The sequence below is a fragment of the Ferrimicrobium sp. genome (assembly GCF_027319265.1).
Taxonomy (GTDB): domain Bacteria; phylum Actinomycetota; class Acidimicrobiia; order Acidimicrobiales; family Acidimicrobiaceae; genus Ferrimicrobium.
On record NZ_DAHVNP010000028.1, the window covers coordinates 57,672 to 150,541 of the forward strand.

At 58.1% G+C, this 92,870-nt stretch carries 78 protein-coding genes, 1 tRNA gene and 1 other RNA gene (1 of these 80 only partly in view); 40 read left to right on the forward strand and 40 right to left on the reverse strand.

All coding sequences use genetic code 11. The features are described from left to right. Positions 1-622: the 5' portion of an EAL domain-containing protein gene (locus tag M7439_RS03230; protein ID WP_298346801.1), read on the reverse strand. It extends 518 nt beyond the left edge of the window; 622 of the gene's 1,140 nt are visible here — the first part of the coding sequence; its start codon is at positions 620-622; its stop codon lies off the left edge, out of view. 186 nt (positions 623-808) lie between these two features. Here M7439_RS03230 and M7439_RS03235 point away from each other — a divergent pair. Further along, positions 809-885, forward strand: a tRNA-Val gene (locus M7439_RS03235). Between the two features lie 514 nt (positions 886-1,399). Here M7439_RS03235 and M7439_RS03240 read toward each other — a convergent pair. Then, positions 1,400-2,971 (reverse strand): MFS transporter, encoded by a 1,572-nt coding sequence (locus M7439_RS03240; protein ID WP_298346803.1) that lies wholly within the window; start codon positions 2,969-2,971, stop codon positions 1,400-1,402. Between the two features lie 336 nt (positions 2,972-3,307). On the opposite strand from M7439_RS03240, the gene M7439_RS03245 reads away from it, so the two are divergent. Together M7439_RS03245 and M7439_RS03250 are read left to right on the forward strand one after the other, a co-directional pair. Next, entirely contained in the window at positions 3,308-4,447 is a 1,140-nt protein-coding gene (locus tag M7439_RS03245) for a MalY/PatB family protein (protein ID WP_298346804.1), read from the forward strand. Further along, positions 4,428-4,820 (forward strand): helix-turn-helix transcriptional regulator, encoded by a 393-nt coding sequence (locus M7439_RS03250; RefSeq protein ID WP_298346806.1) that lies wholly within the window; start codon positions 4,428-4,430, stop codon positions 4,818-4,820. The genes M7439_RS03245 and M7439_RS03250 overlap by 20 nt, the downstream gene beginning before the upstream one ends. 536 nt (positions 4,821-5,356) lie before the next feature. Here M7439_RS03250 and M7439_RS03255 read toward each other — a convergent pair. Next, positions 5,357-5,944, reverse strand: a complete 588-nt coding sequence (locus M7439_RS03255) for a TetR family transcriptional regulator (RefSeq protein WP_298346807.1) — start codon at positions 5,942-5,944, stop codon at positions 5,357-5,359. Positions 5,945-6,133: 189 nt separating this feature from the next. Here M7439_RS03255 and M7439_RS03260 point away from each other — a divergent pair, with 189 nt between their 5' ends. Genes M7439_RS03260 through M7439_RS03280 form a run of 5 tightly spaced genes read left to right on the forward strand, consistent with a single transcriptional unit; the run spans position 6,134 to position 12,720 of the window. Beyond that, complete coding sequence (locus M7439_RS03260; protein WP_298346809.1) at positions 6,134-6,649, forward strand: hypothetical protein; 516 nt, start codon at positions 6,134-6,136, stop codon at positions 6,647-6,649. Between the two features lie 40 nt (positions 6,650-6,689). Continuing rightward, positions 6,690-9,014, forward strand: coding sequence for an HAD-IB family phosphatase (locus M7439_RS03265; RefSeq protein ID WP_298346811.1), 2,325 nt, complete (start codon positions 6,690-6,692; stop codon positions 9,012-9,014). After that, entirely contained in the window at positions 9,011-10,234 is a 1,224-nt protein-coding gene (locus M7439_RS03270; RefSeq protein ID WP_298346813.1) for a zinc-binding dehydrogenase, read from the forward strand. The genes M7439_RS03265 and M7439_RS03270 overlap by 4 nt, the downstream gene beginning before the upstream one ends. Next, positions 10,227-11,813 (forward strand): lactate racemase domain-containing protein, encoded by a 1,587-nt coding sequence (locus tag M7439_RS03275; protein WP_298346815.1) that lies wholly within the window; start codon positions 10,227-10,229, stop codon positions 11,811-11,813. Before M7439_RS03270 ends, M7439_RS03275 begins: the two co-directional genes overlap by 8 nt. Continuing rightward, a complete protein-coding gene (locus M7439_RS03280; protein ID WP_298346817.1) occupies positions 11,803-12,720 on the forward strand; it encodes a 1-acyl-sn-glycerol-3-phosphate acyltransferase in 918 nt (305 codons plus the stop codon). The genes M7439_RS03275 and M7439_RS03280 overlap by 11 nt, the downstream gene beginning before the upstream one ends. Positions 12,721-12,812: 92 nt before the next feature. Here M7439_RS03280 and M7439_RS03285 read toward each other — a convergent pair whose 3' ends face one another. The 6 genes from M7439_RS03285 to M7439_RS03310 all read right to left on the reverse strand — a co-directional run bounded on the left by M7439_RS03285 (position 12,813) and on the right by M7439_RS03310 (position 18,837). Beyond that, a complete protein-coding gene (locus M7439_RS03285) occupies positions 12,813-13,508 on the reverse strand; it encodes an ABC transporter ATP-binding protein (protein WP_298346819.1) in 696 nt (231 codons plus the stop codon). Continuing rightward, positions 13,495-14,232: an ABC transporter ATP-binding protein gene (locus M7439_RS03290; protein ID WP_298346821.1), complete on the reverse strand. Its 738-nt coding sequence runs from the start codon at positions 14,230-14,232 to the stop codon at positions 13,495-13,497. Before M7439_RS03290 ends, M7439_RS03285 begins: the two co-directional genes overlap by 14 nt. Next, positions 14,232-15,224, reverse strand: a complete 993-nt coding sequence (locus M7439_RS03295) for a branched-chain amino acid ABC transporter permease (protein WP_298346824.1) — start codon at positions 15,222-15,224, stop codon at positions 14,232-14,234. The genes M7439_RS03290 and M7439_RS03295 overlap by 1 nt, the downstream gene beginning before the upstream one ends. Next, positions 15,214-16,092, reverse strand: coding sequence for a branched-chain amino acid ABC transporter permease (locus tag M7439_RS03300; protein WP_298346827.1), 879 nt, complete (start codon positions 16,090-16,092; stop codon positions 15,214-15,216). The genes M7439_RS03295 and M7439_RS03300 overlap by 11 nt, the downstream gene beginning before the upstream one ends. Before the next feature lie 72 nt (positions 16,093-16,164). Next, positions 16,165-17,415 carry an ABC transporter substrate-binding protein gene (locus tag M7439_RS03305; RefSeq protein WP_298346828.1) on the reverse strand — a complete coding sequence of 417 codons (1,251 nt, stop codon included), beginning with the start codon at positions 17,413-17,415 and terminating at the stop codon, positions 16,165-16,167. Between the two features lie 657 nt (positions 17,416-18,072). Further along, the gene (locus tag M7439_RS03310) at positions 18,073-18,837 is read right to left on the reverse strand and encodes a GntR family transcriptional regulator (protein ID WP_298335870.1); all 765 of its coding nucleotides are present in this window, start codon (positions 18,835-18,837) and stop codon (positions 18,073-18,075) included. A gap of 451 nt (positions 18,838-19,288) precedes the next feature. On the opposite strand from M7439_RS03310, the gene M7439_RS03315 reads away from it, so the two are divergent. Then, positions 19,289-21,550, forward strand: coding sequence for an aconitate hydratase (locus M7439_RS03315; RefSeq protein WP_298346831.1), 2,262 nt, complete (start codon positions 19,289-19,291; stop codon positions 21,548-21,550). 113 nt (positions 21,551-21,663) lie between these two features. Here the strand turns inward: M7439_RS03315 and M7439_RS03320 are convergent, their stop codons facing one another. Then, positions 21,664-22,386 (reverse strand): type 1 glutamine amidotransferase, encoded by a 723-nt coding sequence (locus M7439_RS03320; protein ID WP_298346834.1) that lies wholly within the window; start codon positions 22,384-22,386, stop codon positions 21,664-21,666. Continuing rightward, entirely contained in the window at positions 22,383-23,687 is a 1,305-nt protein-coding gene (locus tag M7439_RS03325) for a Mur ligase family protein (protein ID WP_298346837.1), read from the reverse strand. Before M7439_RS03325 ends, M7439_RS03320 begins: the two co-directional genes overlap by 4 nt. 220 nt (positions 23,688-23,907) lie before the next feature. Between M7439_RS03325 and M7439_RS03330 the strand changes: the two genes are divergently transcribed. The 3 genes from M7439_RS03330 (at position 23,908) to M7439_RS03340 (ending at position 26,795) form a co-directional block, all read left to right on the forward strand. Beyond that, positions 23,908-24,849, forward strand: coding sequence for a LysR family transcriptional regulator (locus tag M7439_RS03330; protein ID WP_298346840.1), 942 nt, complete (start codon positions 23,908-23,910; stop codon positions 24,847-24,849). Positions 24,850-24,939: 90 nt separating this feature from the next. After that, positions 24,940-25,854, forward strand: coding sequence for an SDR family oxidoreductase (locus M7439_RS03335; protein WP_298346843.1), 915 nt, complete (start codon positions 24,940-24,942; stop codon positions 25,852-25,854). 284 nt (positions 25,855-26,138) lie between these two features. Continuing rightward, complete coding sequence (locus M7439_RS03340; protein WP_298346845.1) at positions 26,139-26,795, forward strand: phosphate uptake regulator PhoU; 657 nt, start codon at positions 26,139-26,141, stop codon at positions 26,793-26,795. On the opposite strand, the gene M7439_RS03345 is transcribed toward M7439_RS03340, so the two are convergent. From M7439_RS03345 to M7439_RS03365, 5 genes are all read right to left on the reverse strand, one after another. After that, positions 26,792-27,448, reverse strand: a complete 657-nt coding sequence (locus M7439_RS03345) for an ABC transporter ATP-binding protein (protein ID WP_298346848.1) — start codon at positions 27,446-27,448, stop codon at positions 26,792-26,794. The two genes, M7439_RS03340 and M7439_RS03345, sit on opposite strands and share 4 nt — an antisense overlap. Beyond that, the gene (locus M7439_RS03350; RefSeq protein ID WP_298346850.1) at positions 27,441-28,280 is read right to left on the reverse strand and encodes an ABC transporter ATP-binding protein; all 840 of its coding nucleotides are present in this window, start codon (positions 28,278-28,280) and stop codon (positions 27,441-27,443) included. Before M7439_RS03350 ends, M7439_RS03345 begins: the two co-directional genes overlap by 8 nt. Beyond that, entirely contained in the window at positions 28,277-31,408 is a 3,132-nt protein-coding gene (locus M7439_RS03355; protein ID WP_298346853.1) for an FtsX-like permease family protein, read from the reverse strand. Before M7439_RS03355 ends, M7439_RS03350 begins: the two co-directional genes overlap by 4 nt. A 99-nt stretch (positions 31,409-31,507) precedes the next feature. Further along, positions 31,508-32,158 (reverse strand): response regulator transcription factor, encoded by a 651-nt coding sequence (locus M7439_RS03360; protein ID WP_308464381.1) that lies wholly within the window; start codon positions 32,156-32,158, stop codon positions 31,508-31,510. Positions 32,159-32,206: 48 nt separating this feature from the next. After that, positions 32,207-32,635, reverse strand: coding sequence for a universal stress protein (locus M7439_RS03365; RefSeq protein ID WP_298346858.1), 429 nt, complete (start codon positions 32,633-32,635; stop codon positions 32,207-32,209). A 602-nt stretch (positions 32,636-33,237) separates the two neighbouring features. Here M7439_RS03365 and M7439_RS03370 point away from each other — a divergent pair. Together M7439_RS03370 and M7439_RS03375 are read left to right on the forward strand one after the other, a co-directional pair. After that, positions 33,238-34,536 (forward strand): MFS transporter, encoded by a 1,299-nt coding sequence (locus M7439_RS03370; RefSeq protein ID WP_298346861.1) that lies wholly within the window; start codon positions 33,238-33,240, stop codon positions 34,534-34,536. A 29-nt stretch (positions 34,537-34,565) separates the two neighbouring features. Beyond that, positions 34,566-35,294 (forward strand): hypothetical protein, encoded by a 729-nt coding sequence (locus M7439_RS03375; RefSeq protein WP_298346863.1) that lies wholly within the window; start codon positions 34,566-34,568, stop codon positions 35,292-35,294. A gap of 51 nt (positions 35,295-35,345) precedes the next feature. On the opposite strand, the gene M7439_RS03380 is transcribed toward M7439_RS03375, so the two are convergent. Continuing rightward, entirely contained in the window at positions 35,346-42,731 is a 7,386-nt protein-coding gene (locus M7439_RS03380) for an S-layer family protein (protein WP_298346866.1), read from the reverse strand. Between the two features lie 445 nt (positions 42,732-43,176). Here M7439_RS03380 and M7439_RS03385 point away from each other — a divergent pair, with 445 nt between their 5' ends. Further along, complete coding sequence (locus tag M7439_RS03385; protein WP_298346870.1) at positions 43,177-43,851, forward strand: molybdopterin-dependent oxidoreductase; 675 nt, start codon at positions 43,177-43,179, stop codon at positions 43,849-43,851. Continuing rightward, the gene (locus tag M7439_RS03390) at positions 43,835-44,452 is read left to right on the forward strand and encodes a cytochrome b/b6 domain-containing protein (RefSeq protein WP_298346872.1); all 618 of its coding nucleotides are present in this window, start codon (positions 43,835-43,837) and stop codon (positions 44,450-44,452) included. The genes M7439_RS03385 and M7439_RS03390 overlap by 17 nt, the downstream gene beginning before the upstream one ends. Before the next feature lie 598 nt (positions 44,453-45,050). On the opposite strand, the gene M7439_RS03395 is transcribed toward M7439_RS03390, so the two are convergent. Then, positions 45,051-46,175 carry a L,D-transpeptidase family protein gene (locus M7439_RS03395; RefSeq protein ID WP_298346875.1) on the reverse strand — a complete coding sequence of 375 codons (1,125 nt, stop codon included), beginning with the start codon at positions 46,173-46,175 and terminating at the stop codon, positions 45,051-45,053. A gap of 132 nt (positions 46,176-46,307) precedes the next feature. On the opposite strand from M7439_RS03395, the gene M7439_RS03400 reads away from it, so the two are divergent. Continuing rightward, complete coding sequence (locus M7439_RS03400) at positions 46,308-47,465, forward strand: hypothetical protein (RefSeq protein ID WP_298346876.1); 1,158 nt, start codon at positions 46,308-46,310, stop codon at positions 47,463-47,465. Positions 47,466-47,566: 101 nt separating this feature from the next. On the opposite strand, the gene M7439_RS03405 is transcribed toward M7439_RS03400, so the two are convergent. Beyond that, positions 47,567-49,330 carry a thiamine pyrophosphate-binding protein gene (locus tag M7439_RS03405; RefSeq protein ID WP_298346879.1) on the reverse strand — a complete coding sequence of 588 codons (1,764 nt, stop codon included), beginning with the start codon at positions 49,328-49,330 and terminating at the stop codon, positions 47,567-47,569. Between the two features lie 99 nt (positions 49,331-49,429). After that, the gene (locus M7439_RS03410; protein WP_298335654.1) at positions 49,430-49,909 is read right to left on the reverse strand and encodes a Fur family transcriptional regulator; all 480 of its coding nucleotides are present in this window, start codon (positions 49,907-49,909) and stop codon (positions 49,430-49,432) included. 786 nt (positions 49,910-50,695) lie between these two features. On the opposite strand from M7439_RS03410, the gene M7439_RS03415 reads away from it, so the two are divergent. The 3 genes from M7439_RS03415 (at position 50,696) to M7439_RS03425 (ending at position 52,882) form a co-directional block, all read left to right on the forward strand. Next, entirely contained in the window at positions 50,696-51,661 is a 966-nt protein-coding gene (locus M7439_RS03415) for an aldo/keto reductase (RefSeq protein WP_298346884.1), read from the forward strand. Between the two features lie 497 nt (positions 51,662-52,158). Next, positions 52,159-52,551: a DUF302 domain-containing protein gene (locus tag M7439_RS03420; protein ID WP_298346886.1), complete on the forward strand. Its 393-nt coding sequence runs from the start codon at positions 52,159-52,161 to the stop codon at positions 52,549-52,551. 85 nt (positions 52,552-52,636) lie between these two features. Next, positions 52,637-52,882: a hypothetical protein gene (locus M7439_RS03425; protein ID WP_298346888.1), complete on the forward strand. Its 246-nt coding sequence runs from the start codon at positions 52,637-52,639 to the stop codon at positions 52,880-52,882. Here M7439_RS03425 and M7439_RS03430 read toward each other — a convergent pair. Further along, on the reverse strand, positions 52,861-53,619 hold the full coding sequence (locus tag M7439_RS03430; protein WP_298346891.1) for a bifunctional 2-polyprenyl-6-hydroxyphenol methylase/3-demethylubiquinol 3-O-methyltransferase UbiG: 759 nt from the start codon (positions 53,617-53,619) through the stop codon (positions 52,861-52,863). The genes M7439_RS03425 and M7439_RS03430 overlap by 22 nt on opposite strands. Positions 53,620-53,660: 41 nt before the next feature. Between M7439_RS03430 and M7439_RS03435 the strand changes: the two genes are divergently transcribed. The 3 genes from M7439_RS03435 (at position 53,661) to M7439_RS03445 (ending at position 58,022) form a co-directional block, all read left to right on the forward strand. Next, a complete protein-coding gene (locus M7439_RS03435) occupies positions 53,661-55,037 on the forward strand; it encodes an amidase family protein (protein ID WP_298346894.1) in 1,377 nt (458 codons plus the stop codon). A 135-nt stretch (positions 55,038-55,172) separates the two neighbouring features. Continuing rightward, positions 55,173-55,667: an SRPBCC family protein gene (locus tag M7439_RS03440; RefSeq protein WP_298346895.1), complete on the forward strand. Its 495-nt coding sequence runs from the start codon at positions 55,173-55,175 to the stop codon at positions 55,665-55,667. A gap of 27 nt (positions 55,668-55,694) precedes the next feature. Next, positions 55,695-58,022 (forward strand): DEAD/DEAH box helicase, encoded by a 2,328-nt coding sequence (locus M7439_RS03445; protein WP_298346899.1) that lies wholly within the window; start codon positions 55,695-55,697, stop codon positions 58,020-58,022. An 82-nt stretch (positions 58,023-58,104) separates the two neighbouring features. Here M7439_RS03445 and nth read toward each other — a convergent pair whose 3' ends face one another. Further along, a complete protein-coding gene (nth, locus tag M7439_RS03450) occupies positions 58,105-58,758 on the reverse strand; it encodes an endonuclease III (RefSeq protein ID WP_298346903.1) in 654 nt (217 codons plus the stop codon). A gap of 43 nt (positions 58,759-58,801) precedes the next feature. Here nth and mshD point away from each other — a divergent pair, with 43 nt between their 5' ends. Beyond that, positions 58,802-59,734 carry a mycothiol synthase gene (mshD, locus tag M7439_RS03455; RefSeq protein WP_298346905.1) on the forward strand — a complete coding sequence of 311 codons (933 nt, stop codon included), beginning with the start codon at positions 58,802-58,804 and terminating at the stop codon, positions 59,732-59,734. Positions 59,735-60,089: 355 nt separating this feature from the next. Continuing rightward, positions 60,090-61,166 (forward strand): aminotransferase class V-fold PLP-dependent enzyme, encoded by a 1,077-nt coding sequence (locus M7439_RS03460; protein ID WP_298346906.1) that lies wholly within the window; start codon positions 60,090-60,092, stop codon positions 61,164-61,166. Positions 61,167-61,399: 233 nt separating this feature from the next. Here M7439_RS03460 and M7439_RS03465 read toward each other — a convergent pair whose 3' ends face one another. The 3 genes from M7439_RS03465 to M7439_RS03475 are packed head-to-tail and all read right to left on the reverse strand — an operon-like array spanning position 61,400 to position 62,576. Beyond that, positions 61,400-61,585, reverse strand: a complete 186-nt coding sequence (locus M7439_RS03465; RefSeq protein WP_298346908.1) for a DUF6186 family protein — start codon at positions 61,583-61,585, stop codon at positions 61,400-61,402. After that, the gene (locus tag M7439_RS03470) at positions 61,573-62,049 is read right to left on the reverse strand and encodes a hypothetical protein (protein ID WP_298346911.1); all 477 of its coding nucleotides are present in this window, start codon (positions 62,047-62,049) and stop codon (positions 61,573-61,575) included. The genes M7439_RS03465 and M7439_RS03470 overlap by 13 nt, the downstream gene beginning before the upstream one ends. Then, entirely contained in the window at positions 62,046-62,576 is a 531-nt protein-coding gene (locus M7439_RS03475) for a hypothetical protein (RefSeq protein ID WP_298346913.1), read from the reverse strand. Before M7439_RS03475 ends, M7439_RS03470 begins: the two co-directional genes overlap by 4 nt. A 58-nt stretch (positions 62,577-62,634) precedes the next feature. On the opposite strand from M7439_RS03475, the gene M7439_RS03480 reads away from it, so the two are divergent. The 3 genes from M7439_RS03480 (at position 62,635) to M7439_RS03485 (ending at position 63,954) form a co-directional block, all read left to right on the forward strand. Continuing rightward, positions 62,635-63,273, forward strand: a complete 639-nt coding sequence (locus tag M7439_RS03480; RefSeq protein WP_298346916.1) for an exonuclease domain-containing protein — start codon at positions 62,635-62,637, stop codon at positions 63,271-63,273. Between the two features lie 122 nt (positions 63,274-63,395). Beyond that, the gene (locus tag M7439_RS13000) at positions 63,396-63,611 is read left to right on the forward strand and encodes an amidase family protein (protein ID WP_366525234.1); all 216 of its coding nucleotides are present in this window, start codon (positions 63,396-63,398) and stop codon (positions 63,609-63,611) included. After that, positions 63,544-63,954, forward strand: a complete 411-nt coding sequence (locus M7439_RS03485) for an amidase family protein (protein ID WP_298349440.1) — start codon at positions 63,544-63,546, stop codon at positions 63,952-63,954. Before M7439_RS13000 ends, M7439_RS03485 begins: the two co-directional genes overlap by 68 nt. 548 nt (positions 63,955-64,502) lie before the next feature. Here M7439_RS03485 and M7439_RS03490 read toward each other — a convergent pair. From M7439_RS03490 to M7439_RS03500, 5 genes are all read right to left on the reverse strand, one after another. After that, positions 64,503-66,140, reverse strand: coding sequence for an APC family permease (locus tag M7439_RS03490; protein ID WP_298346920.1), 1,638 nt, complete (start codon positions 66,138-66,140; stop codon positions 64,503-64,505). Between the two features lie 60 nt (positions 66,141-66,200). Continuing rightward, positions 66,201-66,476 (reverse strand): transposase, encoded by a 276-nt coding sequence (locus M7439_RS13005; RefSeq protein ID WP_366525236.1) that lies wholly within the window; start codon positions 66,474-66,476, stop codon positions 66,201-66,203. After that, the gene (locus M7439_RS13010) at positions 66,442-67,014 is read right to left on the reverse strand and encodes a transposase (protein ID WP_366525235.1); all 573 of its coding nucleotides are present in this window, start codon (positions 67,012-67,014) and stop codon (positions 66,442-66,444) included. The genes M7439_RS13005 and M7439_RS13010 overlap by 35 nt, the downstream gene beginning before the upstream one ends. Before the next feature lie 107 nt (positions 67,015-67,121). Further along, the gene (trpD, locus tag M7439_RS03495) at positions 67,122-68,243 is read right to left on the reverse strand and encodes an anthranilate phosphoribosyltransferase (protein ID WP_298346922.1); all 1,122 of its coding nucleotides are present in this window, start codon (positions 68,241-68,243) and stop codon (positions 67,122-67,124) included. Between the two features lie 9 nt (positions 68,244-68,252). Then, positions 68,253-70,922, reverse strand: a complete 2,670-nt coding sequence (locus tag M7439_RS03500; protein WP_298346924.1) for a bifunctional diguanylate cyclase/phosphodiesterase — start codon at positions 70,920-70,922, stop codon at positions 68,253-68,255. Between the two features lie 478 nt (positions 70,923-71,400). Here M7439_RS03500 and M7439_RS03505 point away from each other — a divergent pair, with 478 nt between their 5' ends. Next, the gene (locus M7439_RS03505; RefSeq protein WP_298346926.1) at positions 71,401-73,740 is read left to right on the forward strand and encodes a diguanylate cyclase domain-containing protein; all 2,340 of its coding nucleotides are present in this window, start codon (positions 71,401-71,403) and stop codon (positions 73,738-73,740) included. A 147-nt stretch (positions 73,741-73,887) separates the two neighbouring features. On the opposite strand, the gene M7439_RS03510 is transcribed toward M7439_RS03505, so the two are convergent. From M7439_RS03510 to M7439_RS03525, 4 genes are all read right to left on the reverse strand, one after another. Next, complete coding sequence (locus M7439_RS03510) at positions 73,888-75,063, reverse strand: acyl-CoA dehydrogenase family protein (RefSeq protein WP_298346927.1); 1,176 nt, start codon at positions 75,061-75,063, stop codon at positions 73,888-73,890. Positions 75,064-75,135: 72 nt separating this feature from the next. Continuing rightward, on the reverse strand, positions 75,136-75,726 hold the full coding sequence (locus tag M7439_RS03515; RefSeq protein ID WP_298346929.1) for a DUF3501 family protein: 591 nt from the start codon (positions 75,724-75,726) through the stop codon (positions 75,136-75,138). Further along, a complete protein-coding gene (locus M7439_RS03520) occupies positions 75,723-77,033 on the reverse strand; it encodes a heterodisulfide reductase-related iron-sulfur binding cluster (RefSeq protein WP_298346931.1) in 1,311 nt (436 codons plus the stop codon). The genes M7439_RS03515 and M7439_RS03520 overlap by 4 nt, the downstream gene beginning before the upstream one ends. A 744-nt stretch (positions 77,034-77,777) precedes the next feature. Next, positions 77,778-78,197, reverse strand: a complete 420-nt coding sequence (locus tag M7439_RS03525; RefSeq protein WP_298335605.1) for a rubrerythrin family protein — start codon at positions 78,195-78,197, stop codon at positions 77,778-77,780. Between the two features lie 320 nt (positions 78,198-78,517). On the opposite strand from M7439_RS03525, the gene M7439_RS03530 reads away from it, so the two are divergent. Further along, a complete protein-coding gene (locus M7439_RS03530) occupies positions 78,518-78,859 on the forward strand; it encodes a hypothetical protein (protein WP_298346932.1) in 342 nt (113 codons plus the stop codon). After that, complete coding sequence (locus M7439_RS03535; protein ID WP_298346934.1) at positions 78,856-80,265, forward strand: FGGY family carbohydrate kinase; 1,410 nt, start codon at positions 78,856-78,858, stop codon at positions 80,263-80,265. Before M7439_RS03530 ends, M7439_RS03535 begins: the two co-directional genes overlap by 4 nt. Before the next feature lie 129 nt (positions 80,266-80,394). On the opposite strand, the gene M7439_RS03540 is transcribed toward M7439_RS03535, so the two are convergent. Further along, positions 80,395-81,375, reverse strand: coding sequence for a cytochrome c oxidase assembly protein (locus tag M7439_RS03540; RefSeq protein ID WP_298346936.1), 981 nt, complete (start codon positions 81,373-81,375; stop codon positions 80,395-80,397). Between the two features lie 165 nt (positions 81,376-81,540). Here M7439_RS03540 and M7439_RS03545 point away from each other — a divergent pair, with 165 nt between their 5' ends. Then, positions 81,541-82,620, forward strand: coding sequence for a 5-(carboxyamino)imidazole ribonucleotide synthase (locus M7439_RS03545; RefSeq protein WP_298346937.1), 1,080 nt, complete (start codon positions 81,541-81,543; stop codon positions 82,618-82,620). Then, positions 82,613-83,101, forward strand: a complete 489-nt coding sequence (gene purE, locus M7439_RS03550; protein WP_298346939.1) for a 5-(carboxyamino)imidazole ribonucleotide mutase — start codon at positions 82,613-82,615, stop codon at positions 83,099-83,101. Before M7439_RS03545 ends, purE begins: the two co-directional genes overlap by 8 nt. Before the next feature lie 292 nt (positions 83,102-83,393). Here purE and M7439_RS03555 read toward each other — a convergent pair whose 3' ends face one another. Both M7439_RS03555 and M7439_RS03560 read right to left on the reverse strand, forming a co-directional pair. Then, the gene (locus M7439_RS03555) at positions 83,394-84,026 is read right to left on the reverse strand and encodes a GNAT family N-acetyltransferase (RefSeq protein ID WP_298346941.1); all 633 of its coding nucleotides are present in this window, start codon (positions 84,024-84,026) and stop codon (positions 83,394-83,396) included. A gap of 620 nt (positions 84,027-84,646) precedes the next feature. Beyond that, positions 84,647-84,853, reverse strand: coding sequence for a hypothetical protein (locus M7439_RS03560; RefSeq protein ID WP_298346942.1), 207 nt, complete (start codon positions 84,851-84,853; stop codon positions 84,647-84,649). An 88-nt stretch (positions 84,854-84,941) separates the two neighbouring features. Between M7439_RS03560 and rnpB the strand changes: the two genes are divergently transcribed. Both rnpB and M7439_RS03570 read left to right on the forward strand, forming a co-directional pair. Continuing rightward, an RNA gene (gene rnpB, locus M7439_RS03565) (RNase P RNA component class A) lies at positions 84,942-85,287 on the forward strand. A 92-nt stretch (positions 85,288-85,379) separates the two neighbouring features. Continuing rightward, on the forward strand, positions 85,380-85,766 hold the full coding sequence (locus M7439_RS03570; RefSeq protein WP_298346945.1) for a hypothetical protein: 387 nt from the start codon (positions 85,380-85,382) through the stop codon (positions 85,764-85,766). A gap of 847 nt (positions 85,767-86,613) precedes the next feature. On the opposite strand, the gene M7439_RS03575 is transcribed toward M7439_RS03570, so the two are convergent. From M7439_RS03575 to M7439_RS03585, 3 genes are all read right to left on the reverse strand, one after another. Beyond that, complete coding sequence (locus M7439_RS03575) at positions 86,614-87,666, reverse strand: hypothetical protein (protein WP_298346948.1); 1,053 nt, start codon at positions 87,664-87,666, stop codon at positions 86,614-86,616. A 720-nt stretch (positions 87,667-88,386) separates the two neighbouring features. Next, entirely contained in the window at positions 88,387-88,851 is a 465-nt protein-coding gene (locus M7439_RS03580) for an RDD family protein (protein WP_298346951.1), read from the reverse strand. After that, positions 88,844-90,064: an MFS transporter gene (locus tag M7439_RS03585; protein WP_298346954.1), complete on the reverse strand. Its 1,221-nt coding sequence runs from the start codon at positions 90,062-90,064 to the stop codon at positions 88,844-88,846. The genes M7439_RS03580 and M7439_RS03585 overlap by 8 nt, the downstream gene beginning before the upstream one ends. A 71-nt stretch (positions 90,065-90,135) precedes the next feature. On the opposite strand from M7439_RS03585, the gene M7439_RS03590 reads away from it, so the two are divergent. From M7439_RS03590 to M7439_RS03610, 5 genes are all read left to right on the forward strand, one after another. Continuing rightward, a complete protein-coding gene (locus tag M7439_RS03590) occupies positions 90,136-90,618 on the forward strand; it encodes an inorganic diphosphatase (RefSeq protein WP_298346957.1) in 483 nt (160 codons plus the stop codon). Then, entirely contained in the window at positions 90,618-90,941 is a 324-nt protein-coding gene (locus M7439_RS03595; protein ID WP_298346959.1) for a NifU family protein, read from the forward strand. Before M7439_RS03590 ends, M7439_RS03595 begins: the two co-directional genes overlap by 1 nt. 3 nt (positions 90,942-90,944) lie before the next feature. Further along, a complete protein-coding gene (locus M7439_RS03600; RefSeq protein ID WP_298346962.1) occupies positions 90,945-91,679 on the forward strand; it encodes an enoyl-CoA hydratase/isomerase family protein in 735 nt (244 codons plus the stop codon). Positions 91,680-91,694: 15 nt separating this feature from the next. Then, positions 91,695-91,913: a hypothetical protein gene (locus tag M7439_RS03605; protein WP_298346965.1), complete on the forward strand. Its 219-nt coding sequence runs from the start codon at positions 91,695-91,697 to the stop codon at positions 91,911-91,913. A gap of 717 nt (positions 91,914-92,630) precedes the next feature. After that, a partial coding sequence (locus M7439_RS03610) for a helix-turn-helix domain-containing protein (RefSeq protein ID WP_298346968.1) occupies positions 92,631-92,870 on the forward strand: 240 nt, incomplete at its 3' end.

Here is a 92,870-nt window from a genome sequence, read left to right on the forward strand (position 1 = left end):
GTGCCGCAGCGACAAGAGTCGAGACGACGGCGGCCTTGGTTTCGGAGTGGTCGATATCCTCAATCAAGAATCGATCGATTTTGATCATGTCGGGCTCAAGCTCATACATCAGCTCAAGACCTCCATACCCCGCACCCGCATCGTCAAGAGCGATGCGAGCTCCGAGCGAACGATAGATCGCCAATTGTCGGCGGAGTTGCTTGGTCTCTGAGACTGGAACATGTTCGGTAAGTTCGATAACGACTCGATGCAACGGGGCGCTGATGAGCGTGCGATGAATCTCCTGCATACCTAGATAGATGGGCGAGACATTGACGTGGAGCACAAATCCACGGGGCAAGAAACGCAATACCGCTAGCCCACGCTCGAGCGCAATGGCCTCTAATTCAGCGCCAAGGCCAAGCTCTGACGCCTCAATGAATAACCGTTCGGTAGAGATCTCTCCAGCAAAACGGGCAAGCGCCTCATAGCCAACGACACCACCATCGTCGAGAGAGACGATCGGTTGGGTGACAATCGCTAGCGTTGTCGGATCAGCAAGCGTTGACGTAATCACCTGGGCGGAGGGTATTTCAGCGAGATCGCTGACATCGTTGCCTTGCCCCTCTAGCTCCTTCTCCATAACCCACACCTCATCCCATCCGTCATGCTGACCGCTTTTAGCCATTTCGGCAGAAAACACAGGGCCTTTAACAATCGACAAGGCCGCCCAATGGTGCTGCGGACCAACTCCCACGCCGGGCTACCTAGAAACGGGAGACCCCACGGGCCGTATCGACCATTGCGGTCACTAGGATCTAGCTATCGCGGGCGCTTAGCTCAGTTGGTTAGAGCGCAGCCTTCACACGGCTGAGGTCGGAGGTTCGAGTCCTCTAGCGCCCACCAAAATTCCCTTACGGCGACGAATAACTGGTCCTCGTCTGCCAATCCCTACCGACACCAAAGCAGATAGGCATGTTCGGAGACCTCTAGCGCCATGACAGTGGGCCTCAAGGCCGTGACTGTGCGACCGAAACCGTTATAGAGGTAGCGAGCCATCATCGCACGATCCCGAACAGGACAAAGGGGCGATCCAACACTCCTCGCGTCTGTCGCCAGACGTCTCGGCACCTGGCGGCGTTCGGCGGTGGCCCTAGCCATCAGAGCCCTCGAAGGGAGATCCACTGCCATGGAACTACTGGTGCACATCCGTCTGGCCATGGATACTTGATAACGACAAACTCTGGCCAGGCCACAGAACTGTAACCTCGCCTGGACAACAATCGTATCGGCTCACATGGTGCGTCAGGTCACTCGATCCAACACTCCAGCGACGTTCTGGACAGAGATGCCGATGCCGCCAGCGATAGTGGATACCAGGTCCATGACACTGACGGCAGACGGCAAAACCGTTGGTCTCTCAGTCGCTGATCATCTCAGACTCTTGATCCTCAGATGGACGCTTGTTACCGATCGCAAACCCCGTCGCTGCCCCAAGAAGACTGACGGCGATGGCTACCACCATGGCGACATGAAGCCCCGACAGAAACGCAGCGTGTGATCCGTTGGTAATCGCCAGTTGCAAGCTAGACGGAATGTGGGCGATACGAGGCACCGCACCTTCGGCGACGAGCGGCTTGGCAGCCAGCAACTTCGGCGCCAGCGCACCCGGGACACCTGCGTGGGTCAACTTTCCAACCAGTGTCGAGCCAACCCGATCAAGCAGGACCGAACCAAGGACGGAGGTCCCAATCACCCCACCAATCTGGAGCGCCGTTGACTGGACCCCACCGGCGACACCTGCATCCTGCGATGGGGCGTTGCCAACGATCGCGTCAGAGGTCGCCGTCAATACAAACCCGACACCGAGACCGAGGATAACGAACGGGATCGCCAACAGAAGATAGCTCGACGAGACCTCAAGACTCGTTAACACCCAGAGCCCACCTGCCGACAGCAACATGCCAATCGTGACCGGGAATCTTGGACCAAAATGATGGTTAAGCACCGCCCCAAGAGGCGCTGAGATAACGAACATCGCGGTAAGCGGTAGCAACCGTACTCCTGCCTCGATTGGCGTGTAGCCATGAACCTCTTGCAGATACAACGAGACGAAGAAGATGACACCATAAAAGGCGAAGAAGTTCAAGATGACGCTGATGGTCGACATCGAGAGCGCACGGCTCGCAAAGATCCGAAGTGGAACCAATGGGTTGGTAACTTTACCCTCCGCGAAGGTAAAGAGCCCGGCGGCGACGATGGCCCCGCCAAAGCAGGCAAGCGTCTTTGGATCAGCCCATCCCCAAGTCTGGGTCTTGATGAGCCCAAAAACCAGCAGGAACAACGAGGCGGCCAAGGTGACGATGCCCGGATAGTCCGGGGACTCGACGTCGGTCTCTCTGCTTTCATGCAGTACGAGGACGCTAATAATGATGCCAATGATCGCGACCGGGACATTCAAATAGAAGACAGATTGCCACGAGACATCCTGCACGAGCAGGCCACCGACGATTGGACCTCCTGCAATGGCGATAGCCGAGGTGGCACCCCACACCCCAATCGCTGTATTCAACTTCTCCAGTGGAAAAGTCTTGCGCAGGATTGCCAAGGTATTTGGCATGATCAACGCACCGAAGGCACCCTGGAAGGCGCGGAACGTAATCACCAGACCGATCGAACCCGAAAGGCCAACACCGGCGCTGGCGAAAGCAAACCCCGCCATGCCGATCAGATAAATTCTCCGACGACCGAGGCGGTCGCCGAGCTTCCCAGCAGGAATAAGCAAGACAGCGGTGACGAGTAGGTAACCATTGGTCACCCACTGCAGATCCGCTAAGTTCGCGTGCAGACCACGCGCGATGAATGGGTTTGCGATCGAGACGACCGTGGCATCGAGACCGACCATGATAACGCCAAAGGCGACCGCCACCAACGAAAACCACGGATTACCTCGCAGTCGCCGCTTCTCAGGACCCTTTTGTACTGCTTCCATTACAACTCTTCTTTCCTACTCACTGTTCGCACGTATGGAACATCGTTTTGCTAACACTGCCACCGCGGAAGTACGCCAACCATCCTTGACTAGATCCGCACTTTTGTCAGTCACTGCCATTTCTAACCACTACCCTACCCGATTTGTTCCCAAAGGTCGCCCTGTTTCAGTCCTACTGACGAGATACGGGCAGCACGATGCTGAATAACCGTCGCAAGCTGGCCAAACGCTGTCATCCATTCGGTTGACAGACTCGCTACCAGGCAAACAATCAAGGCAATACACTGACGTATCATGTCACGCAACCCAAAGCAATCACCGCTCCAACCTGAGAGTATGGCTGCGGTTCGAGCCCGTCGAGTCCATTCAGTGAAGTGGCAGCGCTATCCCCTCGACGTTGTGCCAGCCTGGGTCGCCGACATGGACTTTCCACCACCAGCACAAGCCCTTGAATCGGGTATCGAACTGCTCCGCAACGGCGATACCGGCTACCCATCTTCAGATCTCGGTTCCAGCTATGAAGCGGCATATCAGATGTGGTGCAAGGAGAGCTTTGGGACACAACCGCACCCACTGAGGACCGTCGCCGATGTCGTCGCCGCCCTACGCATCGTGGTGATGGCTGTGACCGATCCAGGGGCGGGAGTCATCGTTTTGACGCCGAGCTACCCACCCTTCTTCAGTGTGGTCAAGGATGCACAACGGGAACTCATGGAGGTCCCAATGTCCAAGGTTGACCAACAGTATCGCATCGACCTCGAACGACTCTCCACGACTGCCGCTGACCCACGGGCACAGGCGATGATTTTGTGCAACCCACAGAATCCGACTGGACGCATCTTTACAAGATCTGAGCTTGCTGCCATCGCTACTATCGCCGACCGAGAGCACCTCACCGTCATCGCCGATGAGATCCACCAGGATCTCCTGAGTCACGGTAGCACCCACATCCCCTTTGCATCACTCGAGAATGAGAGCGCCTCCCGCGCGATCGTGCTCTCATCGCCGTCCAAATCCTTCAACATCGCCGGGCTGAAGGTTGCACACATCGAGCTACCAAGTGACCGAGCACAAAGGGCCCGACTCAAAGCGAGTCCCCTCCTCGCACTCTCTCAGGCGACTCCTATCGGCCTCGCCGTTGGAGCCGAGGCATACGAGACCCAGCGCAGCTGGTTAGATGAGGTCCGCCACGTCATCGATGACAACTTTACCGTGATGGAAAAGAGCTACGCCAACCATGAACTTGTATCCTTCACCCATCGCGAGGGTACTTATCTGCTCTGGGGAGAACTCCATCGATTACCAGAGAACCAATCGGCCTACGAGTTCCTCCTTGATCGTGGGCGACTTGGAGTCGGCGCAGGAGAGGACTACTTGCCAGGCGCCCCTCAGTTCTTCCGCCTCAACCTCGCCGCCTGGCCATCAACTATCACCGCCATCATCGAAAGGATCAACGATGCGCTCGGTACCCTCTAGATCGTCAAAGTCCACACTCGTCCAGGCACAGAGGACACTCGTCCATGCCGAAGATATCCCCCATCTTGCCCGTTTCTTCTCCGCGCTCGCCGATCCGACGCGACTCAAGCTCCTCGTTGCCATCTATTCAGCTGGTCGCCTCGGAGCGACAGAGTGTGTGAAGGCATCGGGGCTCTCGCAGGGACGGACATCGGTGCACTTGAGCTGCCTCACCGCTTGTGGGTTGATAGCTCAAGAACGCGTCGGGCGTCGCAAGTACTACCGAATTGCGAATCCAACCGTCCCGGAGATCCTCCAGCTGTCGAATGCCGTAGTCGATGACAATATCACGGCCATCCAAGGATGCCGAGCCGCTCAACCAACCGCCTCCTGACACCGTGTCGTTGTGGGGCGCATTGACGGTTTCTCCACGATCGTCCCTGCATCGCGTAGCAGTCTCCTCGATCACCCTTGGACAGCGCTTTGCCTAGAGGGACCGACGGCAGTTGTTCTTTGATGACCCTCTCGCCACCACAACGTCAAGATGCAAGGGGATCCGCACGGATCTCGGCACAGGGTTTTGTGGCTAGAAATCCTCACAACAAGCTGATCCGGTCCTTGGTTCAGGGGCACAGAACAGTCTCCCAACGCTGGGTTGGTCGTCTGCATCCTGAGTGCCACCACCCAACGTCCCCACGCCCCGGGGGCCCACTTGGGTAGCAAGCAACAAAGGCTCATCTCAGACGTACCGTGGACTCTGGCCAATGCATTCTAGCCCAAGGGTACCACTCCGGATACCTCACCATCGACCGCCAGAGATCGGGTCGTGAACCACTGAATCCCCAATCCGATCACGGCTTCTGGCTCTCCCAACCCCTGCTATCAGTCGGGATTCAGCACCGCTTTCCCTGGACCGGCACGACGCACTGCCTACGCAGGAGCATCCCCACGCGAGAACAGACCTCCCCGGTTGATGAGTACGAGGGATGTAACCAACTCATCGACAAAGTCACCGCCTTCGACTGACCACCGATCAAGCACCGTCTCCGCCACCATGAAGAGGGTGTTCGCGATGAGCGCTACCCGCGGATTCGTCGCCTCTGTCCCAAGCCGTTCAGCGATGATCGGGCGCAGTCGAACCGCCGACTCCCATCCATCGATCAGCCAACGAGCGCGTAATGAGGGCGTGGTAGCGAGCAAGCGTAGTAATTGCCGGTCACGCTCGACGTTACCATCGGCCTCGGATGAACGAAAGACCACCTGCACCGACTCAAGGAGCTCTTCCTCCTTTGGCCGGACCGCAAGCGAACCCAACAATTTATCCACCTTCAACCAAAGAAAACTCATCACCACCTCATCCTTGGTGGCAAAGTAACGAAAGAAGGTCCGCGGTGAGATTCCGGCAGCTTGGGCGATCTCCTCCACCGTGGTCTGGTCGAAACCTTTCAGAACAAAGAGTTCGGCCGCCGCCTCCGTCAACATCATGCGCGTGCGTTCCTTGCGCTCCTCAATCGTCATAGGGGAACTCTATTCCTACCTACCGCACAGGCAGGCCATTGGCGAATCCTCCCCCACCACGGCAGGTCGCTCAACCCCGATCAACCGGTACTGGTGACCCTACCAGCTCCGCTGTCGCCCGCACCATAGAGGGACTGAGGCCCAAGACCGGGAGGCACCAAGATCCCATCCCGCTAGGCTGGCCAGGGTATGGCCGCTCCACTCTCTAAACGCGAACGCCAGATAGGTTTTGGCATCGTAGCACTCACTGCGATCGCTTACATCGCCATCTGGACTCCTGTGATCATCGGCAAAGTGAAGCCAGCCAAGAACCCATCCTTTCTCGACAACCCAGCCGTTGCCATTACGGAAGGGCTTGCACTCATGGCCATTACCGCCTTCATGATCTACCGAAATCAACGCCGGTTCGCCGGGGTAGGGGCCATCATTGTTGCGTTAGGAGCTGGCTGGGGTAGCCTCGTCCTCCTCGCTTTCCCACTCATGGCTTGGGGAGTCTTTGCTGGCTTTAAAGTCGACCGAGCCCAGGTGGAACTGCGGCGCCAAGCGCGCCAGGCAAAAAAAGCAGGGCTAGCACCCCCCAATGCCGCTGGCTCAAAAACAACCACCATGGCACCAAGACCGCGACCAAGCGCCTCGAAGCGCTACACCCCACCAAAGCCGCCCTCCAAGCGTGAGGCAAGGCGTAGGCGTAACAGCCGCCCGTAAGGCAACGTAAACTGGCAACTCACATGATGGGGATACAACGGTGCTCGAATCTGCGCTAAACGACAAGACGATCTTTCTGACCGGTTCAACCGGCTTTTTGGGGACGGCGCTCGTTGAGACCGTACTGCGGGCACTACCATCGACCAAGCTCGTGCTCCTCATACGGCCGGGGAGAAGTATCACCGCTCAGGCTCGCGCAGAGAAGGACCTGTTCCGCAACAACTGTTTCGATCGTCTACGTCAAGAGTGGGGCGCTGAGCGTTTCGATGAGGAGGTTCACCGCCGCGTCCAGATCGCCGCGGGTGACGTCGGTAGAGACGGGCTCGGCCTCGACGAAGATGACCAACAACTCCTCGCCGGTAGCGACATCGTCGTCCACTCGGCGGCGACGGTCAGCTTCGATGCAATGTTCGACCAAGCGGTGGAGATCAACCTGCTCGGCCCCACGCGAGTCATGCATGCCTATCAAGCAGCGCGAGCAGACCTCTCCGACCCAGGACACTTCGTCTCCGTCTCTACCGCCTACGTGGCAGGCTCACGCAAGGGAGACGCACCGGAACTTTCTCTGCGGGAACAACCACATTATCCTGAGATCCCATGGCGCCTCGAGGTCGATGCAGCCCGTGCACAACGGACCGCCACTGAGGCCTCAAGTCGTGAGCCAGATACCCTTGCTTCGCTACGAACGATCGCTATGGCCGAACTCGGATCGGCAGGGGTCGCTCTGCTATCAGAAAAAATCGAACGTCTCCGCGCCGACTGGGTCAAGGACGAGATGGTTGCCAAGGGCCGAGCACGAGCGCAGAGTCTCGGCTGGCCCGATGCGTACGCGATGACCAAGGCACTCGGGGAACGACTGCTGGAATCGGAGCGCGGCAACGTCCCGCTCTCCATCGTGCGACCCTCCATCATCGAGTCTGCACTCCGTGACCCCTATCCGGGTTGGATTCGCGGCTTTCGCATGGCTGAGCCGATCATCATCTCCTTTGCCCGAGGACTCCTGAAGGACTTTCCGGGTGTCCCCGAGGGGGTCGTCGATGTGATACCAGTGGACCTCGTCGTAGGAGCCATCCTTGCCGCTGCGGCAACCCCTCCTCAATCCACCAAGTACTACCATGCCGCTTCAGGATCGCTCAATCCTCTCAAATATCGCCAGCTTGTTGCGTTGATTCGACGTTACTTCAGTGACCATCCTCTCTATGATGAGATCGGTCAGGCGATCGCGGTTCCGGAATGGACCTATCCTGCCCGCGGTCAAGTGGAATCAACGTTAAGACGTTCACAGCGCATCGTCGACACCTCGACAAAAATCATCGCCAAGCTCCCGCTCCGTTCCAACTTTGTCGACTACCAAGATCAACTCGCGGAGACCCAGCAAGGCCTAGAGCGCGCTGGCTCCTACGTGGAACTCTATGGTGCCTACGCCGAATGCGAGGCCATCTATCTCGCCGATAACCTGATGGAACTCGCGACGCGCATCGGCGATGACGAACATGACAAGATCGCACTCGATCCTCATCTGATCAACTGGGAATCCTTCGTGCTCGGAACTCACCTTCCTTCGGTAGTCGAACACGCCCGGGCACGTACTCGACCCAAGAGTAGCGCCCCCAAACGCACCTCCAGAGAGGATCGACTCCGTGCATCCTTGCTCACTGGCCACCGCTTGGCAGCCTTCGACCTTGAGAACACGATTCTGGCCGCCAACGTCGTCGACTCCTTCTCCTGGTTGGCAACGGCAAGTGTCGATGGTGGTCACAAGCTCGCCATCGCGGCGAGTCTGTTAGCTGAGGCTCCCCAACTCCTCAAGCTCGATAATCACGATCGATCCGACTTCCTCCGCTACTTCTATCGCCGCTATCGCGGTGCCGAACTCGAAGAGCTCGAGCGCAGAGCACCGGAGTTCCTTACCGGTTATCTACTGCGCAAGTCCTTCCCACTCGGGCTCGCCCGTGTGCGTGCCCACCGGCGAGCGGGCCACTTCACCCTCTGTATTACCGGCGCACTCTCCTTTGCGGTCGCTCCGATGGCACCGCTCTTTGACCAGATGCTCTCACTAGAGATGACCACCGATGCGGATGGACGCCTCACGGGCGAGGTTCCAGGTGCTCTTCCCATTGGAGAGGCAAGAGGTGACGTACTCAGAAAGGTCGCCAAGGCAAACGGTTATGCCATTGAGGAGACCGTCGCCTACGCCGACTCGACCAGCGATCTTCCCATGCTCGAAGCGGCAGGTGCCGCGGTGGCGGTCAACCCCGACACCAAACTACGCCAACTCGCACGACGCCGTGGTTGGTTGATCGAGGAGTGGTCACGCTCCAAAGGATATGGCAACCTCTTTTTGCCGATCGGACGAACGTTATGAAAGCCTTAGTGATCAACCGTTCGCCAGCAAGATTCCTGACTGCACGTATTCTCAAAGATCGATTAACCGACAAGGCCATCGAATCTGGTCCCCTGAGCCTGAAAGACATCGACCCCCCGAAGGCCCCGACCAACGAATGGGTTCGGGTCCGACCACTGTTGTCGGGTATCTGTGGATCCGACATCGCCACCGTCTTCTTCCAGTCATCGCGCTACTTTGAGGCGTTGACGTCGTTACCCTTCACGCCAGGTCATGAGATCGTTGGCGAACGGCTCGATCGCCCCGACGAGCGTGTCGTCGTAGAGCCGGCCCTCACCTGTGCCATCAGGGGACTCGCTCCGTGCCGGTTCTGTGCCATCGGACAGACCCAACTCTGTGAATCTACAACGATTGGCGATCTCAAAGAGGGGATACAACTCGGCTACTGCGCATCAACCGGAGGAGGGTGGTCCAACGAATTCATCGCCCACGAGCGCGCGCTCCACACCATACCCGAGGACCTCTCCCTCGAGGATGCCGTCATGGTCGAGCCCCTCGCCTGTGCCATCCACGTCAGCCTCCGGCCGACCCATCGCCAGGGTCACCTCGCGATCATCGGGGCGGGCACGGTAGGACTGTCCACATTGGCCGCTTCGACCACGCTCGGTGACTACGACTCCATCACGGTTGTCGCGAAGCATCCTCTTCAGCGAGAACTCGCCAAGCGACTAGGGGCGACCTCGGTGCTCTATCCAGAAGAGCTCCTTGGTGCGGCTCGTCGACTGCACGCCAGTCAGCGAGTCAGTCACTACGTCAGCAACGGTTTCGACACCATCATCGACGCCGTTGGATCCAGCTCGAGCATCGAGTCCGCAATCGCAGCGGTTCGCCCAGGTGGCGAAGTGATCGTCGCCGGCATGCCTCCACGTCAATCGCTAGATCTTGCCCCACTCTGGCATCGCGAAGTCCAGCTCAAGGGAGCCTACGCCTATGGCGAAGAGGATCTTGACGCTGCCGTCGCCCAACGCATCGGCCTCACCATTCCAGCTGGCCAGCGACCCCGCACCTTCGCGATCGCTCTCCATCTTGCTGGCCACCTCCAACTCGGCCGGCTGGTAACCCACCGCTATCGCCTCGGCGAATACGTTCCCGCACTACGCAAGGCCTATCATGGCGGCCGCGAGGATGCGATTAAAGTTGTCTTCGATCTCACGAAAAGAAAGTCGGTACACGATGGCTAGACCTGGATTTGTTCTCGAGGTTGACCGCGCGACCCCTCCCACGCTCTTCTGGCACGGAGAATCCTTCCGGCTTGAACGCCTCCCACGGGGTTCACGCATTCTCTACCCTCCAGAGCCGCTGAGCGCTATTGGAGATGTGCGTTCGGCCATCGAGGAGGCGCTCGAACACCCCGTGGGTGACGCACAGCCCCTCTCGAGTCTTCTCAATCCAAATATGAGCCTGACGATCGCCTTCGATGATGTATCGTTGCCGTTGCCGCAGATGACGGCGCCAGATATTCGTTCTCTCGTCATCGAGGCGGTGCTCGAACGCGCTGCTGCAGCGGGTGTCACCGATGTGGTGCTCATCGCTGCCCTCGCACTCCATCGACGTATGACCGAGAGTGAGCTGCGCCATGCGCTGGGTAATCGCGTCTACAACGCACTTGCGCCTCGCGGACAACTCACCCAACACGATGCCGAGGACAAGGCAAACATGACGGTTGTCGGTGAGACCGACCGTGGTGAACTTGTCGAACTCAACCGCCGCGCGGTGGAGAGCGACCTCCTGGTCTATGTCAACATCAACCTCGTCTCCATGGACGGTGGCCACAAATCCGTAGCGACCGGGCTGGCAAGCTACGACTCCATCAAGTTTCATCACAACGTCAACACAATGGTGCACTCCCGATCCTTCATGGACCGTCACAACTCAGAGCTGCACTCCTCAAACTGGCGTATGGGTCACGTCATTAAAGACGCAGGAGTGAAGATCTTTCAGATCGAGACCACCCTCAATACCGCGACATTCCCCGAGAGTTTTCGCTTCCTCTCCAAACGAGAGTGGGAATGGAACCTTCGCGACCGGGCCAGTTTTATCGCCGCCAGCGAGGCGCTCAAGAAGACTCCACCCCACCTAGCGCGCCAGATCTTTCAGTCCGTACGCTCTCCCTACGGGGTAACCGGCATCACCGCCGGCGAGGTAGAGGCGGTCCATGAGCGTACGCTTGAACGTGTCTACCAGCAACAGCTGGTACGCGTTGATGGTCAATCCGACATCCTCACCCTCGGCCTCCCCTTCATCGGCCCCTACAACGTGAATTCCATCATGAATCCGATCCTGGTCTACTGCCTTGGCCTCGGGTACTTCTTCAATATGTACCGCAACAAGCCGTTGGTGCGCAAGGGCGGTGTCGTGATCCTCTCACACCCCAACCGCCCAGAGTTCGATCCGGCGTTCCATCCAAGCTACGTCGACTTCTTCGACCAAGTCCTCACAGAGACGACGGACCCGCTCGTGATCGAATCGAAGTACGAGGAGTCTTTTGCTCGCGATCCGTGGTACATCCACCTCTACCGAACCGGCAACGCCTACCATGGCGTCCACCCCTTCTACATGTGGTATTGGGGAGCCCATGCCCTCGACCACCTCGGTGGTGTCATCATCCTCGGTGGCGATCCAAAGACAACACGTCGGTTAGGCTTTCAGTCTGCCTCCACGATGGCTGATGCGTTGGAGATGGCCCGTTCGATCGTTGGGCCAGACCCCAGCATCATGCACCTGCATTCCCCACCGTTGGTGATGGCTGATGTCTACTAAACAACCCTCCCCTCACTCACCTGCTCGATTCGTACTGCGCCGTCCGACGCCACCGGGATCGATGATCCCACCGCGAACCCATGCCACCGGTACCAACTACGACACAAGCTTCTCCCGCAAAGAATCCGTGCGGCGGGTACGTGCATTCCTCCTCGATTCGGCTATCGCACCACTCACCCGTCGAGTTACTCGACCCACCGTCATCAACACCTCTGTCCTCGACACACTCGAGCGGCCGATCATCTTCGTCGCAAATCACCAGAGTCATCTCGACACTCCATTGATTCTCGCCGTTCTGCCGCCAAAGCTTCGGCATCATACGGTCGTTGGAGCAGGAGCCGACTTCTTCTTCGACCGAAGGACCAAAGGCTTCTTCTCCTCAACATTGCTCGGGGCGATCCCAATCGATCGCGTACGCCCTTCACGTGCCTCGGCAGAGTTAGCGACCCAGCTACTAGAGGAGGAATGGAATCTCGTACTCTTTCCAGAAGGTGGTAGAACCCCTGATGGCCTCGCCCAAGAGCTCAAGTCCGGTGCCGCCCAGATGGCGATCAAAACCGGCCGGCCGGTCGTGCCAATCTTCATCGATGGCACGTATGAGATCTACGGGAAAGCCTCTGATCGCATTCACCCTGGCTCAACGACCGTCATCATCGGCGAACCCCTCGTTCCACGTGAGGGAGAACGCGTCTCCGCTCTCAATGATCGCATCACCCAGGCCCTCGGCGTACTGGGCCGCGAAGCAGCAACGGATTTCTTCACCGCGCGCCAACCCGGCCGAGCACTCTCCTTCCCCGCCCCCTCGCGGAGCTGGGTGGAGGCCTGGGAAACGAGCGAGCACCGCCACCAGCATGAGGAACCGCGCAAGTGGCCAAAGATGTTTGGTTCGCGACACTCAAGCAAATAGCCACTCATCGAACAGTTCAGGGTTCCGGCCTCTCGATCTCGAGTATCGTACCGCCCCATCGCCAAACCCTACGACGTTACGATCGTCACCCCTTATTCGAGACCAAAGAATGCATCCCTTAGGGCCGCATCATCGGAGAAGGAGTCTTTGGTACCCGAGAAGCGAATCCTTCCTCCCTCAAGGACGGAGACTGCATCAGCGATCTCCAAGAATGAGACATTTTGCTCTGCTACTAAGAGGGTGGTGCTCCCACGCAACTCTGCTAGTCGGTCCACGACCTCTGACACATAACGCGGAGAGAGACCGGCGGAGGGCTCATCCAGCAAGAGCACCTTTGGCTGGGAGACGAGCGCTCTGGCAATGGCGACGAGTTTACGCTGACCACCTGAGAGCCCACCGGCAAGTGCGCGCCGACGTCCCCGTAACTCGGCAAACCTACTGTAGGCGAATTCGATGGCCTCTTTTCTCTTGCTGGGAGGAACCACCAATGCGCTCAATCGTAGGTTGTCCTCCACGGTGAGGTCTGGAAAGATGCCAACCTCGCTGGTGAAACCAAGGCCAATCTTCGTGCGTTGGGGTGCAGACAATCTTGTGATATCGTTACCATCGACATGGACACTGCCCGCCCAACAGGGTAACAGACCAACGAGAACCTTGAGAAGCGTTGACTTACCCGCCCCGTTCGCACCAAGGAGAACGTGCACCTCGTTCTCTTGAACGCTGAGATCGAGACCCCACAAAATCTGCACGCTTCCGTAGCCCGACTCGACACCTTCAGCTCGTAGCACTGTCGTTCCTTCCAAGGAAGACCTCTTGAACTCGATTATCTGCGAGTGCATCGCGCAGCGAACCCTGAAAGATCACTTGACCTGCCGTAAGCACATAGACGCCATCAACCACCTGTTCAAGAAAGCCCATCAGATGTTCAACCACCACCAACGAGATGCCTTCGTCGACGAGGTTCCTGAGCATCGCAGCCACATCCTGAAGTTCGTTGGGGGTCAAACCAGCGGCGAGTTCATCGATAAACAAGAGACGCGGCGACATCACCAGCGCTCGTGCCAAGTCCAGACGTTTCTGTTGTGCCGCCGTTAGGTCGCTCGCTGAGGCTCGTGACTCGCGCAGTAAATTCGTCGTCTCGAGTACTTCATCGACACCTCTCGGGTGATGGGCGTGATGCGCAGCCACCTCCACATTCTCGCGCACCGTCAAACTGGCGAATGGCTTCGAGATCTGAAAGGTACGGTTGATGCCCGCGCGAGCGATGACATCAGCCCGTTTTCCTGTAAGGTTCGCACCTGCGAAGTGTATCGACCCTGCCGCTGGTGGGTACAGTCCGCAGACGGTATTGACCAATGTCGTCTTGCCAGAGCCATTCGGTCCAACCAGTCCGATCGCCTGCGAAGCTCCCACCTCGATCGAGACGCCGTCGAGCGCGCGAAACTTTCCAAACCGAGTCACGAGGTCCGCAACCTGGAGCAAGGGGGAGCTCGGCGTCACCGTATCGACCATCAGCGGGAACTCCTCATAAACGGTCGGTGTTCGTGTAAGTATCGCGCGATGCCGGCGAGACCCCGTGGAGCAAACAACACCAAGAGCACGATCACGAGACCATAGATCAATTGGAAGTACTGCGGGTTGGAGACACCCACCACGTTATACACCGCATACAGCACCGCCGCACCCAGCGTCGGTCCCCAAATCGTACCGATGCCCCCGAACAACGCGAAGACGATGGCAAAAACCGATACCGTCACATCAAAGACGTCCTGCGGGTAAAACACACTGATGGCCCAACCGTAGATCGCGCCTCCGATCCCAGCGATCGCGGCAGCGATCAGCCACGCGTAGAACCGATCGCGTGCGACATTGATACCCGCCATTGAGGCCGAGTAAGGATCGTCGCGTATCGCCTTGAGGGTCATCCCATACCGCGAGTTTTTGATCAACACCACTGCGAGGATCGAGACTGCCGCGAGACCAACAGCCATACCAAATGACCATCCAGAGGAGTAGACCGCTGCTAAATTCAATCCGTACGGTCCATTGGTTATTTTCGTAAGCGATGGATTGGCGACGATTGCATAGAGCGCCTCCCCCACGGCGAGTGTCGTCAAGGCAAAATAGGCACCTTTGAGCCGGAACAGGGGCAACATCACTGCCCCGACGACAACCCCACCAACACCGCCAAAGAGGGCCGCCACCGGCCCAGAGAGACCAAGGTGCACGATCCCATAACCGGCAACATAGGCCCCTATCCCAAAGAACCCGAAGTATCCAAAGGGAAGATAGCCGGTAAAGCCATAGATGATGTTGATCCCTTGAGCCAGAGCGATGTAGATCGCCATATCGACCAAGAGTAACTCATTGGAGTAGACGTGGACCGCGACGAGAAAGGCCAGCACCGGGATCGCGACTGCCATGCCAGGCGAAAGAAACCGGCGCCACCTTGGCCCCTGCTTCCCTTCTCCCACCATCGGCACCTGGCGTGCGCTAAGCGACACGTTGCCTCCTTCCAAGTAGACCCTGTGGCCGAAGGAGCATGGTAAGGATAACTAATGCATACGGCACCAAGTTCGACCAACTCGGCGCATAAACCTGTGCTAATTGGGTCACGACACCAAAGATCAGTGCCGCGATCACCGTACCAACCGGGTTACCCAGCGAACCAAAGACGATAATCGCAAAGGCCGTGATCGTCAAGGCCACCCCATCCGTGGGGGCGATACCTCCAAAGATGAATATTCCCATCGTTCCGGCGGCGGCAGCCAGACCAAAGCCGACACCAAAGAACAGACCTGACACCAGCCTCGACTCGATCCCCGCCGTCGCCGCCTCGCTCGTAGACGACATCACTGCACGCACCCGCAGGCCAAAAGGGGTACGGTAAAGGAGCCAAAGAAACACTGCGAGAATCGGAATGCTCACGAGCGCGGCAACCCACCATATCCCAGGATACGACTCGCCAAGCAGATGCAGCGATGAGACTGGAAGGGCGCTCGTAGGCAGCGAGTGTTCATTTGGACCGAAGATGAGCGATGCAGCTGCCTCAATAACCTGGGACAACCCGAAGAAGAGAATAAGGGAGAGGGTTTCGGGATCAGAGGACTTCGTCAATCGCGGCGTCAGATACCGATGGACTAAAAACCCTAGCGCGATCGCGAACGGCAGTACGACCACCGCCGCGACGATCGGGGACAGGTGGGCGGTCTCGTAGAGCTCCCAAGCCGCATAACCACCGAGTACCACGATATCGCCATGAGCGAGGTTGATAATGCGCTGTGCTCCAAAGACGACATTAAGGCCCATCGCAAACAGCGCGTAATAGATACCAAGGAGAATACCCCCGACAACAGCGAACTCAAAAAGCACGTCTGCTCCCGGAAGGCACCCCAAGGACTTGTAGACCCACCCAAGCGGGTGGGTCTAGAGACTCCGTTTCGATCATGGAGCAGGATAAACAGCGGTGGCTGTTGCCTGCGATGCCGGATAGACCGCGTGGAGGGTGACTCCTGCACTCGAGGGGAAAAGTTGGGCCAGCGGAAGCAGCTCACCGACCTGGGCACCCTCAGAATCGAGTACGAACTTGCCATCGACCGTGGTCATATTGCCAGAGAGTGCCTGAGCACCTGCTCGGATAGCAGACTGACTCAACGACTTCGCATTCCTCAATGCACCCTCTACCACCAAGCCAGTGTTATAGCCAAGTAGGGAGAGCGTGTTGAGCTGTCCTGGATAGGCCGCCGAAAACTGGGTCTTAAAGGCAGCGGAGTTCAACCCCTCTGTGACATTGGGGTAGTTGACGTAGAGATTGGTGCCGTAAGTGTAAGTGTACTTCAGGCCAGCCGTACCGACCTCACTCTTGAAGAGACTGAGGAGCTGACCCGGAAAAACCGTGAAGGTCATCTTGGGATGCAAGCCCGCTGACTCAACATTTTGCAAGAATGCGGTATCGTTGGGCTGGTAGCCCAACTCAAGGATCGCATCTGGATGTTTTGCCTCAACAGACTGGAGAATCGTGGTATAACTCGTGGTACTGGTAGGGACCCCCTCGTAGACCACTGGCGTGATACCCGCAGCCGTTAACTTGCTTTTGAGAGTGATCGCCTGCGATTGATCAAAGTCATTCGTCGCATACACAATGGCGACCTTCTTGATCTTCTTGGCGATAAGGAACTGTGCCAACGGATCTGGCCAGATATCAGACTCAGGCAGGTCGCAGAGGACAATGTACTTATTCGAAGGGCTGAAGAAGGGGATCCCCGTCCCTGACTGGTCAAACAAAACCACCTTGTGCGCCTCAGCGAGCGAGACAGCAGGTGCGGTGAGGACGGACCCAAAATCCGCTACCAAGATATTCACCTTGTCCTGGGTAATTAACTGATTGTAGAGGGTAGCCGCCGTCGAAGCCGAACTCAGATCATTGTAGGCCACCAGCTTGACAGGGATACGCTTCTTATAGGCACCGACATAGACCCCGCCCTTCTTATTCTCATGAGTGATCCAGAACTTGAGGCCATCGAGCTCAGGAAGCGACGAGGTCGCAAAGGATCCAGAGCCGGAATAGGCGGTGCCGATGGTGATATCAGCTGGTGCCTTCGACGTCGATGACGCAGTAGACGATGACGAAGAGCCACAAGCGGCTAAAACCATGCTCGCGGCAGCCGCTAACCCAACAAAAGAACGAATTTTCACAACTTCCCCCAAACCGTACTATGCACGAAATGTGCCGAACGCCACAATAGTAACGGGATTACGACAGGATCACCCCTGATTACCATTCATTTGCCCGGCTTCTCAGCTAAATCTCAGGATACAACCCTTCGACCTCCTTCAGCTCCATGGCGGACGTGGAATCAGACGGCGACTGAGCGCCGGTCATAGGCACATGTTGGCGTGGCTCAACGGTCATGACGCAGTCACCTGGACCCACGCACAGAAGCATCCTCGATCGGGCGAGACTCCTCGATTCCCAACAGCATATCGAACGTTGCCAGTGGCGGATCGCAACACGATCGACCTTGCCTTCAATGCTGTAGATATTGGGGTCATCCCCAGCACCGACGCTATGAGTGGCCGATAACGATCATGCTTCAATGCTAGGTGGGAGTTTCACCCCAAGAGATGGCAGATCGGTCATGGCAAGGATGTCTCAAGGTGGCTGTCAAGGGATCAACGGTGCGCACAGTTTGCTTGCGCGTAATCGCTCAATAACAATAAGATTGAGCAACTCTGCTCATCATTCGCACCGCTTCCGTGTTCCCGCAACCCTCTCGCGCCATCCACAACGGGCATGTAAGCCGGCTCGACACCGTCATCGCCACCTCACCGACGACGTAACAGTGGCCAGAGTCAACTCGACTCCATCAGACGCAACCCAGTTGGTGTCACGGAGTCCAGCGCAGGGGTGAGTTCAATCTCGAAGACCGCCATCGAGGCCGGAAACAACGAGCGAGAGAAGAGGACAGGATGATCGCCTTCGTCGAAGGTGATCCGTTCACATAAAAGGCCTGGCACCCCAGAGGCAACACCCAACAGATCGGCATCCGCATCGGCGATCGTGACGCCGGCAATCGTTTGAACGGCCCGCTTGAGTGGGCGCTTGAGAAGATGGGATGCACTCAACAACTCGTAGAAGGAGCGATGTTCAAGATCGGCGATAGAAAGTCCCTTACCAAGAAAGGACGGTACCCACACCGTTACCTTTGCAAAAGGTGAACCATCAGCAAGGTTGACCCTCGTCACCTCCAGCAGTTCACCACCACCAAGCACCTCCTCGAGGCGTCCGGTAGCGGTGATCACGCGAGACGCGACGATACGACGTCGAGGCACAACCCCAATCTCTTCGAGCTGATGCTCAATCGTTGCAAACTCTCCGAGGACCTGCCGAAGGGGTGCGCGGGTCACCACCCATCCCCTCCCCTGTTGGGACTCCACCAGCCCCTCTCCACGAAGGATCTCTAGCGCCTTACGCACCGTGATACGTGAAACGCCGAACCGAGAGCCGAGATCGGCTTCGGAGGGTAGGAGATCACCGGTGCGAAAATCGGCGGAGGAGATCTCCGCTCGAATCGCCTCGGCGACACTCGAATAACGGGGTACACGAACATGTCTTATACTTGTATCCTACTACGCCAATCCGCCTCACACCAAACCGTCCTCTCGGATCGATGTCGGTAGTGACTCAGAGGTCCTCACTGGGCCCCAGGCAATGCGCGCTCCGTAGCGCCTCTCCCGCTGGTGCGTCCCCTTCGACGTCCGCAGTGCAAGGGAAAGCGCCGACTTCAACACTCCGACATAGCATCACTTGGCGTCCGGATGAAGTGTTCAACGGGCAGTGCCAAAACGCCTGCGTGGTAGATCATGGTCGTCAATGCATCGTTGGCACTACATGGTTGACCCGCGTCAATAGCGACACCATCGCCATCCTGGAAGACTCCAATTACCCGATGCTTCTCAGTGTCGCGACGACCCGCGTTCCCCCACACCAGCGCGGGTATCGATGTATCGGATGTTGCACCTGTCTTAAACTTGTATTATACTTATGGCTACCGACGAAAGGACGACCATGACCACTGTAGATGCATCGACACCGGCTGCTAGTGTCACCAAACTCTATGACCGACTCGCTGAGACCACTCCTATCGGACGTCAACGCCTCGGCCGACCACTCACCTACGCCGAGAAGGTGCTGTTTGCGCACTTCCTCCATCCGGAGACCACTGACCTTCAACGGGGGGTCAGCTATGTCGAGCTCATGCCTGATCGCGTCGCCATGCAAGATGCCACTGCCCAGATGGCCTTACTCCAGTTCATGACCGCCGGTTTGCCCCAGGTTGCGGTACCTTCGACCGTCCATTGTGACCATCTCATCCAGGCCCAGTTCGGGGCCACAGCTGATCTTGAAACCGCTGAAGTGACCAATAAGGAGGTCTACGATTTTCTGCGTTCAGTCTCAGCCAAATACGGTCTCGGGTTCTGGGAACCAGGCTCAGGCATCATCCATCAGGTTGTGCTCGAACAGTACGCCTTCCCTGGTGCCATGATGATCGGAACCGATTCACACACTCCAAACGCCGGGGGACTCAGCATGGTCGCGATCGGTGTCGGCGGAGCCGACGCGGTCGATGTCATGGTCGGCATGCCCTTCAATGTCCGTCTGCCAAAGCTCATCGGTGTCCACCTGACCGGCAAACCCTCCGGCTGGACCTCTGCCAAGGACGTCATCCTCCGGGTCGCTGAGATCCTCACCGTCAAGGGCGGCACCGGTGCCATCTTGGAGTACTTTGGCGAGGGAGCCAGAGCGCTCTCCACGACCGGCAAAGCCACCATCTGTAACATGGGTGCGGAGATTGGAGCGACATGCTCGCTCTTCCCTGCCGATGACAACTCTGTCGCCTATCTTCGATCCACGGGACGAGAAGCCATTGCTGATCTGGTCGCCGCTCACTTGGGCGAACTCACTGACGACCCCGAGGTCGAACAGGATCCTCGTCCCTACTTCGATCAGTTGATCGAGATCGATCTCAATAGCCTCGAGCCCCAAATCGTTGGCCCCGGCACACCTGATCTCGGGCGAGCCGTGAGTGCCATCGGTGACGAGGCGCGGGAGAAGGGATGGCCAGAGCAGCTCTCCTATACCTTGGTTGGCTCCTGCACCAACTCCTCCTATGAGGACATCGCTCGGGCTGCGTCGATCGCTCGCTGGGCGAACGCGCGTGGCCTCACCGTCAAGAGCCCCCTCCTCGTAACCCCTGGTTCTGAGCGCGTACGTGCCACCGTAGAGCGTGACGGCCTTCTCGATGACCTACGCGCCATCGGAGCCACTGAATTGGCGAACGCGTGTGGTCCCTGCATCGGCCAGTGGAAACGTACAGATGCGGCCGCCGAGGGAGTCAACTCGATTCTTACCTCCTACAACCGCAACTTCCCCAAGCGTAACGACGGTAGCGCCAACACCCTGGCCTTCATCGCGTCGCCAGAGATCGTCGTGGCCTATGCACTCGTGGGGCACTTGGACTTCAACCCATTGACGGACCCGATCGAGGGTGAACTGATCCCACAACCAAGCGGCGAGATGCTCCCCTCACTTGGCTTTGCAAAGGAGCAGTCAGGTTTCCAAGCACCTCCGGTCGACACCAGCGACATCGTGGTCAAAGTCGACCCCTCCTCCGAACGTCTCCAACTCCTCACCCCCTTTGCCCCTTGGGATGGACACGACTTCCTGGCGATGCCTGTGCTCATGAAGGCCGTCGGCAAGTGCACCACTGACCATATCTCCGCAGCTGGACCTTGGCTTCGCTATCGAGGACACCTCGACAACATCTCCAACAACCTCTTCCTCGGCGTCAACAATGCCTTTGGTTCACAGGCAGGAAAGGGCTGGTGCAGCATTCATCATGCCGAGGAGTCGCTCCCAGAGATTGCGCGCCACTACAAGGCGGCAGGGATCGGCTGGGTGGCCATCGGCGACGAGAACTATGGTGAGGGTTCATCACGCGAACACGCCGCGATGGAGCCCCGTTTCCTTGGCGCAAAAGCCATCATCGCGCGATCGTTCGCTCGCATCGCTGAGACGAATCTCAAAAAACAGGGGTTACTCCCGCTCGTCTTCGCTGATAGCGGCACCTACGACCTCATCGAGAGGGATGACACGATTGACATCCTCGACCTTGCGTCCCTCGCCCCGAATCGTCCTGTTGAGGGGCGAATCCATCACGCCAACGGCGAAACGACTGACTTTACGATGACCCATACCCTCTCTCCAACCCACATCGAATGGTTCCGAGCAGGGAGCGCCCTCAATATCATTCGCGATCGGGCCCGCTAAGGGCATCAACAAAGCGCCCACTACGACCCCATGGCCACTCGGACGTGGGGTCGTCGCTCTCGTTTGATCAACAGGTGCGCTCAGATCAGCAAATCGGCACGTCTGCGAGAAGCTTACGCCCCGTGCTGACGGCTCCACAGCGCACCTTCGCTGGCATGGACTCGCTCCTCGTGCAGTGCCCAATGGTGATGCGAGAGTTCGTGGGCCTCTACTCCAATCCGCGCGAGCAGCCACTGTGCGAGCCCTGGGTTGCGGGCAAGGATTGGACCATGCAGGTAACTCCCAATGATGGACCCATGGACGATACCGTCATAGCCATCACCACCGTTGCCCACCCCTCGATAGACCCTACCTAGGGGCTGAGCATCACTATCGAGGATCGTTTGGCCACCATGATTCTCAAACCCGGTCATCAATGACTGGCCGATCGGCACAAAGGGAGTGAGGAGCACTTCACCAACCATACGTGCTGATCCTCGAACGCTCTCGACCGGCAAGAGACCAAGACCTGGCAGAGTCGTTCCCTCTGCCACAAAACTGCGGCCGAGCAACTGGTAACCAGCACAGATCGCCAGGATCGGACGATCGCGTTCGACAACTCGGTGTAACGGTGACCCTTCAGCGAGACGCCGTGCAGCGAGTGCCTGCGGGCCGTCCTCGCCACCGCCTAACAAGTAGAGGTCACCGTCGGCGGGAACGGGATCATTGATGCCAACCGCGATCAGTTCATAGCTCCTGCCAGCGAGGTGAAGAAGATGCGCAAGAATCCGGGCATTGCCGTGATCACCATAGGTGCCGAGTACATCCGGAAACAGCGAGACAATCTTCAGCGTCATGATGCAGCCTCGCCGGTCAACGCAACAACGGCCCCGAGCTCTGTCCTAGAGGCGATGAGCGACTGAAAAGCGGTGTAGTTCCCTAGGTAGACGATGCGTGAATGGCCATTGATGGCAGCTCGTTGGGCGGCCAAACGAATGGCTAGTGTCTGTGCTGGTTCAACTGTTACCACCTCAAATCCAGCCACCTCGAGGCGCAGAGCCAGATCAGTCGCGCGTTCACCCGTCACGATGACCGGGGTTCGCACGAGCCGCTCGAATTCTACGTCGAAGATCCATGAGGTGTCACGTCCATCAGCGATTCGCGCATTTAGTCCTAGCACGAGCTCACTCGCCTCAGTGTCGATCATCGACAAATTCGCATGCCATCCTGCAGGATTTTTGGCGAGATAGGTCACCAACGCTGGCGTACCCTCGCAACCCGTCAGCCACCACGTGGCAAAGCGCCCCTCAACCCCCGAAGAGCGTTGAAGCCGAGCGGCCACCATCTCTACAGGCTCGTGCTGAACCAGAGCCACCCCAACACAAGCCATGAGCGCGTTGAGGAGGTTAAAATTTCCCGGCAGACCCGGGTGGATGTGTCCAAGAACGACTCCATCATGCCAGAGCCGACCCGCCTCATCGACCTCATAGGCCGCCACCGGCTCCGAGAGCCCGCAGGAGGCACAACTCCACGTCTCGGCGTGGACAAGCTCGCCGGTGCACCTCGGACAAGCCTGCGCATCACCCTGCCACTCGACCGGTCCCCGCACCCACACACACTCGCGAAACTGCGTCGCGTTGGCGACGATCAGCGGATCAGAGGCGTTAGCGACCAACGTAGCCACCGAGGAGGACGCCTCCCCGACACGGGTTGCCAAGCGCCGCACCTCCAGGCTACGATCGAGCTGGTCCCGGGACATATTTAACCACACCAGCACCGAGGGCTGAAGGCTATCCGCCACAGAAGGCACGTACGCCTCATCCACCTCGAAGACCGCATACGCGGCCGCTCTAGGACGTTGTGCCAACACACTAGCGATACCCCATGGGAGGTTGGAGCCACGATTCGAGACGACCGCCGGTCCGAGCAGCGACCGTGCAAAGGCGGTGGTGGTGGTCTTCCCGTTCGTGCCCGTCACCAGTATGGTTCGCGCCTGACTCAGGCTCATCTCTCGGGCGTGGTTGAGGAAATCGGGATCGACCCGAAGAGCGATGCGCCCTGGCAACGTCTCTCCCCGAAAACGAGGTACGACCTTGAGGCCACGAGCGACCAGCCGTGCCGTCTGCCTCGCCAGTCGGGAGCGAAGGGGGAGGTCCATGAGCCAGTATCCTAACCGAAGACGATCCCTACGGGGTCTGTTGCTTACCTGTACCGAAAAAGTGAAAGGAGCCGACAGGGGGGTGTCGGCTCCTTTATAGGAGCAACGGGTTTGGGGGGGGAACCATTTCCGTTGCTGTATTACATACTACTCATCACTACCCCCAAGACCAAAGCTTTTTTATGATAGCTCATATCACTTTTCACGATAGGCTGGCCGCATGGAGCTCCGCCAACTACGTTCGCTGCTCGCGGTCGAAGAGGCTGGGAGCTTTTCCGCTGCCGCCGAGGCGCTCGACACCGTTCAATCCAACATCTCCGGGCACATCTCTCGCCTCGAGCGCGAGCTCAACACACTCCTGATCGATCGACGGACGGGTACGCTCACCGAGGAGGGGGAGATTGTAGCCCGCCGATCACGAAGGTTGCTCGAGGAACTCGAAGAGATCTACACCGACTTAGACGGGCTCAAGGCCGACATCACCGGTCGCGTGCGTCTTGGCATCATCGCAACGACGGCAGGCTGGTTGTTGCCACTCCTCCTTGATCGACTCAGGGCCACCCATCCCCGGCTTGAGATCGAGATCGCTGAAGGAACCGCAGCCTCCCTCCAGCGACGACTCCACTCAGGCAACATCGATCTCGCTCTCCTGACCACACCGCTCACCATCGATGGTCTCACCTTTGAATCACTCTTCACTGAGACCTATGTGCTCGTCGTAGGCGATGATCACCCGCTCGCCACCCGAAGCTCGATCTCGCTGTACGAAGCGGTACAGTATCCACTGATTGTCCCCCCGAACCACGTCGCCTTTCGCGAGGAACTTGAGGCGATGGCCGCTACCCGCGGCCTCACCCTCCATCACACCGCCGAGATCGATGGTCTACATGTCGTCGCCATGCTCGCCCTCGCGGGATATGGCTCGGCCATCCTGCCCTCGAGTGCGATCCTTCACCTCACACAGGTAGTACCACGCGTTGCCATCCCGATCTCTGATCTCAACCCACGCCGCGTTGGCGTTGGTCGCTACCGCAATCGCATCCAATCGGCTGCCTCAAAGGCGGTGGTAGAGGCGCTCCTCCTCGTCCTTCGCGGGCCCGCTACGATCCTACCTGATGGCATCACCGCCGCTATAAGAAATCCCGATCGTACCCACGTCTGATATAAGTAGATCGAACGAGAAATCGAGTCGGCTGCCTTTTATTGTGCCCGCTTCGGTCGTAGAATGGAACAAGAACGACGAGGAGGAAAGATGGCAAAGTTTTGCGACCAACGAGTGGTAATCGTCACAGGAGCGGGGCGAGGCATCGGACGGGCACACGCTCTTCTTTTTGCTCAGCACGGGGCGAAAGTCATCGTCAATGACCTCGGTGCGGAGGTGGATGGCTCTGGCTCTAGCACCGGCCCTGCCGGCGAAGTCGTCGACACCATCCGAGCTGCCGGCGGGGAAGCCGTCGCCAACGGAGATGATGTGGCTTCATGGGAGGGTGCACAGCGGATCATCAACACGGCCATCGACACCTACGGGGCGCTTGATGTGGTAGTCAACAACGCTGGGATTCTCCGTGATCGGATGATCGTCAACATGACCGAGGACGAGTGGGACCTCGTCGTCGGTGTTCACCTCAAGGGTACCTTCAATATGGTCCACTGGGCGGCGAGCTACTGGCGCGAACTCTCCAAGGCGGGTACGCCACGCGATGCACGCATCATCAACACGACCTCCGCCTCAGGGATCTATGGAAATGTCGGTCAGGCCAACTATGGTGCAGCAAAAGCTGGCATCGCCTCGCTGACCAACATCGCCGCGATGGAGCTTGGCCGTTACGGTGTGACCGTCAACGCCGTAGCACCGGTCGCCCTGACGCGTATGACCGAAAATCTTGGCATCGTCGCTGACGACGACATCAAAGCCAAGGAGCAGCTCGCCCCGGAGAACATCTCACCGCTCGTGGTGTGGCTTGGTTCTGAACGCTCACAACCAATCACCGGTCGGGTCTTCGACGTCGCAGGCAATCATGTCGATGTCGCCGAAGGATGGCATGCCGGACCAGGCGTTGATGCCCAAGGGGTTCGCTTCACCGTCGAGGAACTCGATCCGCTAATGATCGACCTCGTCGCGAAGGCACGCAAGAACGCGGATATGTCCGGCCACGAACCGGCCTGATCTGCCTGACGCCTGTCCCACCAGCACCCATGCGCAGGTAGGTGGGTGGGCTGTGTGGGAATAGTTAGGCAGGTACAGCTAGGCGGTGGGTACAGCTGTGTGAACTAGGCGACCACAACTACTGAAAGCACAGGCATCCAGGCCGAGCCAGGTAGCCGCTGGGTGCATTGGCTAGGCCTAAGCAAAAACGAACCAACCGAGGAGGTCGATCTGACTCGTGGCATGAGGACGGATCGCCGCAACAAGGAGACCGCTCTTCGAGCGGCCTCTAGACTAGGTCTACCATGACTATCGCGCACCACTATCGTAATACATCGATAGATCAGCGTGTCCTCGAGCTCTTTGCCCTCGTTGGCGATAGCTTTGTCGGCGCGAAGGAGGCACTGCTCCACAGTGACACCTCCATCACCACCCGGCTGGTCGATCGGGAACGTCGAATCGACGAGCTTTACAGCACCCTCCAAGGTGAGGTGAGCCAGCGCCTCATGGATGACGATCACCATCCAGGCGAGCTACACTACCTCGTTGGCATCGTACGCATTATCCCCGAACTCGAGCGCAGTGGTGATCTCGCAGAGCACATCGCTCGTAAGGCATCCCTCGACCTCACCCGAGATCTCCGACCTCGTTGTCGCGGGATCATGGAACAGATGGCTGAACTCGGTGCCTCCATGTGGACGCAGGCATCATTAGCCTTCGACGTTCAGGATCCAACCGTAGCCACCCATCTCGACCAGCTCGACGAGAACCTTGACGACCTCCATGTCTCCTTCATGACCGAGGTGGCTTCCTCCACTCCCCCGATCGCCATCGCGATGGAGCTCGCTCTCGTCGGGCGCTTTCTCGAACGTTTTGGAGATCATGCAGTCAATCTCGCACGGACTACCGCCAGCCTCATCACCCAGGTCGACCCCTACCCGAAGGCCAGTTCAGAGGACTAACGAGCGGCCTCAACACCGACGAGTTCACCGTCAGCAAGGCTCAAGCTTGTCGTCGCATACTCGGTAATCGTCTGGTCATGAGCAGCCACCAGCACGAGGTTGCCGGCCTTGGCATGACCTAGCAGGAGCTCCATCACCCGTTCCCGGTTGCCGGCATCAAGCTCAGAGGTGGGTTCGTCGGCGACTAAGATCCGGGGACCGACCGCCAGCGCCCGCGCTACCGCCACTCGCTGTTGCTGTCCGCCTGACAACTCGCGCACCAACCGGTTGGCAAGTCCATCGAGTCCAACCACCTCGAGGAACTCCTCTACTGGGCGCAGATCCCCTCCGCCTCTCCAAAGCTTTCGCCCCAGTTCAACGTTCTCTGCGACCGTCAACGCTGCCACCAGGCCAAATGCCTGCGGCACCAGTGCGCTGTCATGGAGATCGGCCTCCCGATGGTGTTGATCGGATTCGATCAGTTTCACATGCCCTTCATCAGGTCGCACCAACCCACAGATGGTGTGCAGCAGAGTCGTCTTGCCTGATCCCGACGGCCCGATCAACGCCACCAGCTCGCCAACGACGAGATCGAGCTTGCGAATCGCAAGGATCTGCGTCGCACCCCGCCGCACCACCAGATCCCTGATCTCGACCCCTGTGACCTCACGCACGAGCATCCTCCTCGACCAGTACCAACTCCAGCCCTCCCTCGATCTGATTGACCTTGACGAGCGAGTCCGGAGGTAAGACGTGTCGGAGGTGCGGGGGTAGTTGGAGCGTGCCGTCCTGACCAACCACCGCGAACTCCTCGCCAAAGCGGCCCTCGGCGCCCACCCTGCCATCGCGAATGGTGATGGTACGTGGCATGGCCTGGGCGATATGGGGATCGTGGGTGACGATCACCACCGTCGTGTGGTACTCGGCATTGATGCGCATAAGTAGATCAACCACCAGATCACGGCTCGCATGATCGAGCTGACTCGTCGGCTCATCGACCAACAACACACTTGGGTCGTGGACCATACCGACCGCCAAGGCACACATCTGTTGCTGACCGCCCGACAACGAACGCACCACACGCTGGGCCATCGGAGCGAGGCCCAGCGTCACCAAGAGCTCCTCTGCTCTTAGGCGAGACTCCTTCGTGTCTGCCGCAAAAACAAGATTTTCCCGAACGGTGCCGTAGCCAAGCAGATTGTTGGCCGCACCCTGGAGCACCAACGAGACCTCTCGTCCACGCAGACGAGCGAGCTCACGAGCTCGGTATTGACTGATATCCTTGTCTCCCAGGAAGATACGACCGGCGGATGGGTTGAAGAGGCCTGCGATGAGCCGAAGTAGCGTCGACTTCCCCATCCCAGAGGGACCGAGCAGCGCGACGACCTCGCCAGGAGCGATCTCGAGATCGACCCCCCGGAGGGCGACGACATCACCCTCTGGGATCGGGTAGAGATGGACGAGCCCCATCACCCTGATGCCCAACTGTTGTGCCGTTTTGGTCATCGATCACCTGCCCGTAGTTCATCAAAACTCGCCCGTCCCACGACCCGTGTAGCCGCAAGGGCACCGACGGCAAGGGCAACAATCACCACCACTGCTATCACCAAAATCTCACTTACTATGGGCAATGCGTAGCCAAAGTGCAGATGGTCGAGACCCGAATCGATCTCAGGGAGCACCGGCAAGGCCAAACGGGCCCCAAGTACTCCCGCCACCACTCCGGCAATAGCCGCCGAGATCACCAAGATCACCGCCTCGAGGATGTAGGCAACGATCAGACGAGGTCGACTCAGTCCTAGGACTCGCATCGCAGCAAACTCCGGGATCCTCCCACGCCCCTCGACTAAGAGTTCAAAGGCCAAACCCAACAACACCACAACGATACCAGCGGCAGCGGCGATCGGGAACAGTCGCTCCGCCAGCCCGAGTGGCTGGTTGGCGTAGCTCGCAGCGAGGGCCTTGGCAGAGGTGACACTCTCGACCACCACCCCCTCGCGTTGAAGGCGCTGGAGAACGCTACTCGGTGCCCCCTTGGCCAGCCACACCTCGTTGCTCGCCAAGGAGGCCGACTCCTGCACGAGCTGCGCCTGGGTAAGGTCGACGATACTCGCATCGCCGCCCACCGAGGGCAGGGATGCCAAAGTGAGAAAGGGACGGACATTGATCTGATTGCCATCGAGACCGTTGATCACACCAGTACCCACCGCGGAGACCACATTGGCCGATAGCGTGGATCGGACGCTTTGGCTCACGATCGCTGGCAGGTAGATCGGGTAACTACGAGGCACGATGGCGATCGTGGATCCACCTGAGGCTGGGTAGGCGGTAAAGGCGAGCTGACCGGGTGAGGAGTTCACCCTCGTCGACACGCCAGTCGCCCCTCTCCATGGCCCACGGAGGGCTCCAGCAACGCCACCAACTCCCGGCGAGACACCACCAAGCTCGGAGATCGCGATCGTGAAGTGTGCACCTGGAGCAACATATCCGCCATTGGTGATCACCGAGTAACCAATGCCGGAGAAGAGGCATCCGTCTCGGGCACAGCCAGTAGGGATATGCGTGGTCTGATTCGTTGCGGTCAACGGTACGTAGATGCTATCAGGGACATCCTGGGCCTCGTCGATCAGGGTGACCTCGAGGTCGACCTGGGCGCCAGTCGGCACCGATCCCTCAATACGGGCACGAATGGTGAGGGTATTAGCGGTGACGTGATAGGCCTTGGCCGCAAAGGGTCGCAGTTCAGTGGCGATCTTGGCGACTGGTCCCGTACCGACCGCCGTTGGCCAGCTGGCAACCCGCCCAAAGCGGCTCGCCTGCACCGCCAACGTGGTGCCACTCGGCGCTCGATAGAGCTGCGCCGCCATGGCCGCATCACCGGTCGGGTCGGCGCGATCAACAGCGGCAACGAGCCCCAGATGCTTGGGCAACGCGACGGTGAGAACCTTGCCGGCTCCCACCTCGTAATTGGCGACCTCATTGCGATGACGTGCGATCACCGACTGCGCCCCAAAGCCAAAGACTACCAGAGCGAGCGCAATACCAAAGGGGATAATCTGGCGTAGCATGCCTGAACGAGCCCGAAGCTGTCGGACGCTCAGATACCAAGCGATATGCCGCCCGCCGCGTGTGAGGCGACGAGCAAGACGGAGTGCCAACGACGTGAGCGCAATGACCACAATGGCGATGCCAGCCCCCAGAAACGCGGGTGCCGCACCTGCGAGAGGATCCACGCTATTGCCGTTCGTCGGCGCGATCACCAACTGTGCCGTCAACACACCCGCTACCACAACGATCAACACATCGACCAGCGCACGGAAACGCCCTCGGTTGCGTAGCGCCGAACGGCTCGCCTCAAGGACCCCTCGGCGTAGCGCTGTCGCTGCCGCGACGACGGTGACGACCAACGCGGCAACGACCACCGCAAGACCCGCGACATAGGTCGACCCCAAGATATAGAGCTGGGTGCCGGCAGCAAAGTAGGCATGACCAGCGATCATCACCGTCACATAAGCCCCAAGAAACCCGAGCGGACTCGCGATCACCAACACCACCAATGGCTCGCCGATAGCGCGCAGAACGATGCTTCGCGAACGCACCCCACGGAGCTGGGCGAGCCGAAACTCCCCCATTCTCGACTGCACCATTCGCCAAATCAAGGTGCCAAAGACGATCAGTCCCAACAGAACCAGCTCCAAGATAACGACGGTCACCAGTGTCGTCATCGAATTCTGCGAGGCGATAATCGAACCAATGACACCAAAAAGGCCAGAGCTCGCACTCGCATCATCGCGGGTGGCCACCCGCTCCGCGTAGCGGCTGACCACTGCACCAGTGCGGCGATAGTTACGGATGTTCACTACTGCGGGGTTGAGTGGCATCTGGAGTAAACGATCCACTCCCAGGTAGGAGTTGAAGTTGCTCGAGCGAACGACGCCGAACTGCGCTGCGCCGCCAAAGAAGCCCGGAGCGACAATCAGTGGATCTAGGTTCACCGTCGAACCTGAACCTGAGCCGAAGGCGAAGTAATTATCACCCCACCAGTAGTTGGTGCTGGTATCGGGAATCGCGTACGTCCCAACGACCAGATAGCGCTCGCTCGTTCCCGCTCCGGGCACACCCGCCGGGATCAGCCCGGCCGCGACCTTCACCGTCGATCCTACCTTGACGCCGAGATATTGAGCAGAGCGCGCGCTGAGGAGAAGTTGATGATCGTTGAGGGGACAGTGTCCGCTATCGAGCTGAAGGTGCGCACAGAGCGCGGTGCGCTCAAAGAAGCTCGATACGATCGAGGCACCCCGGAGCCGTGGTCCTGGGGTGATAGCGGCCGGCACCAATGCACTGAGCAGTGGATGAGAAAACAGTGGGCGCCCATCGAGCCGTGGCGCCTGGGTGATGGCCGTCATGAGTTTTGCGCGATCCAAGGCGCCAGTGGAGGTGACCTGCAGGCCGGTTTTGGAGACGGGGGCGGTTCGCAAGCCACCGATCAGCACCGAGTTCTGTGCCGAGCCAAGGTAGATCGGCCCAATGGTCGCCCCAAGGATTGCCACCACCGCCGCGACCAGTAGGAAGACAAGGGCCCCTAAGCGGAAACGAATTCCCCGAACAAACAGTCCAAATCTAGTCCAACCCATCGACTAACGAAGGATCCATCGCTCAAAGGCACACGCTGACATTCATAAGAGCCTAGCCGGGTAGCGAGACCATGTCAAGAAGAGAAAGAAACTTGATACCTACAATTGCTCATGATCGAATCGCTTGCGCTCTGCGAGGCGTGCACCAAGGGCCGCGGCCTCACTGCGATGACGAACACCAAGCTTCGCGAGAAGGTTGGAGACGTAGTTCTTCACCGTCTTTTCGGCGAGATAGACCTCAGCCGCAATCTCGCGATTCGTCTTGCCCTCGACGATGAGATCAAAGATCTTGCGCTCCTGCTCCGTCAGGCTCGCCAGGGGATCATCAGTACCCTCGCGCAGGCGTTCGAGCAACTTGGTGGTCAACCCTGGATCGATGAGACTCTCTCCAGCTGCAATCCTCTTGATGGAGTTTACGAGTTCATCAACCTTGATCTTCTTCAGGAGATAACCGGACGCTCCCGCCATGATCGCGGAAAAGAGCGCCTCGTCATCGGAGAATGAGGTCAACATCACGCACCGGAGCTCTGGAGCCATCGATCGAAGGTCGCGACAGAGGCTGATACCGTCGCCATCACCGAGCCTGACATCTAAGAGTGCCACGTCAGCCTCGACGAGCCCAAAGCGCTCCAGTGCTTCCTTGACCCCCCCGGCCTCTCCGACCACCTCGATCTCTGGATCATTGGAGAGAAGGGCTACGATGCCACGCCGTACCACTTCGTGATCTTCAACGATGAAGAGTCGTATCATCGTCATACCCTATCCGCCATTTCGCGACCTGGCATCTCCGCGCATCGTCTAGCTACGAACGATCACAACAGGTACCGGACAGTGATGGACCAGTTGATCACTGACACTGCCGAGCATCAGGGCCTGGAAACCACCATGCCCACGGGCACCCACAACCACCAGATCCGCCTTCTCGGCATGCTCGATAATCCGAGAAGCGGCGTTGCCGCTCTCCAGGGCGGTCGTTACCTTCACCCCGGAATGCGTCTTGGCGGCAACCTCAGCCGCCTCAGCCAAGAGCGCGTTACCTGTCGCCTCAAATTCACCGATGACCGACTCTGAGAGCCCAAAACCGTAGTCTGGCTCAGTCCACGCATAGACGATCACCAGCTCAGCCCCACGCAGCTCTGCTTCGGCGAGGGCAAACTCCAATGCCGGCTTCGCCATGGTAGAACCATCATAACCCAATACCACCCGATCATAACCCTTGCCAGACATCTCTCTCCTTCACGTCCAAACGACCATGCCACGCACTCACCCACCGCTCAACCTGTCGGCAACGGCGATCCGTGTGCGAACAACCACTAGCACCAATACTAAGCGACACTCTAGTAACGAAGAACATCCTGCTCCTAGAGTCATAGGTCACTGATTCCTCTGACAATACTCCTTAACTTCTGACTATTTTCGACCGAGAGTGGAGAAAGGCTCACCAACGAATCAGCGTGGAATCGAGGTGAGCCGAACTCCTACTCCACCCCACGACCCAGATGGCGCCCACCACACGCCATCTGGGTCTCGCAATTCAAGCAAATCACTACCCTCCTCGTTCTCCAGTAGCCCACCTACGTGGGAGTCCTCACACAACTGCACCAGCACGCGACGTATCCCCCGCCTTCGCCCCATACCCTCGGCGCCATCCTTACAGGACAATCGCTCCTAGCTCGCAAATTACCTATCCCCGCTATCCATGAGTTCGCCCACTCGAACTCTCACGCACTAGCTGGCAATCCTAGGTCCCAAACCAGGTAATCTGGGGCGTTCCTACAACGCGTCGCGCAGTCGATCATTATCCCACCATGCTCGCTAGCATGGTGGGGGTGCAGCCACACTCCCACCGACGAGTCACCGAACGGTCGAAGGTCTGGCTCGCAAACTACTTCGACGCCAGCTCCCCGCTTGGCATACTCCGTCGTATCCATGCACTCTCGATTTCATCGGATACTCTCATGACCGTCGCCCTCGCGGGTTCGCTCTTCTTCTCGATCTCACCTGATGAAGCGCGCTCAAAGGTAACCCTCTACCTCCTCTTCACGATGGCGCCGTTTGCGGTGTTAGCACCGTTAATCTCTCCTCTCATCGACCGTGGTCCAAGAGTCCGGCGCATCGTCGTCATCGTCTCGGGTATCGTCCGCTTCGTCGGCGTCTTTCTCATGATCTTCGAGCTACGATCGCTACTCCTCTTTCCGCTCGCACTCATGAATCTGGTCGCCTCGAAGGCCTACCTTGTCTCAAAGTCATCGCTGATCCCAGAGCTCCTCGACTCTGATTCGCGATCCCAGCTCGGGAGTCTGGTCAAGACCAACGCCAATATCACCCTATTAGCAGCCATCGCTGGCGCCATCGCCGGTGTGGTCGGTGCGGGAATCTTAAAGACCCCCTTTCTCGGGGCCCACTACGACCTCATTGTCGAGCTCATTCCCCTCAGCCTGTTCATCTATGAATCTCGTGCACTGATCAAACACTTACCGGTTCGCACACCAGACCAACCGCGAAACAAGACGACCAAGAAACGTCGACCCAGCGGGCCCGCCTATGCTCAGACGCTGACGCTTTCACTCCTTATGAGCGTGCTACGCGGACAGGTAGGCTTCTTCGTCTTTCTCTTGGCCTTCGCGTTGAAAGGGGCGCACAGCCCAACCTGGCTCTACGGAGCTGCCTTAGCCGCGAGCGCACTCGGTTCGGCCCTCGCGACCCAGTTGACACCCCTTGTTCGACGCAAACTCGGTGAGACCACCATCGTGATACTGGGAACCATCGCCATTGTGGCCGTTGCCTTTGTCGCGGCAACCCTCCACATCGGTATCGCAGGAGCGATTCTGATCGCTTTTGTCCTCGGTGTCGCCGCAGGCGGCGCAAAGATCGCCTTCGACGCCAGCGTCCAGACCTCCATGGCCAAACACGAATATGGGAGGCTCTTTGCTCGCTACGAGTCCTACTTTCAACTCTCTTGGGTCCTCGGCGCCTTCGTTGCCACCCTAGCAAATCTCACCCTCGGCGACGGAGAGGCCTTCCTCGGCGCAACGGCGATATTAGCTCTCGCCTCCTATATCATCGCAATCTCCGCACTTCGGCACTCCGGAGAGGAGCCAAGTGCCGAGGACCCCGAGTGGCAATGATCAACGGTTTTGCGAGCTAACCCGCCCCGGTGAACTACTCGCCCATGGATGCACAAGCTCCACCCACCGATCGCCACTCGACGCTAGCAACCACCATCGACGAGCTCGACCAGCACGCACGTCTCCATCATGAAAACACCGCCCCGGCACGTGAGAAGCGACAAGCTGCCGGTGCACTCCGCGCTCAGTGCACCTTGGCCGAGGTCAAATGGTTGGTAGCTCATCCAAGCCCGAATGCACGAGAGCTCGCCGCACAACTCGCTCCCGAGCTGGCAGTATCACATCGCCCGGTGGTCATGGAATTACTGTGCCGGCTCGCCGATGATAGCAACTGGGAGGTCAGGGAGTGGGCGGCTGAAGGCATCGCCACTGCGCTCGACGGTTTGGTCGCGGCGACCCGTAGAGCTGAACTCGCCAAACTCCTCGGTGACACCAACCCCTGCCTCCTCCGCGCTGGTATTGTTGCAAGTGGTTACCTCGCCGCGCGACTCACCTGCGAAGAGGCTCGAACTCTTCTCACGCTGCTCTTCGATCACGATCGTGAACGTGATCCCTACGTTCGCAAAAACCTCTTTCCCTTCGCCATTGGCTCCTACTTTGTGCCCGTTCACCCAGAGTGCGTAATCGCGACCGTCAAAGAGCGCCTTCCAACGGCCGATCCAAACCAGACCGCCTCCTGGCGGCTCATTCTCAAAGCAAAGGCAGCTCAATCGTTACCAGAGCTTCGAGTGCTCCTTGATAACGCAGAACACCATTAAGGGGAAGAACCGAAGCTCTTCCCCTTAATGCCTGTACTAGGAGTTCGTACCTTACGACGGGAAGACGAATCCGGTCACCATTGGCTTAGCAAGCTTGAGGCTCGCATCTGAACCCTCATAGGGGGCCGAACCAAAGTTGAAGACTCCACCGTCGGCGGCGAAGAGGTAATACCCCTGTTTGCCATTCACCGTTGGCCCAAAGGCACCACCGATGATCGGGGCGTTCAGCGGGTGATCTCCCGTCAGACCAGTAATGCCGTAGGTGTAGGTGCTTCCCTGGAACTGAGCCGAGCCAAGATTGAAGACTCCGCCGTCAGCGGCAATGAGTAGGTAACCCGTTCCCTCTGGATCAACCGCAATACCAACGATTGGCGCATTGAGTGGACGAGAACCAGTCAAGCCGGTAAGCCCCAACGAGTACGTGGTGCCATAGAGACCAGCTGACCCGAAGTTGAAGACTCCGCCGTCAGCGGCCACCAGGTACAGCCCGTTGCCATTAGGCAGAGCCGCAATGCCAACGATTGGCGCATTGAGCGGACGAGAACCACTCAGGCCCGTGATGCCGTACTTCGAGACTCCGACGTAGTTGGCCGCGTTACCAAAGGCATAGATGTTGCCCGAATTTGTCGCAACCCAATAGCCACCACCATCTGGGGTCGAGGCCATGCCAATGACCTTGCCCGAGAGATTGGTGACGTTCCCGAAGGAGTGCGCCGAACCAAAGTCATACACCGTGCCATTGGACGTCACCATCCAGTACCCATTCGTACCTGCCGGCGCTCCACCAACAACTGCGCCCGTAGCGATGTTCTCCCCTGGGAGAGAGTTGTCATACGGTGCCCCATGGTTGAAATACCCACCGTCAGCCGCGATCATCGCATACGGGACCGAGTCTACGACCGACGATGAGGTCGAAGGGGTGACCGACAACGACGAGGTCGACGGCTCCACTACCGTGACGGTGCGGGTGATCGTGGTCACCCCACCAGGACTGGTGCTCGGTGGAACCACTGCTGGCGCCGTCGGAGTCGCACTCACCGTCGGATAGGCACTCGCCACCGTCCCTGAGAGAGCTCGTACCTCGAACGAGTACTCAGTACCATTCGTTAGACCCGTCACGTCGGTCACAATCGGGTTTGTTCCGGTCTCCGTCGAGGGGACCTGGATCCAACCGCTGTCAAAGCCAACGTTTGTCGGACCATACCGGTACTCATAGCCGGTGATCGCGCTCGACGAATTCCCTTCAGTCGCCTGAGGAATCGAGAGGGAGACCGAGGCGTCCCCTGCCGTCGGAGTAACCACGAGATTCGTCACCTTCGGTGCCGCTGACTCTGGGATGACCGAGAGGGTGGTCGTTGGACCATTGCCGATCACATTGGTAGCGTAAATGCTCACCGTGTAGTCAGTCCCGTTGGTCAAACTACTCCGACTCAAGCTCGTCGATGTAGTCGTGCCACTATCGACGACACCCGCACTTGTTGAAACGGTGTAGCTATAACCGGTAATCGAAGTACCTCCACCAGCGGGTGCCGACCACTTCATGGAAAAGCCGTCACTCCCCGTCGTCAGCGAAGTTACCGTCACCATGCCAGGCAAACCATAGGGGGTCGCTTCTGCGTGCGGTGGACTACCTTCGACGAGTTTTCCGCCAGGACCAGTGTTACCCACAAAGCCGGCATAGGCCGTGACTGTGAACTTATATCGATCCCCATTGGTCAGGCCTGTCACCGGAACCGTGTACATTTGGCCCGTAGGAATCGTTGTCGGCGGCACCACCATGGTCTGGATCGCTCCCCCACTCGTATAATAGGTGATCACATACTGCGGGTTGTACTCACTCGGTAGCGCGGTGAATCCTACATTGACGGTTCCGCTACGTACTGGTGTGGCACTCACAACCGTGGTCGGGGCGGTACTCGGGAACGGCGTATATGGAGTGAGACTCGTTCCGGTGGTGGCGACATCCGTTGCCTGGCCAGCCTGGCCTATCTCACCATTCTGGTTGGCAAACGCCACCCACACCTGGTACGACTCGCCGTTGGTGAGCCCACCCAAGGTGTAGCTCCAGACCCCTTGTGACACGGTGGGATGCGCCACGTTCACCACATGAACGATCCCATCGGATCCCTCATAGTAGATCACAAGGCTCGTTGGCGTGGCGCCATTGTCAGTCACCGGAGCGTTGACATGCAGCGAGATCTCATGGCTTCCTGGCGTAGCATTGATCGCGCTGGGAGCCCCAAGACGGCCCACGACCGCAATAGAGTCCGTTTGAGAGCTCACCGAGTCATTGGCACCCGTATTCGCCGAGACATTCGCAGCAACGGTTGTCCCATCGGGAATACCTGCAAAGGTATGGGAGTAGATCTCACCGTTGAGACCCTGGAGCACCGCAGATATCGGAACGGTAACGGTCGCGATCGGACTCGGTGAGCTCCCTTGAATCCCGTTCAAGGAGTACAACGTGATGGTGTACGAGCTCACCTCAGCACTCCCAATCGAGACTGGGGCAGTAAAGTTCACAGTCACGTCATGAGTCGTCGCCGGAGAGGTCATCGATGGATACGTCGAACCTATTTGCGTGTTCGGCCCTACTTCGGCGATACTTGGCATCACCGGGCCAGAGGACACAAACTCGGTCACCTCGTTCGGAGTTCCTTGGGCCTCGCCGTTCATGGCAAAGACCTCGACGGTGTACTCCTGGCCAGCCGTGGCCGCGAAGGCGTACGCGTTGGCATCATTGGTCGAGACAGGAGCTGCCCCATCGACGCTCACTCGGTAGTCAGTAGCTCCAGAGACGCGGTTCCAGGTAACAAGGACCTGGCCACCCGAGACAAGTGCCTTCAATCCAGTGACGGCGTCAGGAGCAACGACTGGGGTTGTCGCCGTATCAGCACCCAGCGTGGCGGCGTGGGACCAGAAGTCATTGCCTGTCGTCGCGCTAACGACCTGAGCACGTACCGAGACCGTATAGGGGTCACCATCGGTAAGACCGCTGACCTGATAGCTATCGGTTGAGACGTCAAAGGTCTGGGAACCCTTGGTCACGGTGTTTGTCAGGGTCACCTGATAGGCCGGAGGGCTACCAAGGGAGTTCCCCCCGAGTTCACTGCTCGTGGGCGCGTCCCACGACAGCGAGAGACCATTGGTGATGGGGGTCGAGGCCAGATTGAGGGGACCCGAGACCGTTCCAGCTGCCGGAGTGGCGCCGATGCTAGAGGGGTTCGACGCAAAGCCGTTCCCGTTGAGCGCCACCACGTAGAAGGTATAGGCGGTACCAGGAGTAAGACTCTGGATGGTGTCGGTCAGGTCGCTAGTGGTGGTGGAACCAACCTTGGCGCCACCTGCGTACCAAGTAACCTGATAGCTCGTGACCGCACCGGAGGCAGTCTGGCTCGCGGAACTCGGTGCCTCCCAGCCCAGGCTTACAGCCGAAGGACCGATATCGGTCAACGCAAGGTTCCTCACCGGATTCGGAGCCCCGTAGGCGACAAAGGGAGCGGCAAAGGTCGTACCTGACGCACCGGAAGAGGCCACTGGCGTGATCTCAACGAAGAGCGTCTGGCCCTCATAGCTTTGGGGAATCGAGAGATTTGCACTATAGGTGCTACCTGACTCGCCCGCCTGCTCTGAGCCTACAACCAAATTGCCAAAGGCGTCCGAGACGGCGACCTGGTACTGTGTTGATCCAGGACCGGTGAAGCTCACCTTGATGCTGCCAGGTGCATTATTGGTCACCGATGCATTGCTCACCTCCGTTGAGTACGGAGTCGCTCCAGCGGGTGAGGTACCTGGCATGCCAGCCACACCTGTACCACCAACTCCAGAGTAGGGAACCACCGTGGCACTGTAGATATCCGCTGGATTAAGATCGGTCAGGGTGTCGGTATAGGTGGTCACCCCATCGGCGGTGGTTGACGCAACGGCGCTTGCCGCGACCGTCGTAGATCGAGCCGCATACGAGCCTGCGGTGAGGTTGATCACAAAGCTCTTGGGCATTGCATACCCATCACCGGCTTGCACCTGCCAGCTGATGTTAAGAGCGCCGGTCTCAGAGTCAGTGGCCTGCAGGTTCACATTCTCGACGGGAGACGTCGCTAAGTTCTGTGCCTCAGCCTCATTCCCCGAGTAGACCGTCGGCCCATAGATCACCGGGCCATTGGCACCCTCCAAGAGGGTCGTAACACCAATCGAATAGGTATCCGCCTCGTTCAGGTCAGTGAAGACAGTACTCGTGGTCGTGACCGTTACCGGAGCACCGACTGCAACGTTGGCTGTGGTGCCGTCCTTGTACAGCTGGACCTGATACCCCGTTACGCTCAAGCCATTCGTTGACCCTGCGGTAGGGGGTTCCCAGCTCGCGCTCATCGACGGCATAGAACTTGTCGACCCAGGGGCGAGCACGATATTCGAGACACCGGCACTCATGCCCTGGTTCATAGTCAGGTTTCCCGCCAAGGTGGCACTGGCACCTAGTGCATCATTGGTGGGGCCATTGACATAGACAGGCATCACCGTAATGCCGTAGGTATAACCAGCGATCAACCCGTCAACAAGCACCGAGCAATTACCCTGCGTGCAGTCGAAGGCGGCGACGTTCGAGGAGGCTCCGGTGGTTCCAGAGGCCGGGAAGTACGCGGTAGCTGCGGGAACACCGTTGGTGCCGGTGGCCACCACGTCATAGCCCTTGATATTCCATCCAGGTGAGGTGGAGCCTGTCGGTGCAACGAAGCTGAGGCTCGCCATCGTTGGACTACCGTTTTGATCATTCACAACAGTCGCCGCGATGTTGCTCACACCAGGCAGCTCAAGCGCGGAGTCGGTCACCGTACCCGGCATAGGGGATGAACTCGCACTGCCAACGGCGCTCCCATCCAACGAGTAGTTCGCGATTACAGTGACGTTGAGGTTCTGGCCCACCCCAAAGAGTAGCGAGCTGCTGGAACTCTGCAACGTCTCGCTAAACGTGCTCGTCGAGTTCGCAAAGGGTCCATAGGTGTAGCTCTTTCCGGTCGCCTGGTTCGATACCTTGATCGAGTAGGTAGCGCTGAGACCCGATGGGTTAGTAGCCTGGGGCGTCTGGCCAGCAACAGTGAGCTCGAGTGCGCCACCCGTGCTTGAGAAGCCCAACGAGCTGATCGAGGGTTGTGGCAACGCCGCATAGGTCGTGGCAAGACCGGGCAGCGTCGCCGATCCAACGAAGGTGCCAGAGGTGGCCCCATAAAGTGGGTATCGCGCGAGGACGATGACTCCATACTCGGTGCCCGGCACCAAGCCAGTCAGCGTCGTGGAGGTAACCGCACTGTGGGTCGCTGGTGCGATCCCAACGACGGTCTTGAGGCTGCTCAGCAGCATCACTGGATTCGTCGCGGTGGACTCAAGCGCGTTCAGCGGAGCATAGAGCAGCGTATAGGAGCTCGGAGCGATCGAACCGGTGCCATCCGAGAGCGGAATCGACGGCGAAGCATCCCAGCTGACGTTTAAGGCAGGAGAGCCGTTTGCGTACTCCGTCTTCATACTCGGTGCGGTGAGCGATAGGAGTGACTGGGTAGGCATATACAGTGAGTCACTCGCCGATGCGCCAACGGTCGTTTGGCTCGCCTCAGCGGTGTCGGTATAATTGGCATAGACGAGGGCTTCGTAGGTGGTGGCACTTGCGAAACCACTCGTGATGCCTGCTGGAATAGCGAGGTTGTAAGCCGTCGAGGTACCGGAGGCACCGACACTGTTATCGACCCAGTAGACGTTGGCGTTGTTGGTGGGGTCGACGATCTCTACCGTGAAGCCATTCAACGCATAGCCTGAGGGAACATCCTTAGTCGTTGGGCCAGTCCAGCTCACGGTCCCACCGAGATCCTGAGACATCGCAAAGACGACATTTTGTGGCCCAGGGAGCTGGGCTTGATTGGTGATCATGATCGTCGAGGGGTTGGAGTTCGAGATACCAACCTCACTCGAGCCGTTGTAGAAGGTGGCCTCGACGGTTGCGGTGACGGTGTCACCGACGACCATGGGGAACTCATTGGAACTCACGGAAAAGTCAAGACTCTGGCCCCAGCCGAGGGTCGTAGGAGTCTGGTAGACACTGTAAGTTCTCGAACCATCGGTGAGCACGATCTGGTACTGGGCCTTGATTCCAGCAGCTCCCTGGGTCGGTGCGGCTGGGGTGTTGAAGGACCCACTCACCTGCAACGTAGAGGCACCGGTCTCGGCCGAGGTGAGACTCGTCAGGGTCGGAGCACCCAGAGAGCTATTCGCGAGGAACGTGCCGGTCTGTGGAGCGCCCGTGAAGGTGCCATTGCCGTTCGACCAGATGACAGAGACCGAGTAGTTGTAGGTAAGCCCCTGGGTCACGTCAAAGACAGCGCTCTGGGTCTTAGCGGAACTGTTGTAGCCTACCGTCTGGGTCGTTGGCGTACCGGCGGTAGAGGCATAGGTTACCTGGTAACCCTTGGGCGTATAGGGCTCGTTATCGACAGTCGTTGCCGCCACGCTATCCCAACTGATCGTCTCCTGCGGGTTCGCAAAAGTGCTCTGATCGGCATAGGAGGGAGTGGCCGTCATGCCCTGAACCTGGGGCAGCTGGGGAGTAAGATCCTTGACTGACGGTACGGTCGACGCATAGGTCGTGGTCAATGGGACTGGGGCCGCGGTGAGGTCCGCTGTCAAGCTGTAGTCAGCGGTCACCAGATAGCTGTACTCATGCCCAGGGGTAAGGCCTGAGAAGTTGGTCGAATAGCTGCCTGTACTGTTAGGCGACACCGTCTTTGGTCCACCAACAACAGCACCACTTTTGTTAAGCACCGTCACTGTGAAACCGTCGAGCTTCGCACCCACATTTGAATCGACATAGCCGCTCTCCGGCCCTGAGAACGCGACGGCCACATTAGCGAGCTGATCGGTGGCGTTGAGCGAGTACTGAGGGGCAACGGGAACCGATGGGTAATCGGTGGGGGAAAAAGCGCTGGTCGTGACCGCTACGAGGCTGCTAGCGCTGTTGAGCCTCCACACCGAGTTACCAAGATCGGTAGCCACGGTGTCTCCATTCACATTTGTTGGATACTGGATGAAATCAACGGCGGCTCCAGGTGCGAGGGGGCTAGGTAGGGTTGCCAGCAAGCTGTCGGGATTAGGGGGAGTAGCCTGTGTCGGGTACAGGTCTACGAAATAGGGATTTCCCCTCGGTGGGAAGATTTGAAGCGCATAACCTCCCACACCATTCGGAGGCGGGGTTAGGGCACCGTTGGCCGTGACGGTGATCGTGTACGACGCTGGGGTGGCGGCGTAGAACATCTTGGTGATTGCCGTAGCAGAGTTCGAAGTCGGTTGTGCGAATGCAGGTGCGGCACCGATTGCAATGACTCCAACGGTGGTCAGTCCTAAAGCCGCTCCTACGCGAAGTGCGGCCGATCCATGGTGCTTGAGTGAACGCTTCATCTGTTGTCATCCTTTCGACACGAGCTGGTCTCCCAGCTACTGCTTTTGGTCCTCTGGACCGATTTTGATAAGAAACCAAACTTTTCCTAAAGTTCCGAGCGGCTCGTGTCGATATCTATTTTGTTGGAAGAATATCGTTTTAGCCGTGTGGACACTTTTACTACAGGGTCTATTTGTGGTGTCCCCTGAAATCCCTCCCTGATACTACTTGCCTGACCGACCTTGAGCATCCGCTATCTTACTACCCCACTGAGGGTGTTGCGTCAGTTTTGCGATCTTTTTCTCAAGTTTGGCGCTTTTAGTGCCGATAACAGCCACAAACCTGCATATCCACCACATTTTGACGTCCGGACCGGCACTTCACCACGCTCCCGAGTCCACCAACCATGCAATCCGCTGAGAACGATTTTTACGCGTTACCCACAACATCTGGCAGGATAGTCCCATGGCATCACCACCACCTCGAAATGCCGGGACTCAACATACCGGGAGACGCGTCGGGCGTCGGGTCTTTCTCTCCGTACTCGGTGCCGGTGTCGTCACTACGCTCTTTGGCCACGATATCGCCCAAACCATCAGCGGTCTCGCCAACTCCGGTGGATTTAGCCTCGGCGGTTTCGAGATCTATACCGTGACCGGTTCGATCCCAGATATCAAACCAGCCACCTATCGTCTCCGAATCGATGGCCATATCGAACATCCCCTGGAGCTAACCTATGAAGACCTACGATCGATGGTCCATCACGAGGTCACCTTCACCTTTACCTGTGTCACTGGATGGACCGTGCCAAATACCCACTGGCGAGGGGTACGGCTTGCGGACCTGATAACTCAGGTGCGGCCTCACGCCGATGTCCACGGTCTTGAGTTTTACAGCGCTGACGGGGTCTACACCGATTCTCTAAGTCTTGCAGAGGCGAAGCGCAGCGATGTGCTCCTTGCCATGGACCTCGGAGGAAAACCCATCTCCGCCGATCATGGTGCTCCGGTCCGCCTCCTGGTGCCAGACATGTATGGTTACAAGTCCGTGAAGTGGCTAGACAAGATCAGCTTTGTCTCTCAACAGGTACCGGGTTACTGGGAACAGCGGGGCTATCCAGTCAATGCCACCATCTCCTGAACGCCACGAAACAATCCGACCGGTTGGCAAGGCCGTACGTTTCGCGGCCTTCGAGAAGCTGATCCACTGGGTCATCGCGGTCGCGATGCTAACCTTGCTTGCCACTGGCTTGATTCTGTGGGTGCCCGCCCTCTCTGCGCACCTACCACGACCACTCATCAATCGCATCCATATCGACACCGGCATCACCGCGACCATCGTCATGATCCTCTCGTTGATCGGACCGTGGGGTAGAACTCTTCGTAAAGATCTTCACGAACTGATGATCGCGCCGGTCGATCAGCTCAACTCCTGGACCGGAGTCATCGGTGATTGGCTGCATCGCGCCGCCCCATCGCCAGAGAGTGACAGACCCGAGAGGTTCAACGTTGGCCAACGCCTCTTTACTGCAGCAATGGGCGCTCTTGCAATCCTCGCGGTCCTCACTGGATTCGCCCTGCGCACACCCGGGCGGATCCCATTATCCATCCAAGGGGGTGCTGAATTCACCCACGAGCTCGTCTTCTTCATCATCTTCGTGTTGGTGATTGGCCACATCACCAAAGCACTCATGAGCCTCCGCCGAGACCAGTGTACGAAGGGAAATCCTCGACAACCGTAACGCTTAGCCATGGCAAGGAGCCTCTCAAACATACGAGGGTTCTCAATAACCCACTGCGCCAGCCATAGCCTCGGCGCATGACCGCGTTGCTCTCACCCAAGTAGGCGCCCGTTTTGTGGAATCTCCGACAACCAACAGCACCGCCCTGACCCCTCGCCTTCTGGTGCTCCACCGCGCAGCGCGACCAGCCCCCGCCAGGGTCCGAACATCGGATGCGACGGTTTCCCCTACCCTGACTACGTGCACAGATAGGAAAGACCTTACGCAAAGAGCGAGTCCGAGCACCACGGCTTCGCATATGGGCCAGCGACATTCAGACAAGTCAACGCTGGCACACTGCCTCGCGAACCAATGGCGACTACTCGCCGCAGCGCTGGCAGCGACCATACCCGTCACAAAGTGGCCAAACCAAAGGTTACGTGCTGTCCCAGGGACGTAAAGACACGAACGCAATACGAACCATCTCTACGCCCCTTCACCTACGACGACCAGTGATCTGGCTACGACAACCAACGCAAGTACGCCCTCAGCGCCCGATCTTGTAGCAGCCCACAATCAACCCAGGGGAGCGCCGAGCGACGCCAGCAATGTTAGAGGATTAGAGGACGGTCACCATGGTCCCGATGTGCAACATCGGATACACCACCGCTGCCGTCGGAATCGGGAGTTCCACGCAGCCATCGCTCTGTGGGAATCCATAGGCCGCACGAGGATAACCATGGACAGCGACTGACCCGTGAAAATAGTTGATCCAGTGAACGAGCACGTGGTAATGGGTGCCATTCAAGTTTGTACCGCTCATGTAACCTTGCTTCTCGCGCAAGAAGATCGGCCACGTTCCAGCATGGGTGTCATCTGCACCCGCTCCCGTGTTACAGATGCTGGTCAACACAACCTTGCCATCGATCCAGACCTTGAGAGTCTCAGGTAGTGGGGACTTGGCGACATAGACATATGAGTAGGGGTTCGGATCCAACTGATGTTGGGCGACCGCAGCCAGTAGCGCCGACCATACCGCCGCCGAGGGCTCCCCGTTGATCGGCAAATTGCTGACGTTTTCAAAGGCCATAATTGCGGCCTGGGTCGCTACCCCCCACGAGCCAGGGTAAAACGTCGCCTGCAACGACGACGGCTCATCGGACCAGCGCAGATTGAAGTTGCCCTTTTGGACTAGGGCCAGATCCGCGTTGGAGGCAAGTCGACTGGTGGCCTTAAAGCTGTAAGGCAGATAGTTCAGCTGGGCGAGCAGCTGCTGCATCCTCAACAACGACCCTTGGGCGATCGAGAAGGAGACCTGCTCCGGATTTTGCATGCGCTGGCCCGAGGTCGCAAGAATCCCCGTCGGCCCCCCAGGAATGGTGACACTCTCCGTACCACCCGGGGTGTAACTTCCATCAGGAGCGAACTCAATCGTGGTTGGATTCTCCAAGAACCAAGAACCGGCGACCGGCGGACTCAAGGTTGGCATCGGGGTATGCGAACTGATGGAGGTCGAGAAACCGATCGTGATCGGCTGGTTGGGACGCACCTTGGTGGCTCCGGGGCCCGGTGACACCGAGGCAACGACCACATTTGCGCTACTACCAGAGCTGGCAGAATCATTCGAGGTGAGGGTCGCAGAGGAGCTGCCGTGCAGACTTGGTACTACCACAATACCGACGGCGACCAGCAGCACCACCACGACGCCGACAGCGAGAAGCATAATTTTTTTGGAGAATTCCACCTACATCACCCTGTCCTCCAGTATAGCAACGCAGCTGAAGATAGTCTGAACAATCGTCACCGAGCTATGCGCCCATCGACGCTCGTCGGGGATATCCGCCTGATCGGATACGTCGATTGCTACGATAGTTGCGTGCACCATGCCACAACCTCAGGCTCCGAGAGAGCTCCTCGCATCGCTGCACTGACCATTTTTCTTGCTTACCTGATCTATCTCACTGAACGCACCATCGTCGTCGCCAAGGGCAACATCTCGAGCTTGGCCCTCATCGGAACAACTTTTGCTGATCGCAAGCAACTGCCCTCCTACCTCTACCAGCATCAGGGGAGCGGCTACGACGGCCAGTTCTTTCTCCGACTCGCCCTCGATCCCTTCGATCTACGAATGCACGCCTTTGGTATTACCATGAATGGCGCCTTTCGCGACCAGCGAATCGTCTACCCCTTCCTCGCCTGGGCTCTGGCACTCGGCCATGATCACTGGGTTCCCTTTACCCTGGTCATCGTCAACCTTTTGGCGGTAACCTTTATCGCCTACATCGGCACAAAGCTCGCGCGCAACACCGCTCATCCTGCGATGGTCGGCCTCCTTCTGGGGGGCTACTTTGGCTACACCATGAGCACCGGTCGTGACCTCACCGAGCCTACCGCCGCAGCCTTCTTGTTGTTAGCGATGTACCTCTTCGAACACGACCACCCCGCATTCGCAGGCCTCTCCTTTGCGCTCGCTGGCCTCGCGATTGAGACGGAGTTGATCGCACCCATCGCCATCGGCCTCATCTGGCTCATCGTGCTCCTACGCAAGCGACGATCGGCCTCCAATCCTCTCGTCTTTCTCATCCCGGGTCTGGTCGCACTCGCCTTCCAGGGATTCCTCCGCATCCTGCTAGGCAAAATCGCTCTCAGCGGCGATATCCGCGGCAACATCGGCATCCCGATCTACTCCGTCATCGTTGGGATCATTGACCATACCCACAAGATCAACCTCACCAACCTGATCTGGTTTGGGCAACTCGCGATCATCGGCCTCTTTGTGGTCTTGGCAGCGATGAACCTTAAGAGTCCAGACGTGCCTGGGTACCTCAAAGTGACGTGGACCATGATGCTCATCCTCACCCTGTCACTCTCGGGTGAGATCTGGAATCACTCCTCCTACTTTCGAGCAACCGACATCCTCTGGCTGACCTCGGTATTGATCTGGAGCCGTTCGCGACCCACCCAATGGTGGCCAGCATACCTGGGCTACATCGCAACCTTTGTGTCGGTCGCCCCATTGCTCCTATTCTTCTAAACCTTGCACACAACCAAAGGCCGCATCGCACCCAGCAACCAGTGATGAATCCGGCTATCCGAGTCCCCTTGACACCCGTTCTGGTCATAAATGTCAGCCTGCTACGGCTCTGTAGCGAGCTCCGCAACCACGAGAAAGGGGCCGTGACCATTGCTGCGTCGTTCCAGCGCCGAGGCAAGTTCATCCTTTGTTGTTGCTCGTTCACCATCCACCCCAAAGGCAGCCGCCAACGCAATGTAGTCAACGGATGGATTCCCAAAAGTCGTGAGCTGGGTAGCGACGGGCTTGATGCCACGGGCCATCATCTCCATCCGCAGGATCCGATAACCACCGTTAGCCGCGATCACGATTCCGACGTCGAGCCCAAGATGGGCCATGCTCCAAAGCGCCTGAGGTGCATAGAGTGCCCCTCCATCGGCCACGAGGGCACGCACGCGCCGTTGAGTGGCGATGGCAGCCCCAAGTGCCAACCCTAGACCTCCACCGATAGCGCCACCAGGATGGCCCAGGTACCAATGGGGTGGAGCGTCTCCACTATGGGTAAACATCGGACCTGAACTCGTCCGACCCTCATCGATCACGACATCACCACTTCGCAATGAGCGAGCAAAAATCAACCCCAAGGTCTCAACGGTCAAGGCCCCCTCGTCCGCTGCCGGCCCCACCTTGTTCGGCTCCGACCCATGCGACCTCGACGAGAGCTCACCGTCGGTGAAGCGCTGTTCCAGGATCACCCCTACAGCGTCGCCGGCAACCTGCGTCTGGACTCGTGGAGTAGCGAGCGCATCGCTAGCGGTCGCGTCTGGGACAGTACGGCGCCCCATGGCGCCGTCACCATGCTCAGTGTCGGCGACACCGAGAGATTGTGCCCAGTTTGCAAGCGTCGCTTCCGCCGGAGCACCCGGCAGCACAAGCGCAACGACCGGAGTCTGATCCTCGATGAGCTGGGGTCGTCGATGCTCCTCGGCAAAATAGGCGATTGGCTCCTGCGCTCCGACCAGGATCACCATGCTCGGTTTTCCAATCAGGGTCCGTGCCTGATCGGGGAAGTACGGTAGTTTAGGGATGAATGGCACATGCCTCCCTCGCTCCATCAACGCCGGGAAGACCTCCGCATAAACCCGACCGCCGAGGTGATCTGCAATCCTCCGAGCCCACCGCTGGCCAGTCGCACTGAGTGCACTCGACCCCAAGAGCAGAACTGGGTTCACACCTACCTGTTGGGCGGTGAGTGCGAGAGGGTCACGCTCCTCCTCTGTGCCCTCAGACCCAACGGTATCTCCGCCATTGGCAGGCGCTGGCATCGTCTGGGGTGCTCTGCCTGCAAGACCTATCTCGTCATCACCACCGTCGGGCCAGCTCGGTCCCTCACCATCGCTCGCCATAACGTCTTGAGGGGCGATGATGCCGACAGGGCCACGGAGCGATCTCGCGAGTTCTCCAGCGTGCTTGGTGACAAGTCCAACGGTCCGAGGATGATCAGCGACTACAAGTGCGACGCAGAACGGTGCCATGATCGCAGCGAGGTCAGTGTTGAGTGGTGCATCAACAGCCAAGTGTGCCTTGGGATGTTCCCCGACGATCACGATCATCGGACTGCGGGCACGCTTCGCATCATGGACGAATGCTGCCCCGTTGGAGAACCCAGGACCCAGGTGCAAAAGCACAGCACCAAGTCCGTGAAACCGCGCATAACCATCCGCTGCTGCGGTGGCGACAAGCTCCTGTGGAACCAGCACTGGCTCGATCTGGTGGCGATCTTCGAGGGCTCTGAGAAGTTCGAGCTCTGTCGTGCCAGGGTTCATAAATATATGGGAGATACCCTGTTCCTCAAGCGAGGCGACGAGTCTGTCAGCCCCGCGCACCGCCACCACCGTTCACGACGACGTTGACCAATTCCACACCAGTTCTTCTACCATCGTGGCTCACGTTGATCTCATTGCTCCCCTCTCTTGTGATGGCTCTCACTTGGACCGGTCAACAACACAGACCTCCAGGTGTGCTCCTGAGCTGGTGTTCTGGCTTTCTTGACGGCATTCATTGCAGACGCCATAGACATCGACTTGGTGATAGAGAGCCTCGCCAGGCATCGCTGTCTCGTCGAGCTCCGCACCCGGTGTCACCTCATAGCCGATCACCCGCTGACAGCTCAAGCAATGAAAGTGATGATGGTGTGGTGCAAACGGCGGCAGAAGTTCGTAGCCGACATCACCGCTCAAGGAGATTGCTTGCACAATCTGCGCCGCCACAAAGGCATCGATGGTGCGATACAGCGTTGGAGGGTGAATCCCTTCATTGGTGAGTTCAGCCAACAGATATGACCGGGTAACAGGATGCTCCTGGCGCAATAACGCCTCAAACACTCGCTGGCGCTCTCTGGTGATCTTGAATCCCTGACGGTGACACTTCTCCTCAAAGGCCTGTTGCAGACGATCAGCCACCATCAAGAGCTTCACCTTCGGTACTCACTTTACTGATCACCACAACACCTCTCTTGGCCCAGGCAATGGGCATCCCTGCGGGTCCATCAGGTCTTCGCCGCAACGGTATCCAACTCGGTGACCGAACCACAAAAATCAGTACCCTCCATAGTACCCCCGTCGGCGCTATGGCCGAATCAAGACCTCCGACTGTTAACCCAGATGGGGGCCACGGTCGATGGTGACCCCATGCATTGACCTTCTCTGCCTTGCCATCGTTCTCCCCTGGTGCAACAGCCCAGACACTCTCACCTGTCACCCCGATTCATCCCGCAGCATCGCTACAACGCCATCCGAACGTTACGGCGCCAATCGGTTCCTCACTGGAGGACGGTCCTCTCTCGCACTGCGTCGCGTCGTTATTCTGTAACAAGTTTGTTTTGGAACAAGTTGAGTAGCGATCATGGCACTAATTCCTGTTCAGACCGCCGGGAACCACCTATCGAGACGCGATAGATACCTCTCCCACCTAGCCTCGGTTACGACCACCGGACACCGCCATGGCGCCAGATCCTACACTCCCGCAGCGACTGAGGACTGAGAGACGTGCAAAGGCGAAACCTTGTGGTCATGCAGAGTGCTGCTCAGAGCGTCGGCCTCTCGTCCGGACGCCCAGGATCTCCGAGCACGACAGCTCAGTCTCTTCTCAAGCCGTTCCACCTACGCGTATGCCCGCTACGTTCTGGACCAAAACCAGTTCCTAGAGATAGGCCGGATAGAATGGAGTTTCAAACAAACGAAAGGTAGATCGTGAATTATCGACGTCTAGGCCGTGCAGGAATCAAAGTTTCAGAACTCTCGTTCGGTTCGTGGGTCACTTTTGGCCCACAGATTGGAGTAGGTGAGGCGACAGAGATACTCGGTTACGCGTACGAACAGGGTATCAACTTCTTCGACAACGCCGAAGCCTACTCAAGTGGCGAGTCCGAACGAATCATGGGAGCTGCCATCGCGCAACTCGGCTGGCCACGACATAGCTATCTTGTCTCATCAAAGTTCTATTGGGGTATCCATGACACCGTCAACGCCAAGTTCACCCTCAACCGTAAGTACCTCATCGAAGCCGTGAATGCATCCCTCGAACGATTCGGCCTCGATCATCTCGACCTGATCTACTGCCACCGTCCCGACGCCGAGACGCCCATCGAGGAGACCGTCTTTGCCATGCATGAGCTCGTCTCCGAGCATAAGGCTCACTACTGGGGCACATCCGAGTGGTCGGCTGACGAGATCCGCGCGGCGATCGCGGTAGCACGACAACATCATCTCCATGCACCAGTTGTCGAACAACCCCAATACAACATGCTTGAGCGGGCCAAAGTAGAGGTCGAGTACAAGCGTCTCCTCGACGAGGAAGGGATCGGCCTTACCACCTGGAGTCCTCTGGCCTCAGGTCTTTTGACGGGAAAGTATGCCAATGGTATTCCTGCGGGTTCACGTGCATCGCTGCCGGGCTACGAGTGGCTCCGAGAGATGCTGACCGACCCGAAGAGCGCTGCCATTGTCAAACAACTCGAACCGATTGCCAAGCGACTCGATGTCACCCTCTCCCAACTCGCTATCGGCTGGTGTCTGGCAAACCCGCAGGTTTCCACCGTGATCCTCGGCGCATCGAACCAGGCGCAGCTCAAGGAGAACCTCGGTGCTCAGGCTGCCTACGAACGGTTCACGCCTGAGATCCTCACCGATATCCGCACCATCCTTGAGGCTCGGTGAGTTAGACAACCTCGCGTAACAGAGCAACGCTGCTTGTGCGGACGCTACGTGCCGCACTTGCAGCGCTTTGCCCAAAGATCAACGATTCACGTGACGCGGGCAACCCCGTTCGTCAACCGATAGGTCCGCTGCGCGACGCCGTGCACCAGATCAAGACCGCCAATCGACAAGAACATCTCCCTACCCTTGCCGCTCATCCTTGCCAACAAGCAGTAGCGGCGAATCGTCCTCGTTGTCTTGCACCATTTGGGTGTCGGGTGATTCACTCATACTGTGGTAGGAACGACGAGGAGCTCCGACACTGCGCGATGCGCGGGATTCGCGGGTATTGTTGTGCTGGACTACAACAACGGTGTACACACGCCCCTCGGGTGACCATCGCCGCAGGAACGAGGCGTGTTGGATGCAGCACATCACCCGATTCCAGATCGAACGCGAACCCATCATCGCTGACTGACCAGACCGATTCGCCCTCTCTCGCGCTAGCGTCATAGGACATGGCGAGATTTCTCGTAAGTACCAGCCTCTCGGTCCATGCGGCCGTCGCCGAGATTACCCACGCGATGGAAGCGGCGGGCATGACGCTCTTTGCAACCATTGATCACGGAGAAAATGCGACCAACGTCGGCCTCGGCCTACCTGACACCGTCGTCCTCACTACTGGCAATCCAAAAGTTGGCACCGACCTGATCAGCAGCTATCCTGATCTTGCGTTAGAGCTCCCACCAAGATTGCTGGTCCGCGCAACACCGCAAGGTACTGAGGTTTGGTTGGCGAGCGTCGTCGAGAGTCTTGCGCGATTGGCGGGAGCTCCAAGCGACCCCGCCGCCGAGAAGATTGACGGTCGCCTGTCAAGTATCGTCACTGCCGCGCTCCACCCCGATTCCTAACGCCCTCGGACTCGTTGATCCAGAACAACAAAATCCTCGATTCTCTCGGGATCCCGTTCCTGTCGTGTCGGAGCGTAACGATGAGATGGAGCCGCGAACCTGGCCACGTTCGATACCGGCACCGGACGCTAGCAATGCACTACGCGCCTCGAACGTCTCCCTCGAATGCGATCGCAGCCTGCACTCTGCACTCTGTGCACGGTGCACGGTGCACGGTGCACGGTCACGACAACACTTACGACCCGGTGTTGAGCTTGGCCGGCAAGAGCTTGCCGACATCGAGGCCGTCCTCACCCAACCGTCAAGGGATCAGCAACGAACCGCCATGTAACCAAGGGTCAGGTACTCCACCTCAACCGTCACCTCGCCAAGACAAGCACGCAGTCGGTCGAGCACGTGATCACGGTCCTCAGAGCTCAGCGCGAGCACCTCGGACATCGTTGACATCAGTGCCACAAAGTCATCGGGCCCGTAGGTGAACGAGGAGACAAAATGGAGAGCCTCTGGAGGGGAAAATCCAAGATCCGCCTGCAGCAAACGTGCGAGGTTCCCGATCGTTGCCGTCAGGTCAGGGCGACGAAACAGTACTGGCAATCGGTGACTTGTCTCCTGGAAGATGACGGCGAGCTCCTTAGCAAGCTGGGCGTCTGCAATGGTGCCAACATTCCACCACGCGGCGAAGACACCAGTGCCACTGAGGAGGCGCCGGACCCGTCGCAGTGCTGAGGGACCTGCGAACCAATGCCAGGCCTGCGCACAGACAACGCCATCGAATGCTCGGCGCGGTCCGCGATAGTGTTCAAAGTCATTGGTCACCACGTCCACCTCACCGGCACTACGTGCTATCAGCTGGCGGGCCATGTCGCCATCTGGTTCAAGAGCGGTAACCCGTAGGCCACGACGGAGTAGCTCGCGTGTTGCGATGCCGGTGCCAGCGCCAACGTCAAGGACCGAGCCTCCCGCAGGAATGGCTTGCGCAAGCATCTCAAACAGCGCCTCGGGATACCCTGGACGCACCCGATCATAGGTCACTGCTGTTACCCCAAATTGCCTTCCAAAGCTGGTCACGGGATCACTTTAGCGCAGCAGCAGTTGCTAGGGTGAACCAGGTGACTGAACTTCGTACCATCCAGGATTTTTTGAACCGTCCCAATAGCGCGAGCTGGGGATCTGAACTGATCGAAGCACTAGCGGGCCGCCACCATAACGATGGGCTCTGCGCACTCATCAGTCTTGCAGATCCGGACCAGGCCTTTGTCCGCACGGGAGTCTTGGCAGGACTCCCAATACTGGTCAAAGACAATATCGACACCAAGGACCTTCCCACCACCGTTGGCTCTCTGGCCCTTTCGCTGGATCCGCCGCCCCGCGATGCCACAGTGATCGCCAAACTGCGGGCCGCAGGAGCTAACATCGTCGGCAAAACCAACCTCTCAGAATGGGCTAACTTCCGGGGTTTCGCCTCGGTATCGGGATGGAGCGGTCGCGGCGGCATTACTCGCAACCCGTACGATCCAGCACGATCGACCGGTGGGTCAAGTTCAGGCTCCGCCGTCGCCGTCGCTGCGGGATACGTGCCTGTCGCCATCGGCACAGAGACCGACGGTTCCATCCTCTGTCCGGCCGCCATGAATGGCGTGGTCGGCTACAAATCGACGGCGGGTGCCATTGACCGAGCTGGCGTGGCTCCACTCTCACGAAGCCAAGACTCGGTAGGCATCTTCGCCAATCGTGTCGCTGATGCTCGTCAGATCGCTCACCTCATCGTCGATCCACCCCACCAAGCGCTCCGACCCAACTTCGTCATCGTCGACTCGATGCTCGCCCAATACAACCCAAGGGTCATCGCCAATTTTGAAGAAGTCATCGCTCTCCTTGGTAAGAATGGGTATGCGATCTCGAGACTCAGCGCCGTTGAGGAGGGAACACTGGAACCTGATGAGGATGCAGAACTGATCGTCCTCGCGTACGAAATGACCGAGGATCTCGACCGATACCTTCGGGACCGCCAAGACCCCCTCACCAAGTCTCTCGCCGAACTCGTCGCCTTTAATGCTGCCCACCCAGAGGAAGAACTCCCTCTTTTTGGTCAGGAACTCCTCACCATGGGACTGTCGCATCCATGGGACGAGGTCACCTACCGCCAGGCGTTGACCACCAACCGAGAACAGACACGTACGGGACTGCAGGCGGCCATGAGTACGGCAGATGCCGACATTATTCTGGCACCGACGATGGGGGCGGCCTGGCTCATCGACACCATCAACGGTGATCCTTCCATCCCTGGATCTTGGTCTGCCGCAGCGGTGGCGGGTTACCCATCACTGACGCTCCCCATCGGCCTCCTCGGCCATCTGCCGATTGGCATGACGATGATCAGCCAAGCTCATACCGATCTGGCGTTGCTTGCGCAGGCCCAAGCCATCCAAGAAACTCTCGAGCGCAATCGAGGGGTGATCGCTCCTCCTCATCCTGAGTCAATGTGACATCGGCCACAACGTGGACCCAGCAGGGTCCTGCGATACAATGCCTAGCACGCCCCAACGAGCACCGTCGTTGGCCAAATAGCGTCGTTGGCCAAATAGTGTCGCTGGCCGAACACAGAGCCAAAAGACACTCCGATGGAAGGATTGCTCCTCCGCGCGGTTGTAACGAGCATGACCAGCATCAACGTCGTCCGTAGCCTCTCCGTTCCCCTTTCGGTCGCGTGGGAGGAGCTTGCCGCTATCGACCACCATGTCGAATGGATGGCCGATGCCGTTCGTATCGACTTTGTGACCGACCAGCATCAAGGAGCAGGCACGCGATTCACCTGTCTCACCAAAGTCGGACCGCTCAAGACTAATGACCTCATGGAGATCACGCGTTGGGATGAGGGACACGCCATTGGGGTACACCACAAAGGTCTGATCACCGGTGAAGGTCTGTTAGAGCTTCGCGAAGCCGCCGATGAAACCTGTCTACTCTCCTGGAAAGAAACCCTCCACTTTCCTAAAGCGATTGGTGGGGCCCTTACGGCCAACCTCGCCCAACCGATTCTCACCAAAATCTGGAGAGGGAATCTGCAGAGATTCGAGCAGTCGGCCATTCGACGGCTAGAATCGAACAAGCCATGATCAAAGCCAAGCGACGACCCAGAGATTTTGCCCAGCGATCTTGAGGCGCGTTTTCGAGCGCTCTCGCACCGGGCGCCCGTCGAGCCGGAGCGTTCAGTCGATGATGACGTCTCCTCAATGGCCGACCTTCTTGAGCGCGCTGGCTTCTATCACGGTCAGATTGTCCAGACGATCGTCATCCCGGCCCGCGATGCGCGTTTCCTCGAACCCACAACCCCACTCTCAGCACAGACAAAACGCATAGCCGATTCGTTGGGGGGTCAGCTCTATACGCACCAGGCGCTCGTCTACGACCACGTCCAGCTTGGGACCAACGTGGTACTGGCAACACCAACCGCATCAGGCAAAACCCTCGCCTTCGTGTTGCCAACGCTTGAGCGGCTCCTCCGGGACCCACAGGCGACCGCTCTTTTTCTCTACCCCACAAAGGCGCTCGCCTACGACCAACTCGAGCGTCTACAGGAGCTCGACCGGAGCCTTGGTGGATCACTTCGCCCCGCCGTCTACGATGGCGACACGCCAACCAGCGAACGGGCAAAGATTCGAGCAAATGCTCGCATCATTATCTCAAACCCACATGGCCTCCATCTTTACCTTGGCTGGCATGCGAGTTGGGAATCCTTCCTAGCCAACCTCAACGTCGTGGTGATCGACGAGGCCCACCACTACGTCGGCAGCCTAGGCGCCTCATTTGGGGGTCTGCTATGGCGCCTGCAACGGCTGACAGCTCACTATGGTGCCCGACCGGTGCTCATCGCGGCCTCCGGGACGATCGCCAATCCACAAGAACACCTCGAGACGCTCACCGGTCTGCCCTTCGTGGTGGTGGATCAAAGTGGCGCCAGCCAGTCCGCACGCACGATCCTCTTCTGGGATTGCACCCGAGACCCCAAAACACCTCCCTCAACGCAGGCCGCCTACCTCACTCGTCATCTCGTGCGCATGCGTCGCTCCGTCGTCGTCTTTTCCAACACTCGCGCCCAGGCGGAGTACGTCGCGATGGCAGGTTCCGATCGAAGCCACCGCATCTTGCCCTACCGATCTGGCTACTCTCCGGAGATGCGCCGCCGAGTCGAACACGAACTACGCTCGGGTGCAATCCGCGGCGTCTCAGCCACCAGCGCTCTCGAACTTGGCGTCGATATCGGTTCCCTTGATACTGTCGTACTCAATGGTTACCCAGGTTCTATCTCATCACTCTGGCAGCGCCTTGGCCGGGCCGGCAGGACCAACCTTGACGCTCTCGGCATTGTGATGGTCGGCGGGGATCCGATCTCTCGTTCACTCCTCGCCAACGCCAGCGAACTCCTTGAGCGCAGCCCAGAACATGCCATCGCCGCCTCCGATGACACCGACATCCTCACCCGCCATCTCCTCCTCGCGGCCGCCGAACTGCCCCTGAGCGAGGAGTCAGTGACTGATGGCCCCGGGGCCAGAGCCGCTCTTGCCGATCTTTTGGGTCGTGACCTTCTGACCCGAGACGGAGTTCACTATCGCTCCACTCGACAGCGCCCCCACCTCTCCACTCCATTCATGGAACGAGAGGCCAGCTACGAGATCCACTTTCAAGGCACACGCGATCATCGCACAGTGGAACGTATATCGATCCGCCAGGCACTTCGTGAGGCTCACAAGGGAGCTGTCTTCCTACACTTTGGCACCCCATTTCGAGTGCAGCGCGTCGATACCGAGCATCGACAGATCTTCTGCATTCCTGAGACCGATGGCCATCATACGCAGCCAACGCTGTTTCGGTCGCTCTCTCAAGGAAGAACGCTTGAGCGCCTCGAGCCCCATCCACTACTCGCAATGGAACGTATCGAAGCGCTCGTCGTAGAGCAGGTGACGGGTTACAAGGAGTTTGACCACCAATCGCGTCAAGTGGCCAAACGCAAGGTTGCCAGCCCCGTCATCTCAAGCCCGGCCGAAGCCGTCGTGATCACCTGTGTCGACCCCATCTATCTCGGTATCGAACCTGAGGAATTCTTCGCCGCGCTCCACGCGCTTGAACACGCGCTCACCAAAGTACTACCCCTGTTGACCAACGGAGGTACCTCTGATCTGGCAAGCCTCACCCTCCGCAACGGCGACGAACCATCGATAGTGATCTACTACCTCACCAAGTCACACCCATCCGCGATGATCACCAAAGTCATGGAGCATCTCGGCGAGGCGCTCCATCTCGCCGAGCGCATGATCACCGAATGTTCCTGTGCCAACGGATGCGCCTTCTGTGTCCTTGACCCCCGGTGTGACGACGAGGTGATCGACAAAGACGCCGCGATCAGCCTCTCCGGATCCCTCCAAAAACTACTTCACCATCCCGGGCCACCCACGCGAGGCAGCGACGACTGAGTTATCTTGTACGAAGCAAGACCACAAGCGCTGCCCAGAGATGCCAGCGAGCTGTACGCTGCCCCCCAACCATCGCGCGAGTCTAGGAAGAGACTCGTACCGACGAGGGCGCGGAATCGCAGTAGGAAGAGAGCTCGCATCGAAAACACGAAGGCGTCTTTGCTCTGCAGATGCGCCTGCCGTGCAGGATGAGTTGCAGCGAGAACGAACCCCACCGAACCTGGGGAACGAGCCCGCAAAGATCCTGTTCGATCGCCTCGGGAGTCTGCGCATTGCTCAGACCCAGTCGGTTGGACAGCCGACTGACATGGGTATCGACAGGAAGCCCCGGCAGACCAAAATAGACGGACCGAACAACATTGGCCGTCTTGCGTCCCACCCCAGGGAGGGTGGTAAGCTCCGAAAGCTCGCTCGGGACCTCCCCCCCATACTGGTGGGCAATCCGATCCGCAAGTGCGACCACATGACTCGCCTTGGTGCGGTAGAAGCCGGTCGAGTAGATGAGCTGTGCTACCTCGTCGACCGCCGCCGAACCGAGGGCGTCGGGCGTTGGAAAACGTGCAAAGAGCGGCTGGGTAACCGAGTTTACTACCGCGTCAGTCGTCTGAGCTGAAAGCACCGTAGCAACCAGGAGCTGGAATGGGGTCTCGAACTGGAGCGCACACAACGTTTTTGCATCGCCTGGGTAGAGGGCATCAAGCTGCTTAATGATCTGCTCAACCTGTTGTCTTCCCACCGATGTGACCCTCCCCTACCCTCGCCTACGTTAGCCTAGTACCATGGCCCATCTTGATGTACGCATGCTCAACCCTGACCGCCATCTTTCTTCCATCATCTCACTGGCGCAAGAGGTTGAAGCGGTGGAGCATCATCGAGCACTTGCCGACCACCGCTGGATCGACCTCACCAACCACCGTGCAGAGAGCCTCGAATCGCTCGTCGTCGTCGATCTAGATACCGATGTCGTAGCCGGTCTTCTCACCCGTAATGCGACGAACAAGGGAATCGAGTTCGAGCTAGCCATCCGCCCCAGTTACCCCTATGGACTCGTAGTCCAAGAGCTTCTCGATCGAGCGCTGGGCGATTCCACCATGCCTGCAACCCAACGGGTGAGCCTCTGGATCCCCAACCCCAATCAGGAGCGTGACCGCCTCTATCGCAGTCTCGGCTTTCATGCCGATCGCGAAGTGCTCCAGATGCGACGAACCCTTCCCTTCGAGGGACTCGTGCGCTCCACGACACTCAAGTTTCGAACCTTTCAACCCGGCGTAGACGAGGCCGCCTGGCTTAGCGTCAACAACCGAGCCTTTGAATGGCACCCAGATCAAGGTGACTGGGATCTCGCCACCCTACGCGAACGAGAGGGTGAGCCGTGGTTCGATCCCAACGGATTCTTTGTCGTCGATGATGAGACTCGCATGCAAGGGTTCTGCTGGACTAAGATTCACCACGACTGTCAACCTCCCGTCGGCGAGATCTACGTGATCGCTGTCGATCCAGAGGATGCCGGCAAGGGAATCGGTAAAGCACTGCTAGCCGAAGGCATGTACTACTTAGGAGAGGTGCGCAAACTCTCCTCCATCATGCTCTATGTCGAACGCAGCAACGAGAGCGCCCAAGGGCTCTACCAAAGCTACGGCTTCTCCATTGACCACGCCGACCGCCGCTACGTGCTTTTCCCGTCAACGAACGCACTCCCAGACGACCGCTGAGTCCCCTCCCACCTGGAGCCCACAAGAACCCGAATCACCACGTTGATGAAGACCAATGTGTCGATGATGCCTCAATGAAGCCAGGTAACCCAACGCTCAGCAGAAAAGTTCTCCAGCACCTATGAACGGTCTAACGACACGAGGCAACTCTTATGGGCAGCGCGTCCAAGGGCGTGTGGTGTCGACTAGCGTTGCGTGGTGTTGTTGGGTCTGCTGCGTCCTGGGGTCAGTGGTGATCGCTGTGCACGCTGGTGTGAGCCAAGTCAGCACACCAAGGCTGGATCGATCACGAGCCAGGGCTCAGCAGCCTTGGCCACACAGGTCTGAATAACGAGCATGGACAAAGGAGTTCGCGATGGACAGAACCGATGAACAAGAGTTCACAGAGTACTTCGAGCACCAACGCGGCTTCCTAGACACCGCCAGTATCGGCCTACTACCAAAGGCAACAGCCGCCAGCCTCCACATCGCGATCGACAACTGGGCTACCGGCAAGGCCCGATGGTTCGACGACTGGCTTGGCAAAACTGATATCGCTCGTAGTCTTTTTGCCAAGATGGTCGGAGCGGATGAGCAGCTCGTTGCCACCGGGCCATCGACCTCGGTGATGGTAGCGCTCATCGCCAACGCACTGCCGGCTGGCGCGCGCGTCCTCGCACCAGCCATTGAGTTTACGTCAAACCTCTACCCCTATCTCGTACAGGCGGATCGGGGCATCGAGATCATAACGGTTGGCGAAGATGATCTCATCGATGCTATCGACCACTCGGTTACCCTGGTAGCTGTATCAGCAGTCCAGAGCGCCAGTGGGCACGTTACCGATTTGGAAGCGCTCAAACAGCGGGCCAAGCGAACTGGAGCTATGGTGGCGGTGGATGCCACGCAGGCCACCGGCTGGCTTCCTCTCTCTATTGACGGCCTCGATGCCATCGTCAGTTCCGGCTACAAGTGGCTACTGTCCCCTCGTGGCACGGCCTATCTCGCGCTCTCTCAACGTCTTGGGGCCATGATCAAGCCGCTCTACGCTAACTGGTATGCCGGTGACAATATCGCCAACTCCTACTACGGAACCCAACTCCATCTCGCCAAGAGTGAGCGCCGCCTCGACCCCTCTCCTGCATGGCTCTCGTGGATCGGAGCAGCAGAGTCGCTTGCACTCATCGATCATCTCGGGATCACCGCAATCTATGACCACGACATCGCTCTCACCACCGAATTTCTCACTCGGCTCGACCAACCTCTGCCGGAGAGAGCATCAGCGATCGCCTCGCTCAAGCTGGTAAAGCCCATCGATCCAACCTCCCTTCCCATTACGGTATCCATGCGTAGCGGTCGTCTGCGTATCTCCTTTCACCTCTACAACACCGCCGACGATGTGGAACTTGCGGTCAAAGTTTTGCGAGGTGCGGTTGTGTCGGATGAGGACCGCTGACGATGAGGGATCTTGAGCATTGACCAGCATCACGGATCTTGTGATAGCCATGTGGCTCACCTTCCACCGCGACGATTCCGATACCGCGCGTAGCTCCTTGATTCACAGCCCGCCCCTCCGCGGACCAAAGGTACCCTGCACTGCCGCGTTCGATCCACTACAGGAGAACGGTCGATCCGCGTCCGCTCGGATGGTACCATGCCATGGTCCTATCTGGATGCCCTCTGAACCTCCTAGCGCACGAGAAAGTGCCAACCGACCCAGGCCCATCCGAGGGTCAAGACGATCGCTCCAATGGGCCGCGTGCGCAACGCCGCAACAAGATCACTCAGTCGATGCCCCCGGATGTGGGTAACCACCGCCATCACTACCACCCCCGCCGCGATGAACGCCCAGATCGCTAAACTCAGGCTCCGCATATCGCCAACCAGACACCAAGACCGAGCCAGGCAACAAAAAGAATCACCCGTGCCTCGATGCCGTAACCGAGCGCGCCATTGATGATCGATGAGATCGTCGGATGGGAGGGTCGCGCACCTCCAAACAGGTTGAAGAGCTCAAGGGTCAGTACCGCCAAGGCCGCGGGCGACCACGTCCATACGGCCACCCTGTCAAAGGGGCGCGGAGCTTCGTGTTGCACCTTGCGAAAGAAGACGACGACAACCACAGCAATGGCGATACCCGTCAACACCTCCGCTCGGCGGGTAAAGGTATGGCTCTGCGCCTCTAGATACGTCCATGTGAGCCCAAACGCCCCACCTGCGAGTAGTAAAATGGTGTGCCGCAGCCTCGCTCCAGCTGCGAGTAGTCGAAGAACACGCCGCAACCTCATGAGTAGCTTTGCCCCACCTGTGAGTAGTTGGATGGAGCGTCGCAGCCTCATGCGTCGCTTCGCACCAACTTGGAGCGCATCAAAGCAAGTCCAACGACGGTTGTTCCAAGCGCCACGAGTGAGAACACCATGGGCACGAACCCATCAGCGCGGTGTAGCACCAGAAAGCCCAAGAGGACAAGGAGCACAGGAAGAATGAGGACTCCGCGCATTCGATAACCCAGTTGATGGAGCCGTGCTGCGTCGTAGGCCGCAATCCGCCCCTCAAGTTCGAGATCAAAGCCAGAGAGGCAACCAGCAGACCCTGCCGCTGCACAGTTGGCACACTGTGCGCCACAGCCATCGGTAGCTTCGGGTTCGCGCTTGGCCCTTGAACCAATCAGAACAGCTGCACCAACGATGAGTCCGGCGACGAGTCCACCAAGCGCTACCATCATAGAGTCCAGTCCCAAGAGTTTCAGGCAAAGGGAGATCATGCCGGCAAAGAACGCTCCGATCGCAATCGCCCAGACAAACCTGACCAGCACCATCCGATGATAGAACGTCCTGGCTTGGTGCTTGCTAAAAGATTGGGTCACCTAGACTATTCTACCTCCCTGATCCTGCTGTCAGAAACTCGACGTAGGATGATGGATCATGGGCATCGCGACCACTCAAGCCGCTCTTCATCCCTCAACGACACAACTGCAAACGACGACGTTCGTTATCGTCGATACCGAGACCACTGGTGGATCTGCGAGCTATCACCAGCTGACTGAGGTGGCTGCGCTCAAGGTCTGCGGCGGACACGTCATTGGCCACCTTCGATCGCTCATAGTGAACCGCTTGCCCATACCTGCCATGATCGTGACGCTCACCGGTATCACTGATGCGATGTGTTGCGTCGCACCGGAAGAGCTAGAGGTCCTACGGGCCTTTACGTCCTTTGTCGGCGACGCAACCCTTGTGGGCCACAACCTGCGCTTCGACCTGAGTTTTCTCAACGCTGCCCTCTCCCGTTCGCATGCTCCCTCGCTCAACACTACAACGATCGACACCCTGAGCCTCGCACGTCGTCTACTCCAGGGCGAGGTCGAGAACTTTAAACTTGCGACTCTTGCCGAGTACTTGGGCCTTCGTCGACCAAGCCATCGAGCCCTTACCGACGCATTGACCACGACTGACCTCCTCCACGAACTCATCGGTCGTCTCGGCAGCATCGGCATCACCACACTTGAGGATCTCGATCGCTTTTGTCCAACGAAATCATCACGTCATGATCTCACCCGTGCATGACCAACGTGCTTTCCCAGGAGAAGGCCGACTCTTTTGGACCGTTCATTGGGGTGCCGATTCCCGGCAAGGATCTCACGGAGGTTCCTGGTTGAGCAGCGACCTACGGATTGCTGGCTGCGTCCATGGATCCAAAGGAGGAGAGCAACCTGGTGGTAACGGCACTCGAAGATGCTGGCTTCCTACCCTTTGGTCGCACCAACGCCCCCACATTTGGTGTGATACCGGTAGCTGAAAACCTCCGCTATGGCGTCACGGGGACCCCAAGGAATCTTGAGCAAACACCGAGAGGGTCGAGCGGCGCTAGCCCAGATGGCACCCCTAGTCCATGGCAACGATAGCGCTGCCTCGATCAGGATTCCTATGTCACGCTGGGGCTTGGTTGCTCTCAAGGTCTCTCGATGGAGGGTACCCTCCGGGAACTCCTCGTGGAAAGGGGAATCGGTCGAGGGGGTGTTGATCCGTGACGTGAGCGATGTGGCGCTGGTACTCGATGAGATCGCCGGCCCGGATCCTCTCGGGTGCTCCGCCACCCCGGCCATTTGCCAGTGCCATCAAGAGCGATGTCAGCCCGCTTCACAACGCTCCGTTACCAAGGCACCGCTTGGCGTCGAGGTTGACCCTCCAAGTGCATCGAGGCGACGACGTCGGTCACCCGGGGACTCGAGTCGCTCAGGCACTTGACTCAGACAACAGCCTTTGGCGACGCTGACGAGTTCCTCGGGCGCTTCTTGCAGGTAGTCAAGACCCGACTTGTGGAGAATCGTGAAATTGGTTGGACCAGAACAGACGGGTTTATTCAACAAGACCGAGAGGCAGCCGAAGCGGTTTCAAGCCTTGACTACATGCGATCTGTTGCCGACCTTGTGCGGTGGATTCGTACGTTCCTGGAACCATAGGGGGCGGGCGCGTTATATGCTCATGGTCCCAACCATGTCGATCCTGCCTCCACTGCCGGTTCGGGGTTCGAAGGGCTCCACAATGGTGAAGCGACCTCAAGCTCGTCCCTGACCGTCTTCCAGATAACGGTCTTTACCGCGCCGACTTCGATATGACCGATCAGCCGGCACTCTTCCTTCTCGCAAACCTCAGCGTCACAGGGGTTCCAGCTGTTGGCCCAACCCTTCGACGAACTGGCGCCGCTCGCGCTGAGCACGCAGCTCAAGCGAGCACTCGGTTAGACGACCCGGTCACTTCCAGAACGCTTGGGGACGCGTAGGGCAGAGCGGGTTTCAATCAGATGGATTCGCTGCCTCGTCGCCTTGGAGTCCCTGGGTGGGGGTGGGGACGTTCGCACGCCGCTCGACCTCCGCTGCTCTGATGGCGTGATGGGGGCGGCCGAGGACGAAATAGAGCGCCCCGATGATCACGATGATGGTGATCACCAGAATGGTCAGCCAGTCGAAGTTAAAGAGTTCGCCTCGGGGTGAGTTCAGTCCAGTTGGCGCGATGATGTTCACGATCATGCCGACTCCGTAGATCAACCCCAAGACCGCGACGAGGTACCCCCATCTGCCAAGCTGGAAGGAGCCCTCGGCTTTCCAGCCACGCAACCTGGCGATGAGATAGGCGAGCACCACCATTTGGAACGAGATGTAGATACCCGACACACCGAAGCTCACGAGTGCCGTCAGCGCGTTGACGTGGGCCGGATAGACGATAAAGCCGATGTGAATGGGCTTTGTGGGCGTGAAGTGCACCAAGAACGAGAGGAGTTCGGGGATGATAGCAGCGAGGAGAATTGCGGCCACTGGGGTGCGACGCCGGGGAGAGATACGCCGCAGAACACGGTGTCCTGGTACCGCCCGATCTCGGGCATAGGAGAACACCAAACGAGCACCCGCACCCTGGACGGCCAGACCACACGAGAAGAAGGCGAAACAGATAATGAACAGAATGAGATCTTGGAAGAACTTGGCGGAGATGGCACTTGAGAGGATTGCCGGAACGCCTTGGGTTGCGGCCAGGGCAAAACCCTTGGGGCCAGAAGGAATCGCAAGGCTGAGCGCACCGACCAGAATCATCGAGACGATACCACCGAAGATGAGAGCCGAGACCATTGCACGAGGGACATGGCGTGACGCATCCACGACCTCCTCAGCGACATCACCAGCGCTTTCAAAGCCATAGAAAATGTAGACCGGTCCGAGCACCGCGATCAACGCGGCCCCTGCCCACCAGTTGCCGCCGAAGTTCACCCCGAGCGGGCTGGTCTTGAGGTGGGTCGTTCCCTGGGTAGTGAAGAGATAGCCGAGTGAGTGATGGGTGGCGAAAGCGAGCAAGATGATTGCCAGCCCCACGGTCCCGAGTACCTCGAACCACGTTCCGATCCTTGAGATCGACCCGAGGAACTTAACGCCGTAGACATTGAAGAGTGTCTGACCGGCGAGGTAGAGGGTGGAGATGAGCAAGATGGTGTTGGGGGAGGCTCCATTGAGGTGGGTGCCGAAGAGGTTGTTAACGAGATCGGCAAAGTAACTGGGAACACCGGTGTCGACGGAGGCCACCGTGATGATAAGGGCCCAGCCATACATCCACCCGACCCACCAGCCGTACCCCGAGCCCATGAGACGTTTGCTCCACTGAAACAGGGCACCCGCGATCGGATAGCTCGATCCAAGCTCGCCGAAGATGAGGGCGACAAAGAGCTGGCCGATCACGACGAGAGGGATCAACCAGATAAATGCGGGCCCCCCGGTACCAAGGCTCAGTGCGTACAGCGAATAGATGCCTACCACGGGTGACAAGTAACAAAAGGCAACCGAGAAATTCTCGAACAGAGTCATGACTCGAGAGAGTTCTTGATGATAACCCAGCTCGTTGAGCCGAGCTTCGTCGCTCTTTGGTACCGGCGTATCGTTCGCTTCCACTGTTTCCCCCAAGGTCACGGCACTGCTACCAACCTTAGCGTTGATAATGAGCGTGGATGATCAGAATCGGAGATTTTTGTAGATTTTCTGAAATAAGCGGAAATCTAGGACCCAAATCATCTGGAGTGAGTCGTTGCATATAGCGGCGATCTTCGCGTGGAGTCTCGCAGGTTGTAGTTTTGCTTTATGGCTGTTCTTCGAGCCTTTCTGTTTGCCACTGAATCGCTTGTTGGGTCGTTGCAGTCTTTTGCGCAGCTTGGCATGGGCCTTTGGCCCGTCGATCTTCTCTCCGCTCGAGAGCCTAGCGAGGGTCGTGACCCCTAGGTTTAGGCCGATCTAGTTGTGCGTCTTTCGGTAGGGGCTGGGTTCTCTCCCTCAATCGCGAAGCTGAGGGGGCACTGATCTGCGCGCCTTGAGACGGCAGCCGAGAGCATACGTCCATCACAACGAACTCGCTCTGACATACGAATGTATCCGAGTTTTGGCATACGGACTCTATTTCATCAACCCCAAACGCTCCGCTTGACAACGTAAAAGCGTCGTGGACGCCCTTCTTTTTGAACTTTGGGTACCGGCTTCTACATGCAGGGAAGCTAGCAAATGAAGCACCCAGGTCAATCAGTGCCTCTTCGAGAGCACCCTTACTGACCTCCATCATCGGCGGGAACCGCTCACGTTTGATGCTGTTGAGCTCACGGCTGAAGGTATATTGGCTAGGAGCAGGTACTGACAGGTCGATCTTGTGGAGTTCGTGGTGCTCTTTCCAGCGAGCTAGACCCCAGTTATAGGCGAATCGAGCTGTCTCAGCTGCTCGCGCGAGACAGTTGGCCTGCTTATTGTTACGCTCTAGCCTTATTTTGTGGGCGGTGATCATCTTTGAACAACTTCACCCTACAACTGCATCTCGAACTAGCGCACTTCTGACCTCCACACCTACATGTATAGAACATTAGTTCAGATATGGGGCTCCTGTTCATAGCCCTATCCAGGCTGGCGCGCAACTAAGTCGTCGAGATAGGCCCCTGCCTGTCCGCTTGTGAGCGTCAGCATGGCACGATCAACCCCTTCGGCGATAGTAGTCACCAGGTCAGCGGCGTAGAGGGCTGCACCCGCATTTAACGCCACGAGGTCGCGTCGCGCGTCGCAGATGCGTCCATGCAAGATGTCGTGAAGAATGCTAGCATTCTCCTTTGCATCTCCGCCCTGAAGCATCGCTAGGTTCGTTGGCTGAAAACCAAACTCACTTGGCTCAATGGCATAGGACTCCACCTCTTGCCCAGCTCGCACCTCCCATACTCGGGTCGGCGCCGTCAAACTGACCTCGTCCATGCCATCGTCACCAGACACGATCAGGGCATGCTGCGAACCCAAAGCAAGGAGCACATTTGCCATCGTTGGCGCCAAACTACGGTCAAAGACGCCGACTAACTGATACCGCGCCCGCCCCGGATTGACGAGAGGTCCAAGAAAGTTGAAGGCGGTAGGAATCCCAAGGGCACGTCGGATCGGTGCAACCGCCGCCATCGCGGGATGAAAGCGAGTCGCCAAGGCAAAGCCAAACCCTGCAGTCTCCACCATGTGAGCGACCTCATCAGCATCGAGACCAACATTGATTCCAAGTTGCTCGAGTACATCAGCCGAACCAGTCTTGGAACTCGCGGCACGGCCACCATGCTTGAGCACCCGAGCGCCAGCGGCACTCGCCAGCAGACCCGCCGCGGTCGAAACATTGATCGTCCCCTGGCGATCTCCACCCGTTCCACAGGTATCGAGGATTTCGCCTTCGACAGGAACGGTGACCATATGCGAGGCCATCGCTCGGGCAAACCCGAGTAACTCCTCAACCGACTCCTCTCGTTGACGAAGCAACACCAAAACGCCCGCAACGATCGGAGCTGGTACCGCACCATCGAAGACGACTTCAAGCATCTGATTCGCCTCGCCCTCGGTGAGACGTTCCCCCTGCATGAGGCGGCCAAGGAGAGCAGACCAAACGAGCTCAGCACCTGGATCGGCAACAGGAGTAGACGGTCGCACCGGCACTCCAGTCGGCGCAGCAAGGGTCGAAGCGGCATCAGCATGCGAGTTCACGGGATCAGGCATGTGCCTATGCTAGACGCGGGTGCTGAAGGACTCATCTCTCCCAAGAAGCTTTAGCAGAGCTGCTTCGCGGAGCGGTCGAGCAAGATGAAAGCCCTGGACCTCAGGCACGCCGAGCTCCTTGAGGACGTCAAGGCAAGCTTGGTCACCCACCCCCTCCGCCACCACAGAGATGCCAAGCTCGCCCGCGAGCGCTGTGAGACCCGCAACCAATCCCCGATCGCCACCAGTGCCGAGGTCCTTGACGAACTGCCGGTCGATTTTTACAATATCCACCGGCATAATCTGCAGATGGCGAAATGACGACGTTCCGACTCCGAAATCATCCAATGCAATCAAGAAACCTTCGCTCTTGAGACGACGCATCATGCGCGCGATCCGGTCAATCAGCAGATCAGAGAGCTCAGTCTCTGTCAACTCGATGACCACCATGTCACGCGGCACGCCAAGCCGATCAGCTAACTGGCAAAAGTCCTTCACCGTCCGTCCCTCAGCAGCATTGACACCACTCAGGTTGACAGAAAGGCGCATCTGACCAGCCAGTCCAGCCGAACGCCAACGTGAAAAACGCGTCAGCGCTTCAGCACGAACAAAGGCATCGAGCTGGTCCATCAGACGGTACTGGAGCGCAAGCGACAGGAATCGACCCGGCAATAGAAGGCCTTCGGTGGGGTGCTGCCAGCGCACCAAGGTCTCGGCTCCTGTGACCGACCCGCTCTGGGTAGCAAAAAGCGGTTGGAACCGAAGTAGCAGAGCACCGCCACGTTCATCTCCACGCAACACCCGCACCAGATCTGGGCCTAATTCGATCTCGACCGCATCCTGGGTACCGCGATGCAAGTGCAGTAGATCCGGACGCCGACGTGAGAACTTATCCTGATACATCGCCGAATCAGCGGCTGACATCAACTGGTCCAGATCGACCGTCGTCGTGGATCCCGTCGCCATGCCGACCGCAGCAGTCACCCGTAGCTCAATCGTACCGACCGTTATTGGGTTGAATGAGATCGCCGCCGCGAGGCGGTCGGCTAATTGACGGATCACTCTGCTCGAATCCATCCCAATGACAAGTACCGCAAACTCGTCCCCACCGATCCTGCCAACGACATCGAGAGGACGCACACTCGTTCGAATGCGATTCGCCACCTCAGTTAAGACTCGATCCCCTATGGCATGACCAAACTGATCATTGACAACCTTAAGACCGTCAACGTCGATAAAGAGAACTCCGACTAGCTTCTCCTCGTCATCATCGAAATAGGCGTTAGCATGCTCAAAAAAGCCCGCGCGATTGTTGAGCCCGGTCAGGGGGTCCATATGTGCCAATTGGCGCACTCGCCGGCGCTCGACGTTGCGTTCTTGAATGTCGCGAACCGCCAGCAAGGTGCCAGTGACGCCGGAGGCTGCATCAATAAATCGACGCCGATAGGACTCCGTCACAAACGTTGATCCATCCAGGCGCAGGCGCTCCTCTTCTTCCACCTGTGCGCCTTGATCGGAGAGGGTCCTCAAAGGCTTGCTTTCAAATTGAGAGGCCAACATTCCGCGCAAGGAGACGTTCTCCTCGCCTCCATGCAGCCGCGCAAAGGCTCGGTTGTGGAGGGTAATCACCTCCTCGTCGTCGACCAAAGCCACCCCGTCCGGCATAAAATCCAACACCTGTGATGCAAGTGCGGATCGCTCCTGACCGGCAACCACGAAACTAAGAGTCTGTCGTTGGGACACGATCGCACCCGCGAACCGGGCAAGCTCACGAATGGTCTGGAAATCTCGGAGAGAGAATCGATATGGTGAAGGGCTGAAAACGGCGATCAGTGCGACCAATGTCGCGGTCGTATCCACAATCGGAACGACGACCGCTGAATCGTTCTCCGTCTCCCCTCGAATCGATGCGATGGCCTCCTCGTCCGTGGTTGTCCGATCCGCTAACGAACCGATCAGCACCGCTACCCCAGTAGCCCCGACCCAGGCGAGAAGCCCGCTATGACGGTCGATGATGTCACCGGGTTGACGCATCGTCTCCCCAATGGCCGCAGCGACCCAGGTCGCATTCGGACGAACCTCGACCACGAGTGCACTATGAGCACCGGTTAGGAGGCGGGCCTCGCGTCCGATGTGCATCCATGGGACAGCAGTATCGCTGACGCTCAACAGCCTCTCTAGGAGCCGCTGATTGGTTCGAACACGTCGACTCAGCCAACGCCTCGATCGTTCCTGCCGATAACTTTCACTCGCCAATCGAATGGCGGGGGAGATCTGCTCAAGAAGGCGGTAATCGTCAGTCGATAGTTGTTCTAGGTCGATCATCGCAAGCATCAACGACTCACCAAGGCGCAGCAGCGTGAGCGAAGTTCCACGGATGCGAAGCAACCAATTGTTGGTGGCTCCAGCGACGACCGGTGGAGGCTCAAGGCCGACAAAATCGGCAAACTCCTTGCCACGAGCGGCCACAACAAGTCGCAACCTTCCGAAACCGGGCTCAACCTCCATGAGGGTAATCGGTGTTGCAAAGCGCTCGCACAGGACATCTAAGAGCTCCAGCAGTACCCCTCGTGAACCGAGATCACCTGCCAGGATACGCGAAATGTTGCGCATCATGGCGGCATCATGTGGCACACTCACCGAGGGTAGATTCGCAACAGAGGCGCCAATAACCGGGGAGTGATTGGCGTCTAGGCTCACCGCAACCGCATCCGTTCTTGCGAAACCGCACGCTTCATCGACACGTATTTTCTAAAAGAAAAACCCGATATAGGGGAAGAACTCACCCCAGCGAGCTGACCGTCGCTAGACGGGGCGCGACCTGGAGTATCGGTACCTGTTGGGAGATGGTACAGCCCAGCTAGACGGTTGTACCGGGCCGCAAGCGAACGAACCGTACGCAGCGTTAGCATCGGACGTCGCTGACACGCAAGGCACCTACCACGAGAGATACCCAACCGATCTATGCAGTAACAAACCCACCACGACCACGATCCTAGCAACAATTACCACTCCTTGTGTGCAGACGGTAGAGAATTGCCCAAGAAATCTTCAACATGTGTTGACCCACGGTAAAACCGAATGAGCAAAACACCTGCCCGTTCTTGTTGCTAAACTAAGTTCGAACCACGACCCAAGGAGCCATCGTTGGAAGTAGAACACCCCATGGATGCGCACAGTGGGAATCGTGTCCGAATCTAGCTATGTCTTCCGAGAGATCTCGGCGATCATTGGGTCAAGTGAGACGCTAGCGCAACGGATCGCGCGGCTCGAGGAACTCTGCATTGCGTGTTTTGATCAATCACAGTTCGTCGAAGGATTCGAATGCACTGACCCAGAGAGCTTCGCACCACTCGCCCTGAACCAACTTCGTGGCTATCAACTCATCGTTCCACGAGATCGCACCCGCGAAGCAAAGAAGCGAGACACCGCGCTTGCGCAGGCCTTCGTAGACGCCTACGCGCTCCTCATGCACCAGCACCAGGTTGAGCTTGACCAAAGCGGCGCCCTCCTCGAAGTCCACGCCACCAATCAGATGATTATGGCCCTACTAGGGTTAGATAAAGGTACGGCCGACTGGCAACGCGTCACAGAGGGAATTCTCGAACGGCTTTTTGGGGCTGAGGCGCACGTATTTGCGCTCACAGCCGCGTCCACAACCGCGCCAATTGCCGCCTGGGCGGCCAAAGTGGGTCAGAATTTACACTTTGCTGACCTGTTGGTCCATGGCGTCACCATCATCGAGAGGGACATGCCGTTACGCTCGGTACTAGTAGCCATTGACCGTGCAGCCGGATATGGAATGACAGTGAGTTCCACCACCCTGCGCAACTTCGATGCAACGCAGCTAGCCGTGCTCCAGGATTGCCTGCGCATCTATATCGCCGGCATTGCACTCTTCGGACAGGTTCAACAGCGACAGAATGAAGCCTCTCTTGCCTCATCGATCCTCTCCAACCTTGATATCGGAGTTCTGGGTGTCAACGAGGACGGTAGAGTCGTCTTAGCAAATCGCCAAGCGGGTGAACTTCTCGGCCATAGCCCCAGCGAACTCGTACGATCGCCGACACCGCTCATCGTCAGCCAGTTCGAAGAATACTTCTCGCTGCTCGGATCGCTGCCTACGCCCTGGCTCACCACAAATGCGCTGCTGCGAAAGCGGAGTGGCAAACCACAACCAGCATCGCTCTCCATCCGGCGTATCGAGACGGGACGCGATGTCAGCTACCGTTATCTCATCACCCTGGTCGACACCACGCGCTCGCACTTAGAGCTTGAGGAGTGGCGCTGGCATGCCACGCATGATCCGCTGACAGGGCTCTTGAATCGCAATGGGCTTGCTGGCGAGCTTCAACAACTCACTGATGCGTCGGTGATGGTCCTCTTCTTGGACATCAACCGTTTCAAAATCATCAACGACCTCCTTGGTCATCGAGGTGGTGATCGCGTCATAACGACCGTTGCTCAACGCCTCATCGCCGGAACCAAACCAACCGACATCGTCGCCCGAGTGGGTGGTGATGAGTTTGTCGTCATTGGAGCGGTGGGTACACCCTTCCGGGGACTCAAACGCGTCGCCCAACGTATCGTTGAGGCTATCACCTCCCAGCCTGTTGACATTGGGGACCGACAGCTAGCCGTGTCGGTCTCCGTCGGCGCCGCCCTCGAGACCTTCCACGGCAGCATCGATGCGCTCCTGGATCGCGCTGACCATACCATGTATATCGCAAAGCGGGAGGGGCAAAACTTACGCATTGCACATGGTGACGAGGAGAGGTTTACCACCGATACCCAACTCACCGACCCGAACCTCTTCGACTTCCTCCGTGCCCGTGACGCTAACCAAGTCGTCGCTGTTGAGATGCCTTGGGTACGACTCGCCGACGCAGAACTGGCTGGGGTTGACCTTTCGCTCACGTGGCAGGAACCTATCCAAGAGACACCACGCGACTACGCGATGCGCAACCACCTTCGCGATGAATATAACTGGCTACTTGTGCACCATCTCCTTCGACATCAGGCGGTTCGCGGACCCTTTGGAGTCTCGCCGCTGATGCCCAACCAGTACTTCATCAACCGGATCGAGCGCCTTTGTCAAACCGGGTACCTTAATCCGCGGAAAGTACAGCTCGTCTTTCGATCGATTGAACTCACCACCGATGAGGTGCAGGAGGAGGCGAGTACTGTCGCAGAGCGTGCCCAGCGACTCGGCATCAACGTCGCCCTACGTTGGCGATCGGGAGAGGGGGGCGAAGTCACAAACCTTGCCAAACTCCGTCCTGACCAGGTGCAGATCGATGTGAGCGATTGGGCCCATCGCCCAACGAACGCACGAACGATTCAAGCCATTGCCGCCTTTACGAACGCGCTCGAAACCCAGGTCGCCTTCCTGCATCCAACCACAAGACTTGTCGCGCTATTACAAGCTGACCAACTACGCGAACTCCTACCAAGTGCGCTCCTGGAGGGCCAAACCGGTGCAGTGCGTAGACATGTTGAGCCAACTACGCCAGACTGAGCGCACGCTGGTCGCATTGGCCTTGATCGAACGCGACTGTTCCGGCATCTTCGCCTACTTTTTGTACATGTCTGGATCAGGCTCTGTGCGTGAACAGGTACGTCGCTGCGAAGAGCGCCGCTTGAGCGTATCGCCACTAATGAAGGATCAATCCCACCAAAGGTCGCCCCTCAGCACACCCTGACCGATCAGGCCAAGTTGCACCTGAGTGGTTCCTTCCACAATGGTCAACTGCTTTGCATCTCGATAATACATCTCTGTTGGATGGTCCTGCATATACCCAGCCGCGCCGAGCAGCTGTACGGCGAGGGAGGAGGCACGGACTGCCATCTCCGTGGCGTAGTACTTTGACATGGAGAGGAAGGGAACAAACTCGCGGGTGAACTCACCTCGATCGGCCATCCAGGCCGCCCGGTACGTCAGCAGTCGAGCCGCCTCGATCTCCGTGGCCATCTTAGCGATCTCCCATTGAATCCCTTGAAAGTCGGCAATAGTATGGCCAAATGCACCACGTTCTTTGACGTAGTTCACCGCATACATGAGCGCACCCTCAGCAAGCCCAAGGCCGCGAGCGGCGACGATAGGGCGCATGGAGTTCAACCCGAGCATGGCAAGGCGAAAGCCACCGACCTCGCCGATCACATTCTCCCCTGGTACGCGCACTGCCTCGAGTAACAGTTCACCGGTGTCAACCCCCTTGACCCCCATCTTTTTATCGACCCGCGGTACCGAGACACCCTCAGCGCTCCGATCGACTATGAAGGCGGTGATCGAGTCATGGCGCCGAGAGTTGGGGTCTCCAGTCTTGGCAAAGACGGTATACCAATCAGCTTGGGCGACACCGGAGATCCATACTTTAGAGCCCGAAAGTATCCACCCTCCCTCCACATCGGGGTCAGGCACCGCACTGGTGCGCATGCCAGCCACATCCGAGCCTGCTCCCACCTCCGAGAGTCCAAAGGAGGCACGTTGTTCACCGCGGGCGATACCGGGAAGGTAGCGTTTTTTTTGCTCCTCGGAACCCGCGATCATGACCGGACCGGTGGGGAGTCTGGAGAGTAACAGCATCAACGCGGCGGTATTGGAGTACTTGGCGACCTCCTCGATCGCAATCGTCAGACCAAGTATGCCCGCCCCTGAACCCTCGTATGCTTCGGGAATGCAGAGTCCAAAAAGCCCTGTGGCACCGAAAAGCTCGAAGAGATCCTGGGGATACTCTCCGGTAAGGTCGATCTCCCGGGCTCGTGGAGCTACCTTCTCTTTCGCCAACTTACGCACCGTATCGCGAAGTTGGGCGAGATCATCATCGAACTCGAACTCCATCAAGCACCTCCCTTAGGCCATGGTTCCGACCACAAGAGGTCGGAGAAATCGTTTTATCGATCGTTCCTGAACCTAGCCTATTTGCCAGTCTGCCGCGAGCGACCGCTTGAGTTCATCCCCAAAACCAGTCTCGGCCTCATAGGCAGGATGGTGAACGAGCAGACGGACGTCGCGGTCCACAAAGGAGACGGCCGCCCTCTCGGGAAGGGAGAAACGCAGATAATGGACGGATGCAGTGACGTCGGGACGAGAGAGCTGTTCGGCGTGGGCTGGATCAATCGTCCCTGGCACGGCCACCTCGTCGACCATCAGTTCGAGCGACCGCTCTACGCCAGCTAGCTTTGGCAACCACTCTTCAAGCTCAGCTTTGGAGGTCAGCTCAACAAACAGCGTCGCGACAAGTTCATGTTCTCGAGGTATGAGCTCGTTATAGACATCAAGCTCGGCTTGGATATCCTCATCTCGCATCATTCGTTCCGCCCTGGCCATCTCCTGCACTTGAAAACGCATCGTCGCCTTGTTCTCAAAGACAACGGAGATCATGGTGCCGAGCGAGACGCGGCGTACTCGCTTGAGGTCGATCACCCCTTGGCGCATCTCGGCACGGACCTTCTCATAGGCGCGTAGATCTAAAATGTCGTTCACGGTGAGCGTTCGCATCATCCATTTCCTTTCAAGGGAGGTTGGGTATCGAGACCCATTAACTTTCTTACCAGCGAAATCGGGTGTTCGACCCTAACGCCCAGCGCCTCATCGATGGCGGTATTGGCCAAGTGGCAATCCCCGACGATCGTGGTCGCCTTCGTCTTGGCGATCTGATCGGCCAGGGATGCGGACATCCGTAGCGAGGAGGTGGCGTTCTCGCTTCGGTAGCCCCAGGTTCCATCGATACCGGAACACTTGGCAACGACCCGGACCTTGACTCCAAGCTTTTTCAACAGGTCACGTCCTTTAAGCCCCACGTTTTGGGCTTGCGTGTGACAAGCTGCGTGAAACACTACCTCCTCGTCAAGCTCGACGTTGCCTAGCGTCATCGAACGATCCTTACGCATCAGGTTCACCAAATACTCGCTTGGATCAAAGGTGTGCTGCGAAACTCTCTCCGACTGCTCACCTGGTACGTAGATGGGGTAGTCTCGCTTGACCACATAGGCACACGTTGGCTGCGAGACGATGATGTCTTTACCTTGCCGTACGACCTCATCGAGTCGTTCGACGTTCGCTCGCGCCTGTCGAGTGAACTCAGCGACATTGCCCTGGTGCAGCCAGGGTGCCCCACAACACTTGACACCTTCAGGCAACGAGCAAGCGATATCCTGGCTCTCGTAGACGGTGGTCACATCCGCACCGATCTGGGGTGCCATATACTCGATGAAACAGGTCGGGAAAATGGCCACCGTTGCCCGCGGTTCGCTGATGAATCGAGGCAACCGATCCTTGAACCAACGAGAAAAACGAACCTTGCCATAGGAGGGAAGCAAGCGTTGGCTAGACACACCAGCGACCTGCTCCATGACTCTGCGAATACCGGTGTTAGGACGCGAGACAATCGGATTCACCACCCCTGGCAACGCCTGATTGAGGGCACCGACGGTGTCGGTGCGTGCCAGCACCTGATCGGTGACCCGGCTCCGAAGATCTCGTTGATGATTAGCGGTACGGACCGCCTGCGCCCGCAACATCAGTCGTGGAAAATCAAGCGCCCATTCGTGCGGTGGGATGTAGGGGCACTTGACATAGCAGATCTTGCAGCCAAAGCAGGCATCCACGACGGCGTCCTGTTCAGCCGGGGTCAAGTCAGCATGCTGTTGATCCTTGGAATCGACAAAGTTAAACAACAGTGGAAATGAATCACAGTAGTTGAAACACATTCGACACCCATGGCAGAGTTCAAAAACCCGGCCGAGTTCCTCACGTAGATCCCCCTCGTCATAGTACTTTGGCTCACTCGGGTCATAGGTTGTCGTCATCTACTCCTACCTCATCTCCATCTCTCTGGCTTATGGTTCTCAACGACATGGAGACACCAATCATGGGGTGTCACCTTGCATCGTAGCCCTACCAAGAACGATCCACCGTTGTGACTTGTGACTCATCATCGTTCCCCACTGGTGGAGGAGGGCATGGTTGGCTGGTATCAGTTTGGTTCCTCTCAGCTTCACGAAGGCTCATCTCCTCACCGCGGTGCGACCGCACACAACCCAGGAGTGCCGGCCATCTTGATGCGGCCATCTCGATTCGGTTGTCTTGATTCAGCTGTCTTGATTCGGTGATCTTGATGCGGTCATGACGAGCGAATCGCCCTTTCCAGCAAACCCGTCTCACTTGGCTTTGGTCTCGGCCCATACCCCTCGTCTCCCATGCTGACGGATCACCCCATACGCAAACGCTACAGCGGTTTTGCCGCGCGCCAATCGTCCGCAGGAGGCTTCGAATCGCGGGGTAACCCTACGTCTCATTTTGCGCCCGTACACCCAGCTGAACAGCCTCGCAGTCCGCACTATGCCAACCGAAGGAGCAGCTGGAACCCACCACCAAACAAGGCATCATTGGCCGTCGTTGCAATAGCAGACATGGTGTCGACCGCTGGCGGGGATTGGCATCACCGCATCGATTAACGACGATCCAAGCCCCGCCAACACGTCTACGTTGTTCCATGCATGCAACGATGCCTGCCCAAGATTCTCAGGCAGACCTCAACAGATCAAGTCCGATTACGAGATCGACTCGAGTCCCTGGCCAAAGCGACCAGCATGGCTCTTCTCTGCACGAGCAAGGACCTCAAACCACTCTGCTACCTCGACAAAACCCTCATCGCGAGCCGTACGGGCAAAACCTGGGTACATCTCGGTGTACTCATAGGTCTCTCCTTCGATCGCGGAACGAAGGTTGTCCTCAGTTGCTCCCACCTTCGCACCGGTGACTGGGTCACCTACTTCAGCGAGGAAATCGAAGTGGCCGAAAGCATGTCCCGTCTCACCCTCGGCAACCGAGCGGAACAACGCGGCAACGTCGGGATAGCCTTCGACATCGGCCTTCTGGGCAAAATAGAGATAACGTCGATTCGCTTGGCTCTCACCAGCGAACGCCTCCTTCAAATTCTCGGCGGTCTTTGACGTCTTCAGCTCAGCCATGAACTTCCTTTCCTGTCTCTCGTAGCAAGCCAGCCCCTCGAGTGCCACTGCACCGAGGGCCAGTATTGACCATCAGCATGTTGTATGATCAGCTCCATGCCCATGAGGGCGGCATCATCTAGAATCATTCCACCTTTGGAGATTGTCAAAACACGCTGACCGCTCCATCCTAGTCTTTGCGAGAACTCTCTCACCCACCTGGTGGGCGATGTTCATCTCAACGTCCGTGACCACCAAAGTTGGCTCCTCATGCAGCAGGTGTCGTGGTCTCTAATGGCAAAGACATCGTCACCAAGCCACATAGATGCTAAGTTGTCACGATGACCAACGGAGCCCTATCCAACACCCGCATCATGATCAGCCTCACTGCTGGTGTGTCGATCGAAAAAGAACCGCTGGGAACGATGAGCCACCCCCTCGTCTACATCATCCCCAACCACAACACGGCCTCCACCGACGAACCGACCGGCCCTCCACTCATGGGCCCCTATTGGGACCCGAGGAGACCCTCCCGACTAACCACGCCACGACAACCTCGCAACCAGCCAGTTCCTGGCCACCAGCACAGCGGTGCTGTCGTTATCGCCCAGTCCAAGGGTGCCCCGATCTCATTTGGCCAACCCGAACCGGGTGTTGCTGAGGGAATCGAGATCCGACGATGACAACAGTGGCGGTCCTCGATGTTGGCTCGAGTTCGCTGCGGGCCTCGCTCGTCGATGAAAGGTTGGTGGTACTTGCCAGCTACGCGACCCCCTTGCAACTCCTACGTGAAGGCACGGCGAACGTGACCTTTGATCCGATGGAGATGCTGCATCGATGTCAACAACTGCTGGACAAGGTCGCCTCCGTTGGTTCCTTTGATCGCATCGCGATCACGAATCAACGATCCAGCGCCATCGCCTTTGAGCGCAACCGACCTCGAGCGATCGGGATGGCGATTAGTTGGGAGGACTTACGAACTGCGAGTCAGTGCCTCGCCCTTTCACGCGCAGGTGCCGCATTCGCCCCCAATCAATCCGCAACCAAGTTCGCCTGGCTCTTGGATCGCTATGGATCTGAATACCCTGATCTCATGGTCGGCACAATCGATACCTGGCTGACCTTCGCCCTTACCGAAGGCAGTGTGCTCGCGACCGATGCCACGAACGCAGCAATGACCGGCTTAGTCGACTCCTCTGGCGTCCGTTGGGATACCTCCAAGCTTGAGCTACTAGGGATGAGCATCAACAATCTTGCCCCGATCATCGATGTCGTTGCCAATCGTGGTGCTTACATAACGGCAAATGGTCCAGCCTCCATCATGGTCACGCTCGCAGATCAGCAGGCCTCACTCGCTGGCCAACGCGCGAAGGCGAAGGTCACCCTCGGAACCTCCGCGGTAGCCGACATCGACCTGGCCGAGGACACCCCTCGCTATGACCGTCGAGGCCCTCAGGGCACCTTTCCGATCGTCACCGCCACCGCATCAGGACGCGCCACCTTTGGACTCGAGGCGTTCTGGATGAACGCAGGCTCGGCCATTGGCTGGTTACTGCGCAACGGACTCTTGAACAGCCCCGATGACTCCGAACAGGTCGCAGCCAAGGCGATACCTGAAGCGATCCCCACCGTCGTGCCAGCTCACTCAGGAATTGGTGCTCCGATCTGGGACTTTGGCGGCCGATGTGTCATCGCCAACCTAGCCCCCACTGCCGGTCGACCCGAAATCGTCCATGGATTCCTTCTCGGCATCGCCTGCGCCGCCGCCGACCTTATCGGAGCGCTCACCCACGACAGCAGTGCACGACTGGAATCAATCGGCCTCGATGGCAAGGTCGCCTCGAATCCCATCGTCGCCTCCGCTCTCGCAGCACTTACCCCACAACCGCTCGTACTCTCTCCCAGCCCTGAGGCAACAACTCTCGGAGCAGCGCGTCTTGCGCTCGGCATCCCACGAGAAGCCCTCCCGAGAGGGCGTATCGTCGAGCCTGGAGACACCGCCTTCGTGGCGCACTACTACGAGCAGTACCATCAGAGTTTGGAGTTAGCTCGAGAGGCACTGCCTGCGCTCAGCAAGGTCTCGTTCTAGCAGGGTCTCGTTCTCGCAGGGTCTCGCTGCCAAAGTGCAACGGACGTTCCGAGCTGCGAGCGATGCTCTACGTTGGCGGACGACCCCTTGAACCCGGCATATAGACACTGCGCGGTGCACCGCGAGAGTCTAAACCGGCCGCGAATTGTTCTCGTAGCTCGTCACCGATGGAGTCGGTCGAGCCACGCGGACTCGCCGCAGGACAAAACTACGGAAGGTATCGGTGATATTGTTCTCACCACGCTCTTCATCGGTAAGTGCATCACGCAGAACGTAGATCCCAGCAATAAACCACGGTACCGCACCAAAGACCCAGAGAATACCGGCGGCGATCTGTTGATCAGCCAAGAGCGACATTGTACGATAGGTACCCATCGCCCAGTCAAAGGCTGAGTACCAAGCACCCGACGACAGCCCCAATAGGATTGCTAGCAGCATGCACGACATCGAGACCGAAGCGATGTGAGCGAACCTCAGAATACCGTTTTCGTGATAGCGGCGCCGTCCCTGATCGATCGCGACGTACCACATGAAGACACCGGCGAAGAAGAAGGAGAACATCATCAGCTCCATCCTCCCCGAAGACTGCATCGCCCAGTCAAACGGACCAGGAACGTGCCAGATCCACATGGCACTATCGAACGCGATCACCGCCGCCCACGGCGAGCTAACCACTCGCGCGAAGCGCGCTACTCGTTCATGAGAAGCTAGCGTCCGGTACCCCCGTCGCATCCGCTCCATCAGCGAAGCCGGAACACCCTCTGCCATCTCGGCCCAAGGGTCGGAGATGATGAGGAAAGGTGGGGCAAATACCATGAGATCGAGGTGCCAAATCATGTGTACCCACTGATACACCATCGCCCAAATTGGAATCGGCGAGAAGAAGCCCACCACCATGAAAACGTTCGCGATCAACATAGCGAGCGCCCTGCGCTCATAACCCGCCCGAATCTCAGGAGACATCTGGGTACGCATACGACGAATGTGTCCTCGCCAGTAGGCAGCGATCGGCAACCCACAAAGGATTACCGCGTACCAATCGACATGCCAGTTATCAACGACATAGCCGAGAACTGAACCCGCCTTCACTATGACCATCGACATTGCCATCAGGTACACGTACAAACCCCAACCTCTCAACCCGTCTAGCTTGTAGGCTAGCAGATTCGCAAACGTTAGGTTCGAACCTACTCAACAACGAAAGGTCCCACCCTGAATGTGTGCAGCTATCTCTCATGAATGCAACTACGTGCCGTTTCATCAAGCAGGTCAACGATGACCCCTCAACGTATCGGAGTCATCGGCGGTGGGCAGCTTGCTCGCATGCTCTTTGGCGCAGCACTGGATCTCGACCTTGCGATCTCGTTCCTGGTGCGCCCAGGTGACGAAGGTATCGCGGGCCAGGCGGCCAACGTGACCGTCGACGAGCTGACCCTTGCCTCACTCGAACGCTTTGCAAGTCAAGTCGACGTCTTGACCTTTGAACACGAGTTGGCTCCTATCGAGGTCCTGAAAGAACTCGAACAGCGAGGTGTCTGTCTTCGACCATCTGCCGACACGATGGCTATCGCTGCCAACAAGCTGGCCCAACGAGAGCTCTTCCAACGACTGAAGTTGCCGATCCCCCGTTTTGTGAAGTTGCATGCCGATACCGTTTTCGACCTACCCTGTATCGCGAAGGCTATCACGGGAGGCTACGACGGTCGCGGTGTCCGTTGGATCAACGAAGCCTCAGAACTCGATCCCCTCGTCACGAGTGACACCCCCTGGCTTCTTGAGGAACTCCTCGAAGTCGATACCGAGATCGCCGTGCTGACCGTCTCCACACCCGAAGGGGACATCACCACCTATCCACCAGTACGGACAGTCCAACGCGATGGGATCTGCGTGGAGGTGCAGTGGCCATCCGGAGCAAGCGAGGATCTCGAGGGAAGGGCACGGGCAATCGCTACGGCGATCGCCCGTGACTTGGCCTACGTCGGCGTCTTGGCCGTCGAGTTCTTCGTCGTCGCCGGCAAGCTGTACGTGAATGAGATTGCTCCCCGAGTGCACAACAGCGGACATCTCACCATTGAGGCCGCTTCAACGTCACAGTTCGAAAACCATCTCCGTGCAGTCGCTGGACTTCCTCTTGGTCCCACAAACATGCGTACTCCTGCGACAATGGTCAACCTCTTGGGGAAGCTCACCTCCCTCGACGATTACGAACCACCTCCCAACACTCGTCTCCATCTCTACGGGAAGGAGGGGCGACCAGGTCGAAAAGTCGGCCATGTGACCGCGACAGCAGCAACCGTCGCTGAGGCCTCGCAGCTCGCCCATCGGGCCAGGGATAAGATCTGCATCCATGAGTAATGCGCATATCGCGATCGTGATGGGTTCGGACTCTGACTACCCGATAATGTCCCAAGCAGTAGAGGTCTGCGATGACTTCGCACTCCCCTATCACGCACAGGTCCTCTCCGCACATCGCACCCCACACGATATGCTCGACTTCGCCGCCACTGCAGCCGCAAAGGGTTACAAAGTGATCATCGCGGGTGCTGGTGGCGCGGCCCACCTACCTGGGATGCTTGCGGCAGCCACCGTTTTGCCAGTCATCGGGGTACCTATCCGCCTTGCGAACCTCGAAGGCCTCGATTCCCTACTCTCCATCGTACAAATGCCCCGTGGGGTGCCAGTCGCGACCGTAGGGATCAACAATGGGGCGAATGCCGCGCTCCTCGCCGTCCGTATTCTTGCGACCAGTGATTCAGAGCTCGCAGAGCAAATGGAGCACTATCTCCAGGCAAACGCAGAGGCCTCTCGCAACAAGAAACTACCGCCGACTCGCTGAGGGTCATCGTTCCCGACTCACCGTGATCGCTGGAACACCTTTTGCTTGAACATCCACCCGTCAGACCTGTCTCCATCGAGGCATGGAGCTGTCGGGTGTTCTGGTAGCAATCCCCCCGGTTGTACAATCCCCTCAGAAGGCTCCTCGAACCCGATCGTCCGCGTGCCAGAGCCGCTGGTCGAGCAGAGAGAGTCTTCACTCGCCCCAACAGGCTATCTGCCCATGCATGGTCGAGCTCGTTACTACCCGTATTGCCAACCCCGGAGGCACCCACCAACCCGAACCCAGCTGGCTACTGCGATGCGGCGCGAACGCTGGTCAAGAGTCGTGCCCCAGCACTGGATGGCCAATCCGAGCGATGCAGCTGCCACCGACAGTTGACTCCGATCTCACCAGGAGCCTCGGGTTCACGCTTTACAGAGTCGATGAGGGTGTAGCCAAGCCGGCGAGGCACTCCTCCACTGGCCCGGTTAGCCTCGTCGTGATGGACCTCGACCCTGTCGATCCCCGGAATCGAGAGGGCCGCTTCCGTGAGTAGGGCCGTCGTCAGAGTCGCAACACCTCGGCGAGTTTGCCGTGAATCGACCCAGTACCCGATCTCGAGCACCCCTGGACCGAGGCGGGCATGAAGACCAAAGCTACCCAGGAATGGGTGATCTGCATCGTAGGGGACATAGACCGCCTCGGCAGCGAGTTGCCCATCCAGTCGAAGCTGAGCCGAGATGAACTCCTCAGCCATGTCAATGGTGTAGTCGTCCGCCGCCCACGGCATCCACTGCCGCAGGTCGGCCCGAGACGCCACAACCGCGTCATAGAGACGTGCAACATCACCCTCTTCGATCAGGCGACATCTGAGCCAGCCAGCAGGAAGGATCTCTGGCGGAACAAATTGGGGACCCGCCTCAACACGATCATTGCTCGACATCAACGATACTTCCTCTCCCCCAAACGCCCAGGTGTTTGACCGGGCCATCTCACTGCCCTATCATTACTATCTATTGGGGCCATCTATCGTTGCCAAACGTCACTACCATACATCGTTATTCTAGCCTACCGGACGGAGCATCATTTGAGCTTGGCTTGGGGTAAGCAGCCCACATGGGCACTCACGCGTCGCAACCGGGTATGCAGCAGCTACGGTTCACGTTCAAACACCCTACACATCAGTACGCCCGAGCTTTGGTCCAAAGAAGGAACCACATGCAACAAAACGCCCTACAACAAGCAACTGTGCAACAAGGCGATGCGCGGATACGGTTATCGCTGCATCATCGAGCCTCAATCCTTCACGGTCACGACCGACTGGGACACAACCATCAGTTAGAAGGGTGTCAATCAACCAACCGTCCACCAACTCTAGCTCAGTGTCTCGACGAGTATCATTGAGCAGTATCGGATCAATCAACCTTGAAGCACACAGACTCCGAAGGAATGTAGAGCCGCCACCTTGAAGAAACCGTTGGAAACGAGATTGGGAACGACCTTACCGCACGTCCACACGAAGCGAGCCCGTCTCCCTAGGGGAACCTGTTGGGCGATACGTGCCTATTGCTGTGAGTGATAGATAGGTGAACCGACCGGTGCCCCAGCGTAGCCATTGACCGTATGACCAACGGCAGGATACTGCCAGGAGCGCTCTCCAAGGGATCCCTGCTGGGCGAGCGCTCCACCGATCATGACGATCACAATGATCGCGATCAACACCAACAATGCCGCAATCGGCTTTGGAATCTTATGGATCTCGGTGTCCACTACTCCCCACCTTCCCTTGGTTGCACGAGACTAAGTATAGGCAACGATAGGCCAGATGGCAAACTCGACGATCTAGCATGGAAAGGACGAAGGGGATCGGGTGATCGCGGAGCGAAAGCTCTGAGGAAGGTCGGGGCTCCATAGGGCAGGATGCTGGCTAACGGCCAGTCGGGGTGACTCGCAGGAAAGTGCAACAGAGAACAGACCGCCGTTGGTTGTCAGCAGCAATGTTTGACCCAACGGTAAGGGTGAAACGGTGCGGTAAGAGCGCACCAGCAGCTTCGGTGACGAAGTTGGCTCGGCAAACCCCATCCGGAGCAAGGCCAAATTTGAGTTAGGGCTGCCCGTCCGATACGACTCGTGGTAGGCCGCATAGATGGATGATCACCCAAGCGAAAGCTGGACAGAACCCCGCCTACAGATCCCCTTCGTCCTCCGCCACGAGTAGCGCGCCGCACTCCTCGCATGGCGACAAGGCTGACGGATTCGATGCGACCCTACCGCGCAACGCGCTGGACAGAGCCATATGGCAGTTGCCACAATAGCCGCCGTGCACCAGTGCGAGCGCCGGTCGTATCCCCCGCTCATGGGCGGCTCTGATCAGTGCTGCAGTGGGTTCAGGCAACTGAGCAATAAGCGCATTGAGTTCAGCCAGTTTGGCCTCACGCTCGGCCGTAAGCTCGCCGCGAAGTCGCTCCTGATCATCTACCAAGGTGGCGTAGCTGGCTCGTTTGAGTTCGAGTTCGGCGACTGCATCCGCGAGCTTGACTTTACGCTCCTCAGACTCCTCCATCAACTCAAGTTCAGCCTCCTCGACCGCATCGAGCTTGCCTTGGAGTACCTCGGTCTCATGCTCGATCTGGGTTGCCTGGCGATAATCACGAGCGCCCTCTGCGGCTCGAACACGGTGTAGTCGTGACGCCAGATCAGCCTGTTCAGCTGCCAGCTCCTCAGCTCGTGCAGTTGCGGCCACCTCAGCTGCTTCGAGGCTCCGCACCTGCTCCTCAAGTCGGGAAATACTCTGCTTGGCCTCTCTCCGTGCATCGCGCAGACCTGGAGCCTCTAGGGCTGACCCGGCGCGCTGTAACTCCGTCTCCAATAGAACGACTTCACGAAGTGCTGGCATAGACAATTACGCTAGCACCCCAGCCCCAAGACTTGCGGCGACCTCGACCCAAAGACTCTCTGGAACCACGACAGGCACCATTGCAACTACTTTCCCATCACCATTGAACGAAGTGTCGCGGAGCCACTGACGAACTCTCACAACACCGCGACGATCGACGAGACTCAGTCGCATGAGACGCAGCCGGCACAGCATTCCTGGACGCCGTGGAGCAAGCGATCGACCAAGCAGTGTACCGGCGATTGATGCAGCGCAGCCACCCTACGACGACCCCCGCTGGTCATCATCCCTTGCACAACGATAACACACCACGTCTCCGGCCATTCATTGACTTCCTCACCACATCGCCGTTAGCTGGGCCAGCCTGTGGAATGCGACACAAACGGAGTCCAAACTTCGTACTTCATCCTGAGATGAGTAGGATCAGAGGCTACCATTGCTCGCGGATGCTGAAGAGGACGATTTCGAACTCCCTACTCTCAATCGCTAGTTTTGCGCACCTTCAGACCCGCACTCGACGAAAATACTCCTACGGTCAGGAGCGACGATCAGCGTCTGATCGTCAGCATTGCAACGTTCCTGCTATCGATGGTGCGCCCACGAGCGCAAGCAGCCCGAGGTCGAGCAACGCTCGTTATTGAGCAATGCCGACGATTGGGGCGGAAAGTGGATGGCTACCACCCAACCCACTTAGCCCAAGCGAGTAGGTGTTGCCAAGGAAATCAGCATCGCCAAAGCTATAGATGAACCCTGCCTGAGTCGCCATCCAGTAGCCACCACCATTCGCTGTTGGGACAATGCCGACGACCTGGGATACGAGTGGATGGCTACCACCCAACCCACTTAGCCCAAGCGAGTAGGTGTTGCCATAGAAGCCAGCATCACCGAAGTTGAATATACCGCCGTCAGCGCCCACCAACCAGTAACCAGCTCCATTCGGGGTCGTCGCCATGCCGACGATCGGAGCAGAGAGAGGGTGGGTTCCACTCAAACCGGTGAGGCCATCGGAGTAGGTGTTGCCGTAGAACTTCGCATCGCCAAAGCTAAAGATTCCGCCGTCCTTGCCGACCAGCCAGTATCCACCGCCATTGGGTGTCGAGGTGATGCCGACGATCGGGGCTGAGAGAGGGTGTCTTCCACTCAAACCGGTGAGGCCAAGCGTGTAGGTGCTACCGTAGAACTTCGCATCGCCAAAGCTGTAGACCGTACCATCTTGGGTAACCAACCAATAACCTTTCCCATCGGGCGTCGCCGCCATGGCCACCACGGGTGAGGCAAGGGGGTGGGTTCCACTCAAACCGGTGAGGCCAAGCGTGTAGGTGCTGCCGTAGAATCCCGACGCGCCAAAGTTAAAGACTCCGCCGTCCTTGCCGACCAGCCAGTATCCACCGCCCATCGGGTCTTCAACCACGCCTACAATCGGAGCTGCAAGCGGTCGTGATCCAGTGAGTCCGGTGATCCCGTCGCTGTAAGTAGTGCCGTAGAATCCCGACGCGCCAAAGTTGAAGACTCCGCCATCAGCAGCGGCGAGGTGATAGCCCACCGCAGGCATTCCAGTTGTCACCGATGCACTTGTTAAACTTGTAGCTGATAAAGCGACGCTGCCAGAAGATACCGCAACCCCAAGGAGACCAGCCAGACTTAGCACTCCCAAACTAGCCATCAAACCGCCACGGCGAACTTTCATTGACATCTCCTCGTCTCGGTGCAACCGGCATCAGTAGAAGACCGATCACACTGGTCCTTCGGAACCGCCACCGAATCCAGATGTACAAAGAGAACTATTTCTCCTAGATCTTTACAACCAAGAAGGAACGTATTCACTCTGCGACGAAGCATTGAAGCCCAGGAGCACCTGTCACGAAGGAGATTCGTCGGACGATGGTGGGTGATCAAGCGTTCTCTCAACGAATCCGCTCGGATCCACTGGGACTAGAACTGGTTGGAGGGCCCCAGGATTTCAGCGTTCTCATCGCTCGTCAGTAACAAAACTGGAAAGAGACAATGCTTAGAAACGACAAGCCTTGCAAGAGACAAGGTTTGAAACAGATAGCGATCATACCAGCGGGTGCGGTGAGTGATCGATGGGGGCACCCGGGTCCGATGACTCACACGAACAAAGCAGGCATGTATCGGTGGCATGTCGTTAAACCTGGACATTTGAACCCTGTCCTTCGTTCTAGGTTGCGCGCTCAACCACTACACCCAACACGTCGTATTCGCCCTCACAACCCACAAGAGCTGACCTCCTTGGAGCCGTCTTTGCCCGCTGACAAGGGAGTGTTTCGTCTCCCCAATGACCCTGTGTCTCCCCAATGACCCTGTGTCTCCCCATGGGCCGCTGCGGCTTGCTCCGACGGTTGGCGGGCTGCTTGTTGCAGTCAGGGGCTCGTACAACCTTTGTGGGCTATGGGGTGACGGTGGCAGACTCCCAGACGACGATCGTATGGGCGATTCGGTCTTGTAGTGTTCTGCGCTCAGGATCAAAGAGTGCTGGCAGGTAGCCAAGAAAGATCACCGCCATCGAGATGAAGGCGACAACCAGCCGGATGAGGACGGTGACAGGCTCAAGCTCAGTCCCCTCCATGGGAACTACTCGTACATGGGCCGCACGCGCCCCGAGGGTCTGTCCGTTGACCATGACACGCATCAGGACAAAGTATCCAACGATAAGCGCGATGTTGATGATGTAGACAATCGGACCCATCTCAAAGCGAACGACCGAAAAGATCGGATTCTCAAGCCCACCCATACCTCCGAGCAACAGCTCGAGTATCAAGCTACCAAAGAAAACGACCAGCGCATCGAAGATAAAAGCTTCGACTCGACGACCGATCGAAGCAAGCTCCGCGCCCGGTACTGCATCACTCACTCTGTCGCTCCATCCCACTCGTTACATCCACATGATCGATCGCTTGGATCCATCGGCGCTCGCGAAGCGCTAGCGCACCCCACACCACGAGGCCCAGCACCCCAGCAATGGTACCAGCGATCGTGACGTCTGCCCAACCACCGATCCCATAAAGTATTGAGGCAAGACTGGAACCGAGCACGCCGCCGAGGAAGTAGAAGACCATGTACACCATGGTGATGCGACCTTGTGCTCCGGGTGCGAGCTGATAGATCAGACTCTGATTCGACAGCTGAGCACCCTGGATACCCGCGTCAAGGGTCGCCGTCAAGACAACGAAGAGCACGATCGAATCGTGGGTCAGGAAAAAGGCAAAGTACGACAGTGCAATAAGCGCAAAGGAGATGACGGTCGTGAATGCAGTGTGTCCGCGATCAGCTAAGGCGCCAACGACGCGAGCCGAGAGCACACCTGCCAACCCAGCGAAGCCAAAGAGCCCGATCAGGCCCGAACTGAGGTGATACGGATGCGCCGACAATGCAAAAGCCATCGTCGTCCAGAAGATCGAAAACGCCCCAAAGCTCAACATGCCGAGGAAGGAGCGAAGCCGAAGGATCGGCTCTCGTTGCAACAGACGGAAACCATCACGCCACATGTCGACAAAGGCAATTGCATGTTTGTCACTCTCAGCTGGGAGGCGCAGCCAGACGACGAGTGCAAGAATGGCCGAGGCAGCGGCTGCGACGAGAAAGACACTGTGGTAACCGGCGAGATCAGCAAGCGCCCCCGAATAGGTGCGTGCGAGCACAATACCCGCCAACAGCCCAGCCATGACTTTTGCAATCTCGGAGGATCGAACCTCCGGCGGTGCTGCGGCCGCCACATAGGTGACGGCCAGCTGAGCGACGACCGAAAAGATCCCGACCCCGATCAGCGACACACCCAGCGGGATCGTACCGGTGACGAGTCCCGCACCGATATCGAAGAGGCCGGCCAACAACAGTGACAACACGATTAAGAACCGCCGGTCGAAGCGATCGCCGAGCGGGAGCAGGACGCCGAGACCGACGACAAAGCCGGCCTGGGTGACGGTGATCAAAAAGCCCGCGTTGCCGCCGGAGAGATGGAGCGCGACCGAGACGATATGCAGCAGTGGCTGCAAATAGTAGGTATTCGCTACACCAACACCGGCCACAATCGCGAGCAAGAGTGTAGGTATACGCTTATGAGCCATAGAGTTGCTTTGTCTACCAGCCTATCAGGGCAGGTAGACTTATAGGGTACCTCGAGTAAGGAGCACGACCCATGGACCCGATTACCGCAATCATCGAGATCCCGCGAGGATCCAAAAACAAGTACGAAGTCGACCACGAGACCGGAGCGGTCTGGCTCGATCGCACCCTTTTTACACCGATGAGCTATCCACTTGACTACGGCTTCATTGATGACACCCTCGGAGAGGATGGTGACCCGCTCGACATCCTCCTCCTCGTCGACGTTCCGACCTTCCCAGGGTGCCATGTCAAGGTTCGACCAGTGGCGTGCTTTGTCATGTCCGACGAGAATGGGCGTGACGTGAAGATTCTTGGTGTCCCCGCCAAGGATGTCCGTTACGAGCGCTACCAAGAGTTGAACGACCTACCAACGCATGTCCAGGACGAAGTCGAGCATTTCTTTAGCCACTATAAGGATCTTGAGCCGGGTAAGTCGGTCACCATTGAGGGTTGGCGCGACCTCGCCCAAGCGCGTGACGAGATCGAGGCCTCCATCAAGAGGTATCAGCATTGATGGCTACCGTGGACCAAGAGCGCCGTGCCCAACTCGAAGCGTTGCTTACCAAACTCCGACCTGCCGTCCAGGCCGATGGCGGTGATCTGTACCTTGCCTCCGTCGATACCGAGACCGGCAAGGTCGTCGTTGGCCTCTCAGGGGCATGCTCGAGTTGTGCGATCTCAACGACCACGGTCAAACTCGGTGTGGAGCGCATTCTCAAGGCCAAGCTTCCTTGGGTGACCGATGTCGAAGGCGATCTCGACACGTCACTCGACTTCGAAGAAAGTGCGCGCCTTGGCACTGGCGCCTATGTGCCGATCTCGATTCGCAAGAGTTGACCCGTGGGGGTAATCGAGCGCTCCGACCATGGTGCGACCGCAGTCCTCAGGATCGATCGGGCCCAAAAAAAGAATGCACTCAGGCTTGAGGACTTCGACGAGCTCGCAGAGGCACTCACCGCCGCCGATCATGACCAGGCGGTGCGGGTGATCGTCCTCACTGGTACCGCGGATAGCTTCTCTGCAGGCGCTGATCTCAAGTCGCTCGCCAACTATGAGCAGAACCCCCTCGCCCATCTCGCCCGGGTACATCGCTGCGCACGGACACTTGCCACCGTGGCAAAGCCAACCATTGCTGCCATGAACGGCGTCGCAGTAGGTGCGGGACTCAACCTCGCACTCGCCTGCGATCTGGCCATCGCTGGTCGATCGGTGATGGTGAGTGAGATCTTCCTCGATCGTGGCCTCACACTCGACTACGGCGGTTCAGCACTTCTTGTCCAGCGGATCGGGCTCCATCGAGCCAAAGAATTGGCCTTCTTCGCCTCGCGGCTCGTCGGTGAAGAGTTACTTACCTGGGGACTCGTCAACACCGTCGTCGATGACGACCAAGTCCTCTCCACTTCGCTTGAATGGGCCGATCGACTCACGCAACGCTCCCCTACTGCCCTCGCTCTCACCAAATCGCTCCTCAATCGAGCGGCGTCTTCGCTGACCCAAGCGATCGACCTTGAGGTGATTGCCCAGGTGGCCGCGCTATCGGATCCGAGTATCGCCTCGACTCTGACCAACTTTTAACTCGAGGTTCTTGCGGTGGCCGAGGAGGGAATCGATCCCATCACCAAAGCGGTCGCCCAGATCCGTTTCGTGCAACCCTACCAAGCGACGAAGTGGTATCTCTGCCCAGGCTGCAACACCGAAATCCCACCGGGGACCGGGCACTTTGTCGTCGTACCGATCGACAACATCGAACTACGTCGTCATTGGCATCGACGTTGCCTCAACTGGGAGACAGAACACGGGCGGATCTAACCCAGTAACATTCACGTAGCGACCAGCACCGACGACGCAGAGAGGATCTTTGACGGGCATCGAGGGTTGGGGCCAGTTGAAGTGGTTGGAACACTTGTGGGGTGATCCACCTGAGATGAACGACCTCGAATGTGAGAGGACCAACCATAACAGATCCGGGGACCAAACACCCCATAGGAGCGAATGTCGCCTGGGCTTTTACTTTCACGTTCGATACCACCGCAGATAGGAAGATGTTGAAGTTATTGCACATCATCAATGAAAGCTCAAGGGCCCTGCTGACTGCCACTGGAACCGTGTAGTGCCAAGAATGGTCTTGGAGTGTCCTCAACGCGTGGCATCTCCACCCAGCTTCACATTCCCGAGGAGAGAGTGAGCGAGGAAGAGTCCACGATTGTCTTGAGCACCGAGCACCACATGATGGAGAAAGAAGCAGGGCTCTACCCCAGCATGGACATTGCCTATTGTTAGAGGTCACCGATCTGGAAGAGGCTCTCAACCTCGATCTGTTTGGCGAGTTCGTCCGCGAAGAGGCAGGGTCTCGACACGTTACCCGACGCTTGCGCTAGGCGCACAGGCTGGTATCGATTGTGATATGCGAGCGATTTTTCGGGACTGAGCAGTAAGAGACAACGTGGGATCCACGAGATTGTTTGACCAGCCTTGCAGGAGAAGGAAGCAACGGATAGTGTAAGCATATCTGCTAGCATTGCAGGGGTGACCGACAAATGGAGCTGCTTCGCTGGGGATTTGCTCAAGCGTTCAAGGGCGCAAGCAGGCCTGTCTCAGCGCCAACTCGCTGCGCTCGCCGGGGTGAGCAATGTGGAAGTAGCACGCATTGAATCCCATCGGGTTCAACCGAGTATTCCCACACTTGGCAGACTTTTGGACGTGTGTGGTTCGGGTGTGGAGCTCTCTGGGCGATACGTCGACAACAGGGTGGATGCGATTACGGCA

Excerpts from the sequence above, each read along its gene's own strand:
- M7439_RS03240 (WP_298346803.1), bottom strand. The coding sequence starts at position 2,971 with ATGGAAGCAGTACAAAAGGGTCCTGAGAAGCGGCGACTGCGAGGTAAT.
- M7439_RS03245 (WP_298346804.1), top strand. The coding sequence starts at position 3,308 with ATGGCTGCGGTTCGAGCCCGTCGAGTCCATTCAGTGAAGTGGCAGCGC.
- M7439_RS03250 (WP_298346806.1), top strand. The coding sequence starts at position 4,428 with ATGCGCTCGGTACCCTCTAGATCGTCAAAGTCCACACTCGTCCAGGCA.
- M7439_RS03255 (WP_298346807.1), bottom strand. The coding sequence starts at position 5,944 with ATGACGATTGAGGAGCGCAAGGAACGCACGCGCATGATGTTGACGGAG.
- M7439_RS03260 (WP_298346809.1), top strand. The coding sequence starts at position 6,134 with ATGGCCGCTCCACTCTCTAAACGCGAACGCCAGATAGGTTTTGGCATC.
- M7439_RS03270 (WP_298346813.1), top strand. The coding sequence starts at position 9,011 with ATGAAAGCCTTAGTGATCAACCGTTCGCCAGCAAGATTCCTGACTGCA.
- M7439_RS03275 (WP_298346815.1), top strand. The coding sequence starts at position 10,227 with ATGGCTAGACCTGGATTTGTTCTCGAGGTTGACCGCGCGACCCCTCCC.
- M7439_RS03280 (WP_298346817.1), top strand. The coding sequence starts at position 11,803 with ATGTCTACTAAACAACCCTCCCCTCACTCACCTGCTCGATTCGTACTG.
- M7439_RS03290 (WP_298346821.1), bottom strand. The coding sequence starts at position 14,232 with ATGGTCGATACGGTGACGCCGAGCTCCCCCTTGCTCCAGGTTGCGGAC.
- M7439_RS03315 (WP_298346831.1), top strand. The coding sequence starts at position 19,289 with ATGACCACTGTAGATGCATCGACACCGGCTGCTAGTGTCACCAAACTC.
- M7439_RS03320 (WP_298346834.1), bottom strand. The coding sequence starts at position 22,386 with ATGACGCTGAAGATTGTCTCGCTGTTTCCGGATGTACTCGGCACCTAT.
- M7439_RS03325 (WP_298346837.1), bottom strand. The coding sequence starts at position 23,687 with ATGGACCTCCCCCTTCGCTCCCGACTGGCGAGGCAGACGGCACGGCTG.
- M7439_RS03330 (WP_298346840.1), top strand. The coding sequence starts at position 23,908 with ATGGAGCTCCGCCAACTACGTTCGCTGCTCGCGGTCGAAGAGGCTGGG.
- M7439_RS03335 (WP_298346843.1), top strand. The coding sequence starts at position 24,940 with ATGGCAAAGTTTTGCGACCAACGAGTGGTAATCGTCACAGGAGCGGGG.
- M7439_RS03340 (WP_298346845.1), top strand. The coding sequence starts at position 26,139 with ATGACTATCGCGCACCACTATCGTAATACATCGATAGATCAGCGTGTC.
- M7439_RS03350 (WP_298346850.1), bottom strand. The coding sequence starts at position 28,280 with ATGACCAAAACGGCACAACAGTTGGGCATCAGGGTGATGGGGCTCGTC.
- M7439_RS03355 (WP_298346853.1), bottom strand. The coding sequence starts at position 31,408 with ATGGGTTGGACTAGATTTGGACTGTTTGTTCGGGGAATTCGTTTCCGC.
- M7439_RS03360 (WP_308464381.1), bottom strand. The coding sequence starts at position 32,158 with ATGATACGACTCTTCATCGTTGAAGATCACGAAGTGGTACGGCGTGGC.
- M7439_RS03365 (WP_298346858.1), bottom strand. The coding sequence starts at position 32,635 with ATGTCTGGCAAGGGTTATGATCGGGTGGTATTGGGTTATGATGGTTCT.
- M7439_RS03380 (WP_298346866.1), bottom strand. The coding sequence starts at position 42,731 with ATGAAGCGTTCACTCAAGCACCATGGATCGGCCGCACTTCGCGTAGGA.
- M7439_RS03385 (WP_298346870.1), top strand. The coding sequence starts at position 43,177 with ATGGCATCACCACCACCTCGAAATGCCGGGACTCAACATACCGGGAGA.
- M7439_RS03390 (WP_298346872.1), top strand. The coding sequence starts at position 43,835 with ATGCCACCATCTCCTGAACGCCACGAAACAATCCGACCGGTTGGCAAG.
- M7439_RS03410 (WP_298335654.1), bottom strand. The coding sequence starts at position 49,909 with ATGGTGGCTGATCGTCTGCAACAGGCCTTTGAGGAGAAGTGTCACCGT.
- M7439_RS03420 (WP_298346886.1), top strand. The coding sequence starts at position 52,159 with ATGGCGAGATTTCTCGTAAGTACCAGCCTCTCGGTCCATGCGGCCGTC.
- M7439_RS03425 (WP_298346888.1), top strand. The coding sequence starts at position 52,637 with ATGGAGCCGCGAACCTGGCCACGTTCGATACCGGCACCGGACGCTAGC.
- M7439_RS03440 (WP_298346895.1), top strand. The coding sequence starts at position 55,173 with ATGGAAGGATTGCTCCTCCGCGCGGTTGTAACGAGCATGACCAGCATC.
- mshD (WP_298346905.1), top strand. The coding sequence starts at position 58,802 with ATGGCCCATCTTGATGTACGCATGCTCAACCCTGACCGCCATCTTTCT.
- M7439_RS03460 (WP_298346906.1), top strand. The coding sequence starts at position 60,090 with ATGGACAGAACCGATGAACAAGAGTTCACAGAGTACTTCGAGCACCAA.
- M7439_RS03465 (WP_298346908.1), bottom strand. The coding sequence starts at position 61,585 with ATGCGGAGCCTGAGTTTAGCGATCTGGGCGTTCATCGCGGCGGGGGTG.
- M7439_RS03470 (WP_298346911.1), bottom strand. The coding sequence starts at position 62,049 with ATGAGGCTGCGACGCTCCATCCAACTACTCACAGGTGGGGCAAAGCTA.
- M7439_RS03480 (WP_298346916.1), top strand. The coding sequence starts at position 62,635 with ATGGGCATCGCGACCACTCAAGCCGCTCTTCATCCCTCAACGACACAA.
- M7439_RS13000 (WP_366525234.1), top strand. The coding sequence starts at position 63,396 with ATGGATCCAAAGGAGGAGAGCAACCTGGTGGTAACGGCACTCGAAGAT.
- M7439_RS13010 (WP_366525235.1), bottom strand. The coding sequence starts at position 67,014 with ATGATCACCGCCCACAAAATAAGGCTAGAGCGTAACAATAAGCAGGCC.
- trpD (WP_298346922.1), bottom strand. The coding sequence starts at position 68,243 with ATGCCTGATCCCGTGAACTCGCATGCTGATGCCGCTTCGACCCTTGCT.
- M7439_RS03510 (WP_298346927.1), bottom strand. The coding sequence starts at position 75,063 with ATGGAGTTCGAGTTCGATGATGATCTCGCCCAACTTCGCGATACGGTG.
- M7439_RS03515 (WP_298346929.1), bottom strand. The coding sequence starts at position 75,726 with ATGATGCGAACGCTCACCGTGAACGACATTTTAGATCTACGCGCCTAT.
- M7439_RS03520 (WP_298346931.1), bottom strand. The coding sequence starts at position 77,033 with ATGACGACAACCTATGACCCGAGTGAGCCAAAGTACTATGACGAGGGG.
- M7439_RS03525 (WP_298335605.1), bottom strand. The coding sequence starts at position 78,197 with ATGGCTGAGCTGAAGACGTCAAAGACCGCCGAGAATTTGAAGGAGGCG.
- M7439_RS03530 (WP_298346932.1), top strand. The coding sequence starts at position 78,518 with ATGACCAACGGAGCCCTATCCAACACCCGCATCATGATCAGCCTCACT.
- M7439_RS03535 (WP_298346934.1), top strand. The coding sequence starts at position 78,856 with ATGACAACAGTGGCGGTCCTCGATGTTGGCTCGAGTTCGCTGCGGGCC.
- M7439_RS03540 (WP_298346936.1), bottom strand. The coding sequence starts at position 81,375 with ATGGCAATGTCGATGGTCATAGTGAAGGCGGGTTCAGTTCTCGGCTAT.
- M7439_RS03545 (WP_298346937.1), top strand. The coding sequence starts at position 81,541 with ATGACCCCTCAACGTATCGGAGTCATCGGCGGTGGGCAGCTTGCTCGC.
- purE (WP_298346939.1), top strand. The coding sequence starts at position 82,613 with ATGAGTAATGCGCATATCGCGATCGTGATGGGTTCGGACTCTGACTAC.
- M7439_RS03555 (WP_298346941.1), bottom strand. The coding sequence starts at position 84,026 with ATGTCGAGCAATGATCGTGTTGAGGCGGGTCCCCAATTTGTTCCGCCA.
- M7439_RS03570 (WP_298346945.1), top strand. The coding sequence starts at position 85,380 with ATGGCAGTTGCCACAATAGCCGCCGTGCACCAGTGCGAGCGCCGGTCG.
- M7439_RS03575 (WP_298346948.1), bottom strand. The coding sequence starts at position 87,666 with ATGAAAGTTCGCCGTGGCGGTTTGATGGCTAGTTTGGGAGTGCTAAGT.
- M7439_RS03585 (WP_298346954.1), bottom strand. The coding sequence starts at position 90,064 with ATGGCTCATAAGCGTATACCTACACTCTTGCTCGCGATTGTGGCCGGT.
- M7439_RS03590 (WP_298346957.1), top strand. The coding sequence starts at position 90,136 with ATGGACCCGATTACCGCAATCATCGAGATCCCGCGAGGATCCAAAAAC.
- M7439_RS03595 (WP_298346959.1), top strand. The coding sequence starts at position 90,618 with ATGGCTACCGTGGACCAAGAGCGCCGTGCCCAACTCGAAGCGTTGCTT.